99 protein-coding genes, 1 tRNA gene and 2 pseudogenes (2 of these 102 running past the window's edge) are annotated in these 115343 nt (G+C 42.0%); 54 read left to right on the forward strand and 48 right to left on the reverse strand.

The window, feature by feature from the left end; genetic code table 11:
* The 3 genes from infB to V7L01_RS25780 all read left to right on the forward strand — a co-directional run.
* Positions 1–2842, forward strand: the 3' portion of a protein-coding gene (infB, locus tag V7L01_RS25770; RefSeq protein ID WP_335039799.1) for a translation initiation factor IF-2. The gene continues 314 nt to the left of window position 1, outside the view; only the last 2842 of its 3156 coding nucleotides appear in the window; its start codon lies off the left edge, out of view; the stop codon is at positions 2840–2842.
* 103 nt (positions 2843–2945) lie between these two features.
* Positions 2946–3566, forward strand: coding sequence for a low-complexity tail membrane protein (locus V7L01_RS25775; RefSeq protein ID WP_335039802.1), 621 nt, complete (start codon positions 2946–2948; stop codon positions 3564–3566).
* Positions 3567–3694: 128 nt separating this feature from the next.
* The gene (locus V7L01_RS25780; RefSeq protein ID WP_335039805.1) at positions 3695–3892 is read left to right on the forward strand and encodes a hypothetical protein; all 198 of its coding nucleotides are present in this window, start codon (positions 3695–3697) and stop codon (positions 3890–3892) included.
* Here V7L01_RS25780 and V7L01_RS25785 read toward each other — a convergent pair.
* Complete coding sequence (locus tag V7L01_RS25785) at positions 3889–4443, reverse strand: alpha/beta hydrolase (RefSeq protein WP_335039807.1); 555 nt, start codon at positions 4441–4443, stop codon at positions 3889–3891. The genes V7L01_RS25780 and V7L01_RS25785 overlap by 4 nt on opposite strands.
* A 426-nt stretch (positions 4444–4869) precedes the next feature.
* On the opposite strand from V7L01_RS25785, the gene V7L01_RS25790 reads away from it, so the two are divergent.
* Positions 4870–6561, forward strand: coding sequence for a DUF1565 domain-containing protein (locus tag V7L01_RS25790; RefSeq protein ID WP_335039809.1), 1692 nt, complete (start codon positions 4870–4872; stop codon positions 6559–6561).
* A 447-nt stretch (positions 6562–7008) separates the two neighbouring features.
* Here V7L01_RS25790 and V7L01_RS25795 read toward each other — a convergent pair whose 3' ends face one another.
* Positions 7009–7302 carry a DUF3493 domain-containing protein gene (locus tag V7L01_RS25795; protein ID WP_335039811.1) on the reverse strand — a complete coding sequence of 98 codons (294 nt, stop codon included), beginning with the start codon at positions 7300–7302 and terminating at the stop codon, positions 7009–7011.
* Positions 7303–7335: 33 nt separating this feature from the next.
* Between V7L01_RS25795 and V7L01_RS25800 the strand changes: the two genes are divergently transcribed.
* Positions 7336–7407: transfer RNA gene (locus V7L01_RS25800), tRNA-Thr, on the forward strand.
* A 279-nt stretch (positions 7408–7686) separates the two neighbouring features.
* Here the strand turns inward: V7L01_RS25800 and V7L01_RS25805 are convergent.
* From V7L01_RS25805 to V7L01_RS25825, 5 genes are all read right to left on the reverse strand, one after another.
* On the reverse strand, positions 7687–8124 hold the full coding sequence (locus V7L01_RS25805) for a hypothetical protein (protein ID WP_335039813.1): 438 nt from the start codon (positions 8122–8124) through the stop codon (positions 7687–7689).
* A gap of 126 nt (positions 8125–8250) precedes the next feature.
* On the reverse strand, positions 8251–8748 hold the full coding sequence (locus tag V7L01_RS25810) for a hypothetical protein (RefSeq protein ID WP_335039815.1): 498 nt from the start codon (positions 8746–8748) through the stop codon (positions 8251–8253).
* A 280-nt stretch (positions 8749–9028) separates the two neighbouring features.
* Entirely contained in the window at positions 9029–10072 is a 1044-nt protein-coding gene (locus tag V7L01_RS25815; RefSeq protein WP_335040826.1) for a M42 family metallopeptidase, read from the reverse strand.
* Between the two features lie 13 nt (positions 10073–10085).
* On the reverse strand, positions 10086–11126 hold the full coding sequence (locus V7L01_RS25820; protein WP_335039816.1) for an SGNH/GDSL hydrolase family protein: 1041 nt from the start codon (positions 11124–11126) through the stop codon (positions 10086–10088).
* A gap of 589 nt (positions 11127–11715) precedes the next feature.
* Entirely contained in the window at positions 11716–13107 is a 1392-nt protein-coding gene (locus V7L01_RS25825; protein WP_335039818.1) for an S-layer homology domain-containing protein, read from the reverse strand.
* 1622 nt (positions 13108–14729) lie between these two features.
* Here V7L01_RS25825 and V7L01_RS25830 point away from each other — a divergent pair.
* Positions 14730–15935 (forward strand): histidine kinase, encoded by a 1206-nt coding sequence (locus tag V7L01_RS25830; protein WP_335039821.1) that lies wholly within the window; start codon positions 14730–14732, stop codon positions 15933–15935.
* 17 nt (positions 15936–15952) lie between these two features.
* Here the strand turns inward: V7L01_RS25830 and V7L01_RS25835 are convergent, their stop codons facing one another.
* From V7L01_RS25835 to V7L01_RS25845, 3 genes are read right to left on the reverse strand one after another with little or no spacing between them, the layout of a single operon-like run.
* Positions 15953–16210: a hypothetical protein gene (locus V7L01_RS25835; RefSeq protein ID WP_335039824.1), complete on the reverse strand. Its 258-nt coding sequence runs from the start codon at positions 16208–16210 to the stop codon at positions 15953–15955.
* A 48-nt stretch (positions 16211–16258) separates the two neighbouring features.
* Positions 16259–17284: a PleD family two-component system response regulator gene (locus tag V7L01_RS25840; protein ID WP_335039826.1), complete on the reverse strand. Its 1026-nt coding sequence runs from the start codon at positions 17282–17284 to the stop codon at positions 16259–16261.
* Complete coding sequence (locus V7L01_RS25845; RefSeq protein WP_335039828.1) at positions 17272–17472, reverse strand: hypothetical protein; 201 nt, start codon at positions 17470–17472, stop codon at positions 17272–17274. Before V7L01_RS25845 ends, V7L01_RS25840 begins: the two co-directional genes overlap by 13 nt.
* 602 nt (positions 17473–18074) lie before the next feature.
* On the opposite strand from V7L01_RS25845, the gene V7L01_RS25850 reads away from it, so the two are divergent.
* The gene (locus V7L01_RS25850) at positions 18075–18335 is read left to right on the forward strand and encodes a chlororespiratory reduction protein 7 (protein ID WP_335039831.1); all 261 of its coding nucleotides are present in this window, start codon (positions 18075–18077) and stop codon (positions 18333–18335) included.
* 387 nt (positions 18336–18722) lie between these two features.
* Here the strand turns inward: V7L01_RS25850 and V7L01_RS25855 are convergent, their stop codons facing one another.
* Positions 18723–19292: a DUF2854 domain-containing protein gene (locus V7L01_RS25855; protein ID WP_335039834.1), complete on the reverse strand. Its 570-nt coding sequence runs from the start codon at positions 19290–19292 to the stop codon at positions 18723–18725.
* 344 nt (positions 19293–19636) lie between these two features.
* On the opposite strand from V7L01_RS25855, the gene V7L01_RS25860 reads away from it, so the two are divergent.
* A complete protein-coding gene (locus V7L01_RS25860; protein WP_335039836.1) occupies positions 19637–19810 on the forward strand; it encodes a hypothetical protein in 174 nt (57 codons plus the stop codon).
* A 145-nt stretch (positions 19811–19955) separates the two neighbouring features.
* On the opposite strand, the gene V7L01_RS25865 is transcribed toward V7L01_RS25860, so the two are convergent.
* Positions 19956–20357: a response regulator gene (locus tag V7L01_RS25865; RefSeq protein WP_335039838.1), complete on the reverse strand. Its 402-nt coding sequence runs from the start codon at positions 20355–20357 to the stop codon at positions 19956–19958.
* Between the two features lie 192 nt (positions 20358–20549).
* Positions 20550–22730: a polyphosphate kinase 1 gene (ppk1, locus tag V7L01_RS25870; RefSeq protein ID WP_335039840.1), complete on the reverse strand. Its 2181-nt coding sequence runs from the start codon at positions 22728–22730 to the stop codon at positions 20550–20552.
* A 1125-nt stretch (positions 22731–23855) separates the two neighbouring features.
* On the opposite strand from ppk1, the gene V7L01_RS25875 reads away from it, so the two are divergent.
* Together V7L01_RS25875 and V7L01_RS25880 are read left to right on the forward strand one after the other, a co-directional pair.
* Entirely contained in the window at positions 23856–24269 is a 414-nt protein-coding gene (locus V7L01_RS25875) for a hypothetical protein (protein WP_335039842.1), read from the forward strand.
* Positions 24270–24935: 666 nt separating this feature from the next.
* Positions 24936–25367 carry a hypothetical protein gene (locus V7L01_RS25880; protein WP_335039845.1) on the forward strand — a complete coding sequence of 144 codons (432 nt, stop codon included), beginning with the start codon at positions 24936–24938 and terminating at the stop codon, positions 25365–25367.
* A gap of 227 nt (positions 25368–25594) precedes the next feature.
* Here V7L01_RS25880 and V7L01_RS25885 read toward each other — a convergent pair whose 3' ends face one another.
* Positions 25595–28810 (reverse strand): hypothetical protein, encoded by a 3216-nt coding sequence (locus tag V7L01_RS25885; protein ID WP_335039848.1) that lies wholly within the window; start codon positions 28808–28810, stop codon positions 25595–25597.
* Positions 28811–29253: 443 nt separating this feature from the next.
* On the opposite strand from V7L01_RS25885, the gene V7L01_RS25890 reads away from it, so the two are divergent.
* Positions 29254–30708 (forward strand): sensor histidine kinase, encoded by a 1455-nt coding sequence (locus V7L01_RS25890; protein ID WP_335039850.1) that lies wholly within the window; start codon positions 29254–29256, stop codon positions 30706–30708.
* Positions 30709–31231: 523 nt separating this feature from the next.
* The gene (locus V7L01_RS25895; RefSeq protein WP_335039852.1) at positions 31232–32083 is read left to right on the forward strand and encodes a hypothetical protein; all 852 of its coding nucleotides are present in this window, start codon (positions 31232–31234) and stop codon (positions 32081–32083) included.
* 285 nt (positions 32084–32368) lie between these two features.
* Here V7L01_RS25895 and V7L01_RS25900 read toward each other — a convergent pair whose 3' ends face one another.
* Both V7L01_RS25900 and V7L01_RS25905 read right to left on the reverse strand, forming a co-directional pair.
* Positions 32369–32584, reverse strand: a complete 216-nt coding sequence (locus tag V7L01_RS25900; RefSeq protein WP_335039855.1) for a DUF2839 domain-containing protein — start codon at positions 32582–32584, stop codon at positions 32369–32371.
* 117 nt (positions 32585–32701) lie between these two features.
* Complete coding sequence (locus tag V7L01_RS25905; RefSeq protein ID WP_335039857.1) at positions 32702–34276, reverse strand: ATP-dependent DNA helicase; 1575 nt, start codon at positions 34274–34276, stop codon at positions 32702–32704.
* Positions 34277–34436: 160 nt separating this feature from the next.
* On the opposite strand from V7L01_RS25905, the gene V7L01_RS25910 reads away from it, so the two are divergent.
* Together V7L01_RS25910 and V7L01_RS25915 are read left to right on the forward strand one after the other, a co-directional pair.
* A complete protein-coding gene (locus tag V7L01_RS25910; RefSeq protein WP_335039860.1) occupies positions 34437–35399 on the forward strand; it encodes a M48 family metallopeptidase in 963 nt (320 codons plus the stop codon).
* Between the two features lie 377 nt (positions 35400–35776).
* A complete protein-coding gene (locus V7L01_RS25915) occupies positions 35777–36202 on the forward strand; it encodes a hypothetical protein (protein ID WP_335039862.1) in 426 nt (141 codons plus the stop codon).
* Positions 36203–36342: 140 nt separating this feature from the next.
* Here the strand turns inward: V7L01_RS25915 and V7L01_RS25920 are convergent, their stop codons facing one another.
* Positions 36343–36900: a Uma2 family endonuclease gene (locus tag V7L01_RS25920; RefSeq protein WP_335039864.1), complete on the reverse strand. Its 558-nt coding sequence runs from the start codon at positions 36898–36900 to the stop codon at positions 36343–36345.
* 146 nt (positions 36901–37046) lie between these two features.
* Here V7L01_RS25920 and lysS point away from each other — a divergent pair, with 146 nt between their 5' ends.
* The 6 genes from lysS to V7L01_RS25950 all read left to right on the forward strand — a co-directional run bounded on the left by lysS (position 37047) and on the right by V7L01_RS25950 (position 44621).
* Positions 37047–38732: a lysine--tRNA ligase gene (lysS, locus tag V7L01_RS25925; RefSeq protein ID WP_335039866.1), complete on the forward strand. Its 1686-nt coding sequence runs from the start codon at positions 37047–37049 to the stop codon at positions 38730–38732.
* A 157-nt stretch (positions 38733–38889) separates the two neighbouring features.
* Entirely contained in the window at positions 38890–39297 is a 408-nt protein-coding gene (locus tag V7L01_RS25930; protein WP_335039869.1) for a type II toxin-antitoxin system RelE/ParE family toxin, read from the forward strand.
* Entirely contained in the window at positions 39294–40001 is a 708-nt protein-coding gene (locus tag V7L01_RS25935; protein WP_335039872.1) for a helix-turn-helix domain-containing protein, read from the forward strand. Before V7L01_RS25930 ends, V7L01_RS25935 begins: the two co-directional genes overlap by 4 nt.
* Before the next feature lie 134 nt (positions 40002–40135).
* Positions 40136–40831, forward strand: a complete 696-nt coding sequence (locus V7L01_RS25940; protein ID WP_335039873.1) for a hypothetical protein — start codon at positions 40136–40138, stop codon at positions 40829–40831.
* Between the two features lie 64 nt (positions 40832–40895).
* Positions 40896–41372, forward strand: coding sequence for a hypothetical protein (locus V7L01_RS25945; RefSeq protein WP_335039875.1), 477 nt, complete (start codon positions 40896–40898; stop codon positions 41370–41372).
* Positions 41373–41399: 27 nt separating this feature from the next.
* Positions 41400–44621, forward strand: coding sequence for a CHAT domain-containing protein (locus V7L01_RS25950; RefSeq protein ID WP_335039877.1), 3222 nt, complete (start codon positions 41400–41402; stop codon positions 44619–44621).
* A 179-nt stretch (positions 44622–44800) separates the two neighbouring features.
* On the opposite strand, the gene V7L01_RS25955 is transcribed toward V7L01_RS25950, so the two are convergent.
* Complete coding sequence (locus V7L01_RS25955; protein WP_334880811.1) at positions 44801–45397, reverse strand: glyoxalase-like domain protein; 597 nt, start codon at positions 45395–45397, stop codon at positions 44801–44803.
* Between the two features lie 196 nt (positions 45398–45593).
* On the opposite strand from V7L01_RS25955, the gene V7L01_RS25960 reads away from it, so the two are divergent.
* The 3 genes from V7L01_RS25960 (at position 45594) to V7L01_RS25970 (ending at position 49836) form a co-directional block, all read left to right on the forward strand.
* Positions 45594–46223 (forward strand): sigma-70 family RNA polymerase sigma factor, encoded by a 630-nt coding sequence (locus V7L01_RS25960; RefSeq protein ID WP_335039879.1) that lies wholly within the window; start codon positions 45594–45596, stop codon positions 46221–46223.
* Positions 46224–46321: 98 nt separating this feature from the next.
* Positions 46322–47449: a tetratricopeptide repeat protein gene (locus V7L01_RS25965; RefSeq protein WP_335039882.1), complete on the forward strand. Its 1128-nt coding sequence runs from the start codon at positions 46322–46324 to the stop codon at positions 47447–47449.
* 293 nt (positions 47450–47742) lie between these two features.
* Entirely contained in the window at positions 47743–49836 is a 2094-nt protein-coding gene (locus V7L01_RS25970; protein ID WP_335039884.1) for a prolyl oligopeptidase family serine peptidase, read from the forward strand.
* 512 nt (positions 49837–50348) lie between these two features.
* Here the strand turns inward: V7L01_RS25970 and V7L01_RS25975 are convergent.
* Positions 50349–50831, reverse strand: coding sequence for a hypothetical protein (locus tag V7L01_RS25975; protein ID WP_335039886.1), 483 nt, complete (start codon positions 50829–50831; stop codon positions 50349–50351).
* 380 nt (positions 50832–51211) lie between these two features.
* Between V7L01_RS25975 and V7L01_RS25980 the strand changes: the two genes are divergently transcribed.
* Entirely contained in the window at positions 51212–53986 is a 2775-nt protein-coding gene (locus V7L01_RS25980; protein ID WP_335039888.1) for a M16 family metallopeptidase, read from the forward strand.
* 655 nt (positions 53987–54641) lie between these two features.
* Here the strand turns inward: V7L01_RS25980 and V7L01_RS25985 are convergent.
* Entirely contained in the window at positions 54642–55388 is a 747-nt protein-coding gene (locus V7L01_RS25985; protein WP_335039890.1) for a hypothetical protein, read from the reverse strand.
* 381 nt (positions 55389–55769) lie between these two features.
* On the opposite strand from V7L01_RS25985, the gene glyA reads away from it, so the two are divergent.
* The 3 genes from glyA (at position 55770) to V7L01_RS26000 (ending at position 58637) form a co-directional block, all read left to right on the forward strand.
* Complete coding sequence (glyA, locus tag V7L01_RS25990; protein ID WP_335039892.1) at positions 55770–57053, forward strand: serine hydroxymethyltransferase; 1284 nt, start codon at positions 55770–55772, stop codon at positions 57051–57053.
* A 117-nt stretch (positions 57054–57170) separates the two neighbouring features.
* The gene (locus V7L01_RS25995) at positions 57171–58421 is read left to right on the forward strand and encodes a competence/damage-inducible protein A (protein WP_335039895.1); all 1251 of its coding nucleotides are present in this window, start codon (positions 57171–57173) and stop codon (positions 58419–58421) included.
* Positions 58422–58451: 30 nt separating this feature from the next.
* The gene (locus V7L01_RS26000) at positions 58452–58637 is read left to right on the forward strand and encodes a type II toxin-antitoxin system HicB family antitoxin (RefSeq protein WP_335039898.1); all 186 of its coding nucleotides are present in this window, start codon (positions 58452–58454) and stop codon (positions 58635–58637) included.
* Positions 58638–58799: 162 nt separating this feature from the next.
* On the opposite strand, the gene V7L01_RS26005 is transcribed toward V7L01_RS26000, so the two are convergent.
* Complete coding sequence (locus V7L01_RS26005) at positions 58800–60260, reverse strand: hypothetical protein (RefSeq protein ID WP_335039900.1); 1461 nt, start codon at positions 60258–60260, stop codon at positions 58800–58802.
* A gap of 202 nt (positions 60261–60462) precedes the next feature.
* Here V7L01_RS26005 and V7L01_RS26010 point away from each other — a divergent pair, with 202 nt between their 5' ends.
* A complete protein-coding gene (locus tag V7L01_RS26010; RefSeq protein ID WP_335039902.1) occupies positions 60463–61257 on the forward strand; it encodes an LmeA family phospholipid-binding protein in 795 nt (264 codons plus the stop codon).
* 357 nt (positions 61258–61614) lie between these two features.
* On the opposite strand, the gene V7L01_RS26015 is transcribed toward V7L01_RS26010, so the two are convergent.
* The 8 genes from V7L01_RS26015 to V7L01_RS26050 form a co-directional block, all read right to left on the reverse strand.
* Entirely contained in the window at positions 61615–63006 is a 1392-nt protein-coding gene (locus V7L01_RS26015) for a UDP-glucose dehydrogenase family protein (protein ID WP_335039904.1), read from the reverse strand.
* A gap of 162 nt (positions 63007–63168) precedes the next feature.
* Entirely contained in the window at positions 63169–64119 is a 951-nt protein-coding gene (locus V7L01_RS26020; RefSeq protein ID WP_335039907.1) for a UDP-glucuronic acid decarboxylase family protein, read from the reverse strand.
* A gap of 593 nt (positions 64120–64712) precedes the next feature.
* Positions 64713–66851: a cation:proton antiporter domain-containing protein gene (locus tag V7L01_RS26025; protein WP_335039909.1), complete on the reverse strand. Its 2139-nt coding sequence runs from the start codon at positions 66849–66851 to the stop codon at positions 64713–64715.
* 142 nt (positions 66852–66993) lie between these two features.
* On the reverse strand, positions 66994–67650 hold the full coding sequence (locus V7L01_RS26030; RefSeq protein WP_335039912.1) for an HAS-barrel domain-containing protein: 657 nt from the start codon (positions 67648–67650) through the stop codon (positions 66994–66996).
* A gap of 137 nt (positions 67651–67787) precedes the next feature.
* On the reverse strand, positions 67788–67985 hold the full coding sequence (locus V7L01_RS26035; RefSeq protein ID WP_094351697.1) for an NAD(P)H dehydrogenase subunit NdhS: 198 nt from the start codon (positions 67983–67985) through the stop codon (positions 67788–67790).
* Between the two features lie 221 nt (positions 67986–68206).
* Entirely contained in the window at positions 68207–69520 is a 1314-nt protein-coding gene (gene rodA, locus V7L01_RS26040; RefSeq protein ID WP_335039914.1) for a rod shape-determining protein RodA, read from the reverse strand.
* A gap of 322 nt (positions 69521–69842) precedes the next feature.
* Positions 69843–70913, reverse strand: coding sequence for an Mrp/NBP35 family ATP-binding protein (locus V7L01_RS26045; protein WP_335039916.1), 1071 nt, complete (start codon positions 70911–70913; stop codon positions 69843–69845).
* 270 nt (positions 70914–71183) lie between these two features.
* Positions 71184–71708 carry an SRPBCC family protein gene (locus V7L01_RS26050; RefSeq protein ID WP_335039917.1) on the reverse strand — a complete coding sequence of 175 codons (525 nt, stop codon included), beginning with the start codon at positions 71706–71708 and terminating at the stop codon, positions 71184–71186.
* A 430-nt stretch (positions 71709–72138) separates the two neighbouring features.
* Between V7L01_RS26050 and hemF the strand changes: the two genes are divergently transcribed.
* Positions 72139–73182, forward strand: coding sequence for an oxygen-dependent coproporphyrinogen oxidase (gene hemF, locus V7L01_RS26055; protein ID WP_335039919.1), 1044 nt, complete (start codon positions 72139–72141; stop codon positions 73180–73182).
* A 254-nt stretch (positions 73183–73436) separates the two neighbouring features.
* Positions 73437–73805: an STAS domain-containing protein gene (locus V7L01_RS26060; RefSeq protein WP_335039921.1), complete on the forward strand. Its 369-nt coding sequence runs from the start codon at positions 73437–73439 to the stop codon at positions 73803–73805.
* Between the two features lie 87 nt (positions 73806–73892).
* Here V7L01_RS26060 and V7L01_RS26065 read toward each other — a convergent pair whose 3' ends face one another.
* Positions 73893–74495, reverse strand: coding sequence for a chromophore lyase CpcT/CpeT (locus V7L01_RS26065; RefSeq protein ID WP_335039923.1), 603 nt, complete (start codon positions 74493–74495; stop codon positions 73893–73895).
* Between the two features lie 204 nt (positions 74496–74699).
* Here V7L01_RS26065 and psb29 point away from each other — a divergent pair, with 204 nt between their 5' ends.
* Positions 74700–75407: a photosystem II biogenesis protein Psp29 gene (gene psb29 / locus V7L01_RS26070; RefSeq protein ID WP_335039925.1), complete on the forward strand. Its 708-nt coding sequence runs from the start codon at positions 74700–74702 to the stop codon at positions 75405–75407.
* A gap of 47 nt (positions 75408–75454) precedes the next feature.
* Here psb29 and V7L01_RS26075 read toward each other — a convergent pair whose 3' ends face one another.
* The 4 genes from V7L01_RS26075 to V7L01_RS26090 form a co-directional block, all read right to left on the reverse strand.
* Positions 75455–75817, reverse strand: coding sequence for a phage holin family protein (locus V7L01_RS26075; protein ID WP_335039927.1), 363 nt, complete (start codon positions 75815–75817; stop codon positions 75455–75457).
* Positions 75818–76086: 269 nt separating this feature from the next.
* Positions 76087–76767 carry an ExbD/TolR family protein gene (locus tag V7L01_RS26080; protein WP_335039929.1) on the reverse strand — a complete coding sequence of 227 codons (681 nt, stop codon included), beginning with the start codon at positions 76765–76767 and terminating at the stop codon, positions 76087–76089.
* A 41-nt stretch (positions 76768–76808) separates the two neighbouring features.
* The gene (locus V7L01_RS26085; RefSeq protein WP_335039931.1) at positions 76809–77537 is read right to left on the reverse strand and encodes a MotA/TolQ/ExbB proton channel family protein; all 729 of its coding nucleotides are present in this window, start codon (positions 77535–77537) and stop codon (positions 76809–76811) included.
* Positions 77538–77676: 139 nt separating this feature from the next.
* Entirely contained in the window at positions 77677–77991 is a 315-nt protein-coding gene (locus V7L01_RS26090) for a HAMP domain-containing sensor histidine kinase (protein WP_335039933.1), read from the reverse strand.
* A 145-nt stretch (positions 77992–78136) separates the two neighbouring features.
* On the opposite strand from V7L01_RS26090, the gene V7L01_RS26095 reads away from it, so the two are divergent.
* Positions 78137–78451, forward strand: coding sequence for a YkvA family protein (locus V7L01_RS26095; protein WP_335039935.1), 315 nt, complete (start codon positions 78137–78139; stop codon positions 78449–78451).
* A 114-nt stretch (positions 78452–78565) separates the two neighbouring features.
* On the opposite strand, the pseudogene V7L01_RS26100 reads toward V7L01_RS26095, so the two are convergent.
* A pseudogene (locus tag V7L01_RS26100) lies at positions 78566–78943 on the reverse strand (GxxExxY protein).
* 86 nt (positions 78944–79029) lie between these two features.
* Entirely contained in the window at positions 79030–82236 is a 3207-nt protein-coding gene (locus V7L01_RS26105; RefSeq protein ID WP_335039937.1) for a glycoside hydrolase family 15 protein, read from the reverse strand.
* A 274-nt stretch (positions 82237–82510) separates the two neighbouring features.
* Here V7L01_RS26105 and V7L01_RS26110 point away from each other — a divergent pair, with 274 nt between their 5' ends.
* Entirely contained in the window at positions 82511–82753 is a 243-nt protein-coding gene (locus V7L01_RS26110) for a hypothetical protein (protein WP_335039940.1), read from the forward strand.
* Here V7L01_RS26110 and V7L01_RS26115 read toward each other — a convergent pair.
* The gene (locus V7L01_RS26115; RefSeq protein WP_335039942.1) at positions 82732–83109 is read right to left on the reverse strand and encodes a hypothetical protein; all 378 of its coding nucleotides are present in this window, start codon (positions 83107–83109) and stop codon (positions 82732–82734) included. The two genes, V7L01_RS26110 and V7L01_RS26115, sit on opposite strands and share 22 nt — an antisense overlap.
* Positions 83110–83823: 714 nt before the next feature.
* Here V7L01_RS26115 and mgtE point away from each other — a divergent pair.
* The 3 genes from mgtE to V7L01_RS26130 all read left to right on the forward strand — a co-directional run bounded on the left by mgtE (position 83824) and on the right by V7L01_RS26130 (position 87003).
* On the forward strand, positions 83824–85176 hold the full coding sequence (gene mgtE, locus V7L01_RS26120; RefSeq protein ID WP_335039944.1) for a magnesium transporter: 1353 nt from the start codon (positions 83824–83826) through the stop codon (positions 85174–85176).
* A gap of 114 nt (positions 85177–85290) precedes the next feature.
* Positions 85291–86322: an aspartate carbamoyltransferase catalytic subunit gene (locus V7L01_RS26125; RefSeq protein WP_335039946.1), complete on the forward strand. Its 1032-nt coding sequence runs from the start codon at positions 85291–85293 to the stop codon at positions 86320–86322.
* 240 nt (positions 86323–86562) lie between these two features.
* On the forward strand, positions 86563–87003 hold the full coding sequence (locus V7L01_RS26130) for a pentapeptide repeat-containing protein (RefSeq protein ID WP_335039947.1): 441 nt from the start codon (positions 86563–86565) through the stop codon (positions 87001–87003).
* Between the two features lie 70 nt (positions 87004–87073).
* Here the strand turns inward: V7L01_RS26130 and V7L01_RS26135 are convergent, their stop codons facing one another.
* Positions 87074–88414 carry a TldD/PmbA family protein gene (locus V7L01_RS26135; protein ID WP_335039949.1) on the reverse strand — a complete coding sequence of 447 codons (1341 nt, stop codon included), beginning with the start codon at positions 88412–88414 and terminating at the stop codon, positions 87074–87076.
* Between the two features lie 239 nt (positions 88415–88653).
* Positions 88654–90126: a TldD/PmbA family protein gene (locus V7L01_RS26140; RefSeq protein WP_335039951.1), complete on the reverse strand. Its 1473-nt coding sequence runs from the start codon at positions 90124–90126 to the stop codon at positions 88654–88656.
* Positions 90127–90427: 301 nt separating this feature from the next.
* On the opposite strand from V7L01_RS26140, the gene V7L01_RS26145 reads away from it, so the two are divergent.
* Positions 90428–91486 carry a ParA family protein gene (locus V7L01_RS26145; protein ID WP_335039953.1) on the forward strand — a complete coding sequence of 353 codons (1059 nt, stop codon included), beginning with the start codon at positions 90428–90430 and terminating at the stop codon, positions 91484–91486.
* A gap of 10 nt (positions 91487–91496) precedes the next feature.
* Positions 91497–92099: a HEPN domain-containing protein gene (locus V7L01_RS26150; RefSeq protein ID WP_335039955.1), complete on the forward strand. Its 603-nt coding sequence runs from the start codon at positions 91497–91499 to the stop codon at positions 92097–92099.
* A 270-nt stretch (positions 92100–92369) separates the two neighbouring features.
* Here the strand turns inward: V7L01_RS26150 and V7L01_RS26155 are convergent, their stop codons facing one another.
* The 5 genes from V7L01_RS26155 to V7L01_RS26175 form a co-directional block, all read right to left on the reverse strand.
* Positions 92370–93194, reverse strand: coding sequence for a glycosyltransferase family 2 protein (locus V7L01_RS26155; RefSeq protein WP_335039958.1), 825 nt, complete (start codon positions 93192–93194; stop codon positions 92370–92372).
* A gap of 45 nt (positions 93195–93239) precedes the next feature.
* Positions 93240–94544, reverse strand: coding sequence for an NAD(P)/FAD-dependent oxidoreductase (locus V7L01_RS26160; protein WP_335039960.1), 1305 nt, complete (start codon positions 94542–94544; stop codon positions 93240–93242).
* Positions 94545–94634: 90 nt separating this feature from the next.
* The gene (locus V7L01_RS26165; protein WP_335039962.1) at positions 94635–94991 is read right to left on the reverse strand and encodes an EamA family transporter; all 357 of its coding nucleotides are present in this window, start codon (positions 94989–94991) and stop codon (positions 94635–94637) included.
* A gap of 26 nt (positions 94992–95017) precedes the next feature.
* Complete coding sequence (locus V7L01_RS26170) at positions 95018–95401, reverse strand: EamA family transporter (protein WP_335039964.1); 384 nt, start codon at positions 95399–95401, stop codon at positions 95018–95020.
* A 1970-nt stretch (positions 95402–97371) separates the two neighbouring features.
* Positions 97372–97725 (reverse strand): hypothetical protein, encoded by a 354-nt coding sequence (locus V7L01_RS26175; RefSeq protein ID WP_335039966.1) that lies wholly within the window; start codon positions 97723–97725, stop codon positions 97372–97374.
* Between the two features lie 453 nt (positions 97726–98178).
* Between V7L01_RS26175 and V7L01_RS26180 the strand changes: the two genes are divergently transcribed.
* The 4 genes from V7L01_RS26180 (at position 98179) to V7L01_RS26195 (ending at position 101703) form a co-directional block, all read left to right on the forward strand.
* On the forward strand, positions 98179–100338 hold the full coding sequence (locus V7L01_RS26180; RefSeq protein ID WP_335039968.1) for a Tex family protein: 2160 nt from the start codon (positions 98179–98181) through the stop codon (positions 100336–100338).
* 13 nt (positions 100339–100351) lie between these two features.
* On the forward strand, positions 100352–100705 hold the full coding sequence (locus V7L01_RS26185) for a 2Fe-2S iron-sulfur cluster-binding protein (protein WP_335039971.1): 354 nt from the start codon (positions 100352–100354) through the stop codon (positions 100703–100705).
* 264 nt (positions 100706–100969) lie between these two features.
* Positions 100970–101368: a phage holin family protein gene (locus tag V7L01_RS26190; protein WP_335039974.1), complete on the forward strand. Its 399-nt coding sequence runs from the start codon at positions 100970–100972 to the stop codon at positions 101366–101368.
* A 143-nt stretch (positions 101369–101511) separates the two neighbouring features.
* Positions 101512–101703: a YqaE/Pmp3 family membrane protein gene (locus V7L01_RS26195; protein ID WP_100898558.1), complete on the forward strand. Its 192-nt coding sequence runs from the start codon at positions 101512–101514 to the stop codon at positions 101701–101703.
* Between the two features lie 432 nt (positions 101704–102135).
* Here V7L01_RS26195 and V7L01_RS26200 read toward each other — a convergent pair whose 3' ends face one another.
* A complete protein-coding gene (locus tag V7L01_RS26200; protein WP_335039977.1) occupies positions 102136–102936 on the reverse strand; it encodes a histidine kinase in 801 nt (266 codons plus the stop codon).
* A gap of 191 nt (positions 102937–103127) precedes the next feature.
* On the opposite strand from V7L01_RS26200, the gene V7L01_RS26205 reads away from it, so the two are divergent.
* The 10 genes from V7L01_RS26205 (at position 103128) to V7L01_RS26250 (ending at position 111376) form a co-directional block, all read left to right on the forward strand.
* Positions 103128–103352, forward strand: coding sequence for a hypothetical protein (locus V7L01_RS26205; protein WP_335039980.1), 225 nt, complete (start codon positions 103128–103130; stop codon positions 103350–103352).
* 55 nt (positions 103353–103407) lie between these two features.
* Positions 103408–103743 (forward strand): cytochrome c6 PetJ, encoded by a 336-nt coding sequence (gene petJ, locus V7L01_RS26210; RefSeq protein WP_335039982.1) that lies wholly within the window; start codon positions 103408–103410, stop codon positions 103741–103743.
* A 154-nt stretch (positions 103744–103897) separates the two neighbouring features.
* Complete coding sequence (locus V7L01_RS26215) at positions 103898–104917, forward strand: aldo/keto reductase (protein WP_335039984.1); 1020 nt, start codon at positions 103898–103900, stop codon at positions 104915–104917.
* A gap of 397 nt (positions 104918–105314) precedes the next feature.
* Positions 105315–105821 (forward strand): hypothetical protein, encoded by a 507-nt coding sequence (locus tag V7L01_RS26220; protein WP_335039987.1) that lies wholly within the window; start codon positions 105315–105317, stop codon positions 105819–105821.
* Positions 105822–106047: 226 nt separating this feature from the next.
* On the forward strand, positions 106048–106350 hold the full coding sequence (locus V7L01_RS26225) for a DUF6464 family protein (RefSeq protein ID WP_335039989.1): 303 nt from the start codon (positions 106048–106050) through the stop codon (positions 106348–106350).
* Positions 106351–106618: 268 nt separating this feature from the next.
* The gene (locus V7L01_RS26230) at positions 106619–107875 is read left to right on the forward strand and encodes an ABC transporter substrate-binding protein (RefSeq protein ID WP_335039991.1); all 1257 of its coding nucleotides are present in this window, start codon (positions 106619–106621) and stop codon (positions 107873–107875) included.
* Between the two features lie 7 nt (positions 107876–107882).
* Positions 107883–108833 (forward strand): branched-chain amino acid ABC transporter permease, encoded by a 951-nt coding sequence (locus tag V7L01_RS26235; protein WP_335039993.1) that lies wholly within the window; start codon positions 107883–107885, stop codon positions 108831–108833.
* A 14-nt stretch (positions 108834–108847) separates the two neighbouring features.
* On the forward strand, positions 108848–109450 hold the full coding sequence (locus tag V7L01_RS26240) for a Uma2 family endonuclease (protein ID WP_335039995.1): 603 nt from the start codon (positions 108848–108850) through the stop codon (positions 109448–109450).
* Between the two features lie 50 nt (positions 109451–109500).
* Positions 109501–110424 carry a branched-chain amino acid ABC transporter permease gene (locus tag V7L01_RS26245; RefSeq protein ID WP_335039997.1) on the forward strand — a complete coding sequence of 308 codons (924 nt, stop codon included), beginning with the start codon at positions 109501–109503 and terminating at the stop codon, positions 110422–110424.
* A gap of 139 nt (positions 110425–110563) precedes the next feature.
* Entirely contained in the window at positions 110564–111376 is an 813-nt protein-coding gene (locus V7L01_RS26250) for an ABC transporter ATP-binding protein (protein WP_335040000.1), read from the forward strand.
* A gap of 2 nt (positions 111377–111378) precedes the next feature.
* On the opposite strand, the gene V7L01_RS26255 is transcribed toward V7L01_RS26250, so the two are convergent.
* Positions 111379–112218, reverse strand: a complete 840-nt coding sequence (locus tag V7L01_RS26255; protein ID WP_335040003.1) for an Rpn family recombination-promoting nuclease/putative transposase — start codon at positions 112216–112218, stop codon at positions 111379–111381.
* A gap of 177 nt (positions 112219–112395) precedes the next feature.
* On the opposite strand from V7L01_RS26255, the gene V7L01_RS26260 reads away from it, so the two are divergent.
* Together V7L01_RS26260 and V7L01_RS26265 are read left to right on the forward strand one after the other, a co-directional pair.
* Positions 112396–113127, forward strand: coding sequence for an ABC transporter ATP-binding protein (locus V7L01_RS26260; protein ID WP_335040005.1), 732 nt, complete (start codon positions 112396–112398; stop codon positions 113125–113127).
* Positions 113128–113160: 33 nt separating this feature from the next.
* Positions 113161–113550 (forward strand): annotated as a pseudogene (locus V7L01_RS26265) (Uma2 family endonuclease); the annotation flags it as partial.
* An 85-nt stretch (positions 113551–113635) separates the two neighbouring features.
* Here the strand turns inward: V7L01_RS26265 and V7L01_RS26270 are convergent.
* A complete protein-coding gene (locus V7L01_RS26270; RefSeq protein WP_335040007.1) occupies positions 113636–114496 on the reverse strand; it encodes an SDR family oxidoreductase in 861 nt (286 codons plus the stop codon).
* A 54-nt stretch (positions 114497–114550) separates the two neighbouring features.
* On the reverse strand, positions 114551–115343 hold the 3' portion of the coding sequence (locus V7L01_RS26275; RefSeq protein WP_335040009.1) for an NmrA/HSCARG family protein. 98 nt of this gene lie beyond the right edge of the window; only the last 793 of its 891 coding nucleotides appear in the window; its start codon lies off the right edge, out of view — the gene reads right to left on this strand; it ends in the stop codon at positions 114551–114553.

Genomic DNA, 115343 nt, shown 5'->3' on the forward strand with positions numbered 1-115343 from the left:
CTCCAACGCCTCCGAGGCGTCAGTTGCTACCAATACCCAAGCTGCCTTGTCTGAAGCTAATCCTCCCTCTCCTCCACGGCCTTTCGCTACACCAGTCTCACCCATGAAGCCGACGGTACCAACCCGACCTGTACCCCGGACTCAATCTGAGACTCAAGAGCAACCTCCGATCGCTGAATTGGAACAAACGCCCAATCCAAATCAGGCACCGGAAAAAATAGCATCCCAAAAACCGGAAAAAATAGTTCCACCCAGACCGAAACCGGATAAACCTCAAAAACCACAACTAGTTGCTCCTCCAGCAAGACCTGCGGCGGAAGAAGCCCAGGTGGCAGATGAGCAAGTATCTCAAGCAGACAAACCGATCCTCAAACGCGACCAACGCGTAAGACCCGTCGAAGGCGATCGCGAGCAAATTAAGCCAAGAGTCGCGAAGCTGCCAACTGACCCGTCACCACAAGGTGCACCACAAAGAACAAGTCGTCCCACTCCTTCACCCAGCCGACCAGAGCAGAGGGGCAATAGACCATCTGCACCATCACAACTAGGAGAAGGGCAACGACCCAGACCAGCCCGTCCAGGTGAAGCTGTAGCAGCCGCAATGCCGATCGCTACTCCACCCAGACAGATGTCAGGAATTGCGGGCAAATCTGAAAGATTGGGTGACGAGCCAGTCGCACCCGATTTGTTGGATTTGAAACGCCCAAGTCCGCCTCGCCCAACCAAAGGTGGCAAAAAGTGGGTAGAAGAGGAAATCATTGACGAAGTTAAAGAGAAGGCTAAGGCTGGCGTCAAAGGCAAGCGGATCAAGCCAATACTTGATGACGAATTTGAAGAAGATTTGCTGGATGATGACGATCTCGACTCACCAGCGACCGTCCAAGTTAGCCTTTCCATCGCCCGTCCTCCCAAACCCAAAGCGACTCGACCTGTGCAGATGCCAGGCGCAACCCTTGCTAGCGCCCCAACTGCTAGAGGAAGTAGAAAACCTGGTTCTAAATCTGGTTCTAGCCGTGATAATCACAATAACCGTCGCCAACAAGAAGCCGATACAAAGCGCGATCGTCCCGAAAAGGTCACGATCACAGGCCCGTTGACTGTGCAAGAGTTGTCTGACGTTTTAGCCGTTCCCGATACAGAGATTGTGAAAATCCTGTTCCTTAAAGGCATGGCGGTGAGTATCACCCAAAATCTGGATATTCCCACAATTACCCTGGTAGGCAAAGAACTAGAAATAGAAGTCGAAACCGTCGAGCGAGAAGCAGAAGCTCGGAAAATTACGGAAATGGTCGGTGCAGAAGACCAAGAATATCTCCACCGTCGTCCGCCAGTCGTGACAATTATGGGTCACGTAGACCACGGTAAAACAACCCTGCTCGACTCAATCCGCAAAACAAAAGTGGCTGCTGGCGAAGCTGGTGGGATCACTCAACACATTGGTGCGTACCATGTGGATGTGGAACATGAGGGCAAACCACAGCAGATAGTCTTCCTGGATACTCCTGGTCACGAAGCCTTTACAGCTATGCGGGCCAGAGGAGCGCGGGTAACAGACATTGCCGTGTTAGTTGTGGCTGCTGATGATGGTGTGCGTCCCCAAACCATTGAAGCCATTAGTCACGCCCAAGCTGCGGGAGTGCCAATTGTTGTTGCAATCAACAAAATTGACAAAGAAGGGGCACAGCCAGAGCGCGTTAAACAAGAACTCACCCAGTATGGTCTGACCTCAGAAGACTGGGGTGGTGAGACAATCATGGTTCCAGTGAGCGCCATCAGAGGTGAAAACCTGGATACGCTCTTAGAGATGATTCTCTTGGTAGCAGAGGTTGGAGAACTATCTGCTAACCCAGATCGGACTGCCAAAGGAACTGTAATTGAAGCACATCTGGATAAAGCTAAGGGAGCAGTTGCTACCCTGCTGATTCAGAATGGCACCCTGCATGTGGGAGATATCTTGGTAGCTGGTTCGGCCTTCGGTAAAGTCCGGGCGATGGTGGATGACAGAGGCAAGAGAGTAGATATTGCTTCTCCTTCCTTTGCTGTCGAGGTACTAGGTTTAAGTGATGTCCCAGCAGCCGGCGACGAGTTCGAGGTCTTCCAGAACGAAAAAGAAGCCAGAGCACTCGCTAGCGATCGCGCAGACAGACAACGCCTATCCCGCCTGTTGCAAGGTCGTGTTACCCTTACAACCTTATCGGCTCAAGCACAAGAAGGCGAGTTGAAAGAACTCAACTTGATCTTGAAGGGAGACGTACAAGGTTCCGTAGAAGCCATTGTGGGAGCGCTCAAGCAAATCCCTCAAAACGAAGTCCAAATCAGGATGCTGTTGGCTACTGCTGGGGAAATCACCGAGACAGATATCGACTTAGCAGCTGCCAGTAATGCTGTAATTATTGGCTTCAACACCACCTTCGCCAGTGGTGCCAGACAAGCTGCCGATGAAGCCGGTGTTGATGTCCGGGAATACAACGTCATCTACAAACTCCTAGAAGATATCCAAGATGCCTTGGAAGGTCTTTTGGAACCAGAGTTGGTGGAAGAACCCTTGGGTCAAACCGAAGTCCGTGCCGTCTTCCCAGTCGGTCGCGGTGCTGTTGCCGGTTGCTACGTTCAATCAGGCAAGCTAGTTCGCAACTGCAAAGTCAGGGTGCGACGCGGCGGTAAGGTAATCTTTGAAGGCGTCCTTGATTCCCTAAAACGGATGAAAGAAGATGCCCGTGAGGTCAACGCTGGTTATGAATGCGGTGTCGGCATAGATAAATTCAATGATTGGGTTGAAGGTGACATCATCGAATCCTATCAGATGGTTACGAAACGCCGCACTCTCACCTTAACGAGATAGTGTTAAGGGTAAAATGGTTAGATGTTAGGAGTAATAAATTAGGAGTTAGGAGTTAAAGGCTGCTAATTCCTAGCTCCTAACTCTTAAATCATAAGTTTTTATTATGCAATCATTTCGCTCTGAACCTATTTTGTGGATTCACGTCGCTGGATTGGCGACGTTGCCTGTTTTTTTAGTCCTCTGCTTATTGTTTTTGTCTGTAGGCGAGCCATTTTTACCAGTCTGGATGGAGCTATTTTTAGTTGCTGCCATTGGTATTCTCCCTTTGCTATGGATGCAGTTGCGTCGCCCTTTTTATATATTTGCTCTTTTAGGAATAGCCCTAAAGCCAGAAAATCTGACTGAGCGGCAGCGAAAAATTCTCTGTTTAATTAATACAAAAATAAATCGTATCCTGGCATTAGTGGCAGCAGTATTGTCGGTTTTGGTGCTGTGGCAGCTTTACCAAATTGCCCCATTAGTAGCAAATTCAGCTAAATTTCTCCCACAATGGCGTAGCGTTGCACTAGTGTTTGCGGGGTTAGCGTTTTTGGGCAGCAATCTATTTTTACAAATACCTGTGAGTGTAATGCGAGTTTTAGTGACTAATGACACAGAATTCGCTGGCATAGAGCCATTATCTTTAGAAAAGATTAAGCAGGATTTCACAATTTTAGGGGTGCGGGTTAATCAAATGGTTCCCCGGTTGTTGCAATCTTTGTTTAGGATTAATACAGACTCGTAGTAGCCTTCAAAGTAATATTATTTACTTTAAAAGGCTAGAAATAAGCAGCAAGGGATCGGGATGATAGATTTCTAACTCTTGACCCTTGACTATTGACTGTTGAAGTTAAAACAAAGGAATGAGGAACTATGGCTCAAATTCCAGCTTCTAGCGATCGCCAATTTTCTGCTGATACTGAAATTTGGCATAGCCTCAAATGTGCGATCTCCACTAGTTCCGGTTTTCAACGCTGGCAACTAGAACGCGATGTCCAATTACAGGGAATTCGCTTGGAACAGCAGGTACAACGGTATTTAAGGGAAACTTTAGAAACTTTAGCTTACTAAAAATTGAGTAAATTTTGTAAGCTTGTTTGCAAGCGGCGGAGTTGACGGTATGCACCCTCCAAGCGATGCCTACGACGGTAAACTACGCCATCAACTTCCACTTCATTGCTAGGATAATTCTTAATAATTTCAATCAGCGACACCTGCGCGTCTTGACTCGCAGAAAGTACCAAAGCGGCTCGCAAAGCCTGCCGATCTGCTTTTTGAGACGGTGTAAAAATAACTTGACTAACTCGATCCAAAATAATATTACCAATCCGGCTATTCAGCACTCTATCTAAAAATACAAGGTTTACCTTCACTGGTTGCGTTAAATACTGACGAATGGCTTTGGGATCTTGTCGCGCCAAAGCAAAATTAACTCGTAGCGAACGTGAAAGTTCGCCTGTTTGGGCAAAGGTAGATAGCTCCCCCACTGAAAGAGATTCACGGAAGATACCATACTTGAGTACCACTCGTTCCGCAGCAAAGGCAGGAGTGGATAAAAGTAGAAAACAGATACTAGTTACTAAAACTAAAGCGCGACGCAGCTCGAAAAATTTAAAACGCATTTCTCCCAATTTCCAATAGGTTTGCTTTTCCTGCGATCGTATTCCAGCAGAATTACTTGCGGCATCTAGCTTTAAAAATAATCATTCAGTAGTCGTAGCAAAGGCAGGATGAGCGCCCAGATAAGGCAGCGAGAGACTTATCCCGAAAGCCCCTACCGCAAAAATCCAGCTACCATCTCAATTAACAAGACAAGTAGCTCTGAGCAACTGGTTAAAGGTAGGCAAAGTTCCGCCACAGTGTACTAGCAGAATTTTCTGAATGACACAATATAACTAATGTATAAGTTCTGTGATGTATCTAAGGAATTTAGCTGAATCAGTGCTAATCATCCAGTATAGTTTTGCATGGGTTTTAGAGCAGCTACAAGGCTGCTACTTTTAACCTTGTTCGACATACCGTAATTCAGCACATCACAGACTCAAAAAATGAAATACTGGGGTTTTCACATTTCTGCGAAAAATTTTCGCCTTCTTTCTAGCACTCATCTCAGTTATACTTTACGCGTGGGAGCCGGACTAACGGCAATGCTTGTTGTTTCTAGTGGGTCAATACTACTACCGGGTGAGGTTAATGCTGGTACTACTCACTCAGAAGGTGTCGCCCCAACTCTCACAGCGCAAGCTCCTGCAACTGCCGCAGCGATTTACGTTAATCCAGCAACAGGTATAGATCGGGCTGGTGCTGGTACAACGTCAACTGCACCCTACAAAAGCATCAGTTTCGCTCTCAGTCAAGCCCAACCAGGTGCAGTGATTCAATTAGCACCTGGAAACTATAACCAGGAAAGTGGCGAAAGCTTCCCGCTATTGCTTAAACCAGGGGTGACACTGCGGGGTGATGAAGCTACTAAAGGCCAGGCGATATTGATTACAGGTGGAGGTTTTTACACGAGTCGCACCTTTGCCAGACAGGATATTACCATCCTTGCCGACCAAGATGCCACGATCGCAGGTGTCAGCGTCACCAACCCAAATAGCCGGGGTACGGCTGTGTGGGTGGAGTCAACTAATCCCACTATCAAAAACAGTACTTTTACTAACAGTGTCAGAGAGGGTGTTTTTGTCACGGGTACAGGCAATCCCAGAATCGAAGGTAATCTCTTTGTGCAAAACAAAGGGAATGGGATTTCAGTTGCTAGAGCTGCCCAAGGAGAAATTCGGAATAACTTATTTCAGGATACTGGTTTTGGTCTAGCGATCGGTGGCACTTCCACACCCCTAATTGTAGAAAACCAAATTATCGAAAATCAAGACGGTCTTTTTATCTCAGAGTCAGCGAAGCCCGTATTGCGTAAGAATGTTATTCAAAACAATAAGCGGGATGGAGTAGTAGCGACTGTCAACGCTTCACCCGACCTTGGCACCAACGAAAGTCCTGGTGGCAATCTTATCCGCAATAACACTCGTTATGATGTGAACAACGCCACTAAAACCAGTAAAATTGTCGCTGTTGGCAACGATATCGATCAGAAAAAGATTTTCGGCTCAGTAGATTTTGTTGCCGCAACTGTTGACGTACCACCTGGTGGGCCTGTCGCCTTTAAAGATGTGCCAGCAAGTTACTGGGCAAAAACCTACATCGAAGCTTTAGCCTCCCAAAATATTATTGCTGGCTTTCCTGATGGCAGCTTTAAACCCAACGATCCTGTAACCCGCGCTCAATTCGCCACTATTGTCACTAAAGCCCTAAAACCACCAACCAAACGCGCAGCAATTCAATTTAAGGATGTAGCAAGCAATTTTTGGGCTTACGCTGCAATTCAATCTGCTTACCAGAGTGAATTTGTTTCTGGTTATCCCGATGGCACTTTTAAGCCACAGCAACAAATTCCTAGAGTGCAAGCGTTAGTCGCTTTAGCTAATGGTTTGGGCTTAACTGCGAGTAATCAGAATGTCCTTTCCTTTTACACCGATGCTGCCCAGATTCCTAATTATGCGATCGCTCCTGTTGCTGCGGCAACTGCACGGCAACTAGTGATCAACTTTCCCACAGTGAAGCAACTCAATCCTAATCGTCAGGCGACTAGAGCCGAGGTTGCTGCCTTTGTTTACCAGGCACTCGTCAATGCTGGACGTGCCCAACCAATTCCTTCATCTTATTTGGTAACAGCCCAATAAATGCCTAGTTAGCAAATTGGAAGCGCCAGACTAATAATTTGTTAATCTGACGCTTCCAATTAATATGAGTTTTCTTAATTTTGGAGGTTTTTAAACATTCAAATGGGGTCTTTAAATATAGCTGACCCCATTTGAATGTTATTGGGTTTATCGTCAGGGTCTTTATATTGGCTGACCCCGTTTCAATGATTTCTATTTTCTCAGAAATTCTTGCTTTTCTTGATATTTTAATATTCATCAAAGCATTAATAAATTTGAAGAATATAAAAATATATTCAAAGAAAGTAAGTATCTAGGCAGAAATAAATTTATTGTTTGTAGTAAGGACTTTAGTCCTGATAATCCTTGCTCTGAGCGATAAATAGCTCACTACAAACTATGAGTTTATTTTATATTTAATTATCTCTACCTACTTAGTCAAAAATTAACTAGCTAAAATTTCTCTCTTCAGGAGTTAGGATTTTTACCTGATTGGGGGCGTTGTTGCCGACGCTGTTCCCAGCGCCAGAGAAAAATCATTAAAGCAACTATTCCTACTTGGAGAGCTAAATTAGGCAAAGCACTCTCAACATTGCGTCCGGCAAGCACTTGGAAGAAAAAGACGAATGCACCGAGTGAGCCAGAAGCAGCGAAAGCGATGTAGAAAAATTGTCGTAAGCCGCGATAAGGAGCGGCTATTTCTGCTTTGAGGCTGGCGTATTGTTCAGGGTTAAGGCGATTTTTGCGATTTTGATCCACCATGATTAAATCATGTTATACTCTTAGATTGTGTACGCCGATGTGGCTCAGTGGTAGAGCAGCTGATTCGTAATCAGCAGGCCGTGGGTTCAAATCCCATCATCGGCTTTGATAAAAGTATTGCTCAATAGTCAAGTTTGACACAAATCACGTACAGTGACTAATTATCTACGATCGGTGACACATTGATGTCGTTGTGACAAATTATTGTCATCAAACCTAGATTATTACTGATGATGGTGATTATGCGACAGTGCCAGGAATTCAAGTATTTACTACTAATTCGGGAGCGATCGCATCCTCGACATAACAAAATGTTGGCGACAAAAAGATCCCCGACTTTTTAGAAAAGTCGGGGATCTGGTTTCTTGTTTAAGTAGGTGTGGATTATTGCAGCAAAGGAGTTGTGCCATTACCGTTAGTTGAGGCATTGGCAATTGCAGCTTGAGTAGGTTGAGTAGTAAGAACCGCTACAAGTGGAGTAACTTTTGAACTAGATTGTTTACTTCGTTTTCGATTGGAGCCGCCAGCCTTGGAATACTCTATACTGTTTCTGCCGTAGACAGTTGCAACTCCACTTAGCATTCGTTCAGACATTTCGGAGAGAGCTTTATCCATCTGGGTTACTGTTTTACGCGATTCTTCCAGATTGGACACCAGGGTATTATTAGCTTCTACCATCGCACGGGTAGTGTTGATTAAGTGGTTGTAGGCTTCAATGGTTAACCCATGTCCCAAATCCAGATTTTCATCAATAGATTTAAGCAAGGCGAGACGAAGTTGGGCTTTGTCAATAGCAGCAGAACCACGAGTTTTTAAAGACATGAGATATCCTTTTTTTAATTCCTTTTTCAAGATAGTGGAGTATCTTTTTGCCTGAGATGGGTAGTTTTGTGGATTTATTTCCTTAAAAGTTCAACGAAATAATTACGACTTTGCCTGTGTTTTTACTCATTTTTCATATCGATTTGTTGTTTGAGAATAAGTACAATCAGCAACAGTAATCGCAAAATCAATAAATGCGTACTCCGAAATAGCAATTGCGTACTCCGAAATAGCAATTGCGTACTCCGAAATAGCAATTGCATACCCCGAAATAGCAATTGCGTACTCCGAAATAGCAATTGCATACCCCGAAATAGCAATTGCGTACCCCGAAATAACAATTGCGAACTCCGAAATAGCAATTGCGAACCCCGAAATAACAATTGCGTACCCCGAAATAACAATTGCGATCGCCAAATCTATAAATGCGTTGACGTAGCCCACCGTAGGCATCGCATCCATCCTCTTTTTACCTGAAACTGGTAGTGGGCGATGCCTGGGTTGGGCTACACGCAATACGCTTCGGTTAAGGGAAGAGACGCGATAAATCGCCGTCTCTACAAAGGACTGATTATTGTAAAGACGGCGATTTATCGCGTCTTTGCGATCTATAACTTTTATCAAAAAACCTTATCCGAACCGTATTGAGAGCAAAGGTTACTTAAAAAAATTCGCCAGCTACCTCCTGAAGAAGTTTCGCTAGTTGAAGATTTTATTGATTCTTTGGTTCAGCAAAATACAGACCATAGTCTTACCTTTGCAGCAGCAAAACTTTCTGAACCAGTTCTGCTTAAAATCTGGCATAACCCTGATGATGCAGAATATGACACACTATGAATTTGGTAATGTTAGCTATTTTGGGTTGATATACGAGATCGCACCTTCAAATCAAATCCTCGATACATCACTCAAACTCAGTTTCGCAGAAAGTTTTTAACAAATCGATACAATTAGCGATCGCTCCTAAATGAGCAATTTCATAGCCATGTGTGTTTTGGGTAGGAAATGCCAAACAAGCAGCACGCCCAACATGGCCAAATTTCATCGCAATTGAAGCATCACTACCAAATCCGCTGAGAGTTGTGAATTGGATTGGCATATCGAGTTGCTTGGCACTATGGCGCAATTGCCCATTTAACCCCTCATCATATATTCCATAGGCATCTTGAGATAAAAGTACGGGACTTTTCCCATCTTTAACAGGATATTCCTCAGATAATGGACAAATTTCTAAAGCAATCAAGGCATCCAAACGCTGATTTTGAGTGAAAAATAGCGCCCCAATTGCTCCCACTTCTTCTTTAGCTGAAGCCACCAGATAAACATCAACAGATGGCTGTTTCAGGTTTTCAGCTAAAGCTAGCAAAATCGCCACAGAGGCTTTGTTATCCAAGGTGTAACCAGCAATATGATCCTTTAACCGAATTGGATGCTTGCGATGTTTGCCGATTACCATTCTAGTTCCAGGTCGAATGCCAGCTGCTTCCAATTCAGCAGATGTGAGCTTCGTTTCAATCCAGGCATTTTCCCACTTAACAGTAGTATCTTCCTGCTGCACTTTCTGGGGCGATTCGTGAGAAACATGGCGGGAACCAAAGCTGAGAATACCGTTAATGGTTTCGTTATCTCCGAGTAAATCGACAACGCCTTCGCCGTAAACCCACGGGAAAGAACCGCCGAGTTTGCTGACTTTGACACGACCTTCATCACCGATATTCTTGACAATTGCGCCAATTTCGTCTTTGTGTGCGGTGATAGCGATCGCTCGATCTGGAATTTTCCCCGGAATTTTCGCAATAATATTATCGGCGCGATCGCACCAGACTTTTACACCCAGCGCGGCAAATCGTTTCATCAACAATTGGTTAATCTCAGCTTCTGCACCACTAGGGGAATGGTGCATGATTAATTCTTCAATAATTTGAAATAAGCGATCGTAATCCCACATCAATACAGTTAGTTCAGTTTTCAACTGTTGTATGAGACAATTGTGCATCAAAAACCCGACCTGCTGATACAAGTGCTGACCTTTTTTGTTGACGCTTCAGCACTCCTACTGCACCAAAAGCACCAAAGGCTAAAATCCCCAAGTTTATCGCGGGTTCGGGAACAGACTTAGCCTCAATCGCCGCCAGTGCAGTGTCTGCTATCACCTTATGAGCAGCGGTCGTTGGGTGGAAACCGTCCCAGACGAGAAACTTGTTGTTGGCTGGGTCACATATATCTAGCCTAGATAGACAAGACTCGGTTACATTCGTAAAACCCAATGCGCTTGCCTGATTAAATAAAGAATTAGTATCAACCGAGATGATGTTGAGATTTGGGTTTTGGCTCAAAGCGCTGACAGCTGTTGCTAAACCTGAGTTAAACTCATTAGTTGATTTGCTAAGGGTTGTAGGGTTGCGATTATCGATTTTAGCTGCTGGTAGCTGTCCCAAATCTGGCAAGTTAAACACCAAAATATTTTTTGCCCCGACTCCTACCAGAGTATTCAACGCCAGGGATATATTACTGATTGGCGTTGTCGAGTCTTCGGGGTTAAGAAAAAAGAAATCATTAGCACCTCCCCACAATGTATAAAGTGCATTTGGGTCGGCAGTTTGATTATTTGCTTGCAGAGTTCCCGCAAAACCAAGGACTTGTTTGAGCACTCCTGGTAAATTTTGGTTTGGAAGGATAGCGTTATCTAAACCAGAGCTAGCACCACCGAAAGCAAAGTTTATCCCTTGAGTAGGAGGTGTGGAAGCAATAGTAGTCAATAAAGTAGGCTTTAACCCTAACCGCTCTCCGAGATAATCTACCCAGAGCGGCCCATTGGAAAAACGTCCTTCAAAGTAAGGTGGGCTTAGAGGGTATGTTTGCCCACTAGCATTGTATATATTGCCTGTATCGGAAAGACTATCGCCAAATACATAAAGCCGATCGAAACTCACAGCCGAGGCTTTGGTCGGCAACATGAAAGAAAATAGAACAAATCCTGCGGCTATAGCTTGTTTTTTCATCTTCGTTTTACCTGTGGTATTTTTAATTTCTTTAAAAGTAATCAAAGGACCATAGTATGACAACTTGTCTTTTGACTTACTTCAAAACTAAGTACACCTATTGAGTTAATTTACGTTATTTCACTTAACTATGGCTCAAAAGTTCATCAAACACAGGTAAAAACGCTGAAAATACTTAGATTTACACTTTATTGATAAAAAATAGCTATATTACAAAGAAATGGCAAAATTTACATGCTAAAGGTAGAAATCGCCCACTTTTATGCTAATAGGGACTAACCACAACATAATAGAGCAAACCATCCTAGACATTGCTCTAGGGAACTCCAAAAAATAAATTATCCCAATTTCTGGACTCAACATGACTATTCCTCCCCCCTATTCCCTGCCTTAAATGCGTACCCCTTTGGGGATATTGCTACGCGTAGCGTCCCGCAGGGATGGGATATTTTTTTAGTTGGAAGCCCCCTAACTAATTCTGGGGGTTTAAGTCAAAAACAACTAACAAAACGTTCCGCCAGCGCTCAGTCGAGTTGTGGCAAGTCTTGTGGCTCTTGTCTTTATCCCCATTACGAATTACAAATTATTATTAACTTCGCTTTAATTTCAAAGCCTCAGCAGCCGATACACCCTCACCCTGACTGCCGAAGTACCACAAAGCTGTAGCAGCCTCAGCACGAGTTACTGGTTTTTTAGGTTGAAACAGAGTCGTATAACCAAACACCCGCCGAATATTCGATTGCTCGCCGTTCTGGTAATCAGCCAACACAGCTCTTAAAGCCTTGGGGTCAATTCGCGCTGCGTCTTGGAAACCCCAGGTTTGTTTAACTGTATCCAAGTTAGCAGAGGGTAAAGCTTGACGAGTATCTAGGGGTAATTTCCACAGCAGCAACTGTTCCCGCGTTAGCGGTGCATCAGGACGAAACAAAACTACTGTAGAATCTCCAGACAAAGGACTGGGAATTAACCCAGCTTCGGCTAATCCCTGAATTACTGGAAAATCAGGGTCTTTTACGGACACATCACTAAAAACTGGTTGAGTACTTTCTGATGCCAAGCGAATTTGTTTGGCTGGATTGCTGGCATATATGGCATTGTTAGCAGCAATTAGCCAACGGGCGTATTCTCGATGTGTGATGATTTTACTGGGTTCAAATTGGTTACTAGTGGTAGTATTGCTCTTGGCTGTCTTTGGTTCTAAAGACAAAACACCTAATGCAGCCAAATCTTGGATATGTTGCCGCCATTCTTGCGGTGCCTTATTTAGATCGTTGAATTCCTGAGATTCCGGTGTCGCTGTAGAGACTGTTTGGTTATTAGCCGTGCTTGGTGGCTGTACTGCCAAGTTTGCAGGTGGTACCGGGCCAATGAACTGGGAATTTCCTGGTTGAGGAACGGCGTTAGTAGTTTGGTTAGGATTTGTAGTTGGGGTAGGTTGTGCCGTTGCAATACTATTCGGTACGTAATCAATCAATAATTCAGTGGCTGTTTGGGGTTGATTAGGTGTCGCGTTAGTAACTGATTTAGGCTGAATGGAAACCTTCAACAGCAAATCGTTACGACGTGCCTCAAAAGCACCTCCCGCATCATCTGTTGGCTGTTGCAAAATCTGCCAGTTATTTGTTTGAAACTGGCTACTATAAAAGCTAGCAATAAAGTTGCTGGGGTCAGAACTCAACCAACGAGTTGAGACTCTGTTTTCTGAGCCGCTAGCAGGTGTAACTTCCTGTAGTTTGGCATTGGAATATAGGGGGATATCTTTGGGGAAATCAGGTGGTAACTGAACTGTTGATTCATTTTGCTGTGCTTGCGGTTGGTTACCCTGAGATTCTCCAAAGACAACTGGATTGCCTTGCAGCTTCGGATCTGCCGCCAAAGATTCTTCAAGGTTTTTGGCGACTGGACTGTTAGCACAGGCTGTTAATGAAGTCAGTAGAACAGCCCAAATTAGAAATACAGCTGGACGTTTACAGGGAAGCACAGGAAATCACAAATTGAGTTTCAATTCTTACCCTAGCGCAGACTGTTCATTAAATGGGATTGGGGATTAGGAAATAAAAACCAGAGAAGTTAGGAAAGAATCGAATGTCTCCTCTGTTCCTCTGCCTCTTCTATCGCCAAAAGACACTACCGGCTCACGGCGTCTTCTTCGTAAATGTCTCTATTGGTGAAGATAATATCTCAAAAAATTAGTAAACGGTAGCTTTTGCTACCGTGTTGTCTTTGTTTTACAGCCATTAGGTTTTATTCCCATGCTTATTTATAGAGTTCCCTAAAATTTTGGAAAACTAACATTTTTGGAAAAAAAAACCAAATAAACCTGAAATACTTGCTAAATAGGAGTTTTATGATTTTGGCTCTCTCAAATCACAGGAATTATGACAGGTTAGGGGAGCTAGAGCCACCCACTACGAACTAATCAACATTAATGTGGCAGACTCCTAGATTGAGAATCAATTTTTTAGAGAGTTGTAGAAATATTCAGTTGGCACCGATAACTGATTGTTAACTCACCAAAGAAGAGTGTAGCTAGCAAAAGCTTTAATCTTCTTCCAGATGCACTAGTTGTAATGCGATGCCTACGGCAGGCATTGCCTACGCCAAGCAACTGAAGTGATAGACTAGAACTAAAGCCCCCCTTAGCCTCACCCAAAGAGGGGAATGGATAAAGTTCGCTAACGCTGGCTTACAATGGATTCTGGAGATTATTCATCTGACGATGGTAAGCTGAATAAGGCAATAGGTGAAAAATGCCAGTGTTAAGCAATTCCAGGAACTTAGCGTAAGTTTGTTATTCTTGGCGACTGGGGTCATAGGCAAAGCAATCAAGTGTCGCAGCAGTTTCCCTAGTATCTCTAAAGTTGATTTTCTGGGGAAAGTGCTACTTGTGCTGTAGTCAAGAGTTTCTTGGCAGCCTCGAAAACAGTAAGTGCTTCCTCTAAAAGTGCTTAGTTTACCGCCGTAGGCATCGCCTCTATGTTATCCAAAGCTTTCCCTCAAGCAACCCATCCCCTGTTCTTCTCGGATAGGGCGGCGGTTATTTTACGACAGCTGGATACAGGCTGCGCTTGGCAAGTCATAGAGGCAGTACGTAGTTAACTATAACTGTTTACCCAATCCTACTAATGATTGGGTAGAGGCAAAAAAGACACTCCATCGGATGCACTGGCGGTTGAGAAAATCCTCTACAAAGTTTGTCTGAACAGTTAACAGCTTGCTGATAGATTAGATACAATTAGCATCTGCGTTTGCTTGGGCGTAGGCGTAGCCCGTCGTAGACATCGCTTGTTCAAAGCGAGTACTCGAATCGACATGATGCTGCACTAGCCGATTTGACATCCTATTAAAATTTTCACCTGCTGCCTCTGGCGAAAATTTTGTTTCCGGGCAAATTAAGACTTATATTCAAGGGACTTGGGTGTTTCTTGAGATGAAGTTAGCCAAAAAGGGGCAAAAGGCTGAAAAAAATATGTCTAATGTCAAAAACGCAGAACTGATAGAGGATGAAAATCTAAAATAGATATTAAATTGAAGAGAAAACAAAGACCATCGACAACCGTCAGTCCATTTTACTTTCTGTAAAGCGTCACCGGGTTGTTACCAGTGCTGAAACACGATTACATGCAAGTTTCCCAGGATCAGCCTATTTATTCTGAGGCTCAACTCCAGCTGTTACTGTTTGTCGATGGACGCCCAAAGTCCCGGCAACAGGTGCAGCGAATACGTGCTTATTTAAAAGAATTGCAGGCTGAGTATAGTTTTGAACTTCAAACTATCGATGTTGGACAACAACCTTACTTAGCAGAACACTTTAAATTGATAGCAACGCCAGCTTTAATCAAAATCCATCCGGAACCACGACAGGTTCTGGCTGGGAGTAATATAATAGCGCAATTGAAAAACTGGTGGCCTCGCTGGCAAGCCGCTGTAGACGCTTACTTAAAAGTACAGGAAGACTTACAAGAACGTATAGACGACAATGCCAAAGCAACGTCACCCATATCCACTATCCGTTCGGTTGCTGTTTCTGCTGAACTAATCCGACTCTCAGACGAAATTTTTCGCTTGAAACAGGAAAAAGATAACCTTCAAGAGCAGCTACAGTTTAAAGATCGGGTGATTGCTATGCTGGCGCACGATCTCCGCAATCCGCTAACTGCTGCCGCGATCGCCATCGAAACTCTTCAATCTAATTACAATTTAGAAACAGGGCAATTCCAGCGCCTCAAACCATCCTTGACGGCGCATTTATTAAAACAAGCCCGCAATCAAACTAAGATCATCGATCGGATGATTACCGACCTTTTGCAAGTAGGTCGTGGCAAAGATACAGAGATCCCGATTTTACCGCAAAAGGTACAGATAGGTAAACTCTGCCTAGAAGTACTGGAAGAATTGTGCGATCGCTACACAGCCAAATCCCAAGAGGTAGAAACGGATATTCCCAGTGACTTGCCATACGTATATGCTGACCCAGAACGCATCCGTCAAGTGCTTGTGAATCTGTTGGATAATGCCATCAAATACACCCCCGAAGGTGGCAAGATTAGCATTGCCGGATTACACCGCACTACCCAAAAAGTTCAGTTTAGTATTGGCGATACTGGGCCTGGTATTCCTGTAGAGAATCGCGATCGCATCTTTGAAAACCACTTCCGCCTGCAACGGGATGAAGGTACAGAAGGTTACGGCATTGGTCTTTGTTTATGCCAACGCATCATCCTGGCACATTATGGCCAAATTTGGGTGGACTCTGCCCCTAAGAACGGAGCATGCTTCCACTTCACACTTCCAGTTTATCCTTCTTAGGTATTGGGCGAATGGCACTAAGTTAAGCTGAAGGGTAGGCGGCGTAAGGATTGCAGAGGGGCAGGGGTGCAGGGGGGAATTTCTAAATATCTGAACGCAATGCCTAAAATTTTTTCTTTCTCCCCTGCTCCTCCGCTCCTCTGCACCCCTGCTGCCTCAACGATTTTACCTTTTCTTAGTGCCATTCGGTATTGGGCATTGGGGAGCCAGCGAGGTCTTCTCCTTCCCTTCTCTACGAGAGGCTTGTCTGCGACACAAGAAGCAAGTCGCGTCATTAGTTATTAGTCATTTACAAATGACAAATGACTAATAACTAATGACAATTAAGAACTTGAGATAAAGCGATCGCGCCCCCCGGCCTTTGCTTGGTAGAGTGCTTTATCTGCCAGCACAATCAAATCTGAAGGTGAAGATTCCCAAGTCGGGACAACAGTCGCCACGCCCATACTGAGGGTGACATGCTGACTCACCACAGATCCATCATGAATAATTTGCAAATCTTTGACTCCCGCTTGTATCGCTGCGGCAACGTGAACTGCGCCAGATGCAGGGGTGTATGGCATAATCACAGCAAATTCTTCGCCACCATAACGCGCTACTAAATCCTGATGTTTTTGTGCCTTAAGGGTTAAGACAGCACCCACCTTTTGCAAACAGACATCCCCAGCAGGATGGCCATATCTATCGTTATAAAATTTAAAAAAGTCGATATCACACAAAATCATTGACAAGGGAGATTCCTCTTGTGCCAGATTAATCCACTGAGTATTGAGATAATCGTCAAAGCGGCGACGATTAGCCAACTCAGTTAAGCCATCTACATTGGCGAGGTGCTGCAAAGCTTGGTTTGCCGCTTCTAATTGTTTGTATACTTGCGCTTGCTGTAGTAGTCGGCGCAAGCGCTGGCGCAATACAGGCCAGTGAATTGGCTTGGTGACGTAATCAGTCGCCCCTGCTTCAAAAGCACGGTTTACGGATTCCTCATCGTCCAAGCATGTAATCATCAATATGGGAGTGCGCTCCCATATCTTGGAGATGACAGTATTGTTAAGGGCCGAGTCAGTATCAAAGGTGGCAAGGGCTGAGATTAAATTATTCCTGGCAATCTGGAGCAAGTGCTTACAGCAGGTAAAGCCATCCATCACAGGCATTACAGCATCTAGCAAAACTATATCTGGTTTGATAGTCTCGTAAGCATCTAAACATTGCTTACCATCATTGACCTCGACCACTCGATAACCTTCTTGTTCCATAGCTTTACGCAACAATACTCGGATGGTCTTGTCATCATCAGCCACTAAAATCAGTGGTGGTTGCTTAGAAACAGTAAATGGGCTTATGCCTGACATGAGTTGCCTTCCAGTTGCGAGACTATCCTGAAAAAGGCTATGCAACCCAATTGCATGGGGGCGATCGCTCTTTTCATCAATGCCAGGATTTGCGGCAAAGGTGTGTCTGGCTTTACAATCAACTGTTTTTTGACAATAGACTGCTCAATATTCTTGAGCCAAGTAAGCGGTAGATAACTAAGTTGCATAGACAATCTATAATTGGAACACGAAGGCAATTGTTACCTTTTTGTTCGGCTATGGTTATGGGAGGAAATGTTACTTTTATATTTCCCCATTGTTAAAGTCAAATTGCCATCTTTTCGAGAATTACAAATGCACGCCTTAATTATTTAGTTCTGTAGTTAGTTTAGAAACCTAGTGAGACAGGGCAAAACTATTGCCAAAGTCCACTTAGAACATAGCTAATACTAAATCCTAATCTCACTTTACTTAAATTCATTTAGTCTATTCGGTAAGGGTTGCGAAGGTTTAGTATAATTACATAAATTTAAAAGTAAACTTGGCGCAAAGCTTTATTTTCCAGCGTTCCTGGGTTAATAAATTAAGTAAAAGTTCTTATTTAATTAGATTCAGTATATTTAGTTCAATCAAAAAATAGATTGTTACTTATGAAAAACAGCAATTTATTAGCTCAATATAGATATACTAAATTAAGATTAACCTTTGTTTTAAACAACTAAATCCTATAATTACTTCATAGGCAGCACATAAAACCGTTATCTTTTTGGTTACACAAACAACCAGAAATACTTACAAAAAAAATATCTACGTTCACTAAATCTTTAAAATGCCAGACCCATTAATGTATCAGCAAGATCACTTTGTTGTTCTAGAAACAAATCAACCAGAACAATTTCTGACACCATCAGAATTATTAGAAAAGCTCAAAACAACTCTCCAGCAAATCATGGTTCAAGATTTGCCACCTGACTTGCAAAAGCTTGATAGTGTGGAAGCTCAAGCACAATATTTACTTGACACCAGTTGCGAATTAGATATCGATCCTGGGCAATATTTACAGTGGTATGCAGTTCGTTTAGAAAAGTAAGTTCTTAATCACTGGTTAAGAGGAAAAGGAGTTAACGAAGAAGCCCAGAGGTTATCTGAGCGGATGCTTCCGATGTTCGCTATCCGTTAGCGACGCAGGAGCATCACTTTTCAACTTCAAAGGGAGCAGCGGGGAAATCCTATCCTTAAAAACCTTGTCATTACCAACATCTTTTAAATCTTCCGCTTCGTTGTCATCCCGCCTTAAAATAAATTCCTGGGGCCCATAGCTAAAGTTCTTTCAAGAGGATTCAATGCAAAATTTTAAGCGATGTATATGGCTATCTTCTGTGAAACTGAAAATTTAAATCCACGCTTGGTGGACAGAAGCTATTAGTCCAGAACTTAAGTTATCGGCGAGATGTCGGTTAGCGCGGCTTGTTCTTGACTATTGACTAGTGACTAGTGACTCTTTCTGAGTATTGATCAGCGCTAGCTCAATGGTATTTTCAGATGGCTGCGTTATTTGAATCTCTAATCCAGGGCCAAAATAGTTGGTCATTTTTTCCTGCTTTTTTTGCCACACATCAATTGGTATTAGCGGTGAATCAAATTCTAAAATTAAGGCATAGCTCCCATTCACTTCTGTTTCTCGCAACCCTATGACTGTTGGTCGTTCCTGGTCTGAGGGACTCAAACCCAGAAAAGAAAGCGTTGTATCTAGATGAGCATCTTGACCGTAACAATATCGGGTGATGTCTTTGCGAATTTTATTTTGAGTCTCAGTTGCTTGCTGTTCCCGCAATATCAATGCTGAGGGTGAAGTAGTTTGGGTAAAGGGCACTGGCTTAAGTTCATTAGCTTTCAGCGCCAGCCCTCCTAACAATAGAGGAATCCCATAAAAAAATCCGACAAGATTGAGCGTGGCATTATTAACACCATAGGCGACAAAGCCCATGAGGGTTAATATACTGCCGATAGTTAAACCGAGTGTTCCCAAAGAGATTTTGCGTAGCATGAGTTTAAATTAATATAAAGTCTGAATACCTCAGTTTTATTATCATCGGCTATGAGTAACAAATTAGGGAAGAACATCGTCCCTATCTGGTACTATTCAACCAACTCAAAATTGCCACGTTAAGACTGGCACAACCAAAAGTTAGGAGCTTCTGGCTTCCTTAGTTTAGAACTTCTCCTATCAGAGGCGCTCTTGCTAGCTGAGGAGTAGGGGTACGAGAGACACGGAGAGTTTCTAAAGAAGGAAAGTTAGTGTAGTGGACTACTAAGGACGTAAAATGTCCCAGAATGTTGGATTTTGAGTTAAGTTTAAATTTAAAGGTAGTTAAAGATAGGAAAAAAATAATGGAGCTACAGACTATAAAAGAACGAATTGCCGCAGTTGAAAGTAAACGCGAGTACCTGTTAAGCCTATTGGAACAACCAAACCTGGGAACTTTAAGAGTTGACGTAAATCAGGCTTTGGAAGAACTGGATGAATTAATTGATGAATTTAGACGCACCATTCCGGTAGAGTAAAAATTATTACAAATTGCGTCGGTTTAGCCGTCAACTTCAGGCTAAACCGACGCTTCTCAGTAGTATCATGTCCTCAAATCCCCAAAATTTAACTAAGCCTGAATTGCTTCAGCAACATAGCTGTATGATTTATCCTGCAACTGAATCATCCTCCTGCACGCTGACCTAACTGCCTAACTAAGGCAATAAGCTCGCTTGTTGGTACATCTTTCTTGCAAACGTCATCAAAGCTAGACATTGCCTTTGTCCCCTGAAAATTTACATCTTCCACTGAGGAGTAAGCAAGGATCTGGGTGTTGGGAGATATAGCTTTAATGTGACTAGACGCACTCCAGCCATCCATAACTGGCATTTGTAAATCTAGAACAATCACGTCAGGATGGCAACGTTTTACCATTTCTATAGCTTCTTCACCATTACTGGCTAAACCTACTACTTGAATATTTTCCTGGCAAGAAAAAACTAATTGTAAGGTTAAACGAGTCAGTTCGTGGTCATCAACTACTAGAACACGCAAGGTAGAAAGCTCACAGGATAACATTAACATTCAGGGGAAAGACAAAATTATTTCAGAACAGCCTCTCTAGTTTATGGGGACAAATGCCAGTACTCACTCTATCCAATGGTTGAATAACTTGTGTCAACCCATGACAAACAACTTAGATAACTTCTCAAAAAATTCAAGTTTTCTAAAAATAGCTAAGTTTAGCTAGTTGTCAAGGTAGAAGTCACTTATTTTTTAATCAATCAGGTTTGAGGCTACACCAGTTGAGCGTAATGCCATATTCATGAGGATTTTTTGTGAATTAGCTTCTGGAGAATCATCATAGGGACGCCGTTGAATGTAAGTGCCATCGGCTTGTAATTCCCAAGCTTGGCGATTATCTGCGAGCATAATTCCCATAATTTCTTGCAAATCTTTAGCAATATCAGGGTCTTTCACTGGGGTAATTACTTCTACTCGGCGATCTAGGTTGCGGCGCATCCAGTCGGCACTGCCGATATAGATTTCCTCCTGTGTATTGTTATGAAAATAATAAATCCGAGAGTGTTCTAAAAAGCGACCGACAATGCTGATTATGCGAATGTTTTCACTGATGTCTTTGAGTCCAGGACGCAAACAGCAAACGCCTCTGATAATTAAGTCTATTTGTACTCCGGCGCGGGAAGCTTCATATAAAGTGGCAATAATTTCTGGATCGACTAGAGAATTCATTTTCGCAACAATGCGTCCAGAAAATCCATTTTGAACATTTTCGATTTCGCGGCGAATTAGTGCCAAAAAGCGATCGCGCATATTCACAGGCGCAACCAGTAACTCTCGATAAGACTTTTGTCGTGAGTAGCCTGTCAAGAAATTAAATAAATCTGTGATGTCAGCACCTAATTCTTCACGGCAGCTGAACAATCCCAAATCTGTATATAGCCGTGCCGTTTTCGGGTTATAGTTACCAGTGCCAATATGCACGTAGCGGCGTATCCGGTCTTTTTCCCGCCTTACCACCATGACGGTTTTACTGTGGGTTTTCAGCCCTACTAAACCATAGACAACATGAACGCCCACCCTTTCTAGTCGTTTTGCCCAGTAAATATTATTTTCCTCATCAAATCGCGCCTTTAATTCCACCAGCACGGAAACCTGTTTGCCATTTTCGGCAGCGGCAATTAAGGCGTTAACTATGGGCGAGTCGCCAGAAGTCCGGTAAAGGGTCATCTTGATGGCTAACACATTCTGATCGTAGGCGGCATGAGTGATAAAGCGCACCACTGTAGCCGAAAAGGATTGATAGGGATGGTGTACTAGCAAATCCTTTTCCCGAATCACAGCAAAAAAGTCTTTTCCTTCATCCGTCTCCAGCGCATCTGGGTCTAAACTTGGTTCTCTGAGCCTTTGCAGGCGTGATGGTACAACAGATTGGCGGGGTGGATCTTTGAGTTCCGGCAATGGCAAGGCCATAAAATACATCAAATCTCGCAGGCCCAAAAGACCGTCTACTTCGTAAAGATCGCTTTCTGTTAATTCCAAATCATGCAATAATCGCGATCGCACTATTTCAGGTGTCTGGGATTGAATTTCTAGCCGCACTGGACTCCCACCCAGTCGCCGTTTTCGCAATTCCTGCTCGATCGCTAACAACAAATCATCTGCTTCATCTTCTTCTAAAACCAAATCGGCATCACGGGTAATGCGGAACGGATGATATTCTTGAATGTTCATCCCTGGAAATAGAGATTCCAAGTTATGAGCGATCGCTTGTTCTAAAGGTACTCCAGTCCAGTGGGCAGGTTTGTCGCTATTCTGATCTCCCAACTCCGGCGGTATCGGTAAAAATCGTGGGAGAACGCTGGGGACTTTGACTCTGGCAAAGAATTCTTCTTCGGTGTCTGGGTTTTTGACCACAACAGCCAAATTCAGACTGAGATTAGAAATAAAAGGAAAAGGATGACTGGGGTCAACAGCCAGAGGAGTCAACACTGGAAAGACTTGTTCCTCAAAATAACTGTTGAGATGAGTCCGCTGTTTTAGATTCAAATCTATGTAATCCAGAATATGGATGCCGTGATTTGCTAATAAGGGTCGAAGTACTTGCTCAAAATGCTGGTGCTGTTTTTTTACCTGGGGAATGAGGGTAGACCGAATATCGTCTAACTGTTGTTGTGGTGTCCGACCATCGGAAGTTAACAGGCTAACTTTCGCCTCTACTTGTTGCTTTAAACCAGCAACCCGCACCATGAAAAACTCATCCAAATTAGAGTTGAATATTCCCAAAAACTTCAGGCGTTCCAGAAGAGGCGTGCGATCGTCACAGGCTTCATGTAATACCCTGCCATTAAATTCTAGCCAGCTTAACTCTCGGTTAAGATAATATTGTGGATCGCTGAGATTGATGGGTGTAGCGCTTTTCTTAGATTTTGCCATAATGACCTAAGGGCAGGCAGAAGTAGCCCATTTAGCTGGGGGACAATAAACATAGTAAGTTAAATGGTGCTTGAGCATAACGCTGAGGCCATTTTTGGTTGTACTGATTCTCTAGCTCACTACTTGTAAGGGACAGACATCTAAACTTGTCTCTTAAAAGGAGAGAAGCTTTGAATCTCACGGGCTGGGGGTTAGGTCTGTACTGGACTCAATTGAGAAACGCCATAACGCTTAAATCAAAAATCTATTTGTATCTAAATAACTTCAGTTCAAGACTAAAAAATAAACTCGGTAGGCACGAAAGGCAACATTAACTAAGAAATTTTTTGGTTTTACGTAGACATCGCCTCTAGCGGATGCTTTGCACCATCGCGTAGCGTCTCTTTCAGAGAAACACTCTAGCCAACCCATAACTTAATACGCTTGCGCTAAAGCTAATCCTCTCTAACCTTCATTAAAAAGGAGGGAATTAGAGCAAGCCTTTTTAATGGGAGCCAACGCAGTCTTGGGGTCTCCCCAAGTGGAGCGAGTGGCGCGGGTTGGGCGGATCTTCCGGGGAAAAATATCACTACACCAACCCTATTGACCTATAAATAGATTTTATAGCCGTTTTCAACTGCGTGGAATATGATATGGGCGTACAGTTGTGCGTCCCTACAAAATATTGCATCCATATGAGAACCGCAATAAGTCTGGGGATTGAAATCGTTGCCCACAGCATATTACCCATGAAGATGCACTTAAGATTTAGCAAAGATATGACATGAGCTTTTCCAAAAAAGTGTCACTAATTATTAAGTGGATTTTACAGAGGTTATAGGATTATAAGCGGTCTAAAGCTTTACCTTAGGTGCTTTATAGAGTTGGTTTTCCAAAATCTGGAATCTGGTAAGCATTGCCACAAATTTAATACAGGCATTAAGAAGAAAAAAGCATCGCCAAATATTTACTTTTCTTAGGTTATTGCTGCTGTTGCTCAGATCCGCACTAGCAATTGCGTTTATGATTTTTTTTAAATTCTGACCGCCAATATTTTTAAAATTAAGTATTATTACTGATATAGTTTTGTGTAGCAATGGTTATATTGAAAACACAAAGAGAAACAACACGAGGAGTTTGTTAATCATGAAAATTTCTGCGATCGTTAAAGGAAGCATCTGCTTGTTGGGTTTGGTTGGCGTTGGTAATATCCTGGCTGCGCCAGCAAGTGCAGATCAAGGGCAAGCTTCTGCTCGGGGTGCGGTTACAATAGTTAGACCATCAGGTTCTTCTCTCAGCATCAGTGCTGAGTTAGTTGCTGCTCCGGGTACAGACTTTACCGCACTAGATGTTGTTGTTAATGGTGGTGCTGATATGGGTACAAACCAAGAAGTTGCCACAGGCCTCACATTAACCCCAACAACTGGAACATCTTCAACCACACCTCCCACCACAATTTCAGCAGCTATTGCAGCACAGATTGCTGCTGGTAGTTTTACAAATGTTGAAGACTTAGCAGCCCTTGTCAGAGCAGCTGGTGCTGGTGGTGGTCTAGAGTAGATTTAATTTTTGCCTCGTAAGTACTTACAAAATTTTTAACAACTGACGCAACAGTTGAATAAATTAATAGATCGTAGGGAGGAGAAATAGCAATGCTATATCTGTTCCCTATATTTATTTTGTGGCTCAGATTCCCGGCTTCTTAAAAAAGTCGGGAATCTTGTTGTATGGGTCTTTCGTAGGGGCGTATAGCTGTCATTGGTGTCAATCTAACGTTAAAAGGACAGTTAGAAACCGTGTCTACACGAGGGTTTATCCACCTCCGTAGGTTCAAAGCCTTAATTTTTCCTTAGTCACCGAGGACGGACTTCGTTTGTGTAGCCGCGAATTCTATTCGCTGGGACTTAAGTTAACATCAATGCACATCTATGTGTCCCTACTGAAAAGGCTCCTTATAATGCCTTTACATAACTCTAATGATATCAATATAAACCCTGAAACTCTCACTGAATAATGAGTAGAGAGCTTGCGTAAAAATACGAAGCCTCAAAATGTCCATCTTTAACAAAACCCCTCACAACAAAGGTTTTATATTTTTCTACACTGAAAAAATAAAAGCAAGAAAAAAGGTTCTTTCTCTACTTCTACTGGGCGATGCATATTCTGCAATGCCAAGCAAAATTTGGGAACGAGCTTAAGACGAAAAACATGAGGGGTTTATAAAACATGAATAATTTTTCTAATAAATTATCTATACTTCTTCGGGGAACTATCTGCTTATTAGGTATAGCGAGTGTGGGAAATTTTCTAGCCACGCCAGCAAATGCACAGCAAGCCAGTGCTCGTGGTGCTGTTACTCTGATTAGACCTTCTGGTAGTTTTCTCAGTGTGACTGGGGAGTTAATTTTACCTTCTGGCTCGGATTATAGCGGAGGCATCACAATTGCACCAACTTTTGGAGGCATAGCAGGTGGAAATGATGAAACCATCACTAGTCTGACTATAACCCCAGGAGTAGTTAAAACTACTACACTCTCTAGCCCAAACTCATTGATTGATGCACTAACAATTTCGCCAAATAATAGTGTTTCCATTGAAGATACAACAACTCTAATCCGAGCAGTTGGTGGTACTAATAGCTTAGGTGCTTTAGATTAGACTGATTTTCCCAATCGAAAGGTTTACTTCCCAACTTCTTTGAAAAGTCTGGGAGCTTCCACATTTTTGTAACAGTGGTAGTGGTAGGGTGTGTTAGCCTAACGCTATAACACACCCGATTGGTTAATTTTTCTATTGGATCGATTGAGCCTTATTAGACCACTACAAAATTGGATATTTTTTAATTGACAGTGCCTAAAAACTTGGGTGGCGTTACATTAATATCATCAGAATCGATAACCTCCTTGAAGCTTGAGGTCGAATCCATTCTCGCCTGTACCAATTTGAGTTTCTATAAACACACTATTATCGGGGAAATTATGTCTCAGAATGAGTCCATAATTGAAGCCAGAAACTCGGCTGCTCAAACCCAAATTATTAACACTGTAATTTTTTAGATAAATACCAGCAGAAATATTTCTGCTGACTTTTTGTAAACCCTGAAATTCATAGAAAAATTCTTTGCCTAGCTCTAAGTTTGTCTTCAAATTCAAACCATGACTAGTACCAAATTCTCCATTAAAAAGACCTAAAAACTCTCCATTACTATTCTGTTCAATATAAGCAATACTAGGAGCTAAGGAAAAACCAAAATTTCTTTCTTGATGCTGATATAAATAACTTAAAAAAGTTGAAAAAGGATTATTTTTATTAGAGGCGCTATTCCAGTTAACTCTCAAGTACGGTACATGAGTGTTAACAGCTACAGGCTTTTTGGCTGAATTTAAGCGCACATCAGTTTTAATATAGTTGACAAGTAGATTACTATAGATACCTATAGTTGGTTCTTCTATTCCTAAATTATTATTGGAAACCCCTGGTGCCGAGTTGGCATCTACATTAAACCACGTGCCTAAATTGGCAGTATAGTTAAAATTCCCAGAAGTACCTGCGGCTAACAATTCAACTGTTGGTAAAGATAGATAACCGTTAAAGTTATTAAAACTAACACCTATTTTGTCAACTCTAGTGAGTTCCATGTAATCGAATGCTAAATCCGCAGCTCGTACTTGGAGTGGTACTATCGTAGTATCTTCTGAATTAAATTGCTGTACAAATTGTTGCCCTTGGGAACTGGTCAAAATTACTTCTACAGCGGAAGATTCATTAACAGGATTAATGGAAGTATCATTTAAAGGAATTGGGATTCCAATATAAGTTAGAGGGCCAAATTTCTCATTAGAAAGATTGAGATCGGAAAAAAATGTATTGCCTTCATTTAAAATAGAAATATTTCTTTCAAGAAACTGGACTGCTCGTTTGTGGTTTCCCGTTCTTACTTGCAAGATGCTGGAATTCTTAGGGGTGACTTGGCTCGGAAGTGTGTAAGTTCCAGATACTTGCTCTAGTCCACTACCTGTATTAGCGTAAGATAAGGTACGATTTAGCCTGTTATTGATTTGTCTTCTTTGTTCAGGCGTCGCAGATGTATTTAAAGGAGAAAAACTTTCTCCTTTCTTAAATTTTTCTTTTGCTTCTTCTAAACCTTGTTGAATATTCTCAATTTTAATAGCTTCAAAGACTCCACCTAATAGCAAACCTAATGTAGAGTTCACTGATTGGATAGCATCGATGCTAGTATCGCTGAATTTACCTGTTATTGATAATCCAGGAGCAGAAAAAATATTAGAGTAAGTAGCTTTAACTGCCACTGGATCGTATTGAATTAAACTGCGATTATGAGGATGGCTAACATACAATCTGTGCCAATCAGAACTTTCTTGAGTTTGAGAGAGTGTCTGAAATTCAGGTTGTCTTCTCCCTAAAGATAACCACATTAAAGAGTTAAAATAATGAAAGTCTTTCTGAGGTTGAGAAAGAAAAGGATTGACTGCTACATTTAATAAATCATAGTTATCAAATTTGCCAAGTTGAGCAATCTTAATACCTGGTAAAGAAGAGATAGGAGCATTAAAACCAAAACCTTCTCCTGTCAAGATATTTCCCCAGGAGATACCGGTGGCTTCTAGGGCACTATTAGGAATGATTTCGCCTATCTTGAGTTTGACATTTCCATCATCTAGTAAAGGCTGTATATTCGTCGTTGGAAAGCCTTGCAAAATTTTAGGGGCATTGACAGCATCTAAAGCTTGAAATAAAGCTTGTCCACCGTTAACACTCAAAGTCGAGCCACTACCAATATTTGGTATAGGATTTCTTAGGACTGTGACATTAGGATCGTTTGCGTCAATTGCACTATTAATGATAACTCTGCCAGCAGGTATCCCTTCAGGATTTACTAGTTGTCCTGCTATTGAGGTTATGGAAAAATCCTGAGTATCAACGTCTCCAAATAAATTCTGAAAATCTGTAGGTATAGCGAACAGAGTTTGCAATCCCCAAAATGCCTGCTGTGAGGTAACATTTTGGGTGATATAAGTATTAGTTTCTCTTCCTTGGTAGAGGATACCTACTTGATTCCCTTTAGTTTCAACTACTACTCTATTATTATCGAGAACCCAATAAAATTGGTCAGCTTTTGGAAATTTAGCATAGGTAAGTTTATTAATAATCTGATTGTCTCCAGAAAATCTTATACTTATATCCGTATCTATATAATTTTCATCATCATTTGGCTTAAATAACTCCGTGGAAAAAGTAAGGTTATCTGTTGGGTTAACAATCCAAGGATACTTATTGGCACTAAATGTAAGGGCATCAAGGATGATTTGTTTTTGTTTTACTTGTTGTTGCTTTTTTGAACGGCGTAGTTTTTCTATTAGTATTTGTTGTGTTGATGGTTTAGTTGGATTTGGTTGAGTTGGATTTGGTTTAGTCTCTTCTTCACCTTGATCGGGAGGCTTGGGAGGTTCTACTTTATACTGTTCAATTGGGATAATATCAGCTATAGTGAATTCGGATAATTTTTTGGTTTTATGTAAGTTAGAGTTAGTACCATTTGAAGTTTCCTTTAATAGAGTTTTGCTTCGCGATTTATCTAGTTTATCCGACTTTAAAGAACTATTATCACTAAGATTTACATGATTTTGTCTGATTACATCAATTGCGGTGAGTTCGGTTAAGTGGTTGGTTTTTTTTAAGTGAGAGTTAGCATCTTTTAAACTTTGCTTTAATAGAGTTTTGCTTTGTAAGTTATCTAGTCCATCCAGCTTGGGCAAACTCTGAACACTAGCATTTGCATAATTCTCTCCGATGATATGAATTGTGTCTAATTCGGATAATTGTTTTATTTTTTGTAAGTTAGAGTTAGTATCTTTTAAGGTTTGATTTAATAAAGCTTTATTTTGTAAGTTATCTACTGAATTCGGGTTGAGCAAACTTTTTTTGCTAGTATGTACATTATTTATATTGTTAAAATTAATATTATTTCTGCCATCAAAATCGAATGCGATCGCAGAAAATTGAACTAATATTATTTTGAACAAAATTGTTGAAGATAAAAAGTAACTTACAATAATTTTGAGATTTTTATTAAATCTCATTAGTGAGATTTTTACAAATTTTCGATTTGAAATTTTACAGGTTTCCACAATAGAAATATGCTGTTTGGTAGATTCAATGAAAAAATTACTACAAACTCAATTTTCTGAAGAAAAATTTACAGGTTACTTAGCTAAAAAACACTTTTTAATTATTAAATTTCAGTGATTAATTCATTTTTTTAACTCTTTTTTATTGGTTTGTTTAGATGCATTCAATAGTCGTTTGAGTTAATTCGATAAAATAGCCAAGCCAAAGAAAACTGATTTTTTTATCCTGGCTGTAAAGAATAAAATAGGATTAAGCAGATTTACTGCAACAAGAGTGTAATTCTTGAGCAAAAATTAAACCTCAGCAAAATCACCAGAGCTAGAAAAGTGAGTTATTGTTTAGCAGTAGAAACACGTAACGCGAGAATATTCAGTCAAAAAAGTGGGTGAAAAAGATGTTTCAGGCTACTCGCCGCCGTCTTGCAATTTGGTACACTGCCGTCACTGCTGTATTACTATTACTGTTTGCCAGCAGTGTTTATTTATACGTTCATACTACATTGATTGAGCGGATTGATGATACCCTTAACCATGTAGTGGAAATAGTGGAGCGTTGTCTCACAACTAGTCCCTGTGCATCTACGCTCATATTTGAGCCAATTAATGCTGATGCAGATAAATTTCGCATTAATTTAGAAGCCAGTTTTCGCGACAATTCTGACACCGTAGAAGATGACCACATCGACCTAGAATGGTTTAGTCCGACTGGTGAATTACTTTGGTCAACGCTATCAGAACCCCTAAATATTCCCATTCATGCCAACCGCACTGGTGAAACCGTGCGCGTAGTCAAGGGAGAGAGTGAAAATTCAAAATTTAAAATTCCTGACTCAGCACTGTTATTGCGACAAGTCACCCAACGGGTGGAAGTGGGGCGGCAAGTATTAGGATATCTGCGTGTTAGTCATCCCTGGTTTGAAGTTACTAAGCCCAGTCGCCAATTAATTTTTGATTTGGCGCTAGGTATTGGGTTAATGGTGCTTTCTGTGGGAGCAAGTGGCTGGTTTCTTTCGGGTAAAGCGATGGAACCTGTAGGTGAGTCTTATCAACGCCTCAAGCAATTTACTGCTGATGCTTCTCACGAACTTAGAAGTCCCATTACTTTGATTCAAACCAATGTGCAAGTTGCCCTTGCTGATTTGGATTTAGCAGAGACAGAAGTGACTACTTCTTTACAGTATCGGCAACAGTTAAAGGTGGTGGAACGGTTAACGCAGCGTTTGGGGAAGTTAGTCAATGATTTACTCTTCCTTGCACGGCAGGATAGCGGTATTAGCAAAGATATCTTTTCAACTTGTCCATTGGATGCATTACTGATGGAGGTGGTTGAAGAGCAACAACTATTAATGCCTGAAAAAGAAATTGCCCTTTCTCTAGACTTAGTTGACCCTCCCGCCTCCGAAACTAATCCTGAATTACTGGAAAATTGGTTTACCCTTGTGGGCAATTGGGATCAACTGTTACGGCTGTTCACAAATTTGATTGCTAATGCTTTGCATTATACTCCAGCCGGTGGACGGGTGAAAGTGGAATTGGCGCGGATAGAGGGAATAAATCGCGTTTCTGGACTACGTTATACCAGTGCCCAGTTGCAAGTTAAAGTGATTGATACCGGAGTTGGAATTCCAGCGTCAGCACTACCACGCTTGTTTGACCGTTTTTATCGAGTAGATCCGGCACGTACTCATACAGCTGGGAATACAGCTACAGCCAGCGCTACTGGTTCAGGATTGGGATTAGCGATCGCTCAAGCTATTGTCGAACATCATCAGGGTCATATTCAAGTTGAAAGCACTCAAAGCATTGGCACCACGTTTACTGTCACTTTACCAATAACTCTTGAGCCTTAAATCGCAAATTCAACAATTGTTTCCTGTGACAGATGCAGACAAGTAAATTTATTTATTAAATTTATTAATTTATATAGCAGCAGTTGCAGTATTTAGCCATTCATTTGATTGCTAATAGTTTGATATTTCTATGTCTCATACTTTAGCTGATAAGAACTGCTATGTATGTGGGTAATTTTCCCATAACCATAAGAAAGTAAACATTTCAGTCCAATTGCGTGGACTTTAACTCTTAAGTAGGAAATTTACTGACTGCGGGGATGTCAGGAAAAAAGACAATTTTATTATAAAAATGTGGCAAATGCCAAAATCTAAAGTCTGAAGGATTATCTAATGACTTAGATTGTAAAACTTTAGAATGAGAAATTATGTCTAACAATCTCTTATTTTTCAATCTCTAGCTAGATAACAAACCGGAAATAGATTATTAAAATTTAGGTGTTAATCCGACAGATTAGCCACTACTTAAATTTCCCCGTTGAAAAAATTTTAAATAGAAATTCAATTGTATCAGGAGTCAATAATGAATATCAAGCCCCAAAGTTTTCGCAAGTCTGTTGAGTTATTTGGTGCTATTTGTGGTGGATTGCTGATTAGCCTGCCAGCAATCCCTCAAGTAGTAGCACAAGAATCAGTAGTACAAGAATCTACTCCCAAGATTAATCCCTGCCCTAGAATTTTCTACGAAGAACCACATAACAGTCGGGTTGTGGTACCACAAGGATGTCCTCCGAATGCGCTAACTCAAAGACTAGCTGCTCAAGGACTTCTTCCCACCTCTACGACCCCATCACAAGACCAAACAAGACTGGGTGTAGGCGGTGAAGCACTTCAAGGAACCGGTTCTTCAACAGTTAATCCCAATACTAGTATTCCTAATCAGCCGCCCTATAATAGCTCCCAAAATACTTCGCAGCCTGACGGTTCTACGCAACCTTCGACCTCATCAGAAGCTGGTGTCAGTCCTGCAACCACAGCCCCAGGTGAGCAAACTCTAACGCCTGGAGGTTCAAATACTTCCACAACTCAACCACTCTTACCCAACCAACGACAAACCCCCAACGCGACGATCGCACTGGCAAATGGTAGAGTTAATGTCAGGTTGGTGAATGAGACTGCCGCTAATGTAACCTACCAAGTGATTGGCGATACGGCACCGCGATCGCTACAAGGTAAATACAATGTAACGCTCCAAGGTCTAAGCGCACCAGTAACAGTGACATTTGAACGAGAAGATGGCGGACAGTTGATAGTAACTCCACAACCCTCTTCAGAGCCAGGAATTTTGGAAGTTAGATTTAAGGAAGCCACGAATGCAGCACAGGGTAGAAGTGCTATGAGAATTGAACGAAACGGTTCAGTGTTCTTGAATTAATCAAAGGTGAGTTCGATGAACCTCTCCCCAATTGATCGAGGATTTAGGAGCATTTAGAAGGTTTTGCTACTGAGAAGAGTAGTTTTATAGCGGTTCTCGGTTGAGCGAGGTACAAGAACCCCACCCCCAACCCCCTCCCCGCTCTTCGAGAGGGGACTATGATGTAATTCATGTGATTAGGAAAAGCTATAACCCTGATTTTAAGGCTTCTCTAGTTCCCTCCTTTTTCAGGAGGGTTAGGGAGGATCGAGCCTTAACCTTTTTGCCTACTGCTAACAGCAGCATTTAATAGACGACTTGCCACCAACCGAAGGCTGGGCCGATAAAACGGATAGTTGCCCATCCTACAACCATAAGGCCAATGCCTATCCAGGCACCACGACTTGTCCAACTGACAAATAATTCGGCTTGAGTTTTTGTGATGGGAAGCCAAGGCAAGATGCGAGTCTCTTGACCGTATGTTTCCCCTAGTGTACTTTTACGACGCTTTGCTTCACCCATAATCAGCAACTCAATGTTTTTTAGGTTCTAAATTTATCTTGCCAGGAATCATGGCTATAGAGAGGTGATGAATTGCATTACCTTCATAAAATGTAAATTGGGCATTGATAAATTACTTTAGGCAGAATTTTCTTCATCGGTATTAGAAAACAGACTCGGATCGAGATAGTTAATCCGTGCCAGAGGACTTAAGGCGGTGAGAATTTGAGCGCCGTAGCTGCGATTAACTACACGACTATCAAGTAAAGCAACAATGCCTTGACTTTCTCTTACTGGAGCGATCGCTCTTTGTAATTCATTTAAAGCTGCTGGCAACAAATATAAACGAAACCAATCTTGATGCGATCGCTTATAACGAGCTACCCTACCAGCTACTAGCGGATTTTCTAAAGATGGTAAAGGTAAAGTAGCAATAATTAACAGATGTGGAGCCGGCAAGACTCGTTGATGTTCTCGCCAAAATTCCCAACCGCTAATCAAAATCCCATTTTCATCTAAACAAGTTTTTTCTACTTGCACCCGCGAACCAAACTCTGAGGCCAGAATTGTCGCTACTTGAGACTTGAGTGGTACATCTCCCACTAAGACAACCGTTAATCCTGGTGCTGTAGCACTTAGACAAACCAGCGTGCGGACTTTGTGAATAAATGCCGCTTGAAATTCTGGTGTGTTAGGTAGGGGCAATTTATAGGGTACATACAGTTGAATTGCTTCTGCTTGACTCTCCGAAGAGAACTTCAGGCAAGTTAAATCGTCCAAACCCAGGCGCTGCCGGAAAAGAGGGGCCTCAGTTTCCGGTTCGATAGCGCTGCCAATTAAAACTACTGGTTGCCGCTGCCAAATGGGCGAGAGGATTTCGCCTAATTCCATTGGAGCATAGTGCAAAGAAAATAAACCTTGCCGATGGGCAATAGTCGCCCAGAAGAGAGCAGGGGGGGCAGAGGAAGCAGGGGAGGCAGGGGGGGAAAGATTTTCGTCGAGGGTTTTTAATTGCTGCCAGAAATGTTTCCAAGTATCTGGGAGGTTTGCTGGATCTAAAGCAGCATAAAGACGGCTTAAAATCTCTATTTCTGGCTGGGAAATTAGATAGCACCCATAGGGATTGACAGGATGCTGAAAAAGCTCGTGTGTCAGTTGTATCCGGGCTTCGCGAATTGCCTCAGCTTGATTTGGGCAAGCCAGCATGAGTTGCTCCCAATCATGGGGTTGAATATCTTGGGTAAGTCGATCGCGCACCCAATCTTCTAGATCGTCTACCCCATCAATAATTGTGGGGATGCCTTGGGGAAAGCAAGAGCCACCAGCAAATTGTCCTTTTAACCAGGCTTCTGGGGAGGTCAACAGTAGCCCTTGGAACTCAGCACCAGGCCAAGCGTCGCCTGTCCTAATCGGTTTGTTGGCTGGTAGCCACTGCTGTAGACGGGGAATTTCCACCCGCAACAGAAGTTGCTGCACTGCTTCTTGAGCAACAATAATTACAGGGCCATGCCACATCAGGGCTGATGCTACGAAACTAGTACGATATCGCCCTTGATAGCCACAAACTGCCCCTACTTGAATTAGGGCACTACGTCCCAGCCGCAAGGCGCGTGCTACCAACCGTGCCATCGTCAAATGATGGGGCCAGGAAGGGAACCCCGCCTGCGATCGCAAAAAGTTATGTAGTGACAAATGAACTTCTGCCTCAATCACACGCTTTTAATTCCATACAAAGTGATTTTTACTTCCAATAACCCCATTTCTATTATCTTGTCATTTGTCATTTGTCCTTTGTCAGTTGTCCTTTGCTAATGACTAATGACCAACGACCAATGACCAATGACCAATGACTAATCACCCAACACCCTGAATTATGCCAACTTACACAGGAATTTCCAGCGAAGCCTTCAGGCATCCACTAGATCGCCAAGCCGAGCAAGCTTTACGAAATTTACCGGGATTTGATTTAATCGCTCGTAAATTTGTGGAATTTATCTACGAACGCCCTCAATTAGTCTATCTAATGGGTAACACCATCCAAGTCGGGCCGCGTCAATATTCCACTATTTACCAGATGTTCCGGGAATGCGTCCGAGATTTGGACATTTACCCAGAACCGACACTGTTTGTCTCGCAAAATCCCCAAGCAAATAGCTATGCGCTGGGGCAAGAGAATCCTTACATAGTCATAAATACAGGGATACTAGACTTACTAGACGAAGCCGAGATTCGGGCGGTGCTAGCCCATGAACTGGGGCATATTAAATGTGGTCATACTATTTTAATTCAAATGGCGATGTGGGCGATGAGTGCTGCTTCCGCCTTGGGAGAATTAACCTTCGGCATCGGTAATATTGTCACACAAGGCTTGATTTACGCCTTTTTTGAGTGGCGGCGTAAAGCTGAGTTATCGTCAGATCGCGCCGCACTACTAGTGATGGATGACTTGACTCCGGTGATGTCAACGATGATGAAACTCTCTGGCGGTAGTAACAAATATGCCAATGAATGTAGTTTACAAGAGTTTATCAAGCAGTCAGAAAATTATCAGGCACTGGATGAAGATGGACTAAATCAGGTGTATAAATTTTTGATCTACAATGGCGCTCAGGGTACGATGTTGACTCATCCTTTCCCTGTGGAACGCCTGCATTACTTACGGGCGTGGGCAGTATCCGAAGAATACCAGCAAATTCGCCGAGGAAATTATCAGCGATCGCCTGCTTCCGGATCGGTAAATGTTGCAGCAGAGCCTTCCGCAAATGAAACAGAAACTTTGCGCCGTCAAATTGAGGAATTACAACGGGAAATCGACAGAATGAGAAGGTCTGAATAAATTGCGTTGAGGTGCGTTAGGTTTTTCTAACGCGCCACATCCATCTTATCCAATAGGTTACCCGCTCCGTAACACTACTTTTGTTCGGTGATTGCTACTTTCTTTTATGTTTGAGAGCAAACCTGGAACTGAGTATACCTAGTAGAACTGGATTTTAGCAAAAGTAAAACTCCTTCTACTTACTTGGATAAACTGAAAGTGCTATTAATCGAGTTAACTTTGCCACTCTAGTTTTTTTTGATACCCTCAAAGCGGATAATATTTTCTAGCTGGATTACCATCCTCTTGGGGGTGGAACAAGTCTAAGATTCAAAATTAAGACTTAAAAATTGCTTGACTATATCTCAGCATTAAATTAGATGTGGGCATTTCTCAATATGGCAATTCACTTGATAAAACGGCTATCTGTGTTCGCTGCTATTCTAGCTCTTGTGCTTTTCATGCCGGGAATTGCCTTAGCTGCACCCGTTCAACTCCATACTACTTCTGGTGTCATTTCCGCTCAAACTCCCAAAACTGCAAGCTACTCCACCTCATCGGAGATTAACCTGACTCCCTTACAACGCCAAGAACTCCAGGCTGTGCGTCAGCGAAGAAACAGGGAAATTGAGGCAGTCTTAAACACATCGCAACGCACCCAACTTAATCACAATCTCCGGGCTGGTAATAATATCAATCAAGCCCTAGAAAAACTGCATTTGCAACCAGAACAGCAAGATTTTGTAAAGGCGATCTTGCAATTTACTAACTTGAAAATGAAAGTAATTTCATCTAGGCATTCGCTTAAATTAGACCAGAAATAATGGTTTTCCTTGTAGAGTAAAATATTGAGCCTTTGTGAGAGAAGATATCAATAATATTTTCTCTGGCAGCCTTTTGGATAAAATGCGAGCGATCGCACTTTTTATTTAAAAAATTTCATACTCAAATTCTGTTACCTAACTTATGGAAACAGTTGACTAATCTGAACTTCAATTTCTGAAAATGCAATCAAGGATAACGTTGCATCCTCCTGCAAAATCAATTGTTGATTGTAGCCTTGCAAAAATGGTTCGCGGAAAACAAAAACCTGACGCTGATTCACATCCAGAATCCAGTAGTCAGCAATTCCTGCCTTAGCATATAAAGGTGCTTTTTGTTTGCGATCGGTGTCTAGCGTTGTATCTGCTACCTCAATCAATAAAAAGATTTCATTGGGTGCAGGATGGCGATCGATGTACTTTCGCGCATCAATGCGGACAACGGCAATATCTGGTTCAGGTTCCGAGTATTGGCTTAACTGAATGGGATCTTGCACCCGAACTAAGGCAACTTCTGCTAGCAGCCGCTTGAGATAGTCAGATGCACATAGGGTTGTTGCTGCGTGTGGAGGATTTTTGGCACTCATTGGGATAACTTGCCCATCAATCAGTTCTACCCGTTCATCCTCTGTAATAATACCCGTTTCAAACATCCGGTGATATTCGTTTACAGTCCACAGGCGGACTCTAGTTTGTGTCATTGTGTATTTCCTTTAGCGATGCCTGGGTTGGGCTACGCCTACGCACATCAATTTTAGGCGATATCATCATCTGCAAAGTGCAAATATCTCTTACTCTCAACTTTTGCAGCATCTATAATTAATCTTGCCCTATTTAGTTCGTTACCATGTCGGAAGAAGATATCCGAGCCGCAAGGCTGGAGAAAGTAGAACAACTCAAGCAGCTAGGGACTAATCCCTACGCCTATCGCTGGGAATCTACCCATCATGCAGCACAGTTGCAAGAACAGTTTGCCGATTTAGCCAGTGGTGAAGAAGTTGATTTAGAAGTTGCGATCGCTGGACGCATTATGGCGCGTCGCGTTTTTGGTAAACTGGCTTTCTTCACTTTACAAGATGAAACTGGCACAATTCAGCTTTATTTGGATAAAAATCGCATCCAAGAAGGGATGGCAGATATTGATGCTGATGCCTTCAATCACTTAAAACAACTCACAGATGCAGGCGACATCCTGGGAGTTAAAGGTACTATTAAACGGACTGAAAAGGGCGAGTTATCTGTCTACGTTAAACAATATACTATCCTGACTAAATCCCTGTTGCCGCTACCCGACAAGTGGCATGGATTAACGGATGTTGCCAAGCGCTACCGTCAGCGCTACGTTGACTTGATTGTTAACCCGGAAGTGCGGCAAACCTTCCGCCGTCGCGCTCAAATTACTGCTGGTATTCGCCGTTATTTGGAACAGCGAGATTTTCTCGAAATTGAAACGCCAGTTTTGCAAAGTGAAGCTGGGGGTGCAGATGCGCGTCCATTTATCACCCACCACAACACTTTAGAAATGGAGTTGTATCTGCGAATTGCCACAGAACTTCATCTCAAGCGGTTGATTGTGGGTGGTTTTGAAAAGGTGTTTGAACTGGGACGGATTTTTCGTAATGAAGGAATTTCGACTCGACACAATCCCGAATTTACAACGATTGAAATTTACCAAGCCTACGCCGACTACAACGATATGATGGCGCTGACTGAGGGGATTATTACCACTGTCGCCCAAGACGTACTTGGCACATTGCAAATCACCTACCAAGGGGAACCTATAGATTTAACACCACCTTGGCGGCGAGTGACAATGCACGATTTAGTGAAAGAATTTACGGGCTTGGATTTTAATTCTTTCCAAACATTGGAAGAAGCAAAAACAGCAAGTAAAAATGCTAGTATTCCTGGTGTAGATGAAGCCAAATCAATTGGAAAGTTACTGAATTTAGCTTTTGAAGAGAAAGTAGAAGCTAATTTAATTCAACCTACCTTTGTAATTGATTACCCAGTAGAAATTTCGCCCTTAGCAAAACCCCACCGTTCTCAACCTGGTTTGGTAGAAAGATTTGAGTTATTTATCGTCGGGCGAGAAACTGGAAACAGCTTCTCAGAACTTACCGATCCCATCGATCAAAGAGAACGCCTAGAAGCCCAAGCTGAAAGGAAAGCTGCTGGCGACTTAGAAGCCCAAGGTGTAGACGAAGACTTTCTGACAGCCCTTGAATACGGTATGCCGCCTACGGGTGGTTTAGGGATTGGGATCGATCGGTTAGTAATGTTATTAACTGATTGTGCCAGTATTCGGGATGTAATTGCCTTCCCGTTACTCAAGCCAGAAGGCAGCGTTATTAAGCAATATAGCTATGAACAAAAAACTCAAACACTGACTATTGAATTTGACAGTGGAAGTGTTTACGAGTATTTCAAAGTCCCTCCCAGCGTCAAGGAAGACTTAGATAATGCACCGTCTAAAGGTCAACACTTTAACAAGTTCATTAAAGGGAAATTTAAATTTGAACAGTTGAGTTGAGTTAGTAACTAGGATTCAACGGTAGGGTGCGTTATGGCTTTGCCTAACGCACCATTTTTATTACCTAAGTTGCACTCACTGATTTTATATGATATTCCTTTAAAGGAATAATACAATTGACATTCCTTATAAGGAATACTATACTGTGAGGTAGGAAGTGACCTGGAGTTGGGAACTTTATCAAGATGTCAATGGGGAAATCCCTAAAGATTTGCTGGCTTTTTTCATCAGGATGATTCCCGAAGAGGAGCAACCAGAAAATCCACCAAAACCATTACTGAGTGCTTCCGAAACCAAGCGTTTGCAAATTAATCTTGGCTACCTGTGCAACAAAGGACTCGCATCACTTACCAGTGGCATCTTTGAGAAACTGGAAGATGATTTGTATGAGTTACGGATGACTAAGAGCGAACATAATCCCCGATTTATCTTAACAACTGCTACTCCTCAGAGGTTTGTGGTGCTACACGCCTTTATGAAGAAATACGACAACGCTATCAAAGATAGAGACAAAGAACCTGCAAGAGTGAGATTGCGTGAATTGCAGCAGAGGGAAAAGTCATGAAAAAGCCTAATTTTCAAGCTTGGTTGCAGCAAAAGGTAAGCGACGAACCAGAAGTGATTTTGGCGGGAAAGTTAGAGTATCTTCGCCTATATCTTACCGATGCGATGCGGGAAATACGTAATAAAGCAGGATTGACTCAGGCGCAGCTAGCGGAAAAACTTGGAGTGAAGCAAGCTGCGGTGTCTAAACTGGAGTCGGCGTTAAAAGAGCATGAATTGGAATCAGTGTTGCACTATTTACACGCCTTGGGTGCAGATTTGCTGGTAGCTGTCAAACAAGGGGATGAATTATATCAAGCCAGTGATAACGAAGGTGTATTGCTGGTAGATGTACCAGATGTGGTTTTCCAAAAGGCATTAGCGGCAAACATGAGCGTGCGGGAATATGTGCGTGTAGCCCTTGATAAGTTTTCCTGCGAGGATGATGGACTGAGAACAGCTTTGGTAAAACTGCTAGAAAGTGACGATGCAGTGGCGGTGAAAGTAAGAGCGCGTTTAGGTTCAAGGACAATCCAAGAAGTTGCTGTAGAGTTGGAAAAATGTTTGAGTCTAGTTAAAGAAGAAGATAGGCTTTTTTCTGTCAAAAATGTTTTGGCTGCTAATGTGGCGGGTGGAGAAAGCGATCGCGGAACTAGTGATGAAATTGATGAAATTGAGTTATTGGATTTAGCTGAGGAATTGCTGGAGAAATTGGCAGATTTTTAGGATGATACAGACTACAGTCTACTTTGGTGCTACATCTCCAATCTCAAGATGGAGAGTTTTGCACTTATCATTTAGACTGATAAAATAATTTTAAAATTTCAGCGACCTAATCCAGATTTGAGGTTTATCATTATTTGCAAGCCAAAGAAATTAAAAAACAATTAAGATTACTCATAGAGGAAGCATCTGTCATAGATCCTGGTTTAACGAAAAGGCTAGAAGAGATAAATCGCTGGGTGAAAGATGTCAAACCGGGTTCGCTGACTGCTAAAAGATTTGTCATCCTGTTTTTGCAACAAATAATCCAAGATGCTGAAGTTTGGCTGAGACTTAAATCATTACCATCTGAAGAAGAGCAGCAATCAGCTTTAACAATGCTGAATCCAACTTTAAAATATTGGTATGGTTACTTGTTTCCTAAATGGTTGAGTGAAAACGACCCTAAATTTTATATCTGGAGACAGAAACTGATGGCGGGGGAGTTCAATCAGGAGGATGCCAAATTAATTGGCTCTATTGCTAATAATATTAAAAGTTGTGGCGGGACAATTTTACTACGCTATATTGCAGACCTATCTATGGCAACTGATATAATTGTTAGCAGTACGCAAGAGAGTCCATTATGTATTCAACTCACTAGCGTTTCAGAAGAATTTTCTCAAGAAAAGTTTGATGATTGGGAAAATACCCTAATTTTTTGGGCAATAGATAGAGGATTATTTTTAAGTTACAATCCCCGTGCAACTGATTTTGTGAATCAGATAGTTAACATATTATTATCTAACAGCGATAATCTCAGTATAGGTAGTTATTTAAAATTTAATTTATAGTTGTCGGTCACTGTCATTGATTGGATTTGTATAACCACCTTATTACTTAACAAAGTGAGTCCTTATGGTTCAGGAAAAACAATCTGACCGTCAACAGAGATTAGACAACTTTTTACAAGCTGTAGAAGCTGCTCAAAAAGTGCAGGATGACATCATAAAGTATGGGCTTGAAGCTGCTCATTTATATTGTGATGATGTTGATGGAGATTGGCTAGAAACATGGGGAGAAGACGAAGATGGGCAGCAAAGTTTTGTAGAATTAGTGACTAATTTCCTGCAAAGTGATGATTTGGTAGCGGTGAGAGTAAGAAAGCAGCTAAAAGATAAATCGTTACAAAAAATTGCTGTTGAGTTGGAAAGATGTTTGAGCCTATCGAAAGAAGAAGAAGAGCGGATTTTTGGTGTTAAAAAGGTATTAGTGGGTAGTGTGACAGTTGCAGAAATTAATCGCGGAACTAGTGATAAAATTGATGAAATTGAGTTGTTGGAGTTAGCTGAGGAATTGCTAGATAAGCTGGTGGAAATTTTAAGTAAGCAGTAAGCATAAATAGAGATTAAGTAAATAAAAATGGGAAAAAGATTCGGTAATTCCAAATCTAAGCAAGTTCAAAAAAACCGCAATACTGAATTCTATTTTTTTCTAAAAGAAGCATCACATGTAAGCTATAAAAGTATAAGTACTGGTAAATATGAGATTGCATATTCGTTTATAGAAGCAAATTTAGACAAGTTAAATTATGAATTTCTTAATTGGCTTCAGACAAGAATACCAGATAATCTGTCTAAAATAGATTTTAAAAAAGCAATTTTATTAGGAACAAAACTTTGTGGTTTTAGTGAGATTCTTTGCAAGTTTCCTTTAGGAAATAAAGCACTAAACTTAGAAATTTCTATTAGCCAATGGGAAATTTGTGCTGAATTTATAAGTCATCAAAAAGTAAAGTTTGCAAAACTATTCTGGGCAGAAATACAATGCAATCTTAGTTTAGCCTATAGTAGCCGGATATATGGACATAAACACGAGAATATAGAAAAAGCAATATCAGCTTGCCATGAAGCATTAAAAATCGTCAAACGTGAAGATATGCCTGAAATGTGGGCATCAATCAAAAATAATTTGGCGCGGGCTTACTGTTACCGTATTTATGGAGATAAAGCTGATAATTTAGAACAGGCAATTAGCCTTTTAAAGGCTGCTTTACCAATTCACACCCGCGAATTATTTCCTAAAGAATGGGCAAAACTACAACACAATTTGGGAGATATTTATTTTCAAAGGGTTAAAGGTGATAAAGCAGAAAATTTGGACAAGGCTTTAGATTATCTTAGTTCAGCTTTGTCAGTTTATACAAAAGAAAGTTTTCCAACATTATGGGCTAATAGTTTTAACACTCTAGGTGCTATATTTTTTGAACGAATTCATGGCGATCGTGCAGAAAATTTGGAAATGGCGATCGGTTGCTTTGAAGCAGCCTTGCAAGTCCGCACCTGTGAGGCGTTACCTTATGATTGGGCACAAACAACACTAAATCTAGCAAATGCCTACCGTGAGAGAATTAGAGGCAACCAAGTTGTTAATTTGGAAATAGCTATTCAAACTTATACAGGTGCTTTGAAGGTCTATACCAAAGAGAGATTTTCTCGAGAATGGGCTATAACCCAAAACAATTTAGGAATAGCATATTTAAAGCCGCCATACCTCTACTTTGCAAAAAATCAGGAAGCAGCGATCGCAGCTTTTGAAGCAGCTTTGCAAATCTACAGTCAAGAGACATTTCCTATGGATTGGGCAATGGCTCAAAAAAATTTGGGTATTGTCTATAGCGAAAGGATAATAGGTAACAAATCAGAAAATTTGGATAGAGCAATTCAATATTATGAAGCAGCCTTCCAAGTTTTTACCCGTGATAGTTTTCCCGACTTTTGGGCTAAAAACCAAAGTAATCTGGCTATTGCCTACACACATTTAGGGAAGATTGATAAAGCGATCGCTTGTTGTCGGTTTTCCCTAGAAATCTTCACAGCTACAGCCTTTCCTTCGCAGTGTTTAACAGCTTCTAATCAACTAGGTGAGATTGCTACAAACGCAAAGCGTTGGTTAGAAGCTATCGAAGGATATAGCCTAGCCATTGAAGCAGTTGAAACGAGTCGTTCTTGGGCAAAATCCGAATCACGTCGTCAGGAAATTCTAGAAGAATCCATTGATGTTTATCAAAAAATGGTGCAAGCTTGCATCAACGCTGGACAAATAGAAAAAGCCTTTGAATACTCCGAGCGATCGCGTTCCAAACGCCTGGTAGACTTAATGGCAAGTAACGATATCTACCAAAGCGGCGAAATTCCTCCAGCAGTTGAGAAGTTATTGCAGCAGTATGAAAAACTGCAACGGCAAATTGACCAAGAACGCCAAAGCCATAAATCTGAAAATAATCGCAGTGAAACACGCGCTGCATTCCAAGCTTATAATGAAGCGATCGCACTTTTAGAAACCCAAAAACAACAAGTTTGGGAAAATCTCAGACGCGAAGATCCCGTATTAGCTGGCGAAATTCAAGTTAACCCCCTCAGCTTGTCAGAAATTCAAAAGCTAATTGACCAAGCCAATACAGCTATCCTCAGTTTCTACACTACCAACAGCGACACTTATATTTTTGCCGTCCAGCAAAATAAAATTACTCTCCACACCTGCACAGGACAAGGCTTAAATACGTTGCAAGGCTGGATTAACCAAAATTGGTTATTGTCTTATATGAATGATTCCCAAAAATGGGAAACTCAAATTAACAGTATTCTCCGCGAACTAGCTGAACGTTTGCAAATACCTCAACTCATCTCCCAACATCTTCAAGGAATAGAAGAGTTAATCTTAGTACCTCACCTGTTACTCCATCAGATTCCCTTCGCTGCTTTGCCTACAGGAGAATATCAGGAATATTTAGGAGATAAATTTCTAATTCGTTACACCCCAAGTTGCCAAATTTTAGAATTTTGTCAACAACGCGATACTGTAGTGACATTTAATGAAATATCTCTGCAATATGGAACTGTAGAAGATGCTGAAGATAACCTTCCCTGTGCCAGATTTGAAGGCGAAAAACTCGCCCAAATGTATAATATCCCATTAGAAAACAGATTAATTGGCAGCAGTCAAGCCACCTCTAACAACTATCGACAGTTAGCACAACAAGTTCAAGTACTTCATTCCTGCCATCATGCCCAATCTCGCCTCGATAATCCTTTAGAATCACAGTTAAAATTAGCTGATGGTTGCGTCACATTAGGGCAATTGATGACACCAAGCTGGCGTTTACCTCAACTTGTAGAAGTGTTTTTATCTTGCTGCGAAACTAATTTGGGTACTCCTTCTCTAACTGATGATATTCTGACTCTCTCCACAGGCTTTTTGTGCGCTGGTGCTAGAAGTGTAGTTAGTACTCTGTGGTCAGTTAATGATTTAGCTACAGCATTATTTTCTCTTTTCTATTACCAGCAACGACAAGAAGGTAAAAACCGTCCTGAAGCTTTACAGCAAGCCCAAATTCAGCTACGAGAATTTACAAAAGTAGACCTAAAGAAAGTATTTCATGAAGTAGAAGCAAGGGAAAAAGAACTAATACGAAATAGAAAAAAATATCCTTCAGATTCTATCGAATATGAACAATGGAAGCGTGAATATAATATGTATGCCAAATTGAACAAACGAATTATAGAAATCGAAAATTCTCCTCAGCAATTTCCCTTTTCAGATCCTCGTTACTGGGCTGCTTTTATTTGCCACGGTTTTCGGTGATAGGTCATAAGCTTTTATTTAGCAAAACCCAATAATGAATTTAAATAATCAATACTAGAGCGATGCCTACGGCGACAAGCTACGCCCCACCTGCTATATAAAAAAATATTGGGTGGAGTGATGCCTACGGCGGCAAGCTACGTACCCCACCCAACCTAAAATAGTCTAAAATCTAACGACTAATTCGCTACCTCAGCCACTTCAATAACCCGCCCTTCATAGTCCTTGACCAAAAAATTCAGGGGCTTCTGGTTGCGAATCTTGAATTTCAAACCGCGCACTTCGACTCGCATTAAAATCATTTCCAGGCAGTCATGGTCAAAACAAACGTGGCGTTGCTGATTTTTGCTACCTAAACTCGCCCCAGTAATGACATGTAGCTGGGTGTTTTTCTTCAATTGATACCACAGCCCATCGTTGCCATTATTCATCATTTTACTAGACAAGCTCGGCCCAGTAGACATATATAGTGGATCAATGCCAGTTGCGCCGATTGTTTGTTCGTAGTTGTAGTAATAGTGCAATGGCACCTCAGCTGCTGGCAAATCTAGCAGCCCTTCATACAACTGTCGGGCAATCTCCAAATCCGACACCATTACTGTGTGTACTTTTGGGGCACTGGTGAGGAACATCCACATTGCGCCAGCGTAAGCTGCTAGCAGCATCACCATAATGCCTTGGGTGGAGAACAGGCTATCTAAGGGCAGGGAAGGCAGAAAGGAGCCTAAGGTAAGGGGACTGAGCAGGAACGATATCACACTAACTGCTATAACCATGAACAAATAAGGATTCTATAAGGGAGCCGATTTTATGATTGTCGATTAAGACTAAAATTAAGTCTTTGTTTCTAGTTTATCAATACTCAAGTAGTCTGAGTTTGGTCTACAAACTGGGCAACACCAAGATATTATGCGATTAACTACGGGAGTGCAATTCCCAAAACTATTTTAACAACTATCAATCGAAAGGCTTATGCAAATTCCTCATTTTCCGGAAGCTAATCACCCCCTGGTGAAGTCGCTGTTCCATCACAGTGACCATGAATTACTGACCCTGTTTCAGCGCAATCCAGATGCCGGAAAGTACTTTACGGTGATTTTTTGCCGCTATAGTCCCATAGTGTATACCTTAATTCGGCATTCGGCGCGATCGCCTGTGCAGGCAGATTATCTGTTTGCCCTCACCTGGCGGCATATCTACTACGAACTTGGTGGACTTAATTTAACCGGCTCTGAATCAGGCGAGGAAGCCTTAACGATGCAAAATTGGTTAATTAATATGACAGCTTTCTGTATTAACGAGATTAAACTACCACCCACAGAAGCAATTCATTATTCTCTGCAAGCGACTTCGCCGCCGCTATGGTGCTATGTAGAACAGGCGTTAGACCAACTACCGCCAGTTTTGCGATTAATCGTGTTAATGGCTCAAACTTTCCATTGGAGCGAAACTAGAATCGCTGCCTATCTGCAAGCCGAAGGAGAAGCGATCGCACCTAACGAAGTAGCCAATTTTCTCCAGGAAGGCTATCGTATGCTAGAGGACAAATTACCCATAGATATCCGCGCCATATACTTTGGAGAAGATTTACCCCAATCATAATTTAAGTATAAATTCGTATATTTATTGTCTTCAATTTAAAAATTTAAAACTTCTTCTTAGACCTTCTACTTAAACCCACAAAATTACGGGTAATTTTTATGAAAGAATGGCTTGTATTTCCAAAGCAAAAGCTAGGCTTAATTTGTGTAGGTAAGTCACTGCGTTGCTCTGGTCAAAAGAGTTGTAGCAACTGGCGTGCGATTTCTCATCCTCAGATACTTTTACAGAGCTTTTTACTGTTTACTTTTTTGCTCAGTCCTATAGCTGCGGGTGCGGTTGATATTACGCAACAACTCCACCGCCCTTTAAATAGTTCCGTTGGGGGACAATCAAGAGATGAAGCAGACAGTTTGCTGCGGATCGCTCAACAACAGTACGCCTCAGGATATGCCGAGAAAACAATTGCGTCTTCCTTACGGGCACTGGAAATATATCACTCAATTGGCGACCTGAAAGCACAAGGTCTAACTTACAATTTGCTTGCCAAGGCTTATGTCCAGGTTGGTAGTTTAAAAGAGGCAGAAGATTCTTTACGACGAGGATTAGCGATCGCTCGTGATACTAAAGATTTCCAATCTCAGATTTTTGTGCTAAATAATATCGGTACATTTTTGCTGCAACTAGGAGAATTTCCTGCTGCTGGTAAAACAGTTGAAGATGCACTCGCAATTGCTCACAATGTCAAAAATATTGAAGGTGAAGGACTGTCTTTGAGTAACTTGGGATTAGTAGCAGCTAGGTTAGGAGATTACAACAAAGCGATTAAATTGTATGAAAATGCTTTAATTTTCCGCCGTCAGACTGGCGATGCCATCGGTGAAGCAAATACCTTGAATAATTTAGGAGATGCTTACTTAGCATCTGGAAATTATCAGGATACCATTGCTACTTATGGTGAAGCAATGCGGACAGCTAAAACTAACCGCGATCGCACTAATGAATTACGGGCAATTGACGGTTTAGTTACTGCTCATACTGCTGTAGGACGTTATGAACGAGCCTTTGATTTATTAGAACAACGTTTAGCACTCGCTAAAGAATTGCAAAATTTGCGAGAAGAATTAAAATCTTTTGAGTCTTACGCTCAGTTATATAAGCAACAAGGTAATTACGTAACTGCCCGCAATTTTTACGAAAGGGCAATTATATTGGCGCGGACATTGGAAGACAGCAAGCAAGAAGTGCAATTGCTGGATCAGCTAACAAAAATGCTTCAGCAGAAGTAGGAGCCATTCAATAATGTAAGTTCGACGCCTTATGTGGTGTTCGCCTGAGGAAAGAACTTCCCTGGTTTTACTACGCAAATCTGTCCCTCTTTGCGTCGGAGAGGGGTTTGGGGAGAGGCCTGCCGACTTGTGTATACACCGTGGCATTTTTAAGGGGAGCCAGCGCGGTCTTTTCCCTTAGCGCTAGCAGGTACTCTTTTCAATTGGAATTTTCTTGCAGGTTTGGTCAGAATATGCTCCATGTATCGGGTCTATCTTTGTAGTATATAAAGAAGCACTTTTGACCTGAGATTATGCCCTCCTCTAAAAAACCCTTTACCTACCCATCCAGCCACAAAAGCAATCAAGTCGATAACTACCACGGTACTTTAGTCGCAGATCCCTACCGTTGGTTAGAAGATCCTGACTCTGAAGAAACAAGGGCTTGGATTGAGGCACAAAATCAAGTTACTTTTGGCTATTTGAGTGAAATTCCTAGCAGAGAAAAAATTAAACAGCGCCTTACCAAACTTTGGGATTATGAAAAATATGGCATCCCTTTTAAAGAAGGCGAATCTCTGCAAGACGGTTCCACCGAACGCTACTTTTATTTCAAAAATGACGGGCTGCAAAATCAAAGTGTCCTCTACACTCTGAAAACCCTCGACGACCAACCCAAAGTTTTACTCGACCCCAATAAACTTTCAGAAGATGGTACTGTTGCTCTTTCAGGATTGTCTATTAGCGAGGATGGTAAACTTTTAGCATACGGTCTATCCGCCTCTGGTTCTGATTGGCAAGAGTGGAAAGTACGCGATGTTGAAACTGGTGAAGACCTGCAAGACCACCTGAAATGGATTAAATTTTCTGGTGCATCGTGGACACACGATCGTCAAGGTTTCTTCTACAGTCGCTACGATGAGCCGAATGAAAAAACTCAATTAGAAGATGTTAACTATTATCAAAAACTCTACTATCATCAACTAGGTAAACCCCAATCAGAAGACGTACTAATTTATCATCGTCCTGACCAAAAAGAATGGGGTTTTGGTGGCGGTGTTACTGAAGATGGAGGCTATCTAATAATTTCAATTTGGCTAGGTACTGACTCCAAAAATTTGGTTTTCTTTAAAGATTTGACTAACCCTAATGCTGAAGTCGTTGAACTAATTAACCAATTTGAGGCAGATTACAGCTTTATCGATAATGATGATAGCGTATTTTATTTCCGCACGGATTTAAATGCACCACGGGGAAGAGTTATTGCAATTGACACCAAAAATCCTGCGCCAGAAAATTGGCGAGAAATCATTCCCCAATCAGCAGAAACGTTGGAAAGTGTAGGCATACTCAATAACCAATTTGTTGCTGATTATCTCAAAGATGCTCACAGCCAAATTAAAATTTTTGACCTCAAAGGTGCATTTGTTCGCGAGGTAGAACTACCTGGACTCGGTTCAGCAGGTGGATTTGGTGGCAAACGTCATGATACCGAAACTTTTTATAGTTACACCAGCTTTACCACACCAGGAACTATCTATCGCTACGATATGGTAACTGGTAAAAGTACCATTTTCCGCCAGCCACAGGTAGATTTTAATCCTAATGATTACGAGACTAAACAAATCTTTTATCATAGCCAAGATGGTACTAGAGTACCAATGTTTATTACTCATAAAAAGGGTATAAACTTAGATGGAAATAACCCGACTTATCTCTATGCCTATGGTGGTTTTAATGCCTCAATGACACCTGGTTTTTCTGTGAGTCTTTTGGTGTGGATGGAGATGGGTGGTGTCTATGTTATGCCTAATATACGCGGCGGTGGAGAATACGGCGAAGAATGGCATCAAGCAGGAATGAAGGATAAAAAGCAGAATGTTTTTGATGACTTTATTGGTGCTGCGGAGTGGTTGATTGCTAATAAGTATACTAAGACTGAAAAGCTAGCGATCGCAGGTGGTAGTAACGGTGGTTTATTAGTGGGTGCTTGTATGACGCAACGTCCCGATTTGTTTGGTGCAGCTTTACCAGCAGTCGGCGTCATGGATATGTTGCGGTTCCACAAATTTACCATCGGTTGGGCTTGGACTTCCGAATATGGTTCAGCAGATAATTCAGAAGAGTTTCCAGCGCTATATGCTTATTCGCCACTACACAACATCAAACCAAATACAGCTTACCCAGCAACCTTAATTACCACAGCCGATCATGACGATCGCGTTGTCCCTGCTCATAGTTTCAAATTTGCCGCAGCTTTACAAGAGGCTCACGCAGGTGATACGCCAACGCTAATTAGAATTGAGACTAAGGCAGGACACGGTGCAGGTAAACCCACGGCTAAAATTATTGAAGAAGCCGCAGACAAATGGGCTTTTTTGGTGCGTACTTTGAATGTTGAAGTTTAGAAGATTTTTAGGGTGGGTATTGCCTACCCTATGAAACTAACCTAAGTGAATCATTAATCAATTTACGCAGCACCAATCGTTGTGTTTCCATGCTGATTGAAACTTGAGAGATGACTTAGCATTAAATAATTATGTAATAGCGATCGCTCGTAAAAATGACAATTTGAAAAATCTGTTGTAATAAGCCATTCATCAAAAGTTGCGATCGCCCAGATGCCAAATAAAAAGGGAATCGGGTTAAGCAATAAGGGCAGGGCTATTTCATTCTCATCTAGCCCACCTCAGAATTTATTCTGAGGCTAATAGTAAAAATCGTCTAAAGACGACTAGAAAGGCTTTTAGTCCACTAAGCGTGGACTTGGGCTATTAGCCCGGAACTTTAGTTCTGGGCGGTTTATGTCTAGAACGAAATAGCCCTGGCAATAAGGGTGAAGAGAAACGATTATTTACCTTCATCCTTACTGCTTTCCTTCATCTGAGCAAGAAGTTTAATTTTTTTAACCCTCTTGTGCTTAAAACGCGACAGCTTGGGCTGTCCCCTTCAGATGGATTGTTGTATAAGTTTGTTTCTGCCCCTGGTTGAATTGAGGAATTACAGAAAAGCGGTTTGTTGTGGTGATTCCTTTAGTTTCAACTTTTGCTTCGATGTTATTTCCAAGGTTTACACGAGGTATGAGCAAGGTAAATGTGGTATTCCCAGTATCTACTGTCTTTTTAATAGTCACAGTCACTAGTGTACCAATTTCCGTATCTACAGTACGGATGTCATTTCCCGTAAAGTTTAATGTCTGTTTCTGCTCTTGATAGTTGAAAAGGGGCTTACCAGTAAAGCTTGATGTTGAGTAATTAATACTGACTTTCTCGCCTTTTGAATTATATCCTGTGAAATTATACAAGTTCGGTGTTCTTTCTTCTTGGGCATGAGATTGTAATACAGGTATTGCTGCTAAGGTTATACCTAATGTGAATGATGCAATTAAGTTTCTCGTTTGCATATTTCAAAAAGTTATTGCTAGTTTGACGAAGATATCTACGCCGCTGGGATGACAAGGAATCAAACCAATTCTAAAAGTGGATATTCTGGAAAACTTGTCATACTTGTAATAATTTGTAATAGTGGGTAGACTTATATCTGTTTTGAAAATAGAGAAGAAGTGGCAAGTAATAAAGAAAGGGATTTTTATACCCTTGTTGTAGGCTATTACTCGTAAATGTCTTGCAAATAGGTGAACTTGAAAACCGACCATTACGGCATAGCGGAAATAAAGCTACCATTGAAAATGGTAAAAAAGGCGAGAATGTAGGTCTTTTGACTTCCAGAAAGCGATACTAAGGTTTTGTTTTATAATTAGAAATTTTGCATTTCCCATTGCTTATGAAGCTACGCTCATATATGCTTGTAGGATTTTTTCTTAGCCTTGTGCTAAGTATTGTGCCTTTGTCGGGCAATTTCACTAATGCTGCAACACCGACAGCAGTCGCACCTGTATCTGCTGTCTCATTCACCCAAGGGGTACAAAAAACGGTATTGGACAATGGTTTAACAGTACTAACTAAAGAAGTTCATACCGCTCCAGTCGTGAGCGTGCAAGTTTGGTATAAAGTTGGTTCGCGTAACGAGGTTAAGGGAGAGAATGGGATTTCTCACCAGCTAGAACATTTAATGTTCAAGGGTACAACTGCGCGTCCGGTGCAGTTTGGAAGGTTGTTTAGTGCCTTGGGTAGCCAGTTCAATGCCTTTACTAGTTATGACGAAACAGCTTACTTTGGCACAGTGCAACGAGACAAACTCGAAGCATTGTTGACACTGGAAGCCGATCGCATGGAAAACTCCTTAGTTGGGCCCGATCAACTCACAAGTGAAAAGCGGGTGGTGATATCCGAGTTACAGGGGTACGAAAATTCACCAGGCTATCGTCTGAGTCGGGCAGTGATGCGAGATGCTTTCCCTAGCAGAGCCTATGGCTTACCAGTGGGAGGCACAAAAGCAGATGTAGAAAAATTCACGGTGGAGCAGGTGCGGAATTATTACCAAACCTACTACAGCCCAGATAATGCCACGTTGGTGATTACAGGGGATTTTGACACGAAACCTGTACTCAAAGTCGTTCAAGAAACTTACGGGAAGTTGCCAAAACGAGCCAAGACGGCTGTGGCTAAAAATTCCGCCCAAATAACTACTCCTACCTCTGTTGCGAAAAAAGCACCGATTGTCCTCAAGCAACCTGGAAGTGCAGCACTATTGCAAGCGGTGTATCCTTTGCCAGATATCAAGCATCCTGATGTCCCGGCAATTGATGTGATGGATTCGATCCTCACAGGTGGACGTAGTTCTAGGCTTTACCAGGCTTTGGTGGAATCTGGACTCGCCAGTTCAGTCAGTGGCGGTGCTGCCGAACTCATAGAACCTGGTTGGTATGAAATTAATGCTACGGCGGCTCCGGGTCAAGAGTTAGGGAAAATTGGCCAAGTGCTTCAGGAATCTTTAGGAAAGTTGCAAGAGCAACCAGTCACCACAGAAGAATTGAACCGGGCGAAAACGCAACTACAAGCCTCGTATATCTTGGGTAACCAAGACATTACTAGTCAGGCAACCCAACTGGGGTATAACCAAACTGTAGCTGGCGATTATCGTTTTATTGAAAGGTATCTGGCTGCGATCGCTAAAGTCACCCCTACTCAAGTGCAAGAAGCAGCGAAAACTTACCTAAATCCGGCTAAACAAACCATCGGCTTCTTTGAGCCGACTCAACCAGATGGTAAACCAGGGAGTCCTAGCGCTGGTTCTGGCCGCACAGTGGAAAATTTCAGCCCTGGTAAGCCTGTAGATCCAGCAGAACTGGCTAAATATCTGCCACCTGCCACATCAGCTACAGATTCGAGCAAACAATCATTACCAGAAGAGTTTACCTTGAATAATGGTTTGCGGGTTTTGCTCTTGCGCGATCGCAACCTCCCCACCATTAACCTGAGCGGACAAATTGACGCCGGGACTGAATTTGACGGCAATCAAAAAGCTGGATTAGCAAATTTGACTGCGGCCAACTTAATGAATGGGACGCAGACTAAAAATGCTCTTACCCTAGCAAAAACCTTAGAAGACCGAGGAGCCGATTTGAGCTTCAGTGCCAGCCGCGAGGGAGCTAGTATTAGCGGTGAGGGACTTTCAGCAAATCTGCCGATATTGATTCAAACTCTGGCAGATGTGTTAAAAAACGCCACTTTCCCCGCCGATCAGTTAGAACTGAGCCGCCAACGCGCACTAACAAGTCTCAAAGTCCAGCTAGATGACCCCAGAGGACTGGGAAGACAAGTATTTCAGCAAGCAATTTACCCAGAAAATCATCCATTCCACAGCTTTCCCAGCTTCGAGAGCTTAAAGAGCATTACTCGTGAAGATTTGCTTGGCTTTTACCAGACACACTACCGACCAGATAACACGACGATCGCCTTAGTTGGAGACTTCGATCCAGTTAAGCTAAAAGCTTTGCTGAATCAGGAGTTTGGCAAATGGGAAACCACAGGTAAGCCACCTGTTCTCAAAATACCATCCGTGCCATTGCCGCAAACTTTGACACGTTTAAACAAAGTGATACCTGGAAAGTCCGAAGCTGTGACCTACATCGGCTACAACGGGATTTCTCGCAAAGACCCACGTTATTATGCAGCATTGGTACTGAATCAAATTCTGGGTGGTGATACCTTATCGAGTCGCTTGGGTACGGAAGTGCGCGATCGCCAGGGTTTAACCTACGGTATCTATAGTGGTTTTGCCGCCGGAATCAATCCCGGCCCGTTCTTGATTCAGATGCAAACTGCTCCTCTTGATACCCAAAAAGCGATCGCCAGTACTCTCGCTTTACTCAAACAGTTGCGCGAACAAGGAGTAACTGAGACTGAATTCAACGCGGCAAAACGCTCAATTACTAATAGCTACCCCGTGGATTTGGCTAATCCCAGTGATGTATCAAGCATCATTTTGGATAATGCTGTCTTGGGACTTTCGCGATCGGAAATCCGAGATTTTCCCCAGAAAATTCAAGCAGTTACAATGACTCAGATGCAACAGGCAATTGAGGATTTAATTAAGCCGGAAAATCTGGTAATTGTCACCGCCGGGCCTGGAGATACTGTACCCAAGGGCGGTTAATTATTAGCTGAGGCGGTAATTTTTCCATCACTAACGAAGAAGCTTATTTCTCGCTCACTATCTTGGCAAAATCCTGTTTTAAAAGGCTTGCTCTAGTTCCCTCCTTTTTAAGGAGGGTTACGGAGGATCGAGTCTTAACCTAAGCTTATTGTCAGATACAGCGGTTTTCAGTTGCACGGAATAAAAAGTTTTTATTAGGGGCGCACAGCTAGCTGTGCGCCCCTAATGCTCTGTATTATTCTTCAAATAAATTTTATGTGTTAACAGATACATATGCGAACAGATTGATAAAATATTTCTCTACCTAACGGAGGAATTGAGAAAGATAGTATCAAGACAAAATAAACAGATATTCCTATCATCTGACGAACTTTAACTCCTATTTCCCCATTGCTAGATAGCAATGGGGAATTTTTCAAAAGCTATTAACATAAAATTCTAATGAGATATTTATATGTTTTAAGGAGGAATAAGATAAAGCCCATAAATAATAAAAATTTAATTAACCCGATTACCTTACCAGACTTTAGTTTTAGCTCTACCTATGTTTTTATCTAAAGGGGGAGAGTTTATTTAAAAAATCGATAATATTTAGTCTTAGCGATCGCAGATGAGAGTGCTTTTAAAGCAATACACTTGGGTTAACAATTCACTCCTAAATAGAAAGCAAATTTTTAATTATTTTGTCTAGGTTTTCAAGTCCCTTCTCTATGTCAATTAAGTCGATGTATTGTAATGTAGCAGATTTAGCTAACTTTTTAGCTCGTTCATCGGTAGCTTGTCCACGTAAAGCATCTGCAAGTATATCTGCGGTTCTACCACTACCAGCAATCACAACAACTAACCTTCCAGTATTAACGCTAGAAAACGCATCCTCAAAGGTAATTTCACCACCGTTCAAAAGTACAGTTACCGAAGGCGCGTTATTGGCCAGCACAGTTGCAACCTGAGATATCCAAGGAGATTCGTCACCCCAATTATTGCCAGGAACCAGTACAAAATGAGTATGGTTTGGCTCTAATTGTGTCAAATCAGCAGTAGGTTCTTGTTGATTAGGTAAAGCCACTTTGCTTTCAGGTGTTACACCAATCAAAGCAAACTTAGCACCGATCTGGGTACGAGCCTCACCCATCAATTGCATGACTCCCACATCCGTACCTCCATCTACAACATAAGCCCCCAAACTTTCGGCGATGGGGGCTAAAACTTCCGTAAACAATCGTTGAATGGAAAGAAAGTCAGCTTCACTCATATTACTTGCACCACCCACCACCACCAGAACAGAACGCGAACCGCCAAGCCCTATCCCCTCAAGAGCATCTGGTAATTCGGCTTGTCGATCGACTCGAATAGCTAATGCTGTTTGTCCGCTGTCAAAGGTAAGTTTCAAAAAATTTTTCATTTGTCAAAATACTGGCTGCCTAAGTTTTCCAGCGTAGAACTTCGCAGCCATGTTCCGCAAGTGCTGTATTACGCACAGTCAATTGCCCAAGCGTTCAGCTTTTTGTCCCACAGAGGAGCGATGTCTCCGACGGGCGTAGATGCAGCAACAAGCTTTAATTAGCGCAGCTTCAAAAAGCAACGTTATGATAATTAATCGTCTAATAATAAATAAGTTGGCACAAATAAACCTCAATAGTACGGAGACGATTAATTGCCTCTGTAGAGCAGTCAAAAATCATTGAACTATAGACTTTGGGCTATAAACTCTTGAGAGTGGACTGTTAGGTGCTGTATCCAATCCAAATCAGCCGTTGTACAAATTTCCACAAGGATAATTGAAGTGACTAAGACTAACTCAGATTTTCTTTCCTCCACCGATCCAGCGATCGCGGAGTTAATCAACGACGAACTACAGCGTCAGCGAGATCACTTGGAGTTGATTGCTAGCGAAAACTTTACCTCTGCTGCCGTATTGGCGGCTCAAGGTTCAGTACTGACAAATAAATATGCTGAGGGATTACCTGGTAAACGCTACTATGGCGGTTGTGAGTATATCGACAAAATCGAGCAGCTAGCGATCGATCGTGCTAAACAGATATTTGGCGCTGCTCATGCGAATGTGCAATCCCATTCTGGCGCACAAGCCAATTTTGCAGTGTTCCTGTCGTTGCTGGAACCAGGGGACAAAATTATGGGGATGGATTTGTCTCATGGGGGACATCTCACCCACGGTTCCCCTGTAAACGTCTCAGGTAAGTGGTTCCAAGTTAGCCACTACGGTGTCAGCCAACAAACAGAACAACTTGACTACGATCAAATTCGGGAGCTGGCGCTGAGGGAGCGTCCTAAGCTGCTGATTTGTGGTTATTCGGCTTATCCCCGTATAATTGACTTTGAAAAGTTCCGTAGCATTGCTGATGAAATCGGCGCTTACTTACTTGCCGATATTGCCCATATTGCTGGTTTAGTTGCTAGTGGCCTTCATCCCGATCCCATTCCTCATTGTCATGTGGTAACAACAACTACACATAAGACTCTACGCGGCCCTAGAGGTGGTTTAATTTTAACTAACGATGCAGAACTAGGTAAAAAGCTAGATAAATCTGTTTTTCCTGGTAGCCAAGGCGGGCCATTGGAACACGTTATTGCTGGTAAGGCAGTAGCTTTTGGAGAAGCCCTGAAGCCTGAGTTTAAAACCTATTCTGCCCAAGTGATTGAAAATGCTCGTGCTTTGGCAGAACAACTGCAAAACCGGGGTTTAAAGCTAGTGTCTAATGGCACTGACAACCATTTAATCTTGGTGGATTTACGTTCTGTCGGTCTAACTGGTAAGCAGGCAGATCGGCTAGTTAGTACCGTGAATATTACTGCTAACAAAAATACTATTCCCTTCGATCCGCAATCGCCATTTATTACCAGTGGTCTGAGGTTAGGTTCGCCTGCAATGACCACGCGAGGTTTGGGAGTAGGAGAATTTACCGAGATTGCAAATATTATTAGCGATCGCCTACTTTCTCCAGATTCCGACGTAGTAACCCAAGATTGTCGGCAAAGGGTAGCGGCATTGTGCGATCGCTTCCCCTTATATCCTCACCTGGAAATTCCTGTACCAGCACTAGCATAGGCCATTGAGAAGAGGCAGAGGGCCACTTAGCAGGGAGCAATTTTTTATTCTCCCCCTGCTCCCCCTGCCTCCCCTGCTCCCCCTGCCCCCTACTCCCTACTCCCTATTCCGAATCTAATGAGTGCAGAAATTATTTGTGTTGGTACTGAACTGCTGTTAGGAGATATCCTCAACGGCAATGCTCAATTTTTAGCGCAACAATTAGCGCAGTTAGGTATCCCCCACTACTATCAAACAGTGGTTGGGGATAATCCAGAACGGTTGAAACAAGTTATAGAAATTGCTATTTCCAGAGCGCAAATTCTCATTTTCACTGGTGGACTTGGCCCGACACCAGATGATCTCACCTGCGAAACGATCGCCGATTTTTTTAAAGTCCCGTTGGTAGAACGCTCTGACATCATCGAAGACATAACCCAAAAATTCGCCCAACGCGATCGGGTTATGTCACCAAGTAACCGCAAGCAAGCTTTGATTCCCCAAGGTGCAGAAATTTTACCCAACCCCAGTGGAACAGCACCCGGTATCATCTGGCAACCCCGTCCTGAAATCACGATCTTTACCTTTCCCGGTGTGCCCAGTGAAATGCATCTGATGTGGCAAGAAACAGCCGTGCCATTTCTCAAAAGTCAAGGTTGGGGTAAAGAAATTATTTACAGCCGGAGTTTAAAGTTTTGGGGTATTGGTGAATCTGCTTTAGCGGAAAAAGTTTCTTCCTATTTGAAGTTGCCAAATCCGACAGTAGCCCCTTATGCAGGTAAGGGGGAAGTAAGATTGCGAGTTTCTGCTAAAGCCACTTCAGAAGTCGCCGCAGAAGATTTAATTGCGCCCATTGAGAAACAACTTAAAGAAATTGCCGGACTGGATTTTTATGGCGTTAATAATGATACTCTTGCTTCCGTAGTTGGTCAGTTATTGCGGGCATCAAAAGAAACGCTCTCGGTGGCAGAATCTTGCACTGGTGGCGGTTTAGGGCAAATGTTGACTGAGATTTCTGGGAGTTCTGATTACTTTTGGGGTGGCGTAATTTCTTACGACAATTCGGTGAAGGTTGGGCTGCTGGGGGTTAACCAGGAAGATTTAGATAAATTTGGAGCGGTAAGTGCTACTGTTGCAGAGCAAATGGCTATTGGGGTAAAAACCCGCCTTGGAACCACTTGGGGATTGAGTATTACTGGAATTGCTGGCCCAACTGGAGGGACAGATACAAAGCCGGTAGGTTTAGTTTATGTTGGTTTAGCTGGGCCAAAGGATGAAGTGACAAGTTTTGAATATCAGTTTGGTACAGTGCGAGGACGCGCTCTAATTCGTCATGTCAGCGCGAATGCAGCCTTGGATAATCTGCGGCGAAAGTTGTTGACGAGGTAGGAGTTATATGATGTTTGTCATACAAGTTGTATGACAAGCGAACCTAGGATGAAACACTATCACATTAATATTTTCTATAGTGAAGAAGATGAGGGCTATATTGCTGATATTCCTGATTTGAAATACTGTTCAGCGTTTGGTTCAACTGAAGAAGAAGCACTTCATGAAGTTTTGAAAGCAAAAGAAGCATGGTTAGATGCTGCGAAAAAGGAGTAAAAACTAATTCCTGAACAGAGATATCGTCTTGCAATTTACCAGATAGCCTCATGATTAGCAAAGAAGCGATGTCTGACGACAAGCCGCTCCACGTCTACGCACTTTTGCATAGAGGTTGCGTGCGATCGCCTTGGGAAAAAAATCTTAACACCAATATTCAAGTTACTTGATTGCAGCCAAATCACAGTTTAACTTTTTGTTAATAGAATCTATAACCTTAGCTTCTTCGGGTGTAATTACCCCATCTAAATGAGCAATTTTTTGACATTGCGCTAGTAAAGGTACGGCAAAATCACTATTAATTTGCTCAAGTAAAGTTTCTAAAGATGGTGGAGATTTGATATGAGAAGCGATCGCATCAATTGAAGGAGGACTAAGGTTGGCAGCTTGTAATTCTGGAAAAATATCTTCCCAAGATTTATCTGGATTACCTGCTAAGACAATGTGAACCAAAATCTGATCCATAATCTTTTCTTGAGAAATAGCGGCTTCGAGAAATTTTCCGCTCTCTAGTTGAGCATCTACTAATGTTGCCTCTAAAGTTAATGGATTCTGCTTTGCCTCATAAAACTGACAAGCCGCATAACCTAATGCGTAGATCATTACTGCATTTGAGCTAGCACCAATGACGGCTCCCGCTACTGGCAGATTTCGGAGTAACCCTAAACCAGCTTTGATTGCTGTTTTTCCACCTACCCCTAAACCAAAAATTGCTACTGCTTCTCCTCTGCGCTCGGAATCATTTAAATCCATTCCATAGGCAGCAGCAATTTGATACACCAACTCCACTGATAATGCAGATGTTGCAGCCCAATCCACTACAAACATTGCAGCTGCTTGTCCTGGTGTAAGACTACTAGCAAGCCCTGTTCCTCCTGCTAAAACAGCTTTTTCCAGCATAAGATGATGGGCAATTTGTGCTGGTTGTTCATTTGGGTGTTCTTGCTGTAGCTTTCTAACGGCAGCCTCGGCTTTAACTAAATCAACCTGTTGAATTAAAGGATTTAACCAATCTTGATTTAGAGATTTTATTGCTACTTGCAATTGAGGATTATTGCCAACAATTGCTAGTGCCTGCCCTACTATTTGTGTTGCCTGAAAAGCTGCACCACCAATCGCACCGCCAATACCTACAGCCGCCCCTGCAACAGCTTGCCCAGCTTGAACGGCAGCACTCCCTACTGCTCCTGCTGTTCCTGATACTGCTCCAAAAAATGATCCTAAAAAAGATGGTTTTTGTAGTGATAATTGACCATCTGTTGTTGTAATGGCATTGGAGGATACAATGTCAACATTTGCTTGAGCTATCGATGAAGGTGTAATTAGCTGTACTTTTAACTCAAGCTCTTGTTGCCAATCTGGAAAATCCTCGCCTGTTACTCTACCGTATATTTTGACATTCTTAAAAGATTGGATGCCTAAATTAATTAATCCATCACAAATAAGTGGGACTACTAACTGTTGTACTGGAACTTCAAATGATTCCAGCATTATCTGTAGACAATTTTGTTTTAAACTAGTCTTTGGCGTAATTTTGGGTAAATTTAACCACTGACTCACCAGAGTGTTAATCGCATTTGTATCACCCTGCTTGGCAAGTTCTAGAATGTTTAGCTGTATCATACTTAGTACTGGTGAGAATCTTAGCAATAACTTAGTTCAATTATTCCCACTCACTAGATGAGAAGTAACATTTAACACACTGAAATTCTAACCATCAGCCATCCTATGCCTATCCATCAGCACAATTAATCGCGGGATCGCTTGCTGTATTCTTCACAGTTTGTTACAAAAGTACAAAGAACTTCTAGAGACTAAAAACCACATGTTCGGCGGACTTACTGGTTTACAAAATCCTAAAGGCACAGATTGGGGAGAGCGGATGCTCAACACGGTCGCCAGCCAAACGATTCGCCACTTGTTTACGCAAAGCGAGTCAGTAGAAGTCTCTGTGCGCTGCTATCCCTCCAGCAAACTGTTGCAAGGCAGCATTGATAGCTTCAAAATGAGCGGTCGTGGCTTGGTGATTCGGAGAGATTTCGCGGTAGAGGAGATGTCTTTTGAAACTGATGCGGTGGCTATTGACTTCGGCTCGGTTTTAAGTGGCAAACTCAGTCTCAAGCAACCTACTCAAGCGATCGCCCAAGTAATTTTATCAGAAGCAGGCATTAACCAAGCCTTTAACGCGGAACTGGTGAAAAAGCGCCTGCTTAACCTCACCATACCATCACTGACAGAATTATCTGGCGGTGAACCAGTCTCCTTTACGGAAGTCCAGGTACAGCTATTGCCAGAAAATCGCTTACAGCTTCTAGCAAAAGCAGATTTAAATAATGGCGAACTCGTTCCCCTGAGCATGAGTCTAGCTTTAGGCATTGAAAGGCGGCGGCGAGTTTCTTTCAAAGATCCAAAAATCGAACTCGACCAAGTGCCAGAAGCTCAACGCGAAATCTCGCAAACCTTGAGTGTGGCGTTGGTAGAAATTTTAGATAATATGGTCGATTTGGATCGTTTTGACCTCGACGGAGTGAAAATGCGGCTCAACCGATTAGAAACTGAAGGTCAAAAACTTATTTTCAGTGGATATGCTGAAATTGAGCGTATCCCACATAGCGCTTGATATGAAATTCTCACGTAAACAAGCTAAGTAAAGTTTTTTCAAGGTGGGTTCAATGAACCTCTCCAAGTCTTAAACTAAAGTTCAAGTTTCTCTCGCCCGTCGGAGAGAGACTGTTCTACTTGGTAAAATCTCTTAGCGGTCTTTTGATTCGGCTAATTAGACGGACACTATATGAATCGAATTCACGTTTTTTTAGCGTCTTTGCATGAAGCTCTAATACAAAATTAAATACCGCCTAAATCGTTTTAGGCGGTATTGTAAATCTTTGGGTTTTAAAAAGAGTTAGAGTTAAGGGCTATTGATTATAGGTTGTAAGCAATTCTTATCCATCATCGATCGCTCCTAACTCTTAAATCTCTATCTTCCTACGCCTACATATTGGAATCCAGCGCGTATCATTGCTTCGGGGTCAAGGAAGTTACGACCATCGATGATAACGGGATGGGCCATCAATTTTGCCATCTTCACATAGTCGAGAGTGCTGAACTGCTGCCATTCGGTGACCAGTACTAAAGCATCGCAGCCATCAGCAAGTCTTTCGGCATCGGTTTCTACTAGCACGCCGGAAAGCCCGTGACGTAGACCTGTTTGGGAAACAATGGGGTCGTAGGCTTTGACTTTGGCTCCGAGTCGGTTTAGCTGCTCAATTAGGTTGAGTGCTGGGGCGTCGCGCAAGTCGTCGGTATCTGGCTTGAAGGTCAGTCCGAGTAGCCCGACTGTTTTACCTTTAAGGATTTTCAGAACTTGTTGGAGTTTCTCCAAAGCAATCAACCGCTGGCGTTCGTTGACACTGACAGCAGCTTTGAGTAATTGGGCTTCATAGCCATAATCATCAGCAGTGTGAATCAGAGCGGAGACATCTTTAGGAAAGCAAGAACCACCCCAACCAATACCAGCTTGTAAAAATTTGTTACCAATGCGAGAGTCTAGACCGATGCCTCTGGCTACTTCGGTGACATCAGCACCGACGCGATCGCAAATATTAGCAACTTCGTTAATGAAACTAATCTTAGTGGCTAAAAAGGCATTAGCGGCGTATTTAATCATCTCCGCCGAACTTAGGTCTGTTGCCAGAATTGGCACAGGGGGCAAAGATTGATCCTCTGCGTACTTGCGTTCCACAATTGGGGCATACAATTGTTGCATTAAGGCTACTGCCCTTTGACTATTGCCTCCTAGTACAATGCGATCGGGGTTGAAGGTGTCGTGAACTGCCGAACCTTCGCGCAAAAACTCTGGATTGCTGATGACATCAAACTGGGCTGTAACCTCAGGTAATTTCTCATCACTTGGCACTCCACCTGCGGGGATCAGTGTTTTTTGCCGTTCAGCAATCCCATCTAAAACAAGCATCCGCACCCAGTCACCTGAGCCAATGGGTACTGTAGATTTATTCACTATGACTTTATAACCACCGTTGAGATTTTCCCCAATCCCACGAGCTACAGCTTCGACGTAACGAGTATCACTTTCACCAGTTGGTAAAGGTGGCGTTCCCACAGCAATAAAAAGAATTTCTCCGTGGGAAACTCCAGCAGCTAGATCGCTGGTAAAATGAATCTTCTCTGTTTGAATCGCAGACTGGATAATTTCTGAGAGTCCCGGTTCAAAAATTGGGGACTGCCCAGACTTCATTAACTTAACTTTTTCTTCGTTGTTGTCTACGCAAATTACATCATGCCCAATATGAGCCAAGCAAGCACCTGTAACTAAACCAACGTAACCAGTACCAATCACGCAAACACGCATTTTTTAACTCCTCACTTTTTTGGGTTAGTCTTCAAAAAGAAGTTCTCAATATGACACTTACACACTGACAGTCAACTCAGCCACTAACAACTCAGCCACTAAGCATACTAGCTACCGATAGGGTGAGCCTGCATGGAAATTTAGAGCAACGCTAGGCGGCACTCAGGTGGTTGAATTATTCACATCGCTTTGAATGCGATCGCTAAAATCTTCTATTGTTAGTTTTAACCCTTCTTGCAGAGCAATGGTAGGTTCCCAATTTAACCAAGTTTTTGCCTTTGTGATATCAGGCTGGCGACGTCGGGGATCGTCTGAAGGTAGTGGCTCGAACTTAATCTGCGCGTCTGGGTTAATCAAGTTTTGCACAGCTTCTGCCAATTGTAAAATCGTATATTCACCAGGATTGCCCAGGTTGACTGGCCCAATGTATTCGCTATTCATTAAGCGGATAAATCCTTCTACCAAATCGGAAACGTAGCAGAAACTACGAGTTTGCGAACCATCACCGTACACGGTCAAAGGATTACCCCGCAAGGCTTGAACGATAAAGTTGCTCACCACCCGACCATCGTTTTCTAACATTCTCGGCCCGTAGGTGTTGAATATCCGAACAACTCGAATATCAACTTTATTTTGCCTATAGTAATCAAATGCTAGAGTCTCAGCAATTCTTTTACCTTCGTCGTAGCACGAACGTATGCCAATGGGATTGACGCTACCCCTATACTCTTCGGGTTGGGGATGAACTTCTGGATCTCCGTATACCTCACTAGTTGAAGCTAAGAAAAACCTAGCTTTCACACGTTTAGCCAGCCCCAACATATTCAGCGTTCCCATTACGTTAGTTTTAACGGTTTTAACTGGGTTGTATTGGTAATGTACTGGGGAAGCAGGACAAGCTAAATGATAAATCTGATCCACTTCTAACCGAATTGGTTCGGTAATATCGTGGCGGATCAGTTCAAAGTACGGGTGGCCTAACCATTTAAGGATGTTGCGTTTGTGACCAGTGTAAAAATTATCCAAGCATATTATTTCATGCCCATCGGTCATTAGTCGGTCGATGAGATGGGAACCAATAAACCCAGCACCGCCCGTCACCAAAATTCTCATAGTTTCCCAGTTACTTACAAATATTTTCAGTAGCTATTGCACTTACTTTTAGATTACCCAGCTTGGAGACAAAAATACAAAACGAGAAAAAAGAACAATACTCAATCAAAAAAGCTTGTTGAACTTACTTATTTTTCTACGGATGTAGTTTTGTAATATTTTGACCTTTTTGCTTAAGAATTTAATTAGCAAAATAACAAACTTAGTCTCAAAATTGTCAGTCTTCCACCTAAAGTTCATCAAATCTTCAAAAAGATAAAGTGTTTTACGGTTACTACTGTTCTCAATTGCATACAAAACAGTAGCGATTAGGTTGAAACTCCTCCAATTTCAAGGTCTCGCGATTATCCATATTTTTGTAATAGTCAAGTTGTGTCGCCTTTGCAAACATTCCGCCCCGCACTTGAGTGCAAAGACCCATACCATTCCACAAAATTTGTGCTACAAATACATAGATTTTTAGGGACATACATCTGTACATCCCTACAGCCGATCGATTTGTTACAAAGATTTTTTTTTGTGAATGCGATGTCTTTGGCGGGCTATGCTAACGCGACCCAAGCCCACTCATGTGGACTGAAATCTGCCTTATATCATACAGCAGATGTAATGGTGGTAGCCGTGTTAGATATTACTACATTTGTGGTTTGGGTGCGTTGCGGTTCTCCAAGCATGACAATGGAGCAGGTGAGTTGTCTGGCTAACTGAGTTGTGACATCGCTAATGGCTAACCCTCCAGGGCTGGTACGATTACGTGTAAAAGGTAAAACGACTAAATCATATAATCGTGCTGCCTGCAAAATTGCTTGGGCAACATTTTCATGAGCAATAATTTGAATTTCTGGGGCATTGGTCAAAGCTAATTTAGATACCAATAAGGAGAGATGCGATCGCCTCCAAGCAATTTTACTGGAACTAGTGCGGCGATCGCACACATTCAGCACAGTAATGTGGCTCTGATTTGCTTCTGCCAGCATCTGGGCAAATTGTACAGGCTGTAATGTCGGCGCTGTTAAATTTTCTACTGGTACTAAGATGCGCTGAATTTTTTTCGGTGATTCTACTAAACGTGTCACCGCTACTGGACAATGGGATGCCCAAAGCACACCATCAATCACATTCCCAAATAAACGCGCTCGCAACCCAGTCCGTTTACCCCAACCCATAACAATTAAATTAGCCTTTTGTTCGCGAGCTGCTCTGCTAATTCCTTGAGCAAAGTCATCATCAATTCGCAGCACTGGTTCTGCGGGCACACCCAATACTCGACTTTGTGCGGTGGCTTTGGTCAATAACCGCTCACTCCGTTGTAGAGACGCTTCTAGCTGCGGTGCGTCCATGTGAGCAGCAGCAGTAGCGATCGCCAGGGGTATAATTTTACCCTGAGACTGACGCGCTAATAACGCCGCCATTTCAATCAAATACTGCTCAGTCTGAGGATTATAAACAGGTACGATTATAGTAAAAGCGCTGTCTGTCCTTGGTGCGTTTTGGTCAGGTAGGGGTGGTGCTGGATCTTCGGCTGGTGAGGAAGTCAAACCAACAGCTATTCTACTGGTCATCAACGGCCCCAAGGTTGATGTGACAACCATTAAGACAATGACGCTGTGTAATACTTCTAGCGGCAGCAACCCAGCCCGATATCCCACTAACGTAGCTGCTAACGTTGTACTAACCTGGGGAAGCGATAGCGACCACATCGTCAGGATTTCTTGCCAGTTATAACGGTAAACCAGTTTTGTCAACAAAGCTACGCTCAATTTACTGACAATCAAACCGACTATCATCAACAGCGTTAACTTGAGCGTGTCCAGGTTGTTCGCTAAGGCAGGTAGATCGATCAGTAAGCCAAGGTCAACAAAGAAAATGGGAATAAATAGCACACTGCCAATAAATACCACCTTTTCTTTGACTGGGCCTTCACCGACAGCTTCATTCACCGCCAAACCCGCTAAAAAAGCACCAACAATTTTTTCTACTCCCATCAATTGAGCGCCCACAGCTGCCAGAAACACAGAAAGCAACACAAACAAAAACTTGTTTCCTTCGTCGTCTCCAGACCGCTTGAAAAATTCTTTGCCTGCCCAATCAAAGCCTGTAACAACGGCAACAGAGTAAATAATTAACCAACCCGACAAGGTAAGTAGTTTAGCCAAGCTGAATTCTCCAGCATGAGCGACGGCTACACAAACGGCTAATATCAGCACTGCGCCAATATCTGTAAAAATCGTAGCTCCAATGGTGACAGTAACAGCTTCGTTGTTTAGCACTCCCAAACGACTGATTATGGGATATGCCAAAAGGGTATAGGAAGCGAATAAAGAGCTAATTAAGATTGAAGTATTCCAGCCATAGCCTAAAATCAGCCCTACTAAGGTTCCCATCACCAGCGGTACACAGAAAGTCAAGCTAGCAAACCCAAAGGCGCGACTTTTTTGCCGACGAAACTGTTCTAAATCGACTTCTAACCCGGCGACAAACAGCAAGTAAATTAAGCCAATGTCTGATAGCAGGTTAATCATCGGCGAGTCAGACTGAAATAAATTCCAGCCTGAGGGCCCAAGTACTAGCCCTGAAAAAACCAAACCCACTAATCCTGGTAATCTTAGCCGCTCAAACATGATGGGTATAACTAAGATGACCACCAGCAAAATAGCAAAGGGAACAATTGGTTCCTTGCCAAGAACTTGGGAAGTTGGTTCCAGAACAAGAACTTGTGATATGAGTTCCATAGGTAGGAATTGAAGGGGCTATGGTAAAACTGCGATTACCTTGGGGGCGATCGCCCGATCGATATAAATTGGAGAAGCCACCTGAGGAAAAATCAAAAATCCTAATTTACACTAGCTAGGCAATTGTTTAAGAACTAACTACCTACGGGTGGATTTGACTCAAAATGAATCGCAAGCGATCGTAGTCGTCTTTAAGTAGCACACTCAGGCTACGTCCAGCTTTAATTAGCCATTCTCGGTCAGCTTTGCGTAACTGGTATATATCTCGAATGGCTGCTGCGGTCAAAGACTCTATTGGCGCACCATTGATACAAAGCAGTGTCCGCAAGAAATCGAGTTCTTCAGTAAATTTAACGATCGCTTCTGGTTCACACCGATAAACAGCTTGATGAATTTGCGGAGGACGGGGTGGTAGATACTGATATACTCTTTGGTTATAACTTTGATTTTGCGAAGATAGTTCAAATCCCACGATCGCAGCCCGGAATTCAGTTCTGAGCATGGCAAATATCTGGGGTTGTTCCTCCCGTAAGTCTTGCAAGGACAACCCCAAAGCTCTGGCCCGGTGTACGGAATCTATGGGCATAGTTGTAGCATAATACACCACAGCATAAATCTGATTGCCAGATTCTTCATCCACAGAACAGACCCAACTACCAAAGGGTGGCATGGAGGGAAAGCTCAAGTCTTCAGGTTCCAAACACTGAGCCAAAAATTCGGTACTAGTAGTTTCAATCACCTCCGCAATGTGGTTGGGATGGCGATCGCCAGTAGCAAACTGTGGTAAGGGGAGGCGCATAGTAATTTAGTCATTAGTCATTAGTCATTGGTCATTAGTCACTTGTACTGAGCTTTGCCTCTGGCGCAGCCTAAGAAGAGAAGTATTAGTTTTTGCCAAACGGCAAAGGACAAATAACTAATGACTAATGACTAATCTTATTTGGCTTTTTTACGTCCGGCTGTGGTCTCTACGAGTTCCAATTCGCTCAGGCGGAAGGTAACTAATTTATCCCAGTTACCACCTTCAAATAATACGGCTACTTTGCCATCACTCACGCGTTGCACGAGTCCTTCGTAGCGATAATAGGTATCTGCGGGATTCTTGACGCGAACAGTTGCTCCAGGCAGGATCATGTTTTTAGCCTCGCTTGTTTCCTTTTAATAGCTTAATACTTGTTAATAGTCATTTGTCATTAGTCATTGGTGAGCCAGCGCGATCTTGGGGGTTTCCCCCATGAGTGACTGGCGTTAGCGCAGCGTTAGCGAGGAACGAGCGTCACCCGTAAGGGTCATTAGCAAAGAACATAGACGCGCCAGCGGCTTCCCGCAGGGTAGGACAAATGACTAATGACGAATCAATAATACTTCTGTCTTTGTCGAAAATTTGCTACCGATTCTACTATTCCCAAGGAAATGAAGTTAGTCAGCATAGCAGAACGCCCATAACTCATCCAAGGTAGGGGAATGCCTGCCACAGGCGCTAAACCAACAGTCATACCAACGTTGACAATCACCTGAAACACGATCATGGATAAAATGCCAATAGCCAACAAAGAACCAAAGTTATCTTTGGCGGTTTGGGCAATATGCAGTAGACGGAAGCAAATTAAGCAGAAGACAAACAGCACTACCAAACAACCAACAAAACCGAATTCTTCTCCGACTGCGGAGAAAATAAAGTCTGTATGCTGTTCAGGTACGAAATTTAGTTGCGTCATTGGCCCCTTAAACAGACCCCATCCCCAAATTTCACCAGCACCAATAGCAATGCGAGATTGGATTAAGTGATACCCAGCACCGAGTGGATCGTGATCGGGGTTCATGAATACAGTTAGCCGATCTTTTTGATACTCTTTCAATACATGGTTCCAGGCAAAGACTCCTAATTCGCCACCCAGTATATTCAGAGTCCACGCACCGATAGCACCTAAACCAAATCGACGCCAGGGAAGAGTTTGCCAGCCGACAATAGCCATCGCAACTGACCAAATTAGCCCTAATGGCCCAAAAGATAGTTCTTTAAATAAAACTATCGGCTCTGATAAAGGCCAAGATATACTAAACAAAATGGCGGCAACCACAGGAGAAATCATCAGAATTAACCAGCCTGGGTTAGCATTTGCCCAGTAAAGCATTCCTAAGACGATCGCACCAAATACCAGTGATGTTGCTAAATCTGGCTGTAAAAATACCAGTCCCCAAGGTATGGCGGTGATTGCCAGAACCCGGAAAACACCTTCGAGGCTAGAAGCAGTGCGTCTGTGTAGCAAAGCTGCTAAGGTGATAATCATGCCGATTTTGGCAAATTCTGAGGGTTGCACGTTAAAGCCAGCGATACTAATCCACCGTTGCGCCCCTTTGGCACTAGTACCAGCAATCATCACGGCGATTAAGCTAAAGTTCGTTAGTGTGTATGTTACCCAGTGCCACTGCATCAAGAGTTCGTAACGGGTGCGAGATAAAAACAGCGCTATAAGCACGCCGATACCCGCTACCATCCAGTGCCACCACCAGTCAGTTACTGGCTGCTTCAGTTCCGTGCTGAGGATCATGATGCCACCAAAGATGCTGACAGCAACCGGCAAACAAAATAGTAGCCAATCTACATACTGCCAGGGCTTAACCCAAGACTTCCAGCGAATTTTGGGGAGCGATCGTTTTAACAACATTGTGCCAGTTTAGACTTTAGCTTTGAGATTTTAAATTTAAGTGTTGGGGCATGGGGAAGCCAGCGCGGTCTTCTCTACGAAACGCTAGGCGTTGGCGGAGCCTCTCGCAGAGAAGAGGGTTTACCCTATGAATAACTGCCCGTCGGCTGTTCGCTCTTAGCGTTCCCGCAGGGTAGCAAGTGGCGTCATAGGGCATCGGGCATTGGACAATATATTAATAGTTCTTTTTGCCTTGCTCCCCCATCTCCCTTGTCCTTCCTTAATACCCAGTCTCTAGTATTCCCAAGCTATAGCTCAGGAAGTAGATGGAAATTAAAATTTATTATGTCAGGGCAGCAACTGATACTTTACCAGCAATGGTAAGAGCGATCGCTGTTAATGCCTTTGCCGAAGCCGAATCTGGATCGCCAACGACTATTGGCACACCACTGTCACCACCAACTCGCGTGGAAATCTCTAGCGGTACGCACCCCAACAGTGGCACTCCCAATTCGGCAGCTGTTTTGGAGCCACCACCGGAACCAAAGATGTCATACTGCTTATCTGGTTGGTCGGGCGGTATAAAATAGCTCATATTTTCCACAATCCCCAATACCGGAACATTCATCTGCTGGAACATCCGCAATCCTTTGCGAGAATCTAGCAGGGCTACAGTCTGCGGCGTGGTGACAATTACTGCTCCAGCCATCGGCACTGCTTGGGTCAAAGTTAACTGGGCATCTCCAGTTCCCGGTGGCATATCTACAATCAAATAGTCTAGTTCTCCCCATTCAACTTGATAGAGAAACTGGCGAATTACACCATTGAGCATAGGCCCCCGCCAAATTACTGGTTGATCTCGGTCAATCAAAAAGCCCATTGAAACTAATTTGACGCCGTGATTAAAAGCAGGTTCCAGGATTTCACCTGTTTCACTGGAACGGACAGTAATTTGGGCATCAGCCAGACCTAGCATGGTGGGGTCATTGGGGCCATATATATCAGCATCTAGCAAGCCGACTTTCGCCCCAGTTTGAGCTAGAGCCACTGCGACATTTACCGCCACTGTACTTTTACCAACGCCACCTTTGCCGCTGGAAACAGCAATGATATTTTTCACCCCAGAAATCCCAGTGCGGTCGGGCAAACTTTTTTGCTGCGGTGTTTCTGCTGTCACTTCTATGCTTACATCTGTAACGCCTGGGAGCTTTTTGACAGCTTTCTGACAGTCTTCAACGATAAATTCGCGTAAAGGACAAGCAGGAGTGGTCAACACCAAAGTGAAACTAACCTTGCCAGCGTCAATTTTGACGTTGCGAATCATATTCAGTTCTACCAGACTTTTGCGGAGTTCTGGGTCTTCCACTGGTCGCAACACTTCTAAGACAGAACGGGAGTCGAGGACATCGTACATAAAAAATTCAAAATTCAAATTTGAAAATGAAGAAATACACTCGTGGCCAACATCTTAGCTATTAACTGGATGCTTTCTTAAGCAAGATCGGCTTAGTGTTATTACTGTTACTGCCGTAATAAAACTTAGCAAATTGCATTATCACCTAAATAGAATCTTATCTTTCTTTAGGGATTAGTTATTGGATATTGAGTATGGGGCATAGGGGATTGGGCATTGGGGAAAACTTTTCTTTGTCCCCTCAGTCCCCAGTCGCCAATCCCTTATTACCTAAAAATCAAAACAACTGTCATTAAGGGATTTTTTCTTACCAGACACCTTTGGCAATGCCGTCTTTTCTACTGCCTCTACTAAAGACCTTGCTACGCGGTCTGCATAAGGACGGGATAAAGACCAAATCAGGGGCGATAACCAACCTCGTAGCGTTACAGAATAAGACAGACAAGTACCACAAACCGTTGACTCTACTTGGTAAGTCACCCGTTCCTCTATCCCAGGAATTGCCAGCACTCGGATACTCAGCATCTCTCTATCATTGACGCGCTCTACAAAAATCCGGATGGGAATCGGCGAAAAGCGTGTTACAGCATGAAAAATCAATCCTGGTTTGGGTACTAATCCGTAGGGGACATTAGTACTCTTAAGTAGCGGATGCCAGGAAACATCTGTTAAGTCAGCCACTTTTTGCCACAGTTCATCTACAGAAGCAGAACTAATCTCTCGATACGTCCGCACCAGAGAAGCGCAAAACCGACGACGTTTGCGGTGGATGAATTTGGATAACCAATCTTGCATTTTCCTAATCCTCCTCCTGCCTAGACACTTTCTGGTAACTCTGATATGGTATGCAACTAAGCTCAACCCTTAAACTAAAACTTTCTCAAAGATGCCCTAAACATAGCAAGCCTCTATAACCTAGAGATAGGGCAAATAGATTTTGAGCAGATCGGTTAAACCCTTGCTAACTCAAGGTTACGACTAAAATATAGTGTTTATACCAGAATATTCCAATTAATAATTTCAAAAAAAGCTCATTCAATATACAAGCCTATACGCATTTGAGGGAAAATAACTCTAGTGATGCCCATCAATCGTATAAATGCTTAACCAGTAAGAAAAAAGCGGGTTGGGCAAATAGAGCTTGATTGTTGGCGCGTGTTTCCCTCAAATTTTAAAATGAAAAATTTGTGGCTTTCTGGAAATTGTAATTTAGGTTCGGGAATCTATGTTGACCAACTCGCAAACACCAACTGTAACAGCAGAATCATCCAAGTCTTTGCCAGCGGCTGACGCTCAGACTAGAGTCAGTCAGTTTATGAAACAACTGCAAGACGAAATTACCGAATCATTAGCAGAACTAGATGGTGGGGGCAAGTTTCTCGAAGATAGTTGGGAACGTCCAGAAGGAGGTGGAGGGCGATCGCGCGTGCTGCGAGAAGGTGCAATATTTGAACAAGCTGGTGTAAATTTTTCTGAAGTTTGGGGTTCCCATTTGCCAGCCTCAATTTTAACCCAACGCCCTGAAGCCGCAGGGCATGGCTTTTATGCTACGGGTACTTCAATGGTATTACATCCTCACAATCCTTATGTGCCCACAGTTCATCTAAATTATCGCTACTTTGAAGCGGGGCCAGTGTGGTGGTTTGGTGGCGGACTTGACTTGACGCCCTATTACCCCTTTGCAGAAGATGCGGCACATTTACACAAAACGTTAAAACAGGCTTGCGACCAACACCACCCAGAGTATTACCCAGTGTTTAAGCGGTGGTGTGATGAATATTTCTACCTCAAGCATCGTGACGAGACACGGGGTGTAGGTGGTCTGTTTTTTGATTACCAAGATGGAGAGGGTGCTTTATATCGCGGGCCAAATCCTAATGGGGAAGCGGCTATTTATAGCAACCAGGTGGGAACACCAGAAACCCGCAATTGGGAAGATTTGTTTGCCTTTGTGCAAGACTGTGGCAGAGCATTTTTACCAGCCTACGTACCAATTGTAGAACGGCGGCATGGGATAGAATATGGCGATCGCCAACGGAATTTTCAACTCTACCGCCGGGGACGGTATGTAGAATTTAACTTGGTTTATGACCGAGGCACTATTTTTGGTCTGCAAACCAACGGACGCACTGAATCAATTCTCATGTCCCTGCCACCTCTAGTGCGCTGGGAATACGGCTATCAGCCAGAACCCAATTCCCCTGAAGCCGAATTGTATGAAACTTTCCTTAAGCCTCAAGATTGGATCAACTGGACATCCAGCCAGTAGTGCTGAGTGCTGTTTTGAAAATCGAGCATAGAGCATAGGGCATAGGGCATTTGGTTTTCCCTCTGCTCCTTGCTTCCCCATTTCCGGCATTTCAACTTGGTACTCAGCACTATTTTGGTGAGTTAAACTACTAAAGGTAAGCACTTAGCAGAAAAAGGTGACAATTTTAGCTATAGCTTGTTAATCTCAAGTGACAGCATTAGAAAATTCTGTAACTAGTTAATCTTAAGAGGAATGCCACGGGGAGGGCTTGAGTGATTCATATAGACCAAAAAACTTATACAACCCAAGACGGAAACACCGTTATTGTCCTGACACCAGCAGGTCGCCTAGACATTACTACTGCTTGGCAATTTCGCCTGAAGTTACAGGAGTGTATTTCCAAACTCAGTCATCATGTAGTTGTAAATCTGGCTCAGGTGAATTTTATTGATAGTTCTGGTCTGACATCTTTGGTAGCTGGAATGCGTGATGCTGATAAAGTCAAGGGTAGTTTCCGCATTTGCAATGTACATCCAGAAGCCAAACTCGTGTTTGAAGTGACAATGATGGATACTGTGTTTGAAATTTTTGAAACAGAAGAGGAAGCTTTAGAAGGTGTACCTCGTAGCATTGCCAGCTGAAAAAGAGTTAGGAGTTTGGAGTAGAGACGCGATTAATCGCGTCTCTACAGGAGTTAATTCCAAATTCATAACTCATGACTTATAAGTTTATGTTATTGAATACTGATTTCGCTTGGTGTAGCGATAAGGCCCCATAATTGCTCCCCAAGTTGCTTTTCCAGTTGCTGGATCGATTCCTTTGTCGTAGCTGTGAAATTCTGCCGCAGTGGCTTCAAATCCCAAGGAAACATACACGCTCTTGTCAAGATAAGTAAAGCTGCAACGACTCTCTGGTAGTGGGGTAGCGGTAAACTTATAGCGATCGCCAGCTAGTGTTTCTTGGGTAACTGTTAGGATACAACCTGGTAGTAAATCTAATTGTTCGGGTGTCAGTGTGTTCAGTAGAGCAGGATTATTGCCTGCGCCTATTAATGCACCTGGATATTGAGGCATGTAGTATTGTACTTCCAAAGATGTCTCATTGCTACCCTGACGCAACCGCATAATTCGCTGGCGGTAAGGTTTATCTAGCTTAAGAACGTTAGCCTGTTCGGCAAACAGGGTGATGCTATCTTCTGCGAACAGATTAATTGGTCTTTGCCACAGCCGGAGGTGGACATACCAAATTGGTTCTCCTATGGCTTGTTCCTGATTATCAAATTCACCAGCTAGATACTCACCTAAAGCAATTAATTGTGGCGAAAAGTTCATAAATGCGATAAACAAATCATTAAAAATAAATATTTTGGGCTAGTTTTGTAGAGGAAAGGGTCTTAATCCCCTGTGGCTACTAGCTTATAAAATACTTTTGATTTGTCTACATTGTAAATGAAACCGTCACCAGCCAAAAGCTCAACTTGGCAAAGTCGCCTTTAAGCGAGAAAATAAAGATACGTCGCCCTTAACATTTTCTTTGTGAATAACGTCCGTACTGTCTCTGATACAAAACGAACTTTTTACAATCTTCATACTCGCCCGATTAACACTATTTATCGTCGGGTAGTAGAAGAATTGATGGTGGAAATGCATCTGCTGTCAGTAAATATCGATTTTAGCTACAATCCAATTTATGCCTTGGGCGTCGTCACTACTTTTGACCGCTTCATGCAAGGCTATCAACCAGAACGGGATCAAGAATCAATTTTTAACGCCTTATGTAAGGCTATAGAACAAGATCCGCAACGCTATCGACAGGATGCCCAAAGATTGCAAACTGTAGCTAAAGGTTTGCAAGTTAAAGATTTAATTGCGTGGCTGGGCCAAACTAGTTACTTAGATAGAGATGCTGACTTGCAAGCAAACCTGCAAGCGATCGCCAATAATCCTAACTTTAAATACAACCGCTTGTTCGCAATTGGTGTATTTTCGTTATTAGAACAGTCAGATCCAGAATTGGTTAAAGATGAAAAGCAACTCACTGAGGCGCTAAAAGCGATCGCTGCTGGCTTGCACCTGTCCAATGACAAACTTAACAAGGATTTAGAACTGTACCGTTCTAACCTAGATAAGATGGCGCAAGCACTGGTGGTGATGGCAGATATGCTCTCAGCCGATCGCAAAAAACGCGAGCAACGCAAACAACAATCAACTACTCCAGTTGCTCCCCCAAGTTCCAACGAATAGTTAGAAATTAAAAGTTAGGAGTTATTAGTAATTCCTAACTTTTAATTTTAGATGCCTAATAATTTGTAGATTAAACTGTTAATTATAGTCAGCGTAAATGCCCCAATAACAGCACTCCAAATCCCGTAACGCAAGCGAAAGCCCTCTACTAGCCAAGCAGCAATACTAAAACAAACCACGGCAATCATAAAAGTGAAAATGCCGGATAACAAGTCCAATGTGAGTAAATTGGGTACTGCAAAAACGAGCCTTAAAATCGGTTTGATTATAGCCGTCACGATTCCAAGCACTGCGGCAGAAAGGAAGGCTTTACCAGGAGTATCAATTTCAACTCCTAAAGGTAATTTACTAATTATCAATAGGCTGATAGCTGTTACTAACCAAACAATTAAAAGCGTCACAAGATTCATGCCACAACCCCTGAAACGTGAATGGCAATTGGCGATAAATTACTTTAGTTTATCGGTGGAAAAATCTTTAAAGCTCAACCAATTATTTGTAAATTAGCAGAAATTTTGTCGCTAACCGAATTTTATTTTAGATATCTTTAGGATTGGGAAAAAGCTTGAAGAGGACGAAGAGGAAGCAAAGGGCAGGGGGGAAAGAGGTAATTTTTATTCTCACTTTTGTTTCCTGCTCCCTGCCCCTCTGCCTCTTCCCAATGCCCCATGCCCCTATCTCATCTTTTAAGAGTAGGTTGGGTTTGTTTGGGTGCTACAGGCGCTTGTGATGCTGGTGGGTTGGAAATACCAGGATTGATAGGACTGATGCCTTGTCCAGTTGGAGGCTGACTTACGCCGGGAAAGGGTACGGAATTAGGTGCTAAGGGAAATTTCGGGGCAAGGTTCCCTTCGGGATTGATGCCTGGGACTGGTGCAGCACCAGGATTGATTGGAAATGATGGAACACCAGGCTGGTTAAGTGAGTTTGTGGGTGGTTGAGATGGGCCAGGAATAATTCCCAAAGAGACGCGATCGCCTCCTACTTGCCGTAGCAAATCCAATGTCTCAATTACATCATTGTAAGTTGCTGTTCGCGAAGCATTCAGCACTACAACGGCACTAGGGTTTGCTTGGAGATATTGTTTTAACCTCTGTCCCAAATCGTCCCGTTTAACAGGCTGTTTTTCGATGTAAGTATTGCCAACGGCATCGATAGTTACAATCAAATTTCCACTCTGTGACGTTATTCCAGATACTGAACTGGAGCTAGCTTTGGGCAAATCAACATTTATTGCCTGTTGTCGCGTAAATTGTAAAGCCGCTAATAAAAAAAACGTCAGAATACAAAAAACAACATCAATTAAAGGGATGATTTGAATTTGGACTTCTTCAATTGGGGTATGTAGATTAACTTTCATTTTCTCAATTTAAACGCCTAGTTCGGGGGTTGAATTATTGACTAATTAGGTAAATTCGGGGGTTCAGGAGGTTCGGGCAATCTAGTCTTTCCTGGCTTGCGCGGTGGAGTGAAATTTTCCCGCACAATTGCTGATGTACTATTACTAAAATCAGGGGGGGACTGGCGATAGAGCAATTCCATCTCATTCCCTGCCTTCCGAAAAACTTTGACTTGGTTGACTACAAAACTTTGAAATAGACGGTAAAATACCAAACTAATGATGGCAACTATTAGCCCAGTTGCCGTACTAATTAAGGATTCACCAATACCAGTAGTCACCCCAGCGGTAGATTCAGTTCCCAAATCGCCAATCCGAATTGAGCGCAGAGAGTGAATTAAACCCAAAACCGTGCCCAACAATCCCAGCAGGGGCGCAAGGGCAATTACAGCTTCTAAAAGTTTTTCGCCCCGCCGCATTCCAGCCAATTCATCTTCGGCTGTAGCCTCAAGTGCTAGTCGAAAGGTTTCCGCATCAGTTTTTGGAAAACGTAGAGGGGCATAGAGAAAACGCCCGACAGGCTGGTGGCTGGCTTGTCTTGCAATATCCGCAGCTACTTGCCAATTATCCTGGGCAGCATCCAGGATGCGATCGACTATTTGCTTTTCCTGAGTCAAAATTCGCAACCAGAACCACAGACGCTCAAAAATCACGCTTAAAGCTAGAATCGACAGAACAAGTAAAGGCCACATCGCTGGCCCGCCCTGATAAAACAAATCTAAAATATCCACTGTTTAAGTTTCCTCCCTCCATGACTACAGCAAATGTGCTAAGGCATTTTAATTCTAGAGATTAATGCAAAATGAGGGGCTTCCAAAATATAAATTTATCGAAAATCTAAAAAGACATTGTAAACATGGCGTATTTGACTTAGGCTGCTGTAGAAAATTGCTGCTGGGTAGGCGATTGAATGAGAAATTCACTTCCTTCACCAAGAGAAAAAAAACATTCCAATTTACCACCATGTTTTTCGGTGAGAATTTGATAGTTGATTGCCATGCCTATACCTTTTCCTTTGCCCACAGGTTTGGTGGTGAAGAAAGAATTGAAGATGTGGTTTTTAAAGTATTCCGACATTCTCCCGGCATTATCAGCGATGCCTTCTCTGCGAGAGGTTACGCGTAGCTTGCTTCCGGAAGGGTACGGCATTGCCAACGCAATTTCCACCGACTGCGAATTGCTCATTGAGGTGCGGATGATAATCTGGGTAGGATTTAGGTATTTGGTTACAGATTACGAGTAGCGTCTTCCAGACTAACTAGGGCGGTTATTCCCACCGGGAATTTTTAAAATAATTTGCCAAAATTAAAGATAACTGGAGGTTCAAAATATGAAATTTTCAATTCAATCACTTTACACCTGGTATCGCAGTGTGCTTCGTAACCCCAAGTACCGTTGGTGGGTAATTTTAGGAACGTTAGTCTATTTGGTCAGCCCATTTGATATACTCCCAGATTTTATACCCGTTGCGGGACAGATTGATGACGTTTTTCTTTTGACCCTTCTAGTTAGTGAGGTATCTGGGCTAGTAATTGAAGGGTGGAAAGCTCGTAAGGGTGATGTAAGTGCCGAAGCGCCCAATAATCAAGAGGGTTCTACCTCGACTGCAAGCACCATTGATGTTGATGCTGTTTCGGTTAAGTAGTTTTGCGAACAAAATTTAATTTAACAAAACCCCTGCTTTTGGAATCTGAGGTGGGGGATATTTTTTTAACGCAGAGGAACGCAAAGGGAAGCGCGAAGGTTCGCAGAGTAAGAGTTAGAGGTTGTTGGCTACGCGTTTAATACCTTCTTTGAGGTGGAGGACGTTAAAGTTGAGGAGAATACCTAGTTTGCAGTTTGCTAGTTTGAGATAGGTTAGGAGTTGAACGGAGTGAATCGGGTGGAAAGATTCTACAGATTTAATCTCTACAATTACTTTATTTTCTCCTATCAAATCTAATTTATAAACGCATTCCAATTGCACATCTTAGTAAACCAAAGGCAATGGAATTTGCTTACCAACATTCAACCCGGCTTTGTTCAACTCATAATTTAAACACTCCTCATAAGCCGACTCCAACAAACCAGGCCCCAAAGCAGTATGCACCTTCATCGCACAACCAACGATCGCCCCACTCAACTCATTCTCTCTCATCCTCTGCGTTCCTCTGCGTTTCCCCTTGCGCGACGGCAGTCGCTACAACGGGGGGAACCCCGCAACGCGCTGCCTCCCCTCTGCGTTTAAAAATCTTTCACAAATTCCGTCAAGAATCTAAATGCCTTCAAAATATAACTAGCGCAATCTCTAGGAGAAGTATTGTAAAACGATCGCCACGCACTCGCCTTATCCTCGTCATAGCGATCGCTGCGTTGACTATGGTTTTCCAGCCACGCCAATCGCACTGCATGGCCGATTAACACATCCAACACGATATATTCTTCAATTTGCAGCTTTGGATTATTGGCTGCGATCGCAGCTAATTCTATTAATGCTTCAATATTAACTTGGCGATATTCTGTAGCTTCGATTTTATTCAGCAAATGCTCAACTAACAGAGCAAAATTTCTTTCACCTGCTGTCATTTCCGACAGCATTATCTCACTATCTAAACGATTGCGGCGTTCTAATTTATCGCCAATTACTATACCCTTGCAATGTTGCATTAATAGCCAAACTTGTTTAAAAAATTCTTTTGGTACGCGCCCCGTCGCACCCTCGGCTTGGCGAAACCGTCGCCAACCTCCCGGCGGAACTTCTATCCCTTCGGCGATTCCTGGTAACACTACCCAAGCAATATCACTTTCTTTTTGCTTAACGTGCAGTGATTCTTGCTGGCGTAACAGGTTACTCATGCCAGTATATCCAGTTAATACCTGACGCAAGCGTGTTTTCACTTCAAAGGGCGAAAGTTGCATTAAGCGATCGTAAGCTTCATCTTGAGTGACATGCAATTCCCGCGCTAGTTCGCTGGTTATCAATAAGATGAGATAGCCGACTCTCAGGGTTAGTAATCCCTGGAATAGTTCGGGTTCTGAGCGAATTAAGATACCAACATAGATTAAAATCTCTTGGGTGAGGACGCGATCGCGGATATCCTCACGACAAAAATGATTAATTTTATCGGCAATTTCATCGTGGGACATGGGTACAGTAATCAAGGACGCTTCACTGTAAGCTTTACCCACAGCAATTTGCTTACCCCGTACCAAAATACTCGTCACTGCATCTGATAGGCTGATATCAACCATTTGGCGCAACCCCGCAGCCCGACGCACTACTGCCCAAATGCCTAAATCTCCAGCTTTGGTGTAAACTTCATCTAGTAAATCGGCTACGGTGACAGGATATCCTGGCCCACCGTACCCCGTATCAAATTTCATTCCCTGCAAGCGAGTTAAAGTTTGCAATAACTCGATTTGCTCGTAAATATTTTCTGATGAGCGCAAGCAAGAAAGCAATAACCCCAAGTTAGTTTCGTACTCCATTTGAAATTCTTGGGTATGTCCTAAGCGCCAGTTTTTCTCAGGATGATAAGCTAAATAATAGCAATGTGGACTAGCATTTTTGACTGGCGATCGCGAAAATTCTGCATTGGGAAGAAAATCAATTCTTTGGATTCCTGCTGTCAGCATTAGCTGATTTAGCCGCCCTAATTTCACCCGCACACCGTTACAAACCCCATCTTTCAGTTCTTGCATCAATTCCAGTAATGCTTCCGAACCTGCTTCTAACATGGTGTGTGTCAACATTAAAGTCAGAGTAGGACGGCCTAAATCGCTCCAATATTTTTGAATGTAAGCTAGTTCGCTTCTAATTTGATCCAGCAGAAAATGGTAATCAAGGGTTAAGTAAAACTGTTGAGAGTCTGAGAATGAAGGTAAAAATACAATTGTTTCACCGCTAATCCGAAAGATTCTAGATGTTGTTAAACTCCGCAGCCGCCGCACTGGCCGTCCAGTTAAACCAAGCTTATCGTTACGTCCGATTTGGGTATAAATAGCTGAAAATTCTCCAGCTTTTCTCACCTGAATCGGTTCTACTTGGGCGGGTGTTTGCGCTTCAATTCCGTGAACTTCTAATTTTGTTTGTAAATCTTCATCTTCTGCTAACAAGGCAATTTGTACCAATGACTCGCGCTGTTTTCCCACACATAAATGTCTTCCTAAAGGGTCGATATCGCCAACTGCTAATAACCCTTCACTCAACATTTCACCGAGAAAATATAAACTCTGCGCCCACACCAAGGGAATATTTTCATTGGGCAAACGTGGTTGCGTTTGAGGTGCTAACTTTTCTGCTTCTATGTTTTCGGCTGGAACATAATAAAGTTCTGGCAATAAACGCAAGCCGTTTTGTTCTATGAGTAATGATTCTAAAAGATTTTGGTATTTTTTAACTTGTTCTTGTTCGCCGCGAAATAATCCATCTAGAACTAAATAAGTGAAAAATAACGGCCATTCGCATTCAATATGCTCAAACTGCTTGAGTTCCCACGGTTCGTAGTGTAAACGCTGATTATCTTCTAAAACGGTTTGGTGTCCATCACGCAGAAAGCGTTTGCAGCCGTATTTACCTGCGAGTTTATTGATAATATCGTTTAAAGTGCGATCGCGTAACTCCAAATCTTCCACTGCAAAGGCAGGATAACTAATAATACTCAACAGCGCCGCATCAATTTCTTTGGAACCAGATTCCCTCGGTAATAGTGATTCTAAAGTAATTCGGGCGCGGGCGATTTCATCTGGTAGTACATGAATCACTGATGCCTGACTACCACGCACACCAAACAAATCCAGTCCATTGATAGCTTCTAAAGCCGCTTTTGCCATACCTACGGAACTGGCATTTAACTCGGCACTACCCCGATTTATTTTATTACCGCGTTCCCAAATGCCATAATCTGGTGTGCGGTAAGCTCGTCCAATGTAGTAAACTAAATTTTGGACGAAATTCACTTCATCAATCGTATAAATTATTTGCAATCCGGCTGCCGTCATTTGCGCCAATATCAGCAAAAATATAGATGTGGCATCAAGTTGCAAATGTCCCCATTCATCATCACCAACAACAATGTCACCAGTCGCGGTATTATATTTGGCGTGCAATCCATCTAGTAGCGACTGAGTATGTTTAAATGTCTCTACTTTATGAGCCTGTCGCATCATCGCAAATAGCAACCCGCGCATCAATTTGATGACACTGTGTTCTAGTTCATAGGTGCGTCCTTTATCGTCGTCAATCTTGCGGTATGCAAGTCCTAAACCCCAAACTGCCAAAATGCTATAAACGTTGTCTCGCACCCAGGCGTCTGTATAATCGCCGTGGGCTGTAATCGCTGTACTTGCGGGTAGCAAACCAGTAATCGGATTTTGCCGAGTCAGGATGATCGTTTTGATTTGCTGGTAGTAATAGTCTAGGCGAGTTAGCAATTTGGTAGATGTTTTCATGACTTGGTTCAGAACAACTTGCAAAATTTGACCCTGTGACTCTAAACCAAGCCAGAACAAGTTCTGTAATGGTTGATGGGACAACAGCTAAAGGTGGTGTGAGTTTATTATTATCTCCTGTTAATACGCCTCTGGGTACTAAATTTTAGCGATCGCAAACTAAAATACGATATTTATTTAAATATTCATTATATATGTGATATTTTATACTTAATTCACAATTTTCTTAAGGTATAATGAATTCTTTTGTTGATAGTTTAAATTAGATAAACGAGTGCTAATTTCAGCGATCGCTCGCAGAACGTTTAAGATGCGAACAGGCAACAATAACTCGTTGGTTGAATGGGAAAATTGCAACACCCTTACCCAACTGCGTCAGAAATTAGCCTCTGTGCTGGAAAATATTGAAAGAGAAGGCAGCTATGCTGGGGCAGTTCTTGCTGGAGGAAAAAAGTATGAATTTAAAATGAATAAGTTATTATTGCATCAACTTATTCACAGTTCTGATTTTTCTTGATCGCATCTAGAGAGAAAGTCTATAATCCATTCACCCAAAGTTATGCCTCTAGAAGTCCAGTTAGGAACTTGTTCCTCATCAATTCCGATACCTAAAGCTTCTTCAAGAGCCAATACAAGCTCCAGCATATCCCATTCAGGAGTTGGCAATTTTATTATGTCTAGAAATTTATCATCTGGATAAAGCTGTTCAGGAGATACTCGATAAGATTTGCCTAATTCAGTTCTGCAACACTTTACTGTTTTTATTGCAGCCTCACCAGATAATTGGAGCCTATGAAGAAAGTTTTCATCGTTCATATTAGGACGCTGTAAAATTTCATTCAGTTTTTTAGATTGATTAAACCAAAAGAGCATAAACTTCTCTCTTGAGTTTTCTAATTAGCGTAGCCCTCTTGGCCAATTCTAGGCAACACATTATAAAAATGCTTTAAAAGATCCTTCTGTCCAGTTAAAAAAATTCTCCACTGCTCGTTAATTCAGATACTGTACTGACCCTTACACAAACTGACTTTTAGGAGAAGAGCGATCGCGCCTATTACAGAGTATCAATTTTTATTGTTATATCTAAGTATAGAGGAAACTAGGCACACCCAAGAGCGAGCGCTAAAGCTCAAACACCTTACCGCGACTATGAAGTGAAATCTGCTAGCCCATTTCTGATTCTCCGTCGTCCAGGTGACTATGCATGAAGTTGCTTGATGCAAAGGATTACTTAATAGTGTTGTAAATATTTTAACTGTATAAAGTTTGCGAAAAAAATCGTTTATTGCCTTGACATAGCCTATAGCAATAGTAAAATCTACTTTAAGCTAGACGAAAATTACCTAAATTTCGAGGTAGTTAACTTAGCTATTAGTGGTAAATATTATAAATACTGAATGCTAATATTCAGTATTTACCGGAGAGTGCTATTCCGGGTTAGGATGATGACTAGCGATGCCTTAATTTAGATATCGATATTGATTTGTTGAAATTTTATGGGCAATAGTCCACCAGATGGCAGTATCAACCTCCTCTGAGCTGGCGAGGAAGTCTCCCAGCGCGGGGGAGACTTAGGAGATATATCTCATGCTTACACAAGATATTCGTGATTTGCTGACTGATACTACCGATTTAAACCAGTTGAAATGGGATTTAAATCGTTTACAACCTGTGGATGTAGGAGACTACATTACACAATTGCCTGAAAAACAACGCGCGATCGCATTTCGTTTACTCAACAAAGCTCAGGCAATTGATGTATTTGAATATCTGCCAACAGAGGTGCAAGAAGAACTAATTAATTCTCTACATGATGTCCAGGTAGTGCAACTTGTAGAAGCGATGAGTCCCGACGAACGGGCAGAATTGTTTGATGAACTACCTGCTGGGGTAATCAAACGCCTATTGCAAGAACTGAGTCCAGAAGAAAGGCAAGCAACAGCGACGATTCTCGGCTATCCAGAGGGTACGGCTGGGCGGGTAATGACAACCGAATATGTCAGGTTGCGCCAAGGATTGACTGTAGGTGAAGCCTTGAGCAAAATCCGCCGTCAGGATGAAGACAAGGAGACGATTTACTACGCCTACGTCACAGATGACAACCGGACGCTGGTGAGAGTGGTTTCACTGCGCCAATTGCTGTTTACCTTTCCCGATGTTTTCATCAAGGATATTGCTAGCGATCGCGTCATTAAGGTGACAACTGAAACCCCTCAAGAAGAAGTGGCGCGAATCATGCAGCGCTACGACTTAATCGCTATCCCCGTGGTTGACCGAGAAGACCGATTGGTAGGCATTGTCACCATTGATGATGTCATGGATATTTTGCAAGAGGAAGCCACAGAAGATATTCAGAAACTGGCGGGTGTGAGTGGTGATGAAGCAGCTTTGTCCTCTCCCCTATTCACCATCCGCAACCGTTTGCCTTGGCTATTGGGAATCATGGCACTATATATTGGTGCAGCCAGTGCGATCGCACCTTTTCAATCTGTAATTGCCGCAGTGCCAGTTCTAGCAGTAATCATGCCAATTTTTTCTAACACTGGTGGTACTGTTGGGATTCAATCATTAACGGTGACAATTCGCGGCTTGGGAGTGGGAGAAGTAACATCCAAAGATACCTTAAAAATTCTCCGCAAGGAACTTTTAGCTGGTTTAGGTACAGCCGTAGCTTTAGCCACAACGATGTTCCTGCTTTCCTTAATTTGGGCGCGACCCCAAGAACGATGGGTGGCTTTAATTGCCGGAATGGTAATGGCAACTAATACAATTGTGGCTGTTACACTCGGCACTTTACTGCCAATGGGTTTGACGCGGCTGAAGCTTGATCCTGCTTTGGTTAGTGGCCCATTAGTGACTACAATGCTAGATACAATTGGGTTTTTAACGTTCCTCAGCTTAATTTCTCTAGCTTTAAACGTTTTCCATTTACCAGCGTGAAAGGGAATGGGGCATTGAAAAGAGGCAGAGGGGCGGGGGGCAAGGGGCAGAGGGGAAAATTCTTCTCCCTTGATCCCTGCTCCCCCACTTCCCACTCCCCACTCCCCAAATTTTATGCCTACTAACACCTGGAATCGTCATCACGTTCTTTCCCTAGCTGACTTCACTACCGCCGAATACGATACAGTTTTGCAAACTGCTGCCAGTTTTCAAGAGGTGCTATCGCGGCGGACGAAGAAAGTACCAACATTGCAGGGACAGGTGGTGGCGAATTTATTTTTTGAACCCTCTACTCGTACTCGTAGTAGTTTTGAACTCGCAGCCAAACGCTTAAGTGCAGACACGCTAAACTTCGCCGCAGCATCTTCTTCTATGACAAAAGGAGAGACAATTCTCGACACAGCGAAGACCTATTTGGCGATGGGAACTGATATTATGGTAGTCCGCCATCGAGAGGCAGGTGTACCGAATGCGATCGCGGCTGAAATGGATCGTCTAGGTGTAAAAGTTAGCGTCCTCAATGCTGGTGATGGTCAACATGAGCATCCTTCCCAAGCACTGCTAGATTTATTTACCATAACTACTTTAATTGACCCAGCTAGTCCTCGACTGGAACTTTTAAAAGGTAAAAAGATTGCCATTGTTGGGGATATTCTCCATTCTCGTGTGGCGCGCTCGAATATTTGGAGTTTAATTGCCAGTGGTGCCGAAGTGCATCTCGCAGCACCGCCCACCCTCTTACCCAAGTTATTTGCCGAGTATATCTTGGAGGAGGCAGGAGTCAAGAATCAGGAGTTAATTATCTCCTCATCGCCTACTCCCCAACTTTTTCTACACTGGCAGCTAGAACCAGCTTTGCAGAATGCTGATTTTGTTATGACTTTACGTCTGCAAAAGGAACGGATGACGGCTCATTTGTTGCCAAGTTTGCGAGAATATCATCAGCTATTTGGCATTACACGCACAAAACTGCAACTTTGTAAACCTAACGTCAAAGTTTTGCATCCAGGCCCAGTCAACCGTGGTGTTGAAATTAGTTCTGAATTGATGGATGACCCAGAGTTTAGTTTGATTCAATCACAAGTTACCAGCGGTGTCGCGGTTCGCATGGCGCTGCTCTATCTATTAGGTAGCGGCAAGGCTTAAGATAATTTCCAATGGATAAAAAACTCTCTGAAACTCTTATTTCTTTGCGGTAGCCTACGGAATTATGGCTAACAATCCTTTAATATTAGTCCCATCGGACTACCTTACAGAAGAATACCTAGTCTTAAAGAAATTATATATTCCTCCGATCGCATGAGCACAGAATTCTGTAATCTTGGCACACTGGTAGCGTAGAAGTTAAAAATTTAATGGCTTCTACTAGAAGTGTCGGAGGTAAATATGAAACGAATTTTTTTGACGGCAGCAGCCTTACTCAGCACGCTATCTTTAGCTGCTCCCATTCCCGTCAAAGCAGAAAACTCCGCCCCTGTCCGGCGCTTGCTGGAAACTAGAGAATGTTCTGGATGTAATTTAACAGGAGCAAACCTCAAGGGCGCTCATCTAATAGGTGTTGACCTGAGAAATGCAAATTTAAAAGGAGCTAATCTCGAAGGTGCTAACTTAGAAGGTGCAGATTTAACGGGTGCCAATTTGAAGTCTGCTAATCTCACAGAAGCATTTGTCAGCGATACTATCTTAAATAATGCCAATCTCACCAACGTTAATTTGAGTAATTCCCGTTTATATAATACTGACGTAGATGGCGCTGTTTTGGCTAATATTGATTTAAGCGGTGCAGATGTATTTAATACTGCCATCAGCGTCGGTGGTGAATATTAATGGCGAGTAAAAATTTCCAAGTGGTGAGTTAAGAGTTATATTCAACTCCTAACTCTGCACTTTTTAAATTTTATTCACCAGTAATCGACAGTTCATCAACCCAAATTTTCGGGCAAACTCCCCCTGGCGTTAACTCCACCTCTTTTTCCACGTAAATAATTGACTTCAAGAGTTCCAAGAAATCGCCAGCAACCGTTGCCGATTCAATACTCGTCCTGACACCCTTATTAACTAGCCAACCATCAAAGGGCAAAGAAAAGGAACCTTGCAAGGATTTAACTCCAGCATGGAGAGCTTGTAAATCATCGATAAAAATCACATTTTCCGCAGTTTCTAAGGTAAATTCCTGCTCAGGATTTGCTGTTGTAAAAACGTGATAAAAATTGGGACTAACGCTGACTTTTGCCCCAATACTAGCATTACCTGTTGGCTGGGTATTTAACCTTTTAGCAGTGCCTGCACTGTGGAGAAAGCTTGTTAAAACTCCATTTTCAATCAGCGAAATCTGACGAGTAGGAGTTCCTTCACCATCAAAAGTTTCTGCCCCTACGTTAGCTGGGTGAAGTGCATCATCAAAAACCGAAAGCAGAGGAGAAGCGATTTGCTTACCTAAATCATCGGGAGTGGATAGACTTTGATTGTCCAAAATACTTTGGGCATTGAACAAGTTAGAAAAAGCACCCAACAGACTTAAGAAAGCTTCCGGTGAGAAAACAACTCGATATTTACCAGTTTTGATTTTTTCATAGTTCAAGTGACTGATAGTTTTATCTGCGGTTTCTTTGATGCAACCATTAATGTCTAGTTTATCTAAACTTTGGTTGATTCTAAAAGCACCTGCACTGCGCGGCTTTTTGCCATCTTCCTCAGTTTTGCTGTAAAGATAAACTGATGCCAAAGAGTGAGATTCAGTTCTGACTGCACCATCGCTATTTAGATAAAACCTGTCAATATCTCTTTGCGATAACCCATTATAAGGCACACCTTTTATTGCTGGATGGGCTGCCAGTAATTCTTTTTCAGCTACCAACAATCTTTCTATAAGTTCAGCAACAGGTGCTTGGGGTGTCTTATCCTGACCTTTATCTGCAATAGGAACGGTAGCTTCTGGACTAAAATCAGGAACATTTTCCTTAACACCAAAAAAACTGGCTTCGTAAGCAGTTTTCAAAGCTAATTCCAGCCCCTTGGGATCTACATCTGTGGTGCTGGTGACACCCATTGTATTATCTTCATTCCAGACACGAACAGTAACACCAGAGCGATTTGAGGCTTTGACTTGTTTTGGCTCACCTTGGTCTACTTGCACGCTAGTGTCATCTACTGTTGAGCCATAAATGTCGAATTTTTTAATGCCAAGCTTATCAGCATTGTCCTTGGCAGAATTTGCAATTTCATTGATATTCGGCATAGTCAATTTTAGATTTTTGATTTTGGATTGGAAGCAATTTTATTTGTGATATTAGATTTTGGATTTTGGATGTTATGACTTATATTTTTCTCGTAGTGTTTTGATTGATGCAACAGGCATAGTCTAGTTTGTAGCAGTTGCTTAACCAGACAAATAACTTGTAATGCCAGATGCTTTGTTCTAGTTTTAAACTCCTACTCATTCACAATCCAAAATCCAAAATCTAAAATCTAAAATTCTTATCGTCCACCTACGGTAATAGAATCAACCTTGATGTGTGGTTGTCCAACTGTGGTGTAAATACTGCCACTCACAGAACCACAAAAACCTGGTGCAATTTCCAAATCTTGGGAACACATAGAAATTTTGTTCATAATTTCCTTGGCTTCACCAATCAAAATTGCTCCCTTTAGGGGTTTGGTGATTTTGCCATTTTCAATCAAATAAGCTTCATCAACACTAAAGTTAAATTGACCTGTAGCACCAACGCTACCACCACCCATCTTTTTACAGTAAATACCTTTATCAACAGAGGCAAATAAATCACCAGTGGTGTACTCGCCAGAATCAATATAAGTATTACGCATCCGGCTAGCAGCGGCAAAGGTATAATTTTGGCGGCGTCCACTTCCAGTTCTGGGGTGTCCGGTGCGGGCAGAACCTGTTCTATCTGCTAAGAAGTTTTTAAGAACACCTTTTTCGATTAATAGGGTTCTTTGAGCGGGCATACCTTCGTCATCCATGTCAATTGTCCCGAAGGCATTTTCAGAGCGCCCTTCATCCCAGGCTGTCAAACTTTCGTGGGCAATTTTTTCGCCTTTTTTGTCAGCAAAGGGAGTGGTATTGCGTTCTATTTGAGTGGTTTCTAGCAAGTGTCCGCAAGCTTCGTGGAAGATTACGCCGCCAAAGTGATTGGCCATAATGATGGGGTAAGTACCCGATTCCACGTAATCTGCGTAGAGCATTTTTCCAGCAGATTCTGCTATTTTCTCAGCGGCTTGTTGGGAATCCCAAGTTCTCAAGAAGTTGGCATCGCTAGTATTGCCCGCGCGATCGCCAATTGAGGTACGATTAGCACCATCAGCACATAACAGGTTAAATCCTACTGACTGAGTGAGACGAATATCACGGGCAAAAGTACCATCACTGGCAGCAACTAAGACTTCTTGCCAATCCCGGAAATAGGTAGCACGGCGCGATTGGACGTGGCTAGCTTTTTGCTTCAGGTGGGCAGTACCATCAAGGAGGACTTCTCCCATTTCTCGGATGGAGCTACACACTGGTAGCCATGCATCTTTGCCTCTTTTGGTAGCGTAATCTCTCAATAATTCCAGGTTGATTTCTGGGATGAAAGCTTTAGCAACAGGTAGTTGTAATCCCAGGATAGAAAGACCTTTTTCTAAGGCTGCTTTCAAACCGGAAAAAGAAAGGTCATTGGTGCTGACATAACAGTCAGCTTTGCCGCGAAATACTCTGACTCCCGCGCCTGTAGACAGGCTGGGTGAAATACTAGTGATGGAGTCATCTTCTGCAAGACAACTAATATAGTTGCGACGCTCTAAAAATAATTCGATGAAGTCAGCACCTGCGGCGCGTCCTAGTCCCAGGAGGGTAGCCAAGGGGGCTTCCCAGGTTTCATCGAAACGCTCTGGTGTGGAGGAGTATTGGAGGGTGGGAAGTTGATTCGAGAGAAGTAGCGTACTTGTAAGCATGGGTAGCCTCGTCTGCTGGCGTAGTTCAGAGATTTGACTGAAAAATCCTGGTGTGTTCAGTCTAACAAATCAGTTAAAGCCAGAGTCTGCAATTAAGTAGTAGAGGTTTCCTCACCTTGGAAACTCACTTCTCCCTCTTAAGGGTCAGTGAAATATTTTAAGTAACGCCCTTTGGAGAGCGATCGCACTTCATGTAGAGTCAAGATAGAATACAGTTTCATTTTGCGACAATAGGGGTAAAAGTTCCACAGCATTGCTAATACCCGCAGGGACTGTTTTACCTAGAAAAGGAATATAAAAAATGAGTTCGTATGCTTTTTGGAACAACAAAGGCGGCGTGGGAAAGAGCTTTCTTTGCTTTGTGGCTGCTGCTGAATATGCTCACCGTCACCCCGATACAGATGTTTATGTAATTGACTTGTGTCCTCAAGCCAATGTCTCAGAAACCATACTAGGAGGATATCTTAATAGTCCAAAAGCACTACATTCTTTGAGCAGTAAGACACCACGCTCGACAGTGGCTGGCTACCTGGAAGCACGTCTTAATTCTCCCTTCCGAATGATTACAGATGTATCTCCTTATGTTTGTGAGCCAAAAGAATTTAACCCACAAATACCAGAAAATCTGAGGCTCGTATGTGGAGACAATCTTCTCGAAATAATTTCTGAAGCAATTAGGCAAACCTCTCAACTGTCCATACCGAATGATGCTTGGAAACAGGTGCTTAATTGGATTCGAGATTTAACAGTTTCTCTGCGTATATTTAGTGGTGAGAGAGATACTATATTTTTAATTGACTGTAGCCCTAGTTTCGCTATTTATACACAGCTTGGTCTGGTTGCAGCAGAGGGTGTTATTATCCCATTTAGTGCGGAAGAAAGTTCACTTTATGCGATTGAAAATGTAGTTGCACTTTTATATGGCATAACTGATATCAATACTGCACCCTATGCAAAAATTAGCTTTGCTAAACGTGCAAAAGAAGAAGGCATATCCGTGCCAAAATTATATGCATTTGTTCTTAATCGGGTGACAATGTACGCAGGGAGAACCGCTTCTGCATCCATAGCTATAAACAAAATGATTCAGAAAACTATGGATGATATACATCAGAAAAATCGTCATATTTTTGCTAATCCCAAAGACTTACCGAGTAATAGTTTTCTTGAAATTCCCAGTAAGAGTATAATTGAAATTCCTGCTTTTCACACTGTTGCTATGGTTGTTGCGACAACTGGCACCCCTTTACATAAACTCAAACCAGGTATCAAAAAAATTGGCGAGGAGCGAGTGCAATTAAATCCAGAGCCATTACAGAGGTATCGAGATGCACTTGAAGAGTTTGTAAATTGTCTTTGAGAGCATCGCCGTGCCATCACCAGCAGCATTAAGGTACGATAAAGCGGCTTATAAGGCTCGTGTCCTACGTGATACTGCGACAGATCCCCGCTTACGTCCAATATTAAACAGCCAAACTCAAGTCTATTACCATTCAGCTTTAGCGATGTTTGTTGCTGGATGGGAGGCTTATATTGAAGAACTAGTTCGCAACTTTTTTGATGTAACCGCAAATCCTTTAGATCCTCAGTTTCATGCTGTACATTCTATTGCTAAAAATGCAGCAGAGCGATCGCTTAAACAATTTAATACACCAAATGCAGATAATTCGCGTAACCTTTTGTTTCAATATACTGGCTATGACCCTATCAACGATTGGGTTTGGTCAAAAAGAAGTATGAATGCACTCGCAACTCGACAGATGCTAAACGATATTTTGCAGGTCAGACACAGTTTTGCTCATGGTTTTCCAATTCCCGCATGTTCTTGGACACAAACACCAACTGGAAAAGTTCGGCTTACTGCTAAAGCTATTAGGGATGTTGATGCGTTGTTACAATATCTTGTTACTGTTACTGACCTTGGTATGAAGCAAAATATTAAAATTATCTATGGCATAGTTGCGCCCTGGTAATCAATGAAGAGAATGTTTAGAAATTAGAAAATCAGCTGCAATACTGGATGTAATGTTTTTCATACATAATAGGAAGACGGTCTAAGACTGTCTTCCTATTTTTTAAACTATAGGAAGGAACATACACCCACGTGTATTAGTAAAAGCAACAATTTCATTAAACAAACTTATTTTTGATTTCTGCCTTGCTCATCCCTATAATTACACCGTTGATAAATTATTATTTTACCATCCAGTTAATTCTTGGTGAGAACCTATTCCTTCTAAGATTTATTTCCGATTTCCGATCTTTTCTGGAATTCTTACTATTTGTTGCTCATTGAATGTCTGACCTAAATCGGGAGTTTTTCCTGTCGAAGATAGATTCTTAAACAAGAGATTTAGTATTCGAGTAATAGTTTTTAGAACTTTCATTTTGCTGGCAGTCGGCTTTTGATCGTATCTCAAAACCATTGGTATTTCTATGATTTTTGGTTTGAGCACTTTGGCTTTCAGCAATAAATCTATCATACAAGCAAATCCACTTTCAGTGAATAAACTGTTCCCATAATACATATGCAGTTTAGTGACGAAAGTACGGTTATATAGCCTGTAACCACAAGTGTAGTCTCTTACACCTGGTAAATTGGCTGCAATTCTAAAAAGCCAGCTAGCTCCGTAACTCATCAGCTCTCTAAATTTTGATAAGCCTATGACTTTAGAGCCTCTTCGGTATCTAGATGCGATCGCAATATCATAGCTACCAACTATCATCGTGTTATACATCTTTATTAACAGTTCAGGTGGTTGAGTGTTGTCGCAATCCATCGCGGCTAAAAAATCACCTTCTTTAGAAATTTCTAAGAAAGTCATGAAACCTGTTTTTATTGCTTGACCTAAGCCAGCATTTTTAGGATGTTGTACTAATTTGAGTAATATACCCAGTGATTGAGACTCTTCTAAAGCAGTCTGAGCCGTTGCATCACTGCTGCCATCATCAACAAGAATTAGCCGGATCTCCATATTAGAGATTTCTTGTAATGTCTGAAACTTTTTGAACAAGGGGCGAATTGATTCTTGCTCGTTGTATGCAGGTAAAAGAACAAAAAGACTCATAAAGACCTCGTGTGATTTTTAAAAGAAAATATCAGTACTCAAACTTTAATAATTGAGTAATGTTGATTTTTTTAGGAATTCATCGACCTGTCGAACTACTGCGTTGTTGTTGACGCTATCATTGACCAACTGTGAGGTATTGACGACGAAAAAATCATCGTTTTCAGTACTCACTTTTGGAACAAGGCTTGAATAATCTAAAACTTGTAGTGGCTGTACTTTAATAGCTCGATTAATGTGTGCTGCGACAATATCATCTGCTTTGAGTTCTGGGAACATCAAACGTATACCCTGGAAAAATACTTCGCGCAATTCATCATCTGGCTGTTTTAACAACGGGTCAGTGGAAAGTATATATTTTGGTAGGAATGTCATGTGATATCCTGCTGTCTCTTGCAAAGAAACTAAGTTACTCATACCGATGACTCCGGTAAAAGGAATATTTCTATCGGCAATATTTACTACGTAATAAGGAACTAGAGCTTTACGAGTAATAAGTACCATGCAGATTACACCCAGGTATTCTACTGTTTTACTAGTATCTGAAACTTTCACCAGTCCCTTAGCAGCAACCTGTTGGAGAATATTAACTGGCCCAGTAAAAATTACTTTATCAAAATGTTCTTTTTTCCCCTGATATTCTATCCACATTCCACCCTCTGGATGAGGTGCGATATATTCAACCGAAATGCCTGTATGAATACGACCTCCAGCCGCGTAAATTAATTTTCCTATATGGTCAAAAACAGTTTTGTAACCCCCTGAGACATAACCAAGTTGTTCTTTGTTTAATGAAGAATCCCGTGCTGAAAATAGTCGTTTGATATAAGCCCAGATAAAAACTGCTGATATTCGCTTATAGTTCTCCCCTAATTTGGATAGAAGCAAGGGTTTCCAGAGCTTTTCGTATGTGCTTTTTCCGCCGAGTCTCAATAGCCAATTTTCAACTAAAATCTTCTCTAAGCGCCGCCAGTTATTAAGGCGCGAACCATACAAGAGAGTAAAAGCTAATCTGATTTTACCTAGAAGTCCAAACAGAGGAAAGCGCAGAAATTCTATGGTATTACTAATAGAATAAAATTTCTGATTGTCGTAGAAGCCTGTTAAGCTTCGATGCCAACGCAGTTTATCTCCAAGACCAATATCTCTGAGAAAATTTATTAAGTGAGTATCAGAAGGGAGAATAACGTGGTAAAAGCGATCCCAAGTAAATAATCCGTAATCATGATAAGTCGTAAGTCCACCAAGCTGCTTGTTGCTATCAAAAACAGCGACTGTATGTCCTTGATGTGAAAGACGTTGGGCTAATACTAACCCAGTAATACCTCCACCAATGATGCCTATATTCATAAGTTTCGATTTTTGTAGGGGTGTTCTTGAAATTTATATTTTTTCAGAGAATTTTAATGCCAATAACCTCATTAATTGCTTTTCTAACTATTAATGAACAACAAGAATTACGCCAGCTATGATAATTCCAATTCCTAACCACTGGCTAAAAATAACTTGCTCTTTCAGAAAATAGTGAGAAGCAATCGGTATAAGTGCATACATTAATCCTAGAACTGGAAATGCTTGACTCAAAGGAATTGTCTGCAATACATAAAGCCACAATATAGTCATAAATGTATAGCAGATAAACCAAATCAAAAAATAGCGAGAAAATAATAAATTTCGGATAGATGTGCGTGTTCCATTAGTAGAGGTAGTAATGTAAAGTCCATATTTTAGTGACAGATTAGCTGTTGTTCCTAATAGAACTACAAGCATTAAATGTAGCAAAATAATAATGTTCATTGTTCTTTGGAGAATAAACTGTAAATCTAGATTGACTTTTTAAAGGGAATAACTACTAGAATGATACCTACAAAAATAGTGATTACTCCTGCTATTCTGGTTAGCGTAATTACCTCATTAAAAAAGTAGTATGAACCTAAAAGTATCCCGACGTAATTTAAACTAGTCAGTGGATAAGCAATACTCAATTTTACAGAACGCAAAGCCAAGATCCAATTTACTATTCCCAAGCAATAAACAGTAATAGCTAATGCTAATTGCTCAAGAAAAGTCCAAGTAAATATTCCATCATTTGTATGGCTCATGGTATGCTTCATCAGCAATTGACCAGAAATACTAAATAAAATACTGACAAACAAGATGATATAAGGAATTATTTTAAAATTGGAAATTTGCGAGATAGATTTCATAGTACATTTGTCTCAATCAATATAGATAGTAGGTATCAACTGGACAGGAAATAGCCCATTGTTTTGAACGTTTTGGATTTACGTCACACCTTCTGTGCAATTCGACCCCAACTTCATTAAATAGACAACAAAATAATGACCATCGAAGCTCATGTCCAAGAGTTAGCTACTAAATTGCAGCTTGCAGCATGGTTGCTGTATTATGGCAGCGTCCAATATTATCGGAGTAGAGTACGCTAAATTGGTTTACTGGGTTATAGTCCCAGACAAACTAGTTTTCTTACTTGGCAATTGGCACAATCAATTAGGCTTTGCCCAGCTGTAAAGTGCAGAAATCTTCCCTATCAGCCAGTTATGCTTCAACACTACTTTATAGTGCGATGGCGTATCCGCCCGCCGTAGGCGATCGCAATATCTAGCCCATAGTAGATGCAGACATAGGGAAGATTGAGTGCTTTGCCAAAAATTTGCTCTGGACAAAGTTTAGCAGTGCGAGTAGACGTAGCCGATCGTCAACATCGCTTATGCTGAACTCGAATTCGACCTGTATGTTCAACAGATGAATCTAAGGGAATAAAAATAGATTGCCAGGATTTTTGATTAATCCATTCATTAACTTTCATCAGTTGTATGCTTCTTATTGAAGATACTACTAAAATTCTCTAGCCATTAACATTATTTCTGTATAAAGATGTACTAGGTCACACTTAAGTAGAACACAGAAAAACGTAGACGAAAAGTGGCTTGGCGGCAAGCTAACGCAAAGGATGTAAAGAACAAGTGAAAAGGGTTTGGCGCAGCCTCACAAAGGAATTGTATAACTTAACTGGATTGATAAATGTTTTTACATTGTCTCCAGAAAAATTTATTAATTTACTGAGTTACCATAGAATTTCTCCAGGCTTACAGACATATCTGTAACCCCAGCTAGCAACAAAGCTGATTAATAAAAATTTGTACTCAAATTGAGTGTCTACACGTGCTCTTTTTGGGCATGGAAACACAATGATTAGCAGAAGTCTACTTGGCTGCGGAAACCATACATGAAGCAGTCTACAGTAATTCCCTTTACAGGTTTTTGGGTAATCTTACTGCATAGCTAAATGAAGTTTTTAAGGACGCTAACAGCTAATGTAAACTGGCATTGGCCGATCGAGTCGGAGTTGAAACTGATTGCATCGGGTTTGAGAGATTTTTACATTATTTAGTATTAGCTTTACTTGATTGTTTCCATTACTTAGATGTAATTACTTACTAGAATACCACGAGAAAAACATGTTGCAAATTTATCGTCAGAGTTTATCAAAAATTCATTTACCAGTTCATGAAAAGTTCATTTAACAAAAATATACTTCAATAACAACTTCATAAAATCAAAATGAGTTTTTATTTTTAAGGATTTGATGAATTTTTCTTTTTTATTTTTAAGGATTTGTACATCTTACTTTTCAAGGAAAGTCATCCTCAAACCACGAAACAGCGTGGCTTTGTCATACTCACACAGAATAATTTTTCATAAAAAACATTACCAGCTTCCGTTTTTCAGTACATTACTGAGTTAGCTGCTTTATAATTTCCAGCAGCTTAAAGTTGAGAAAAAATTAGTAAATATTAAGTAAGGTGCGTTAGGCTTGGGCCTAAGCATCATGTTATCTAGCGTGCGTTAGGTGCTCATATCATCTTTTTTGTGAGAAGTTAGCTCAAAAGATGCGCCTAACACACACTACGGTAAATTTATTTTTACTTTATAAATAACTTTTAAGGCTTTCCAGCACTTTAAATACGGCTTGGGCCTAACGCACCATGTTATCTGGCGTGCGTTAGGTGCTCATATCATCTTTTTTATGACAAGTTAGCTCAAAAGATGCGCCTAACACACACTATGGTAATTTTATTTTTACTTTATAAATAACCTTTAAAGCTTTCCAGCACTTTAAAGTTGAGAAAAAATTAGTTCGTGGTAGTTGGTATTATTTAATTTCTCTTGGTTGTTTTCCTGTAGCTTCAGTTTGTTTAGATTCATTTTCCTGCAAAAGTCTGTTGGTAATGATTAAAACAATGATTAACAATCCAAACTGAATCTGCCAAGGTGCTAATACTAAACTTAAAATCAAGCTAATACATGCAAATACACCTGCAAGGTATGCAATTTCATCAGTACTCTTTTTAAATAAGTAGCCAGTGGCTAAAGCAGTACACAGTGGTATCAAGAAAAACAAAGGCATTTTACTAACCTCTGAACTAAAAGTTGTTGTGCTTAAAAAACAAATTGAAATTGTTTTGGGAATTTTGGATAATTTTACATCCAATAAGGTTTTAGTCACAACAGCCGATAGAAATAAATATTATAGAAAGTCAAGATTATGCAACGTCCTATCTTACATCAATTGGAATAATGATTGCGATATATGAAGCGCCCAAAAGCTTGGCAATAACTCCTTCGTCTGTGGTTGATGCTGCGCCAAGCTTGCTTTAAGAGTAGGAATAGGTTCCCTTCTCCTGTGGGAGAGGCTGCGCCAAGCTTGCTTGATAGTAGGGGTACGTGTGACGCTCGTTCTACCGCCCCGACCCAGTATAGCTGCGCTATGCTATACAAACTCTCGCTCACCTACGCGAATTGAAAGGGTTTAAAACTTGCGAAGGTAGGTTTTGTCTATTTTGCCAATTGCACTTTTGTGAGCAATCATCTGGTAAATTAGCTTAAAACTTTGGCCTTGCGCCAGGATAAGGATCTAGCATATTACCTTTAGAAGTAGCATTTTCATTTTAGATACCCAATGCTGAACATTCCTCAACTACTAGCAACTGAAATAAACCTCAAACCCCATCAGGTGCAAAACGCGCTGGAACTTTTGGCGGAGGGTGCAACAATTCCCTTTATTGCACGTTATCGCAAAGAGCGCACTGATGAAATGAATGAAGTGCAACTACGCGAACTGTCCGATCGATATACTTATTTGACAGAACTAGAAGAACGAAAATCGGTAATTTTAAGTGCGATCGCTGACCAAGGTAAACTTACAGATGAACTCAAAGCCAAAATCTCATCCTGCTTACAAAAAACTGAACTTGAGGATTTATACTTACCCTATCGACCAAAGCGACGCACCCGCGCCACCATCGCCAGAGAAAAAGGACTCGAACCCCTAGCAGAGTTCATCAAGTCGCTAAACATCAAAAATGCTGCAACGGCTTCCCTGGAAGAAGAAGCGGCTAAGTATATTTCTGAAACGAAGGGAGTAAAAACAGCAGAAGAAGCGCTCAAAGGTGCTGCTGATATTTTGGCGGAAGAAGTCGCTGAAAAAGCTGAGTTACGCGCATATATCCGCGATTATCTCCTACAAGAAGGGATATTCGTCTCCCGCATTAAAGATGATTATCCTGAAGGTACAACCAAATTTGAGATGTACCGTAACTATCAAATTAGGGTAAAAAATATTGCACCGCACAATATGCTGGCGTTGTGTCGAGGTGAAACTGAAAAAATATTAAGCTTTGAAATTGCTTTCGATGAAGATACGGTACTTTACTATCTTGAGTCGAAAGAAATTAAAACCAAAGTCCGAACAATTCGAGATTTTTATCAGTCAATGCTGAAAGATGCATTCAATCGTTTGATGAAAGTCTCTCTTATGGGAGAGGTCATTTCTGAGAAAAAAGTTTATGCAGATATAGAATCAATCAAGACATTTGAAACTAATTTGCGGGAGTTGCTGCTGTCTGCACCAGCAGGGATGAAACCAACGCTGGCGATAGACCCTGGATTTAGAACTGGGTGTAAAGTTGCAGTCCTCGACCAAACTGGGAAATTTTTGGAATACCAAGCGGTATTTCCCCACCAAGCGGCTGAACAGCGACTCAAAGCTGCACAAACTGTCAAAAATCTGATTGAAAAGTACAAGATTGAGTTAATCGCCATCGGTAACGGTACAGCCTCGCGCGAGACAGAGGAGTTTGTCACGCAAGTATTACAAAATATAGAACGCAAACCAGTTAAGGTGATGGTGAATGAGTCTGGCGCATCTATATATTCTGCAAGTAAAGTGGCGCTGGAAGAGTTTCCCGATTTAGATATTACCGTGCGCGGTGCAATTAGCATCGGCCGCCGTTTGCAAGACCCCTTAGCAGAACTGGTGAAAATCGATCCCAAATCTATTGGTGTGGGACAATATCAGCATGATGTCGATCAGAAGTTGCTGAAAAAGAAATTGGATGACACGGTAGAAAGCTGCGTTAACTACGTCGGCGTAGACTTGAACACCGCCTCCAAAGAACTTCTGACATCCGTCTCTGGGATTACGGCAACAGTAGCCAATAATATTGTCGCCTATCGTAACCAGAATGGAGCCTTTAAAAATCGCCGACAACTGTTGAAAGTTCCCAAATTGGGGCCAAAAGCATATGAACAAGCGGCGGGTTTTCTGCGGATTCGCGGCGGTGATAACCCCTTGGATAATACAGCAGTGCATCCAGAAAGTTATTCTGTAGTAGAAGCGATCGCATCCGATCTAAATGTGCCATTAAATCAGGTGACACAAATTGCCGAAAAACTCAAAAAGACCAATCTGAAGAAATATGTTACCGATAGCGTCGGCGAACCCACACTGCGCGACATCCTCAGCGAACTAGAAAAACCCGGTAGAGATCCTCGTGCAGAGTTTAAGTATGCCACCTTCAGAGAAGGCATTAAGGAAATCAGGGACTTAAAGGTGGGAATGGAACTAGAGGGAATTGTGACGAACGTCGCCAACTTCGGTGCCTTCGTCGATATCGGCGTACATCAAGATGGCTTGGTACATATATCCCAACTTGCTGATAGATTTGTAGACGATCCCAACAAAGTTGTCAAAGTCGGACAAGTAGTTAAAGTGCAGGTGTTAGAAATCGACGAGAAACTCAAGCGGATTAGTTTGTCGATGAAAGCAGTTAAACAATAATTAGAAACAGCAGATGGCAGTTTATCAAGTTAGATTCATCAATCCTACACTTGGCTTAGATCGCACCATTCAAGTACCAGACGATCAATATATCGTAGATATGGCGGAAGATGCTGGTATCCGCCTACCATCTGGGTGTAAACAAGGTGAGTGTTCTGCCTGTGTCGCCAAAATCATTAGCGGTGAAGTCAATCAAAGCGAGCAAAAATTTCTGCGTCCAAGTGAAATACAAGCTGGTTATGTTGTGACTTGTGTAACTTACCCTTTGTCTGATTGCACTTTAGAAACCCATCAAGAACAAGTCTTATATAAATCGGCCCTTTACTATAAGCCTGAGTCTGGAAAATCTGAGCGATCGCAATATTAATCGGTTAAGAAGATTTGTAGGTTGGGTTGTAGGTAGTGAAAACCGACAGAGCCGTGAAAATCTTGAGTCTACTTTCCTCAAGCCAACCTACTTCGGAGTACTTTGTTAAGCAAAACTTACGCAGTATTAAAGCCGCTATCTTTTTCTCAACGATCGGTCTAACGATAGAAGCAAATTCTATCTTTCAAGAGAGGTTAAAACCTAACACATAGTTGAAGATGAGATAAGAAGTTACAAAAAATCTTTAGTGATTAGGTAAGAAAAATGTTAACACCATTATTAACCGCCCTAGCTACAGCTTTGAGCCTGTTGATTGTTGATTTAGTCGTCCCAGGCGTTAATATTGCTAACTTTCCCGCAGCTATGATTGCGGCTTTAGTTGTTGGTCTTATTAACGGTTCAGTTAAACCAGTTCTGTCTGCTCTTTCTCTACCACTTAACTTTGTATCATTTGGAGCATTCTCGCTCGTAGTCAACGGTTTGTGTTTCTGGTTAGCATCAGCGCTAGTTCCTGGATTCTCAGTTCGTGGGATTATTGGTTTCCTTCTTGGGCCGGTTATTCTAACTTTTGCTAACACCTTCATTAACAACTACTTTGTTGAAAGAAATCTTTTAACCGGTAGTGGTGATATTAAAAGCCAAGACCAGTTACCCTCTAGATAAGTATGAGTAGGAGTAGAAATATTAGGTATATTCGGTTTCTACTCCATATAAAATCTCCGAATTAAGATAATTCATTAGGTAGATTTCCTAATTCGGTATCTTCAAGAGAATGTATTTAAACAAAATCACAAAGCTGTAAAATCATGAAATTAGTTCGTTTTCTTCTAGGTTTGTTAGTGCCTCCTTTAGGCGTTTTCTTGACAGTTGGAATTGGCCCAACTCTCTTTATTAACATCTTGCTCACAGTTCTGGGTTGGCTTCCCGGTAGTATTCATGCAATTTGGGTTATTGCCAAGCATGATGAACAACTGAATAGAGAAGGAAATATTTACTAATACGCAAGATGAATTTTAGGGAATCTTAAGTAGGGTGCGTTAGGTGAAAAACCTAATGCACCATTTTTATGTATGGAATCTGCTATTATAGTAGGCGCATATTTTAAGATGATTTGTAAAGAAAAACATTTCGCGAAAGCGCCTAATCCCAAGTTAAAATATTTAGTCTTGTTGGGAATTAAAGTCTCTACTAGAATGACTTTTGAGCAAATAGAACAAAGACAACTTAGTATAATGCAATCCTATCTAATTTGTGAAAAATAATTTGTTATATAGACGCGGAGGGGGTTACCGCAGAGGCGCAGAGAACGCAGAGAGAATAAAGAAAGGTTTTCACGAATGATTTAGAATTGCTAAATAAGATGGTGCGTTAAGCTTTAGCCTAACGCACCATACTTAAAATTTACTGAGCTAAATCAACATCAAAGCAGTCTATTTATGAATAGTCTCGCGCTCTTTATTCGCAGGTTCCTTATCTTTGAATAAGTCAGCCGCGGTTAAGAGTAACTCTCTCAAGGTTTGTTTGATTTGGCGCTCTTTTCTTGCTAGAGATGTACCAGCTTCACCCAGTTTATCTTCTAGCTGCGATCGCTTCTGTTCTACCTGCACAGCCATAGATTCTGCTTGAGGACGAGCTTTATCGTACCAGTGTTTAGCCTCGTCTAGATAATCTTGAACTTCCATATTACGTCCGCCATAGCGTGCAGCTAAGTTAGCTCGGACAATGGCTAGCTGCGCTTGCAGTTGTGCGTAACGTTTCTTTAACAATCCTGCTTCTTCACTATCTTTAAGGGCATTGATAGCAGAATCAATTGCAGTTTTAGTACTAGCAGGTTTTTCCTTAGCCGTTTCTTCAATTTCTGCCAAAATTACATCAACCTCTTGCTGGAGTTGTTCTTCTTCACCATCCAATTGAGCCTGTAGCCTCTTTATATCTGTTTGAGTTTTAGCAATGTTTTCGTGTCTTTGACTATTAATCCCTTCCAGCGCTCCTTCAATTGAAGCTGTGACTTCATCTTTTAGTTCGCCACCTTTTTCTTGGAAGTTTTCAATTACAGCAGAAACTGCATCTTTAACAATACTACGAACTTCACTAGAACCTTGTTTAAACTCAGAAGCTACTTGAGAAACTGCGGATTTCACAATTTCTCGAATCCGCTCAGTTCTTAATTGTCCGGTTTCTTTAGCCTGTTGCAGGTCGGCTTGAATTTGTTGTTTGATATTGTTAGGCATTTTCAACTCTTGGTATTTAACTAATTTGGATAAAATTATCTAGACGCGTTCTCATACTCATATTATGGCGTAGTCTCATAAGGCTCGGTACTTCCTTTAGATAGAAAATAACAACCCGAAGGAGGTGATATGTAGCATGTTGCCTATTTGTGAGATGATTAATATTTGTTGGTAGTAATTGAGATGAAAATATGTGGCAAGTAAATATTACTTGTTCGGGCGATGCCTGGAAGCAGTATGGTATTGATTTTAAAGCGATCGCAGAGAAATACAAAGGTGAATTGATTGGTTCCAAAAAAATGCCAGATGGTACGCGCATCATGTCTTATAAAATTGAGGATGTTAGTGATGCAGAAGCCTTTCAAGAAGATTGTGCAAGTTTTGCTGGATTTACAACTGACTTTGAATCCCTGTAGTATCGGTTCTGACACTTCTGCGTGCAACCAATATGTCAAAATCGGGAGAGATTAATTGAGAAAGCTACTTACATTAGTATTAGTAACATTTTTGTTATTGATAAGCACTTTTACTTTTCCTGCTAGTGCAGCAGATACAGTTAACGGCGAACAAATATTTAGCGTTCATTGTGCTGGTTGTCATATCAACGGCAGCAACATAATCAGGCGAGGTAAAAATCTCAAAAAGCAAGCACTGAAAAAGTATGGTATGGATTCAATAGAGGCAGTTACATCTATAGTAACTAATGGCAAAAATAATATGTCAGCCTACAAAGAGCGCCTTACTGAACAGCAAATTCAAGATGTTGCTGCTTACGTTATTGAAGAAGCTGAAAAAGGCTGGCATTAGAAAGTTAGGAGTTAAGAGTTGGGAGTTATAAGTTGGGAATTAATAACGATCGGCTATGATTTAGATATCATTATTGCTTCCTTTTCAACGCTACTTGCTACAACTCTCTTGAGCAGAGTAACGTAGCGCTTCCTCCTAACTCCTAAACTTGAAAATGAACTTACCCACAGCTAGCCGTCTCCAATTCACTCCCGATTTGAACATTTGCCGGATATTAAATGGTATGTGGCAAGTTTCTGGCGCACACGGACGGATAAATCCCCAAGCTGCCATTGAGACGATGTTCAAATATTTAGATGCAGGCTTTACTACTTGGGATTTAGCAGACCATTATGGCCCCGCAGAAGACTTTATTGGTGAGTTTCGCTGTCAACTAATTGATACTCGTGGGAAAGATGCTTTATCTCAGGTGCAAGCCTTTACAAAATGGGTACCTCGTCCGGGGAAAATGACGAAAAAACTCGTCGAAGAAAATGTTGATATTTCCCTGAGAAGGATGAATGTGGAATCTTTAGATTTGATGCAATTCCACTGGTGGGAATATCAGGATAAAAATTACTTGGATGCCCTCAAATATATGGCGGAACTTCAGACTGAGGGTAAAATTAAGCATCTAGGTTTAACTAATTTTGACACGGAAAACTTGAAGATTATTACCGAAGCAGGTATCAAAATCGTTTCTAACCAAGTGCAATTTTCCCTTGTCGATCGCCGCCCGGAAGTTAATATGGTGCAGTTTTGTCAACAGCACGATATAAAGCTTTTTACTTACGGTACACTGTGCGGCGGTTTGTTATCAGAAAACTATTTGGGTAAACCGGAACCGCGAGGATTAGATCTGTCTACTGCTAGCTTGAAAAAATATAAAAATATGATCGATGCTTGGGGTGGTTGGCCCTTATTTCAAGAGTTGCTGGCTATCTTGAAGGAAATTGCTAATAAGCATGGGGTAAGCATCTCGAATGTGGCAGTGCGTTACATTTTAGATCGGCCAACTGTGGGAGGTGTAATAGTTGGTGCCAGACTTGGTGTATCTGAACATATAGAAGATAACGCCAAAGTATTTAGTTTTAGTTTAGATGCTGACGATCGCGATCGCATCAATGCAGTATCTCGCCAATCACGAGATTTGTATCAGCTTATCGGCGATTGTGGCGACGAGTATCGGCGATAAAAATTAAGGCTTTAGAGCCGGGTGATAATTCAAGGTGAAGGTTATTGGGGAACCTGTTGCAACCCATACCCCTAAACTTCACCTTCGCCCTCAGCAAACTTTTGAACTACGCTGTGATTACGGCTCACGTCGCTTGGATAAAACGGAGTTAGCAGTACTAATAGAACTCATGTTGAGCAAAATTACTATGCTCAACATGAGTGCACAGCTGTGTACCCATACTAATAACTGTGGAGTTACTTAGTAAAAGCGGACTATTGTGATTAATTAACCTCGTGATATTTGCTTAGTTGCTGGTTTTTCTCAGAATAAACCTCATATACATAATTTATATAGTACATATATACTATTTGCTGCTAAAATGCCTTAAAAGTCAGCTAGTCTCGCTTGAGGTAGTATGAAAAAAATCCAAGACACGGACAAAAAGCCCATTTTGCTGAAAGTTTCGGTGTTGCAACCTACACCTGTAACTACTGCCATAGTGCCACTGCAACCCCAAAAGGAAAAAATCATTAGCGAACGCGAACGTTTAATCGCACAAGTCGAACGCATCAATCAGATGGCAAAAGAGTTAGAAGCAGCGATATTAGAGTTGAAAGCGATCGCTAATACACTTAATACTCAAAGACGTTACCCACTTTTGAACAAGGAACTAGGCAAAAATATTTGTCAGTATTTGGCAGTTAGCGTCCCTTGGGTGAAACGAAAGCCTGACGAATCATTTATTCTGACGACGCGAAGAGTTGATTTATTCCGAGCCGAAAGGGAAGCCGCACTGCTAGCACAGCAACTTCGTCAGCAAACCAAAAAAAGATTAGCATCGCAGAGACATCGAAAAAACAAAAGTGGGGCTGAGGCTGACACAAAACGCTTCTTCAAAAAAGTATTAGTCAACAAATCTTAAAATTATCAACATTCAACGGCAGCCCACCCCTGATGTTGTAGCAGTTATGCTGATTGAAGTGGCAGAAGGAACTTATTCTTCAAAATTGTTAGATATCGCACTGCCATTGCTAATTGCCACCAACTTTGGTGGCAATTAGGCAAAGCTGCCCTTATATTTGCACTTCCGTAAACCAGAGTGCAAGATCGGGGACAATCAATCAGCGCACAGAAGAGGTAAAAATAAGGTGTTAAAGACACTTTTAGTGATTGCCATTGGTTTTTTACCGTCCCTGATTTCCCTGTGGGCGATCCGCAAAACCCATGCGCGAGCACGCTTACGGCTCAGACAAGCAGCGATGAATTTTCCAGTGGTGCAGGGGCGGCAAAACGTTAGACCTGTGGAGAGCGATCGCTATTATTTAGAAGGGGTGGGTTACCTGATTGGCGACATCAGCTGCAAATTTAATGCCCGATCTGGCTATATCCGCTGTGCTGTCAATCCCGACGGCCCATGTAACGGTTGCCGTCACTACGAACCTAAAAAATAGCTGATAGTGAAAAAAGAGCTTAAGAGTGCTTACTTAGTACTCAACCAAACTGAGAAAGCAACTTCATAGCACACTCCCAAATATAACCGAGGAATGATAAAATCATTACTAATTATAATAATTTGTATTTAGAAACACTTTGAATATTTGTCTTTGCATGGTGAAATAAGAATGATTTAATAGAATTCGTGTAAAAGTGTAAATCTGCGTAATTTCGTTTGCAGATTATTAACTTTTGCCGAATAAATAACTAGATGATTATCCAACGATGAACAACGCGATCGCTCGGACAACAGCATTATTATCAACTTGTGCTTTGCTATTAGCAGGCTGTGGCGGCGGCGGTGGCCCTGTGACTGTGACAAATTCTCCAAATACTACCAGAAATAACACTGCAACCGACACCACAACTACAACGGGTACATCGTCGGCTGCTATTCCCATCGGTATTGCTGTTGCTCAAACTAGCAACGTGGCATTACTAGGTCAAGAGCAAGTTGCTGGAGCCAAACTTGCCGAGAAGTATTTCAATAGTAAAGGTGGTGTCAACGGGACTCCAATTAAATTGGTGTTTCAAGACACTAGCGGTGATGAAGCAGGGACAATTAACGCTTTTCAAACTTTAATTAACAAAGATAAAGTTATTGGGATTGTGGGCCCAACTTTGTCACAACAAGCTTTTAGCGCTGACCCTATTGCCGAACGTGCAAAAGTACCAATTATTGGGCCATCAAATACTGCTAAAAACATTCCCGAAATTGGTGATTACGTTGCTCGTGTTTCTGCACCAGTTTCTATTGTCGCGCCTAATTCGGTAAAAGCTGCACTTAAGCAAAACCCCCAACTTAAAAAAGTCGCAGTTTTCTATGCTCAAAATGATGCATTTAGCAAGTCAGAAACAGAAATATTTCAACAAACAGTTAAGGATCAAGGGCTAGAATTAGTAACAGTACAAAAGTTCCAAACCAGTGATACAGATTTTCAAAGCCAAGCTACCAATGCGATTAATCTCAAACCAGATTTGGCGATCATTTCTGGCTTGGCTGCTGATGGCGGTAATTTAGTCCGACAATTGCGGGAACTGGGTTATAAAGGCTTAATTGTCGGTGGCAATGGTCTAAATACATCGAATTTATTGTCAGTTTGTAAAGCACTTTGTGATGGCGTGTTGATTGCTCAAGCCTACAGTCCAGAACATCCAGGCGAAATTAACGCGGCGTTTCGTAAATCCTATACTGAAGAATATAAAAAAGAACCTCCTCAATTTAGTGCCCAAGCTTTTGCAGCAGTACAGGTTTATGTGGAAGCACTCCAAGCTTTAGATAAAAAGAGCAAAGTCAACAAATTACAGCTATCACAATTGCGGACGGAATTAAACAAACAACTACTTGTTGGAACATACAATACACCGCTGGGTGAAATTGGTTTTACTCCCACAGGTGAGGTTGTACAAAAAGATTTCTATGTAGCCCAAATTAAGATGGCAAAAGATGGGAGCCAAGGTAAATTCACATTTTTAAAATAGTTGCTAAATGAATATCAATCTATTTTTGCAGCAATTATTAAATGGGTTATCTATTGGCAGCGTCTATGCAATTTTTGCCTTAGGATATACCTTGGTTTATTCAATTTTGGGCATCATTAATTTAGCTCATGGTGCAATTTTTACTTTGGGTGCATATTTCACTTATGCACTTATGGGTGGTAACTTTGGATTTAATGGCTTGCTGGCTAATGCAGCCCTGCCGATAAAATTACCTTTTGCTATATCCTTGATTTTAGGAAGTACCTTGGCGGGATTAGTAGGGGTAGTAATGGAACGCGTTGCTTTTCAACCTTTGCGGCGTCAAGGATCTGACCCTTTGCTAACTGTTGTTTCCAGCTTGGGGGTAGCAGTGGTAATTGTGAATTTAATCCAGTATTTAGTAGGCGCAGAAAGTTACACATACCCTGCAAATACTTACGGAAACTTGCCACCTGCGATTAACTTTGGTAGTTTAGAAAACCCAATTCCGATTCGCAGCGTTCAGGTGGTAATCTTTGGTGTATCAGTTGCGATCGTGGCAATTCTTACCTATTTTATCAATCGAACTAAATATGGTAAGGCAATGCAAGCGATCGCAGAAGATCCAACTACAGCTAGTTTGTTAGGAATTAATAGCGATCGCTTTATCATTCTAACATTCTTCATCAGCAGTTTTTTAGCAGGATTAGCAGGAACTTTAGTCGCCTCTAGTGTTAGTATTGCAGGGCCATATTTCGGCATTGCTTTTGGTTTGCGGGGTTTAGCGGTAATAGTCTTAGGTGGTTTAGGTAGTATCCCTGGTGCAGTGGTGGGAGGCTTAGTTATTGGATTAGTCGAGGCATTTGTTCCGGCTGAATTCTCTGGATATAAAGACGCAGTAGCCTTTGGAATTTTGTTTATCATGCTATTAGTTAGACCCCAAGGTTTACTAGGGCGGCGGTTTATTCAGAAAGTTTAAAGAGACGTAGCGCCATGAAAACATACACCAAACAAAAGTTAACTTTCGAGCAATTTTTAGAACAATGTCCAGAGTCAGGTTTTTATGAACTTGTGGATGGGGAAATTGTAGAAGTGCGTGCAACCAGAAATCATGATGATGTCGCTGACTTTACGGCTGACTCTTTCAATGATGAAATTAGGCGAATAAACCTAAATTATGTAGTTAATAACACAGCAGTCTTTAAAACTATAACTACTAATGGCATAGAGCAAGGACGCAAGCCTGATGTAAGTGTCATAGATAAAGATAAATGGCGCTCAAATCGTTCTGCTTATGCTGCACTTGAAGAACCTATCCAGTTAACTGTAGAAGTGACATCAACTAATTGGGAAGATGATTACATTGATAAATTGGATGAATATCAACGTTTAGGTATTACAGAATATTGGATTTTAGATTATTTAGCAATCGGGCTAAGAGAATATTTGGGAAATCCAAAAGTTCCGGCTGTGTTTGTTTTTCTATTAGATTCTGAGGGAAAATACCAATGCACACATTTTAGAGGTTTAGAAGGGATTGTGTCACGAACTTTTCCTGAACTGACGCTGACAGCAGACCAAATATTAACAGCTTAATAGGTGATAAAAGCGATAGATTTGATTAAGCTTAATCAAAATTTTTTAAAATGGCTGATTTTTTCGCTACTTATGGTTCTCTAATTGTCTCTATGGTATTGGGGGCGCTACTAGGGTTATCGCTTTACTTACCGCTTATGACAGGACAATTGTCTTTAGCCAGTCCGGGTTTTTATGCTTTAGGTGGGTATATTGCAGCGATTTTATCCACAAAAGTTTTGACATCTAGCAGTAGTTTCTTTCCCATTCCATTGTTGTTATTGGAGATGTTAATTGCTGGTGTAATTTCTGGTTTATTGGGTGTAATAGTAGGAATTCCCGCGTTGAGATTACGAGGAATTTATTTAGCGATCGCTACTATCGCTTTTGTGGAAGTTTTGCGCGTAATGTCCCTCAATCTAGATATTACAGGCGGTGCTGTTGGGATTTTTGGTATTCCTCAGCCTTTCCAAACACCAATTGAATATTTATGGATTGCTTTGCCTTTATTATTAATTAGTATGGTGCTGCTTTATCGTTTAGAACGCATCCGCGCCGGAAGGGCTTTTATCGCTATCCGCGAAGATGAATTAGCTGCGGGTGCAATGGGAATCGATCCCACTTATTACAAAGTTTTGGCGTTTACACTAGGGGCTATACTTGCAGGGGTTGTAGGTGCAATTAGCGCTCACTTCCTTAATACCTGGAATGCTCGTCAAGGTACTTTTGATTCCAGTATTATATATTTAACTTTTGTTTTGATTGGTGGTTCAAGAACTTTTTTAGGGCCTGTGGTTGGAGGTATGGTATTTACAGCCTTACCAGAGATTTTGCGAAGCCTAGCTGATACTGGTGGTTTACCTAATTGGTTAGCACAATTTTTGCGAGATGGTAGATTAATTATTTTTGGCTTACTAATAGTAATAGGTACAATCTTTTTTCCCCAAGGGCTAATTACTCCAGATATTTTTCAAAGACGGAAAATTCAAAAATGAAGTATTTATAATAATATGCAAAAATATCAAATGATCTCTGGGCAATTAAACATAATACCCGGAACCCCACCCCGCCAAAGCTGCGCTTTAGCTCCCCTCCCCGCCTGCGGGGAGGGGTTGGGGGTGGGGTTTTTTTATTATGGGTAATTTGGCGGATATGATATCATACGGGACTCCAACAACTAACACCAGTATTGTCTTAGAAGCAAGGGCATTGACTCGTCGCTTTGGTGGTTTGGTGGCGGTAAATAATGTATCTTTTAGCGTAAATAAACATGAGATTTTTGGACTGATTGGCCCTAATGGGGCTGGCAAAACAACACTGTTTAATTTGATTACTGGTTTCATTCCACCTTCTAGCGGTCAATTAATTTATCAAAATGCAGAGATTTCCCAACAGCGTCCTCATCAAATTGCTGCTTTAGGTATCGCTCGTACCTTCCAAAATATCCGTTTATTTGGTGAATTATCAGCGTTAGAAAATGTGATAATCGGCCGACATTTACACACTAAAAGTAATACGATCGCAGGAGTTTTGGGATTACCACCAGCGCCTAGTGAAGAATTGAAAACTAAGCAAGAAGCTTTAGATTTATTAGATTTGGTGGGATTAAGCGATCGCGCTGACGAAAAAGCCAAAAACTTTGCCTACGGCGATCAACGTCGTTTAGAAATTGCCCGCGCTTTAGCATTACAACCGCAAGTCTTACTTCTCGATGAACCTGCGGCGGGGATGAACCCCAACGAAAAGCAGCAACTCAGTGCATTTATTCGCAGCCTTCGCAATGACTTTAATTTGACGATCGTCCTTATAGAACACCACGTACCATTAGTTATGGGTTTGTGCGATCGCATTGCCGTGTTAGATTTTGGTCAATTAATTGCTTTGGGCGAACCAGCAGTTGTCAGAAACGATCCGGCTGTAATTGAAGCTTATTTGGGAAATGAATGAATTTATGTAGACAAAGTTACTACAAATTCGTCTAAAGAACTCACAGCGATCGCGCTATCCATTAAGCTTTCTAATTTTTCCACACTCTCGCCCTCAAGCCTTACTTCCACTTCATGAGGAATTTCGCCAAAGCGTTGTTCCAATACCCGGATTAACTGCCGTCGCGCACCCTGCTGAATACCTCTTTGCTCAATTTCTTGATACCAAGGCGATTCTCGCAATACTGCCATATCCCACCTCATGATTTGTTGCACTAAAGGCGTGTCTAAGACAAAGCTAGCAAAAAATGCCAGCAATGATTCTAACTCGTTCAACTGTGCATCTGCTCGTAGTGCCTGTAATGCACGTTGCACAACTGGCACCTCTCCCCCACCTCGCAAGATTGGCACAAAGGGTAACAACGATGGTAGTGGTTGTTCAAACACTATCTCAGCATCGATTTCCCACAAATTAATCGTGCGATAATCTTGGATAGCACGTAATCCCAAAAATTCCTGATCGTAACTACTGGCAATCGTTAAGGTGGATAGGGGCGGTAAAATGTTGATCAATACTGGGTAAGTTGGCAATCGGTAGCGTTCTTGTGCCAAGGCAGCATAGGCTCTCATCCGTAGAGGCATCTGTGCCGTGTAACGCAACTGTAGTTCATTTAGTACTAGAAAATCCCCGTGAGTGGCACTGTATGCTTTCACCAACACATCTGTTTCGCGGCTAATCCAGTGAAACTCAGAGCCGAGAATTTCTTTCGCCACGACTTCAGGAAGCTGTGTCACCCATTTTACCCATGCATCGGGAGCTAAATTAATTAGTCGCTTGCTACCAATATCTGCTACTTTTCCCACTGGACTCTTGATATATTTATCAGTAATTAATGGTACATCATAAAGATTGCGGTATTATGGCGTTGGTTTGAAGTTTCAGTAATGTCTTACGACGGGGTACGCCTACGCACTGTTTTAAGAAATATATGATTGATGTATGTTAGGTTTTGAATCAACATTTCTGGATGTAAACCGCCGATGAAAGCCGATAGTAAGCCAAACTATACAATTTTAGAAGTTCAAGAACTTGATGTTAATTATGGCGGTATCCAAGCTCTCAAAAAAATTAATTTAATTATTCAAAAAGGCGAGGTAGTTACTCTAATTGGTGCTAATGGTGCTGGTAAAACTACCACACTCCGCGCCATCTCTAAAGTAGTTAATCCTAAAAGTGGTATAATTATCTATAATGGACATAATATTAACCGCCGCCAAACTCATGAAGTTGTACAACTTGGTATTGCCCATTGTCCTGAAGGACGTAGAGTATTAGCGCGGCAAACAGTATTTGATAATTTACTTTTGGGTGCTTATATTCGCTCCAATCAAGCTGAGATAAAAGCAGATATTCAGCGACAATTTGAACTATTTCCGCGTTTGTCACAAAGACGCAATCAACTAGCAGGAACCCTTAGCGGTGGCGAACAACAAATGTTAGCGATCGCTCGTGCTGTCATGAGTAAACCGCAACTCTTACTTTTAGACGAGCCTAGCTTAGGTTTAGCACCTGCGATCGTCCGGGAAATCTTCTCCATTATTGAAAATCTTCGGGCTACAGGTGTGACTATTCTGTTAGTTGAACAAAACGCTAACCTCGCGCTACAAATTGCCGATCGCGGTTATGTTCTAGAAGCTGGTTCTATAACTTTAACAGGTGCAGCATCAGAATTGATTAGTGATGAACGAGTTAAAAAAGCTTATTTAGGGTAATTAATTAAATGAAAATTTGGGAGGTACAAGCGGATGGTAAAATCACCAACTAAACCCCTAACTTTAGAAGAGTTTTTAAAACTACCAGAAACAAAGCCTAGCTCAGAATACATCAACAGTCAAATTATTCAAAAGCCAATGCCACAGGGAAAACATAGTATTCTTCAGGGTGAACTAATCAGTAATATCAATTCTGTAACGAAACCTCAAAGAATTGCTTTTGCATTTCCAGAACTGCGGTGTACTTTTGGCGGACGTTCAATTGTCCCTGATGTAGCTGTGTTTGCTTGGGAAAGGATTCCCATAGATGAACGTGGAGATGTGGCAAATGTTTTTCATACCTATCCAGACTGGACAATTGAGATTCTTTCGCCCGATCGAAGCCAAACTAAAGTAACCGGAAATATTCTACATTGTTTAAGGGACTTCCAGAAAATAAAATATACAGCCCAGCAAGAGTTAAACTCCAGTGATTAGCTCTGCCACTCAAACTTCGATTGAGTAGCCGTCACGCCACTTTGCGATTTACAAGTTCTTGAAAGTACTGCGGTAGCGATCGCGGCTCTCGTCCAAGCAGTGTTCGCAGCACGATCGCGTTCCCGCCAGGAAAACCATACCGATCGTAGTCTTGGTACATCACCCGCAGGCGATCGCGTAGCCCGTCCGGGATATGTGCGCCTTGTGCCCACTCATCGAAGGGAGATTCACCCGCCTCAATCGTGCGCCCGATCGCCTCGCCCATCATCACCGCCAGTTCTACGCGGTTGACCATGCCCGGAGCGCATAGCTCAAACGTTCCGTAGCTTAACTCGTTACTCGTTAACGCCTTTGCTGCGACTGCCGCCACGTCGCGGTAGTCCACATAGCAAGCTTTTGCTAGCTTGGAGTAGGGCAGCGAGAATCGTCCTTGCTTAATCACCGTATCCCAGCCCGCCGCAAAGTTCTGCATAAACATCGACGGTTGCAGCACGGTGAACTCCATACCCGACTCGTACATTGCCTCTTCCACCGGACGCTTGGCAGCATGATTGCTCAGTTTGGAGAGCGACGGGTGATAAACACCAGAGAATACAAATTTCCGCACACCAGAGGCTTTAGCAGCTTTGACCATCGCCACACCCAACTCCGCTTCGTTGGGAGCGAAGGCAGGGTTAATATGAAAAACGCTGTCCACACCAGCAGCAGCAGCACGGAGACTATCCAGGTTTTGGAGGTTGCCGATCGTCGTCTCGTCTGCGCCTTGCTGGCGCGCCGCTTCAATTTTGCTCTCGTCACGCACTAGGGCGCGGACTGTGGCACCGCGCTGCTTCAGTTCGGGCACGACAAGGCTGGCGTACTTACCTGTTGCTCCTACGACCAATGCTTTCATCGTTTTCTCCTGATTGTTCTGATACTCGTTGTGAACTTTCTGCTAATCTTTTGACTAGTTATCGGATGCGCTTTCGGCAGATTTTGCCCAGCCGCGACCGCGCAAATAGGATTCAAAATCGGTTGGTTGAGGAAAATCGCGTTTCAACCCCGCCAAATCTGCGATATAGCCGACATTTTCAAACCAGCGATACATAATGGTCACTTCCTCTCCAGCTTGCTGCTCAAATGCTTCAAATGGAATTTGTTGGTATGCGACGTTCTTTCCTAAGACGCGGCTAAACGCGGCAGCAATTTCTGTCATAGTCATCTCCACACTGGCGACTTCGATTTCGCGGTTTATGAAGTCTGCGGGACGCTCGAATACCTCGGCAACCATTGCCCCGTAATCTTCCTCGGACAACTGCTGCAATTTTGTATCGGGACTCAGTGGCTGGAACAGCGTTCCACTTTCTACCATCGATCGCATCCCGTTGTAATTGTAAAAGAAGAAGACCGGACGCAGAATCGTATAGGGCAAACCTATCGCTCGGACATGTTCTTCGACTTGAAACTTGCTGTTGAAATGTGGAATACCAGTGTTGCGGTCGGCGCTTCCTACCGAACTGTAGACAAAATGCTCAATGCCAGCCGTTTTCACCGCGTCAGCGAGTGCCTGACCATGACGAATTTCAACCTCCGCTCCTTCTCGGAAGTCCTGCATCGAAAAAATGCCGTGAACGCCTTGCACAGCGCGATCGAGTGAAGCCCGATCGTTGAAATCTCCTTGGACGAGTTCTGCACCTGCTTGTTGAAGCGCTTGAGCAGCAGGCTTATTTTGATCGCGAACCATCGCGCGAACCTTGAAT

Source organism: Nostoc sp. (genome assembly GCF_036917095.1).
In the GTDB taxonomy this organism is placed as follows: domain Bacteria; phylum Cyanobacteriota; class Cyanobacteriia; order Cyanobacteriales; family Nostocaceae; genus Nostoc.

What these genes read in the sequence shown, in the direction of transcription:
- V7L01_RS25950 (WP_335039877.1), top strand. Translation starts at nt 41,400, where the DNA reads ATGGGAAAAAGATTCGGTAATTCCAAATCTAAGCAAGTTCAAAAAAAC.
- V7L01_RS26005 (WP_335039900.1), bottom strand. Translation starts at nt 60,260, where the DNA reads ATGATACAGCTAAACATTCTAGAACTTGCCAAGCAGGGTGATACAAAT.
- V7L01_RS25840 (WP_335039826.1), bottom strand. Translation starts at nt 17,284, where the DNA reads ATGTCAGGCATAAGCCCATTTACTGTTTCTAAGCAACCACCACTGATT.
- V7L01_RS25935 (WP_335039872.1), top strand. Translation starts at nt 39,294, where the DNA reads ATGAAAAAGCCTAATTTTCAAGCTTGGTTGCAGCAAAAGGTAAGCGAC.
- V7L01_RS25775 (WP_335039802.1), top strand. Translation starts at nt 2,946, where the DNA reads ATGCAATCATTTCGCTCTGAACCTATTTTGTGGATTCACGTCGCTGGA.
- V7L01_RS26165 (WP_335039962.1), bottom strand. Translation starts at nt 94,991, where the DNA reads ATGAACATTATTATTTTGCTACATTTAATGCTTGTAGTTCTATTAGGA.
- V7L01_RS25845 (WP_335039828.1), bottom strand. Translation starts at nt 17,472, where the DNA reads ATGCAACTTAGTTATCTACCGCTTACTTGGCTCAAGAATATTGAGCAG.
- V7L01_RS25965 (WP_335039882.1), top strand. Translation starts at nt 46,322, where the DNA reads ATGAAAGAATGGCTTGTATTTCCAAAGCAAAAGCTAGGCTTAATTTGT.
- V7L01_RS26220 (WP_335039987.1), top strand. Translation starts at nt 105,315, where the DNA reads ATGAAAAAAATCCAAGACACGGACAAAAAGCCCATTTTGCTGAAAGTT.
- V7L01_RS25985 (WP_335039890.1), bottom strand. Translation starts at nt 55,388, where the DNA reads ATGAAAAATTTTTTGAAACTTACCTTTGACAGCGGACAAACAGCATTA.
- V7L01_RS26020 (WP_335039907.1), bottom strand. Translation starts at nt 64,119, where the DNA reads ATGAGAATTTTGGTGACGGGCGGTGCTGGGTTTATTGGTTCCCATCTC.
- V7L01_RS25850 (WP_335039831.1), top strand. Translation starts at nt 18,075, where the DNA reads ATGCCAGACCCATTAATGTATCAGCAAGATCACTTTGTTGTTCTAGAA.
- mgtE (WP_335039944.1), top strand. Translation starts at nt 83,824, where the DNA reads ATGCTTACACAAGATATTCGTGATTTGCTGACTGATACTACCGATTTA.
- V7L01_RS26245 (WP_335039997.1), top strand. Translation starts at nt 109,501, where the DNA reads ATGGCTGATTTTTTCGCTACTTATGGTTCTCTAATTGTCTCTATGGTA.
- V7L01_RS26190 (WP_335039974.1), top strand. Translation starts at nt 100,970, where the DNA reads ATGTTAACACCATTATTAACCGCCCTAGCTACAGCTTTGAGCCTGTTG.
- V7L01_RS26215 (WP_335039984.1), top strand. Translation starts at nt 103,898, where the DNA reads ATGAACTTACCCACAGCTAGCCGTCTCCAATTCACTCCCGATTTGAAC.
- V7L01_RS25880 (WP_335039845.1), top strand. Translation starts at nt 24,936, where the DNA reads ATGAATAATTTTTCTAATAAATTATCTATACTTCTTCGGGGAACTATC.
- V7L01_RS26205 (WP_335039980.1), top strand. Translation starts at nt 103,128, where the DNA reads ATGTGGCAAGTAAATATTACTTGTTCGGGCGATGCCTGGAAGCAGTAT.
- V7L01_RS26170 (WP_335039964.1), bottom strand. Translation starts at nt 95,401, where the DNA reads ATGAAATCTATCTCGCAAATTTCCAATTTTAAAATAATTCCTTATATC.
- V7L01_RS25815 (WP_335040826.1), bottom strand. Translation starts at nt 10,072, where the DNA reads ATGTGGGATTACGATCGCTTATTTCAAATTATTGAAGAATTAATCATG.
- V7L01_RS26095 (WP_335039935.1), top strand. Translation starts at nt 78,137, where the DNA reads ATGAAATTTTCAATTCAATCACTTTACACCTGGTATCGCAGTGTGCTT.
- V7L01_RS26115 (WP_335039942.1), bottom strand. Translation starts at nt 83,109, where the DNA reads ATGCTCTTTTGGTTTAATCAATCTAAAAAACTGAATGAAATTTTACAG.
- V7L01_RS25945 (WP_335039875.1), top strand. Translation starts at nt 40,896, where the DNA reads ATGGTTCAGGAAAAACAATCTGACCGTCAACAGAGATTAGACAACTTT.
- V7L01_RS26015 (WP_335039904.1), bottom strand. Translation starts at nt 63,006, where the DNA reads ATGCGTGTTTGCGTGATTGGTACTGGTTACGTTGGTTTAGTTACAGGT.
- V7L01_RS26155 (WP_335039958.1), bottom strand. Translation starts at nt 93,194, where the DNA reads ATGAGTCTTTTTGTTCTTTTACCTGCATACAACGAGCAAGAATCAATT.
- V7L01_RS25960 (WP_335039879.1), top strand. Translation starts at nt 45,594, where the DNA reads ATGCAAATTCCTCATTTTCCGGAAGCTAATCACCCCCTGGTGAAGTCG.
- V7L01_RS26180 (WP_335039968.1), top strand. Translation starts at nt 98,179, where the DNA reads ATGCTGAACATTCCTCAACTACTAGCAACTGAAATAAACCTCAAACCC.
- ppk1 (WP_335039840.1), bottom strand. Translation starts at nt 22,730, where the DNA reads ATGGCAAAATCTAAGAAAAGCGCTACACCCATCAATCTCAGCGATCCA.
- V7L01_RS26045 (WP_335039916.1), bottom strand. Translation starts at nt 70,913, where the DNA reads ATGTACGATGTCCTCGACTCCCGTTCTGTCTTAGAAGTGTTGCGACCA.
- V7L01_RS26105 (WP_335039937.1), bottom strand. Translation starts at nt 82,236, where the DNA reads ATGAAAACATCTACCAAATTGCTAACTCGCCTAGACTATTACTACCAG.
- V7L01_RS25835 (WP_335039824.1), bottom strand. Translation starts at nt 16,210, where the DNA reads ATGACGCGACTTGCTTCTTGTGTCGCAGACAAGCCTCTCGTAGAGAAG.
- V7L01_RS26140 (WP_335039951.1), bottom strand. Translation starts at nt 90,126, where the DNA reads ATGCTTACAAGTACGCTACTTCTCTCGAATCAACTTCCCACCCTCCAA.
- V7L01_RS26145 (WP_335039953.1), top strand. Translation starts at nt 90,428, where the DNA reads ATGAGTTCGTATGCTTTTTGGAACAACAAAGGCGGCGTGGGAAAGAGC.
- V7L01_RS25875 (WP_335039842.1), top strand. Translation starts at nt 23,856, where the DNA reads ATGAAAATTTCTGCGATCGTTAAAGGAAGCATCTGCTTGTTGGGTTTG.
- V7L01_RS26235 (WP_335039993.1), top strand. Translation starts at nt 107,883, where the DNA reads ATGAATATCAATCTATTTTTGCAGCAATTATTAAATGGGTTATCTATT.
- V7L01_RS26135 (WP_335039949.1), bottom strand. Translation starts at nt 88,414, where the DNA reads ATGCCGAATATCAATGAAATTGCAAATTCTGCCAAGGACAATGCTGAT.
- V7L01_RS25975 (WP_335039886.1), bottom strand. Translation starts at nt 50,831, where the DNA reads ATGCAAACGAGAAACTTAATTGCATCATTCACATTAGGTATAACCTTA.
- V7L01_RS26080 (WP_335039929.1), bottom strand. Translation starts at nt 76,767, where the DNA reads ATGAAAGTTAATCTACATACCCCAATTGAAGAAGTCCAAATTCAAATC.
- V7L01_RS25805 (WP_335039813.1), bottom strand. Translation starts at nt 8,124, where the DNA reads ATGTCTTTAAAAACTCGTGGTTCTGCTGCTATTGACAAAGCCCAACTT.
- V7L01_RS26260 (WP_335040005.1), top strand. Translation starts at nt 112,396, where the DNA reads ATGAAAGCCGATAGTAAGCCAAACTATACAATTTTAGAAGTTCAAGAA.
- lysS (WP_335039866.1), top strand. Translation starts at nt 37,047, where the DNA reads ATGTCGGAAGAAGATATCCGAGCCGCAAGGCTGGAGAAAGTAGAACAA.
- V7L01_RS25970 (WP_335039884.1), top strand. Translation starts at nt 47,743, where the DNA reads ATGCCCTCCTCTAAAAAACCCTTTACCTACCCATCCAGCCACAAAAGC.
- V7L01_RS25910 (WP_335039860.1), top strand. Translation starts at nt 34,437, where the DNA reads ATGCCAACTTACACAGGAATTTCCAGCGAAGCCTTCAGGCATCCACTA.
- V7L01_RS26185 (WP_335039971.1), top strand. Translation starts at nt 100,352, where the DNA reads ATGGCAGTTTATCAAGTTAGATTCATCAATCCTACACTTGGCTTAGAT.
- V7L01_RS25915 (WP_335039862.1), top strand. Translation starts at nt 35,777, where the DNA reads ATGGCAATTCACTTGATAAAACGGCTATCTGTGTTCGCTGCTATTCTA.
- V7L01_RS26075 (WP_335039927.1), bottom strand. Translation starts at nt 75,817, where the DNA reads ATGAATCTTGTGACGCTTTTAATTGTTTGGTTAGTAACAGCTATCAGC.
- hemF (WP_335039919.1), top strand. Translation starts at nt 72,139, where the DNA reads ATGTTGACCAACTCGCAAACACCAACTGTAACAGCAGAATCATCCAAG.
- V7L01_RS26195 (WP_100898558.1), top strand. Translation starts at nt 101,512, where the DNA reads ATGAAATTAGTTCGTTTTCTTCTAGGTTTGTTAGTGCCTCCTTTAGGC.
- V7L01_RS26125 (WP_335039946.1), top strand. Translation starts at nt 85,291, where the DNA reads ATGCCTACTAACACCTGGAATCGTCATCACGTTCTTTCCCTAGCTGAC.
- V7L01_RS25855 (WP_335039834.1), bottom strand. Translation starts at nt 19,292, where the DNA reads ATGCTACGCAAAATCTCTTTGGGAACACTCGGTTTAACTATCGGCAGT.
- V7L01_RS26010 (WP_335039902.1), top strand. Translation starts at nt 60,463, where the DNA reads ATGTTCGGCGGACTTACTGGTTTACAAAATCCTAAAGGCACAGATTGG.
- rodA (WP_335039914.1), bottom strand. Translation starts at nt 69,520, where the DNA reads ATGTTGTTAAAACGATCGCTCCCCAAAATTCGCTGGAAGTCTTGGGTT.
- V7L01_RS25820 (WP_335039816.1), bottom strand. Translation starts at nt 11,126, where the DNA reads ATGAAAAAACAAGCTATAGCCGCAGGATTTGTTCTATTTTCTTTCATG.
- V7L01_RS26050 (WP_335039917.1), bottom strand. Translation starts at nt 71,708, where the DNA reads ATGCAAGATTGGTTATCCAAATTCATCCACCGCAAACGTCGTCGGTTT.
- V7L01_RS25860 (WP_335039836.1), top strand. Translation starts at nt 19,637, where the DNA reads ATGGAGCTACAGACTATAAAAGAACGAATTGCCGCAGTTGAAAGTAAA.
- V7L01_RS25780 (WP_335039805.1), top strand. Translation starts at nt 3,695, where the DNA reads ATGGCTCAAATTCCAGCTTCTAGCGATCGCCAATTTTCTGCTGATACT.
- V7L01_RS26065 (WP_335039923.1), bottom strand. Translation starts at nt 74,495, where the DNA reads ATGAACTTTTCGCCACAATTAATTGCTTTAGGTGAGTATCTAGCTGGT.
- V7L01_RS26025 (WP_335039909.1), bottom strand. Translation starts at nt 66,851, where the DNA reads ATGGAACTCATATCACAAGTTCTTGTTCTGGAACCAACTTCCCAAGTT.
- V7L01_RS26230 (WP_335039991.1), top strand. Translation starts at nt 106,619, where the DNA reads ATGAACAACGCGATCGCTCGGACAACAGCATTATTATCAACTTGTGCT.
- V7L01_RS25890 (WP_335039850.1), top strand. Translation starts at nt 29,254, where the DNA reads ATGTTTCAGGCTACTCGCCGCCGTCTTGCAATTTGGTACACTGCCGTC.
- V7L01_RS26160 (WP_335039960.1), bottom strand. Translation starts at nt 94,544, where the DNA reads ATGAATATAGGCATCATTGGTGGAGGTATTACTGGGTTAGTATTAGCC.
- V7L01_RS26240 (WP_335039995.1), top strand. Translation starts at nt 108,848, where the DNA reads ATGAAAACATACACCAAACAAAAGTTAACTTTCGAGCAATTTTTAGAA.
- V7L01_RS25785 (WP_335039807.1), bottom strand. Translation starts at nt 4,443, where the DNA reads ATGCGTTTTAAATTTTTCGAGCTGCGTCGCGCTTTAGTTTTAGTAACT.
- V7L01_RS25900 (WP_335039855.1), bottom strand. Translation starts at nt 32,584, where the DNA reads ATGGGTGAAGCAAAGCGTCGTAAAAGTACACTAGGGGAAACATACGGT.
- V7L01_RS25795 (WP_335039811.1), bottom strand. Translation starts at nt 7,302, where the DNA reads ATGGTGGATCAAAATCGCAAAAATCGCCTTAACCCTGAACAATACGCC.
- V7L01_RS25920 (WP_335039864.1), bottom strand. Translation starts at nt 36,900, where the DNA reads ATGACACAAACTAGAGTCCGCCTGTGGACTGTAAACGAATATCACCGG.
- V7L01_RS25995 (WP_335039895.1), top strand. Translation starts at nt 57,171, where the DNA reads ATGAGTGCAGAAATTATTTGTGTTGGTACTGAACTGCTGTTAGGAGAT.
- V7L01_RS26250 (WP_335040000.1), top strand. Translation starts at nt 110,564, where the DNA reads ATGGGTAATTTGGCGGATATGATATCATACGGGACTCCAACAACTAAC.
- V7L01_RS26270 (WP_335040007.1), bottom strand. Translation starts at nt 114,496, where the DNA reads ATGAAAGCATTGGTCGTAGGAGCAACAGGTAAGTACGCCAGCCTTGTC.
- V7L01_RS26090 (WP_335039933.1), bottom strand. Translation starts at nt 77,991, where the DNA reads ATGAGCAATTCGCAGTCGGTGGAAATTGCGTTGGCAATGCCGTACCCT.
- V7L01_RS25895 (WP_335039852.1), top strand. Translation starts at nt 31,232, where the DNA reads ATGAATATCAAGCCCCAAAGTTTTCGCAAGTCTGTTGAGTTATTTGGT.
- V7L01_RS26035 (WP_094351697.1), bottom strand. Translation starts at nt 67,985, where the DNA reads ATGATCCTGCCTGGAGCAACTGTTCGCGTCAAGAATCCCGCAGATACC.
- V7L01_RS26030 (WP_335039912.1), bottom strand. Translation starts at nt 67,650, where the DNA reads ATGCGCCTCCCCTTACCACAGTTTGCTACTGGCGATCGCCATCCCAAC.
- V7L01_RS25885 (WP_335039848.1), bottom strand. Translation starts at nt 28,810, where the DNA reads ATGAGATTTAATAAAAATCTCAAAATTATTGTAAGTTACTTTTTATCT.
- V7L01_RS26000 (WP_335039898.1), top strand. Translation starts at nt 58,452, where the DNA reads ATGACAAGCGAACCTAGGATGAAACACTATCACATTAATATTTTCTAT.
- V7L01_RS26200 (WP_335039977.1), bottom strand. Translation starts at nt 102,936, where the DNA reads ATGCCTAACAATATCAAACAACAAATTCAAGCCGACCTGCAACAGGCT.
- V7L01_RS26130 (WP_335039947.1), top strand. Translation starts at nt 86,563, where the DNA reads ATGAAACGAATTTTTTTGACGGCAGCAGCCTTACTCAGCACGCTATCT.
- V7L01_RS25980 (WP_335039888.1), top strand. Translation starts at nt 51,212, where the DNA reads ATGAAGCTACGCTCATATATGCTTGTAGGATTTTTTCTTAGCCTTGTG.
- V7L01_RS25955 (WP_334880811.1), bottom strand. Translation starts at nt 45,397, where the DNA reads ATGGTTATAGCAGTTAGTGTGATATCGTTCCTGCTCAGTCCCCTTACC.
- V7L01_RS25790 (WP_335039809.1), top strand. Translation starts at nt 4,870, where the DNA reads ATGAAATACTGGGGTTTTCACATTTCTGCGAAAAATTTTCGCCTTCTT.
- V7L01_RS25865 (WP_335039838.1), bottom strand. Translation starts at nt 20,357, where the DNA reads ATGTTAATGTTATCCTGTGAGCTTTCTACCTTGCGTGTTCTAGTAGTT.